This is a genomic window from Halorubrum sp. SD41 (genome assembly GCF_058630335.1).
The window spans coordinates 1-91,307 of record NZ_JBZVGZ010000015.1; the positions used below are offsets into that span (position 1 = coordinate 1).

Annotated in this window: 90 protein-coding genes; 59 read left to right on the forward strand and 31 right to left on the reverse strand. The window is 70.5% G+C overall.

Going from position 1 to position 91,307, the window contains the following annotated elements; genetic code table 11:
- Positions 1–214: 214 nt before the first annotated feature.
- Positions 215–2,575, reverse strand: a complete 2,361-nt coding sequence (tmcA, locus tag AC4NMM_RS08410; RefSeq protein ID WP_491924067.1) for a tRNA(Met) cytidine acetyltransferase TmcA — start codon at positions 2,573–2,575, stop codon at positions 215–217.
- Between the two features lie 131 nt (positions 2,576–2,706).
- On the opposite strand from tmcA, the gene AC4NMM_RS08415 reads away from it, so the two are divergent.
- Positions 2,707–3,153, forward strand: a complete 447-nt coding sequence (locus tag AC4NMM_RS08415) for a UPF0179 family protein (RefSeq protein WP_491924068.1) — start codon at positions 2,707–2,709, stop codon at positions 3,151–3,153.
- 30 nt (positions 3,154–3,183) lie between these two features.
- Here the strand turns inward: AC4NMM_RS08415 and AC4NMM_RS08420 are convergent, their stop codons facing one another.
- The gene (locus AC4NMM_RS08420) at positions 3,184–3,909 is read right to left on the reverse strand and encodes a guanosine phosphorylase (protein WP_491924069.1); all 726 of its coding nucleotides are present in this window, start codon (positions 3,907–3,909) and stop codon (positions 3,184–3,186) included.
- A 187-nt stretch (positions 3,910–4,096) separates the two neighbouring features.
- Between AC4NMM_RS08420 and AC4NMM_RS08425 the strand changes: the two genes are divergently transcribed.
- The 4 genes from AC4NMM_RS08425 (at position 4,097) to AC4NMM_RS08440 (ending at position 8,740) form a co-directional block, all read left to right on the forward strand.
- A complete protein-coding gene (locus tag AC4NMM_RS08425) occupies positions 4,097–4,285 on the forward strand; it encodes a hypothetical protein (RefSeq protein ID WP_491924070.1) in 189 nt (62 codons plus the stop codon).
- A gap of 96 nt (positions 4,286–4,381) precedes the next feature.
- On the forward strand, positions 4,382–6,736 hold the full coding sequence (locus AC4NMM_RS08430) for an Ig-like domain-containing protein (RefSeq protein ID WP_491924071.1): 2,355 nt from the start codon (positions 4,382–4,384) through the stop codon (positions 6,734–6,736).
- Between the two features lie 72 nt (positions 6,737–6,808).
- Positions 6,809–8,152, forward strand: a complete 1,344-nt coding sequence (gene hmgB / locus AC4NMM_RS08435; RefSeq protein WP_096394617.1) for a hydroxymethylglutaryl-CoA synthase — start codon at positions 6,809–6,811, stop codon at positions 8,150–8,152.
- Positions 8,153–8,284: 132 nt separating this feature from the next.
- A complete protein-coding gene (locus AC4NMM_RS08440; protein ID WP_004597278.1) occupies positions 8,285–8,740 on the forward strand; it encodes a 30S ribosomal protein S19e in 456 nt (151 codons plus the stop codon).
- A 303-nt stretch (positions 8,741–9,043) separates the two neighbouring features.
- On the opposite strand, the gene ppc is transcribed toward AC4NMM_RS08440, so the two are convergent.
- Positions 9,044–11,746 carry a phosphoenolpyruvate carboxylase gene (ppc, locus tag AC4NMM_RS08445; protein WP_096394619.1) on the reverse strand — a complete coding sequence of 901 codons (2,703 nt, stop codon included), beginning with the start codon at positions 11,744–11,746 and terminating at the stop codon, positions 9,044–9,046.
- 223 nt (positions 11,747–11,969) lie between these two features.
- On the opposite strand from ppc, the gene AC4NMM_RS08450 reads away from it, so the two are divergent.
- Complete coding sequence (locus AC4NMM_RS08450; RefSeq protein WP_096394621.1) at positions 11,970–12,809, forward strand: Rieske (2Fe-2S) protein; 840 nt, start codon at positions 11,970–11,972, stop codon at positions 12,807–12,809.
- A 100-nt stretch (positions 12,810–12,909) separates the two neighbouring features.
- Complete coding sequence (locus AC4NMM_RS08455; RefSeq protein ID WP_096394623.1) at positions 12,910–13,305, forward strand: DUF8113 family protein; 396 nt, start codon at positions 12,910–12,912, stop codon at positions 13,303–13,305.
- Positions 13,306–13,381: 76 nt separating this feature from the next.
- On the opposite strand, the gene AC4NMM_RS08460 is transcribed toward AC4NMM_RS08455, so the two are convergent.
- The 4 genes from AC4NMM_RS08460 to AC4NMM_RS08475 all read right to left on the reverse strand — a co-directional run bounded on the left by AC4NMM_RS08460 (position 13,382) and on the right by AC4NMM_RS08475 (position 16,926).
- Positions 13,382–13,864: a DUF8060 family membrane protein gene (locus AC4NMM_RS08460; protein WP_096394625.1), complete on the reverse strand. Its 483-nt coding sequence runs from the start codon at positions 13,862–13,864 to the stop codon at positions 13,382–13,384.
- Positions 13,861–14,877, reverse strand: coding sequence for a DUF7490 domain-containing protein (locus AC4NMM_RS08465; protein WP_096394627.1), 1,017 nt, complete (start codon positions 14,875–14,877; stop codon positions 13,861–13,863). The genes AC4NMM_RS08460 and AC4NMM_RS08465 overlap by 4 nt, the downstream gene beginning before the upstream one ends.
- Before the next feature lie 69 nt (positions 14,878–14,946).
- Positions 14,947–15,477: a DUF5817 domain-containing protein gene (locus AC4NMM_RS08470; RefSeq protein WP_491924072.1), complete on the reverse strand. Its 531-nt coding sequence runs from the start codon at positions 15,475–15,477 to the stop codon at positions 14,947–14,949.
- 582 nt (positions 15,478–16,059) lie between these two features.
- Complete coding sequence (locus AC4NMM_RS08475) at positions 16,060–16,926, reverse strand: inositol monophosphatase family protein (protein WP_096394631.1); 867 nt, start codon at positions 16,924–16,926, stop codon at positions 16,060–16,062.
- A gap of 117 nt (positions 16,927–17,043) precedes the next feature.
- On the opposite strand from AC4NMM_RS08475, the gene AC4NMM_RS08480 reads away from it, so the two are divergent.
- Positions 17,044–17,301, forward strand: coding sequence for a hypothetical protein (locus AC4NMM_RS08480; RefSeq protein ID WP_491924073.1), 258 nt, complete (start codon positions 17,044–17,046; stop codon positions 17,299–17,301).
- Between the two features lie 69 nt (positions 17,302–17,370).
- Here AC4NMM_RS08480 and AC4NMM_RS08485 read toward each other — a convergent pair whose 3' ends face one another.
- The 3 genes from AC4NMM_RS08485 to AC4NMM_RS08495 form a co-directional block, all read right to left on the reverse strand.
- Positions 17,371–18,924: a hypothetical protein gene (locus AC4NMM_RS08485; protein WP_491924074.1), complete on the reverse strand. Its 1,554-nt coding sequence runs from the start codon at positions 18,922–18,924 to the stop codon at positions 17,371–17,373.
- A 206-nt stretch (positions 18,925–19,130) separates the two neighbouring features.
- On the reverse strand, positions 19,131–19,655 hold the full coding sequence (locus AC4NMM_RS08490; protein ID WP_491924075.1) for a hypothetical protein: 525 nt from the start codon (positions 19,653–19,655) through the stop codon (positions 19,131–19,133).
- Between the two features lie 324 nt (positions 19,656–19,979).
- Positions 19,980–20,780, reverse strand: coding sequence for a hypothetical protein (locus tag AC4NMM_RS08495; protein WP_491924076.1), 801 nt, complete (start codon positions 20,778–20,780; stop codon positions 19,980–19,982).
- 449 nt (positions 20,781–21,229) lie between these two features.
- On the opposite strand from AC4NMM_RS08495, the gene AC4NMM_RS08500 reads away from it, so the two are divergent.
- Both AC4NMM_RS08500 and AC4NMM_RS08505 read left to right on the forward strand, forming a co-directional pair.
- Positions 21,230–21,817, forward strand: coding sequence for a DUF7344 domain-containing protein (locus AC4NMM_RS08500; protein WP_491924077.1), 588 nt, complete (start codon positions 21,230–21,232; stop codon positions 21,815–21,817).
- On the forward strand, positions 21,814–22,707 hold the full coding sequence (locus AC4NMM_RS08505) for a hypothetical protein (protein ID WP_491924078.1): 894 nt from the start codon (positions 21,814–21,816) through the stop codon (positions 22,705–22,707). The genes AC4NMM_RS08500 and AC4NMM_RS08505 overlap by 4 nt, the downstream gene beginning before the upstream one ends.
- Before the next feature lie 21 nt (positions 22,708–22,728).
- Here the strand turns inward: AC4NMM_RS08505 and AC4NMM_RS08510 are convergent, their stop codons facing one another.
- Genes AC4NMM_RS08510 through priS form a run of 4 tightly spaced genes read right to left on the reverse strand, consistent with a single transcriptional unit; the run spans position 22,729 to position 26,924 of the window.
- On the reverse strand, positions 22,729–23,979 hold the full coding sequence (locus AC4NMM_RS08510; protein ID WP_491924079.1) for an MBL fold metallo-hydrolase: 1,251 nt from the start codon (positions 23,977–23,979) through the stop codon (positions 22,729–22,731).
- Positions 23,980–24,004: 25 nt separating this feature from the next.
- Positions 24,005–24,664: a DUF998 domain-containing protein gene (locus tag AC4NMM_RS08515; RefSeq protein ID WP_096394641.1), complete on the reverse strand. Its 660-nt coding sequence runs from the start codon at positions 24,662–24,664 to the stop codon at positions 24,005–24,007.
- Between the two features lie 9 nt (positions 24,665–24,673).
- Positions 24,674–25,750 (reverse strand): DNA replication complex subunit Gins51, encoded by a 1,077-nt coding sequence (locus AC4NMM_RS08520; RefSeq protein ID WP_096394643.1) that lies wholly within the window; start codon positions 25,748–25,750, stop codon positions 24,674–24,676.
- 10 nt (positions 25,751–25,760) lie between these two features.
- A complete protein-coding gene (priS, locus tag AC4NMM_RS08525; RefSeq protein ID WP_491924080.1) occupies positions 25,761–26,924 on the reverse strand; it encodes a DNA primase small subunit PriS in 1,164 nt (387 codons plus the stop codon).
- Positions 26,925–27,463: 539 nt separating this feature from the next.
- Here priS and AC4NMM_RS08530 point away from each other — a divergent pair.
- The 6 genes from AC4NMM_RS08530 to AC4NMM_RS08555 all read left to right on the forward strand — a co-directional run bounded on the left by AC4NMM_RS08530 (position 27,464) and on the right by AC4NMM_RS08555 (position 32,389).
- Positions 27,464–27,610, forward strand: coding sequence for a DUF8555 family protein (locus AC4NMM_RS08530; RefSeq protein ID WP_172863951.1), 147 nt, complete (start codon positions 27,464–27,466; stop codon positions 27,608–27,610).
- 427 nt (positions 27,611–28,037) lie between these two features.
- Positions 28,038–28,313, forward strand: coding sequence for a PadR family transcriptional regulator (locus AC4NMM_RS08535; RefSeq protein ID WP_004597247.1), 276 nt, complete (start codon positions 28,038–28,040; stop codon positions 28,311–28,313).
- 140 nt (positions 28,314–28,453) lie between these two features.
- Positions 28,454–29,749, forward strand: coding sequence for a Glu-tRNA(Gln) amidotransferase subunit GatD (gatD, locus tag AC4NMM_RS08540; RefSeq protein WP_491924081.1), 1,296 nt, complete (start codon positions 28,454–28,456; stop codon positions 29,747–29,749).
- A complete protein-coding gene (locus AC4NMM_RS08545) occupies positions 29,746–30,834 on the forward strand; it encodes a GNAT family N-acetyltransferase (RefSeq protein ID WP_491924082.1) in 1,089 nt (362 codons plus the stop codon). Before gatD ends, AC4NMM_RS08545 begins: the two co-directional genes overlap by 4 nt.
- Positions 30,831–31,043, forward strand: coding sequence for a hypothetical protein (locus AC4NMM_RS08550; RefSeq protein WP_491924083.1), 213 nt, complete (start codon positions 30,831–30,833; stop codon positions 31,041–31,043). The genes AC4NMM_RS08545 and AC4NMM_RS08550 overlap by 4 nt, the downstream gene beginning before the upstream one ends.
- A 68-nt stretch (positions 31,044–31,111) precedes the next feature.
- Positions 31,112–32,389 carry a DUF6498-containing protein gene (locus AC4NMM_RS08555; protein WP_491924084.1) on the forward strand — a complete coding sequence of 426 codons (1,278 nt, stop codon included), beginning with the start codon at positions 31,112–31,114 and terminating at the stop codon, positions 32,387–32,389.
- On the opposite strand, the gene AC4NMM_RS08560 is transcribed toward AC4NMM_RS08555, so the two are convergent.
- Positions 32,386–32,928 carry an HPP family protein gene (locus AC4NMM_RS08560; RefSeq protein ID WP_096394656.1) on the reverse strand — a complete coding sequence of 181 codons (543 nt, stop codon included), beginning with the start codon at positions 32,926–32,928 and terminating at the stop codon, positions 32,386–32,388. The two genes, AC4NMM_RS08555 and AC4NMM_RS08560, sit on opposite strands and share 4 nt — an antisense overlap.
- Positions 32,929–33,117: 189 nt before the next feature.
- Here AC4NMM_RS08560 and AC4NMM_RS08565 point away from each other — a divergent pair, with 189 nt between their 5' ends.
- Positions 33,118–34,140: a prepilin peptidase gene (locus AC4NMM_RS08565; protein WP_491924085.1), complete on the forward strand. Its 1,023-nt coding sequence runs from the start codon at positions 33,118–33,120 to the stop codon at positions 34,138–34,140.
- A gap of 212 nt (positions 34,141–34,352) precedes the next feature.
- On the opposite strand, the gene dnaG is transcribed toward AC4NMM_RS08565, so the two are convergent.
- On the reverse strand, positions 34,353–35,909 hold the full coding sequence (gene dnaG, locus AC4NMM_RS08570) for a DNA primase DnaG (RefSeq protein WP_096394660.1): 1,557 nt from the start codon (positions 35,907–35,909) through the stop codon (positions 34,353–34,355).
- 177 nt (positions 35,910–36,086) lie between these two features.
- Between dnaG and AC4NMM_RS08575 the strand changes: the two genes are divergently transcribed.
- The 4 genes from AC4NMM_RS08575 (at position 36,087) to AC4NMM_RS08590 (ending at position 39,779) form a co-directional block, all read left to right on the forward strand.
- Positions 36,087–36,374: a DUF3311 domain-containing protein gene (locus AC4NMM_RS08575; RefSeq protein WP_096394662.1), complete on the forward strand. Its 288-nt coding sequence runs from the start codon at positions 36,087–36,089 to the stop codon at positions 36,372–36,374.
- Positions 36,371–37,843 (forward strand): sodium:solute symporter family protein, encoded by a 1,473-nt coding sequence (locus tag AC4NMM_RS08580; RefSeq protein ID WP_491924086.1) that lies wholly within the window; start codon positions 36,371–36,373, stop codon positions 37,841–37,843. The genes AC4NMM_RS08575 and AC4NMM_RS08580 overlap by 4 nt, the downstream gene beginning before the upstream one ends.
- A 474-nt stretch (positions 37,844–38,317) precedes the next feature.
- Positions 38,318–39,190, forward strand: coding sequence for a YqcI/YcgG family protein (locus AC4NMM_RS08585; RefSeq protein WP_491924087.1), 873 nt, complete (start codon positions 38,318–38,320; stop codon positions 39,188–39,190).
- Positions 39,183–39,779, forward strand: coding sequence for a cysteine hydrolase family protein (locus AC4NMM_RS08590; RefSeq protein WP_491924088.1), 597 nt, complete (start codon positions 39,183–39,185; stop codon positions 39,777–39,779). The genes AC4NMM_RS08585 and AC4NMM_RS08590 overlap by 8 nt, the downstream gene beginning before the upstream one ends.
- A 16-nt stretch (positions 39,780–39,795) precedes the next feature.
- On the opposite strand, the gene AC4NMM_RS08595 is transcribed toward AC4NMM_RS08590, so the two are convergent.
- Positions 39,796–41,262: an MATE family efflux transporter gene (locus tag AC4NMM_RS08595; protein ID WP_491924089.1), complete on the reverse strand. Its 1,467-nt coding sequence runs from the start codon at positions 41,260–41,262 to the stop codon at positions 39,796–39,798.
- Positions 41,263–41,516: 254 nt separating this feature from the next.
- Between AC4NMM_RS08595 and AC4NMM_RS08600 the strand changes: the two genes are divergently transcribed.
- Together AC4NMM_RS08600 and AC4NMM_RS08605 are read left to right on the forward strand one after the other, a co-directional pair.
- Positions 41,517–42,959, forward strand: coding sequence for a HEAT repeat domain-containing protein (locus tag AC4NMM_RS08600; protein WP_491924090.1), 1,443 nt, complete (start codon positions 41,517–41,519; stop codon positions 42,957–42,959).
- A 67-nt stretch (positions 42,960–43,026) separates the two neighbouring features.
- The gene (locus AC4NMM_RS08605; protein ID WP_491924091.1) at positions 43,027–44,763 is read left to right on the forward strand and encodes a phospholipase D-like domain-containing protein; all 1,737 of its coding nucleotides are present in this window, start codon (positions 43,027–43,029) and stop codon (positions 44,761–44,763) included.
- 36 nt (positions 44,764–44,799) lie between these two features.
- Here AC4NMM_RS08605 and han read toward each other — a convergent pair whose 3' ends face one another.
- Positions 44,800–46,770: a Hef-associated nuclease gene (gene han / locus AC4NMM_RS08610; protein ID WP_096394676.1), complete on the reverse strand. Its 1,971-nt coding sequence runs from the start codon at positions 46,768–46,770 to the stop codon at positions 44,800–44,802.
- Between the two features lie 140 nt (positions 46,771–46,910).
- Here han and AC4NMM_RS08615 point away from each other — a divergent pair, with 140 nt between their 5' ends.
- The 5 genes from AC4NMM_RS08615 (at position 46,911) to AC4NMM_RS08635 (ending at position 50,486) form a co-directional block, all read left to right on the forward strand.
- Positions 46,911–47,426 carry a JAB/MPN domain protein-containing protein gene (locus tag AC4NMM_RS08615; RefSeq protein WP_096394678.1) on the forward strand — a complete coding sequence of 172 codons (516 nt, stop codon included), beginning with the start codon at positions 46,911–46,913 and terminating at the stop codon, positions 47,424–47,426.
- Positions 47,423–47,875, forward strand: a complete 453-nt coding sequence (locus AC4NMM_RS08620; RefSeq protein WP_096394680.1) for an FAD synthase family protein — start codon at positions 47,423–47,425, stop codon at positions 47,873–47,875. The genes AC4NMM_RS08615 and AC4NMM_RS08620 overlap by 4 nt, the downstream gene beginning before the upstream one ends.
- A gap of 188 nt (positions 47,876–48,063) precedes the next feature.
- Positions 48,064–49,467, forward strand: coding sequence for a heme o synthase (locus AC4NMM_RS08625; RefSeq protein ID WP_096394682.1), 1,404 nt, complete (start codon positions 48,064–48,066; stop codon positions 49,465–49,467).
- A 75-nt stretch (positions 49,468–49,542) separates the two neighbouring features.
- Positions 49,543–49,785, forward strand: a complete 243-nt coding sequence (locus tag AC4NMM_RS08630; protein WP_008441335.1) for an Rdx family protein — start codon at positions 49,543–49,545, stop codon at positions 49,783–49,785.
- A 113-nt stretch (positions 49,786–49,898) separates the two neighbouring features.
- Positions 49,899–50,486, forward strand: a complete 588-nt coding sequence (locus AC4NMM_RS08635) for a hypothetical protein (RefSeq protein ID WP_491924092.1) — start codon at positions 49,899–49,901, stop codon at positions 50,484–50,486.
- 13 nt (positions 50,487–50,499) lie between these two features.
- Here the strand turns inward: AC4NMM_RS08635 and AC4NMM_RS08640 are convergent, their stop codons facing one another.
- Both AC4NMM_RS08640 and AC4NMM_RS08645 read right to left on the reverse strand, forming a co-directional pair.
- Complete coding sequence (locus AC4NMM_RS08640; protein WP_491924093.1) at positions 50,500–52,932, reverse strand: heavy metal translocating P-type ATPase; 2,433 nt, start codon at positions 52,930–52,932, stop codon at positions 50,500–50,502.
- A gap of 105 nt (positions 52,933–53,037) precedes the next feature.
- Complete coding sequence (locus AC4NMM_RS08645) at positions 53,038–53,238, reverse strand: DUF8131 family protein (RefSeq protein WP_096394689.1); 201 nt, start codon at positions 53,236–53,238, stop codon at positions 53,038–53,040.
- Positions 53,239–53,335: 97 nt separating this feature from the next.
- Between AC4NMM_RS08645 and AC4NMM_RS08650 the strand changes: the two genes are divergently transcribed.
- The 9 genes from AC4NMM_RS08650 (at position 53,336) to AC4NMM_RS08690 (ending at position 59,470) form a co-directional block, all read left to right on the forward strand.
- Positions 53,336–53,512, forward strand: coding sequence for a hypothetical protein (locus tag AC4NMM_RS08650; RefSeq protein ID WP_172863952.1), 177 nt, complete (start codon positions 53,336–53,338; stop codon positions 53,510–53,512).
- Between the two features lie 6 nt (positions 53,513–53,518).
- On the forward strand, positions 53,519–54,028 hold the full coding sequence (locus tag AC4NMM_RS08655) for a cytochrome c oxidase subunit II (protein WP_092920014.1): 510 nt from the start codon (positions 53,519–53,521) through the stop codon (positions 54,026–54,028).
- Entirely contained in the window at positions 54,025–55,815 is a 1,791-nt protein-coding gene (locus AC4NMM_RS08660) for a b(o/a)3-type cytochrome-c oxidase subunit 1 (protein ID WP_096394693.1), read from the forward strand. Before AC4NMM_RS08655 ends, AC4NMM_RS08660 begins: the two co-directional genes overlap by 4 nt.
- Positions 55,812–56,027, forward strand: a complete 216-nt coding sequence (locus AC4NMM_RS08665) for a CbaC protein (protein WP_096394695.1) — start codon at positions 55,812–55,814, stop codon at positions 56,025–56,027. The genes AC4NMM_RS08660 and AC4NMM_RS08665 overlap by 4 nt, the downstream gene beginning before the upstream one ends.
- Before the next feature lie 115 nt (positions 56,028–56,142).
- Positions 56,143–56,526 carry a thioredoxin family protein gene (locus tag AC4NMM_RS08670; RefSeq protein WP_491924094.1) on the forward strand — a complete coding sequence of 128 codons (384 nt, stop codon included), beginning with the start codon at positions 56,143–56,145 and terminating at the stop codon, positions 56,524–56,526.
- A gap of 231 nt (positions 56,527–56,757) precedes the next feature.
- On the forward strand, positions 56,758–57,123 hold the full coding sequence (locus AC4NMM_RS08675) for a hypothetical protein (RefSeq protein WP_157745955.1): 366 nt from the start codon (positions 56,758–56,760) through the stop codon (positions 57,121–57,123).
- 224 nt (positions 57,124–57,347) lie between these two features.
- On the forward strand, positions 57,348–57,776 hold the full coding sequence (locus AC4NMM_RS08680) for a hypothetical protein (protein WP_096394699.1): 429 nt from the start codon (positions 57,348–57,350) through the stop codon (positions 57,774–57,776).
- Positions 57,777–58,215: 439 nt separating this feature from the next.
- Positions 58,216–58,641: a Fe-S cluster assembly sulfur transfer protein SufU gene (gene sufU, locus AC4NMM_RS08685; protein ID WP_096394701.1), complete on the forward strand. Its 426-nt coding sequence runs from the start codon at positions 58,216–58,218 to the stop codon at positions 58,639–58,641.
- Between the two features lie 91 nt (positions 58,642–58,732).
- Positions 58,733–59,470, forward strand: a complete 738-nt coding sequence (locus AC4NMM_RS08690) for an Sjogren's syndrome/scleroderma autoantigen 1 family protein (RefSeq protein ID WP_096394703.1) — start codon at positions 58,733–58,735, stop codon at positions 59,468–59,470.
- Positions 59,471–59,622: 152 nt separating this feature from the next.
- Here AC4NMM_RS08690 and AC4NMM_RS08695 read toward each other — a convergent pair whose 3' ends face one another.
- Together AC4NMM_RS08695 and glmM are read right to left on the reverse strand one after the other, a co-directional pair.
- Positions 59,623–59,910 (reverse strand): hypothetical protein, encoded by a 288-nt coding sequence (locus AC4NMM_RS08695; protein ID WP_096394705.1) that lies wholly within the window; start codon positions 59,908–59,910, stop codon positions 59,623–59,625.
- 513 nt (positions 59,911–60,423) lie between these two features.
- Positions 60,424–61,788, reverse strand: a complete 1,365-nt coding sequence (glmM, locus tag AC4NMM_RS08700; RefSeq protein WP_491924095.1) for a phosphoglucosamine mutase — start codon at positions 61,786–61,788, stop codon at positions 60,424–60,426.
- Between the two features lie 129 nt (positions 61,789–61,917).
- Between glmM and AC4NMM_RS08705 the strand changes: the two genes are divergently transcribed.
- Positions 61,918–62,508 (forward strand): hypothetical protein, encoded by a 591-nt coding sequence (locus AC4NMM_RS08705; RefSeq protein WP_491924096.1) that lies wholly within the window; start codon positions 61,918–61,920, stop codon positions 62,506–62,508.
- Between the two features lie 52 nt (positions 62,509–62,560).
- On the opposite strand, the gene AC4NMM_RS08710 is transcribed toward AC4NMM_RS08705, so the two are convergent.
- From AC4NMM_RS08710 to AC4NMM_RS08725, 4 genes are all read right to left on the reverse strand, one after another.
- On the reverse strand, positions 62,561–63,169 hold the full coding sequence (locus AC4NMM_RS08710; RefSeq protein ID WP_096394711.1) for a DUF7504 family protein: 609 nt from the start codon (positions 63,167–63,169) through the stop codon (positions 62,561–62,563).
- A gap of 43 nt (positions 63,170–63,212) precedes the next feature.
- On the reverse strand, positions 63,213–63,605 hold the full coding sequence (locus AC4NMM_RS08715; RefSeq protein ID WP_491924097.1) for a DUF8057 family protein: 393 nt from the start codon (positions 63,603–63,605) through the stop codon (positions 63,213–63,215).
- A complete protein-coding gene (locus tag AC4NMM_RS08720) occupies positions 63,605–64,300 on the reverse strand; it encodes an RAD55 family ATPase (protein WP_096394716.1) in 696 nt (231 codons plus the stop codon). The genes AC4NMM_RS08715 and AC4NMM_RS08720 overlap by 1 nt, the downstream gene beginning before the upstream one ends.
- 113 nt (positions 64,301–64,413) lie before the next feature.
- Complete coding sequence (locus tag AC4NMM_RS08725; RefSeq protein WP_096394718.1) at positions 64,414–64,887, reverse strand: chemotaxis protein CheW; 474 nt, start codon at positions 64,885–64,887, stop codon at positions 64,414–64,416.
- 102 nt (positions 64,888–64,989) lie between these two features.
- Here AC4NMM_RS08725 and cheB point away from each other — a divergent pair, with 102 nt between their 5' ends.
- From cheB to AC4NMM_RS08770, 9 genes are all read left to right on the forward strand, one after another.
- Positions 64,990–66,084: a chemotaxis-specific protein-glutamate methyltransferase CheB gene (gene cheB, locus AC4NMM_RS08730; protein WP_096394720.1), complete on the forward strand. Its 1,095-nt coding sequence runs from the start codon at positions 64,990–64,992 to the stop codon at positions 66,082–66,084.
- Entirely contained in the window at positions 66,084–68,513 is a 2,430-nt protein-coding gene (locus AC4NMM_RS08735) for a chemotaxis protein CheA (protein ID WP_491924098.1), read from the forward strand. Before cheB ends, AC4NMM_RS08735 begins: the two co-directional genes overlap by 1 nt.
- Positions 68,510–69,328: a CheR family methyltransferase gene (locus tag AC4NMM_RS08740; protein ID WP_096394724.1), complete on the forward strand. Its 819-nt coding sequence runs from the start codon at positions 68,510–68,512 to the stop codon at positions 69,326–69,328. The genes AC4NMM_RS08735 and AC4NMM_RS08740 overlap by 4 nt, the downstream gene beginning before the upstream one ends.
- Positions 69,328–70,542, forward strand: coding sequence for a HEAT repeat domain-containing protein (locus tag AC4NMM_RS08745; RefSeq protein WP_096394726.1), 1,215 nt, complete (start codon positions 69,328–69,330; stop codon positions 70,540–70,542). The genes AC4NMM_RS08740 and AC4NMM_RS08745 overlap by 1 nt, the downstream gene beginning before the upstream one ends.
- The gene (locus AC4NMM_RS08750) at positions 70,543–71,415 is read left to right on the forward strand and encodes a CheF family chemotaxis protein (RefSeq protein ID WP_096394728.1); all 873 of its coding nucleotides are present in this window, start codon (positions 70,543–70,545) and stop codon (positions 71,413–71,415) included.
- An 88-nt stretch (positions 71,416–71,503) separates the two neighbouring features.
- Positions 71,504–72,217 carry a ribulose-1,5-bisphosphate 5-phosphatase gene (locus tag AC4NMM_RS08755; protein WP_096394730.1) on the forward strand — a complete coding sequence of 238 codons (714 nt, stop codon included), beginning with the start codon at positions 71,504–71,506 and terminating at the stop codon, positions 72,215–72,217.
- Positions 72,214–72,927: a ribulose-1-phosphate aldolase gene (locus tag AC4NMM_RS08760; RefSeq protein ID WP_491924099.1), complete on the forward strand. Its 714-nt coding sequence runs from the start codon at positions 72,214–72,216 to the stop codon at positions 72,925–72,927. Before AC4NMM_RS08755 ends, AC4NMM_RS08760 begins: the two co-directional genes overlap by 4 nt.
- A 60-nt stretch (positions 72,928–72,987) precedes the next feature.
- Positions 72,988–73,959 (forward strand): ribose 1,5-bisphosphate isomerase, encoded by a 972-nt coding sequence (locus tag AC4NMM_RS08765; protein ID WP_491924100.1) that lies wholly within the window; start codon positions 72,988–72,990, stop codon positions 73,957–73,959.
- Positions 73,956–75,188 carry an ATP-dependent ribose-1-phosphate kinase gene (locus tag AC4NMM_RS08770; RefSeq protein ID WP_491924101.1) on the forward strand — a complete coding sequence of 411 codons (1,233 nt, stop codon included), beginning with the start codon at positions 73,956–73,958 and terminating at the stop codon, positions 75,186–75,188. Before AC4NMM_RS08765 ends, AC4NMM_RS08770 begins: the two co-directional genes overlap by 4 nt.
- A gap of 24 nt (positions 75,189–75,212) precedes the next feature.
- Here AC4NMM_RS08770 and AC4NMM_RS08775 read toward each other — a convergent pair whose 3' ends face one another.
- Together AC4NMM_RS08775 and AC4NMM_RS08780 are read right to left on the reverse strand one after the other, a co-directional pair.
- A complete protein-coding gene (locus tag AC4NMM_RS08775) occupies positions 75,213–76,451 on the reverse strand; it encodes a hypothetical protein (RefSeq protein ID WP_096394738.1) in 1,239 nt (412 codons plus the stop codon).
- Positions 76,452–76,576: 125 nt separating this feature from the next.
- The gene (locus tag AC4NMM_RS08780) at positions 76,577–77,665 is read right to left on the reverse strand and encodes an asparaginase (RefSeq protein ID WP_491924102.1); all 1,089 of its coding nucleotides are present in this window, start codon (positions 77,663–77,665) and stop codon (positions 76,577–76,579) included.
- A 346-nt stretch (positions 77,666–78,011) separates the two neighbouring features.
- Here AC4NMM_RS08780 and AC4NMM_RS08785 point away from each other — a divergent pair, with 346 nt between their 5' ends.
- The 3 genes from AC4NMM_RS08785 to AC4NMM_RS08795 all read left to right on the forward strand — a co-directional run bounded on the left by AC4NMM_RS08785 (position 78,012) and on the right by AC4NMM_RS08795 (position 81,039).
- Positions 78,012–78,233 (forward strand): DUF8028 family protein, encoded by a 222-nt coding sequence (locus tag AC4NMM_RS08785; protein ID WP_096394742.1) that lies wholly within the window; start codon positions 78,012–78,014, stop codon positions 78,231–78,233.
- A gap of 219 nt (positions 78,234–78,452) precedes the next feature.
- Positions 78,453–80,111 (forward strand): DUF255 domain-containing protein, encoded by a 1,659-nt coding sequence (locus AC4NMM_RS08790; protein WP_491924103.1) that lies wholly within the window; start codon positions 78,453–78,455, stop codon positions 80,109–80,111.
- A gap of 121 nt (positions 80,112–80,232) precedes the next feature.
- Positions 80,233–81,039, forward strand: coding sequence for a TrmB family transcriptional regulator (locus AC4NMM_RS08795; RefSeq protein WP_096394746.1), 807 nt, complete (start codon positions 80,233–80,235; stop codon positions 81,037–81,039).
- A 435-nt stretch (positions 81,040–81,474) separates the two neighbouring features.
- Here the strand turns inward: AC4NMM_RS08795 and mptA are convergent, their stop codons facing one another.
- Positions 81,475–82,401: a GTP cyclohydrolase MptA gene (gene mptA, locus AC4NMM_RS08800; protein ID WP_096394748.1), complete on the reverse strand. Its 927-nt coding sequence runs from the start codon at positions 82,399–82,401 to the stop codon at positions 81,475–81,477.
- 291 nt (positions 82,402–82,692) lie between these two features.
- On the opposite strand from mptA, the gene AC4NMM_RS08805 reads away from it, so the two are divergent.
- The 3 genes from AC4NMM_RS08805 (at position 82,693) to AC4NMM_RS08815 (ending at position 83,853) form a co-directional block, all read left to right on the forward strand.
- Positions 82,693–82,986, forward strand: coding sequence for a 50S ribosomal protein L21e (locus AC4NMM_RS08805; RefSeq protein WP_096394750.1), 294 nt, complete (start codon positions 82,693–82,695; stop codon positions 82,984–82,986).
- Position 82,987: 1 nt separating this feature from the next.
- On the forward strand, positions 82,988–83,344 hold the full coding sequence (locus AC4NMM_RS08810) for an RNA polymerase Rpb4 family protein (protein WP_491924104.1): 357 nt from the start codon (positions 82,988–82,990) through the stop codon (positions 83,342–83,344).
- Between the two features lie 74 nt (positions 83,345–83,418).
- A complete protein-coding gene (locus AC4NMM_RS08815) occupies positions 83,419–83,853 on the forward strand; it encodes a universal stress protein (RefSeq protein WP_096394754.1) in 435 nt (144 codons plus the stop codon).
- A gap of 23 nt (positions 83,854–83,876) precedes the next feature.
- On the opposite strand, the gene AC4NMM_RS08820 is transcribed toward AC4NMM_RS08815, so the two are convergent.
- Positions 83,877–84,620 carry a class I SAM-dependent methyltransferase gene (locus AC4NMM_RS08820; protein WP_491924105.1) on the reverse strand — a complete coding sequence of 248 codons (744 nt, stop codon included), beginning with the start codon at positions 84,618–84,620 and terminating at the stop codon, positions 83,877–83,879.
- Positions 84,578–85,375 carry a hypothetical protein gene (locus tag AC4NMM_RS08825; protein WP_096394756.1) on the reverse strand — a complete coding sequence of 266 codons (798 nt, stop codon included), beginning with the start codon at positions 85,373–85,375 and terminating at the stop codon, positions 84,578–84,580. Before AC4NMM_RS08825 ends, AC4NMM_RS08820 begins: the two co-directional genes overlap by 43 nt.
- Positions 85,376–85,478: 103 nt before the next feature.
- Between AC4NMM_RS08825 and AC4NMM_RS08830 the strand changes: the two genes are divergently transcribed.
- The 6 genes from AC4NMM_RS08830 (at position 85,479) to AC4NMM_RS08855 (ending at position 91,065) form a co-directional block, all read left to right on the forward strand.
- Complete coding sequence (locus AC4NMM_RS08830) at positions 85,479–86,120, forward strand: DUF655 domain-containing protein (RefSeq protein WP_096394758.1); 642 nt, start codon at positions 85,479–85,481, stop codon at positions 86,118–86,120.
- A gap of 76 nt (positions 86,121–86,196) precedes the next feature.
- The gene (locus tag AC4NMM_RS08835; RefSeq protein WP_096394760.1) at positions 86,197–87,117 is read left to right on the forward strand and encodes a 16S ribosomal RNA methyltransferase A; all 921 of its coding nucleotides are present in this window, start codon (positions 86,197–86,199) and stop codon (positions 87,115–87,117) included.
- 2 nt (positions 87,118–87,119) lie between these two features.
- Entirely contained in the window at positions 87,120–88,289 is a 1,170-nt protein-coding gene (locus tag AC4NMM_RS08840; RefSeq protein ID WP_172863953.1) for a mechanosensitive ion channel family protein, read from the forward strand.
- Positions 88,286–88,903: a HemK2/MTQ2 family protein methyltransferase gene (locus AC4NMM_RS08845; RefSeq protein WP_491924106.1), complete on the forward strand. Its 618-nt coding sequence runs from the start codon at positions 88,286–88,288 to the stop codon at positions 88,901–88,903. Before AC4NMM_RS08840 ends, AC4NMM_RS08845 begins: the two co-directional genes overlap by 4 nt.
- Before the next feature lie 75 nt (positions 88,904–88,978).
- Positions 88,979–89,995, forward strand: a complete 1,017-nt coding sequence (locus AC4NMM_RS08850) for a 5-methyltetrahydropteroyltriglutamate--homocysteine methyltransferase (RefSeq protein ID WP_491924107.1) — start codon at positions 88,979–88,981, stop codon at positions 89,993–89,995.
- Positions 89,995–91,065, forward strand: coding sequence for a methionine synthase (locus AC4NMM_RS08855; RefSeq protein WP_491924108.1), 1,071 nt, complete (start codon positions 89,995–89,997; stop codon positions 91,063–91,065). Before AC4NMM_RS08850 ends, AC4NMM_RS08855 begins: the two co-directional genes overlap by 1 nt.
- Positions 91,066–91,307 lie beyond the last annotated feature (242 nt).

Sequence of the window (91,307 nt, forward strand, 5' to 3'; positions counted from 1 at the left end):
TGCTTGTTTACGCCTGAGGGGGCCCCCCCGTCTCCCCCTTTGGGCCCACCCCGTTGCGCCGCCAAAGCACCTCGCGCCTCCCCCCCCCGGTCGCTGGCGGCTTCCGCCGCCAGCGACTCCCTCGCGCGTGCGACTCGCGGCCGTCGCTTCGCTCCGGCCGCTCGCCGGCACGCGCCACCGCGGATCTATTTATAAATAGTCGTCGCCGGTCCGCTCAGTCGCTTATAAACCGCTCCCGCTCTTTGCGCGCGAACTCGGTGCCGTACCGCTCCACGAGCGGGACGAAGGCGTCGCCGAGGGCGCGCATACACGCGCTCGTCGAGACGAAACCGAGTTCCTCGGCGACCTCCTCCCACGGCCGGCCCTGAAGCACCTTCCGGACGAGCAGGCGCTCCGCGCGGTCGTCGAGGCCGACGCCGTCGCCGCCGCTCCCCTCGATCAGCGCCGCGAGCGCGAGGTCGCGGAACGCCCCGGGGGCGGTGTCGTACATCCCCGGGCCGACGGAGGCGCCGACGACCGAGCGCCACTCGGTCTCGGTGAGGTCGACCGGGACCGGGGCGGAACACGCCCGCAGCGCGCCGCGGACCACGTCCGGGTCGACGTCGCGGTGCGCGTCCGAGAGCCCGTCGCGCTCGCGGTCCCGGAACGCGACCGCGTGGCGGTCCAGCAGGTCGCGGCCGGCCGCGGTCTCCGGGCGGAGCATCACCGCGGAGTACTCCCCCGAGGCGTCGTTCCGGCTCGTCGAGAGGTGGACGGTCCGATAGCCCGCCCGGCGCCAGAAGCGGAGCAGTCGCGGCGTCGCGCCGTAGCCGACGGAGAAGTAGTCGAAGTCGCCGTCGCCGGCTCCTCTCTCGTCGCCGTCGTCCTCGCCGCCGGCCCCCCGCTCGCCGCCGAACTCCGCGTGGACCTCGTCGAGGAGCCGCGAGCCGAACCCCGCGTCCCGGAGCGCGTGGTGGGTCGCGATCCGGACCGTCCGCAGGCCGCGCGGCTCGGCCGCGCCCTCGTCGCGCAGCTGGCTCGTGAGCACGTCCGGCACCATGTTGCCGCGGACGCGCTCGCCCTCGTACATCCCGCGGCGCGTCTCGGCGTCGAGTCCCCCCTCGCGCGCGAGGAGCGCGACCGCGACCACTCGGCCGTCGGCGACGAGCGCGCGGGCGAGGAGGTTCGGCGCGTCGAGCAGCCGCGCGAGGTCGTTCGGCTCGGTCCGGTAGTGGGCGGCGACGAGCAGCCCGAACGCCTCGCCGAGCAGCGTCTCGTCGGTGAGCAGGTCCTCCGGGTCGAGCGCCCGATACGTCGCGTCCTCGACCGATGCGCCCGCGACCGCGTCGTCGACCGCGGGCCGGGCGTCCAACAGGAGCGCGCGCGACGCCCACGCCTCGACCGGGTCGTTGCGCGCGTACCGGATCGGCTCGTCGAGCCGCACGTCGCGGACCGAAAAGCGCGAGTCGAGCAGCCGCTCGCGGAATCGGACCGAGAACCCCCGGCCCGCGCCTTCGTAGCCGTGGACCGTCGTGCAGAACGCGACCGCGGGCGCGTCGAGGAACCCCTCCAGCAGCCGCACCGGGAGCGCCGCCGCCTCGTCGACGATCGCCGCGTCCGCCTCGGCCGCGGCTTCCGCCGCGGCGGCGGGCGGGAGGAACCGGACGCGACCGCCGGCCGGCGTCCGGAGGTCGCGCTCGTCGTCGTCCCGATCGCTCGCGGTGGCGTCTCCCCCCGTCTCGCCGCCGATCAGCTCCCGCGCCCGCGCGAACACCTCCGCGGCGTTCCGGAACGCGGGCGCGGTGACGAGTACGTCGCTCCCGGCGAGCGCGAGCGCGCCGGCCGCCAGCCCGGCCGCGCTCGACTTCCCGCGCCCGCGGTCCGACTCGACCACGACGGCTGAGCCGGGCTCGGAGAGCGACTCGAACGCCCGCAGCGCCCGCGCCTGGTCGGCCGTGCGGCAGGCGCCGTACGCGGTCGCGGGGAACGCCGACCCCGGGGGCGCGCTCTGGTCGCTGCCCCCGCCGACCGCATCGGATCGGTCCGCGGCGTCGCCCTCCGAGCCTCCCGCCCCCGTCAGGCCGTCGCGTTCGACGGCGTCGCCCTCCGGACCCGCTCCGAGCGCGACGACCGCGATACCGGGATGCGTTCGGAGCGTTCCGACGAGGCGCTCGCGGAACCGCCCCGTCACGTCGTCGAGGCCGTACGGCGGCACCGCGAGCGAGTCGTCGAAGCGGTCGCGGATCCCGGGCCAGTCGTCGAGCGCGGGCGCGAGCAGGATCAGGAGGCCGCCGCCGTCGACCGCGCCGACCGCGCGGCCGAGCGCGTTCGGGACGAACCGCTCGTGGCAGTCGAGGACGACCGCCTCGCGGGTACGCCCCAGTAGCTCGTCGGCGTTCCGCGGGCGCACCTCCTCGAACCGGAACCCCTCGCGCGTCGTGACCAATGTGACGTCCCCGTCGTCGACCCCGAGCGACTCGACCGCGTCGTAGGCGGCGTCGACCGCGCGGTCGCGGTCGCCGGCGAGCACGAGGACGCGCCGCTCGTTCGTTCGCTCGGCCTCGGCGCGCAGGTCGCGCGCGACTCCCGCGATCATCTTCGCCCGTCGTTGCCGAGGCGCGGACATGTGTCTTGCCCTCCGGGCCGCCGTCGTCCTCGTTACCGGGTCGCCTCGGCGGCGCCCGCGAAGGCGGGAGGCTTACGGACGCTCGGCGCGTCGCTCCGGGCATGACCACGGTCACGCTCATCGGGACCCGGCTCGCGGACGTCGGCCGCGAGTTCGTCTACGAGGGGGAATCGGCCGACTGCGAGGGGTGCCCCTACCGCGGCCAGTGCCTCAACCTCTCAGAGGGCACCCGCTACCGGGTGACCGGGATCCGCGAGAACGCCCAGACGCTCGACTGCGCCGTCCACGACGCGGGCGTCCGCGCGGTCGAGGTCGAGCCCGCCCCAGTCCCCGCGAACGTCCCCTCGAAGCGCGCGTACGCCGGGAGCAAGGCGTCGCTCGCCGGTCCCTGCCCGCACACCGAGTGCCCGAGCCACGGCTACTGCGTCCCCGACGGCGCCGACTTCGACGAGGAGCGCGTCATCGACCAGGTGCTCGGCGAACCCCCCCACGAGACGTGCGCGCTCGACCGCGACCTGACGCTCGTGGAGTTCCGCGCGGAGGAGTGAGCGGTCGGAGCGGGCCGACCGTCCGGAGCGCTACAACGACGTGATCGCGTTCAGCGTGATCCGGATCGCGCGCTCGACGTTGTCCTTCGCCTTCTCCGGCAGCTCGTCGTCCGAGTCGGCGCCCTTCTGCGAGCCAGCGACGAGGTTGCCGTCGACGGTACAGATGGCGCCAGCCGCGAGCCCCTTCCGGCGCGCGAGCGAGAAGACGGTCGCGGCCTCCATCTCGATCGCGAGCAGGTTCGCGTCGTTCCAGTCGGCGACGTACGCGTCGTCCTCGTTGTAGAACGCGTCGTCGGAGACGATCGGCCCGACGTGGATCTCCTCGTCGTTGTCCTCGGCCGCCCCGACCAGTCCCGTGAGCACGTCGTAGTCGGGAACCGCCGGGTAGTTCGCGGACTCGTACCGCTTGCTCGTCCCCTCCTCCTTGGCCGCGCCGGTCGCGACGACCATGTCGCCGACCTCCATGTCGGCCTGGAGCGCCCCGCAGGTGCCGCACCGGACGAACGTCTCGACGCCGACCCGCGAGAGCTCCTCGACGGCGATGGCGGCCGACGGGCAGCCGATCCCGGTCGAGCAGATCGTGAGGTCGGTCCCCTCGTAGCTCGCGTTCACGATCTTGTACTCGCGGTTCTGCGCGACGACCTCGCTGTCGTCGCAGAGGTCCGCGATCCGGTCGACGCGGCCCGGGTCGCCCGGGATGACCGCGATGTCGTGTACGTCGCCCTCCTCGACCAGCAGGTGCGGCTGTTTCGCCATACGAGCGGGGACAGCCGCCGCGCGCAAAAACGGACCGGTCGGCGGGCGGGGTATCGGCGCGAGACGGATTTAATATCGCGCTATGAAATTTATAATCGGGTCCAGATGCCGTCAACCTCCTCTCGACGAGACGGACGGAATCGGCCCGGACCGGCCGATTTATCGCCCGATAACTCCCAGTTCGAATATGCCCGACGCTGACGCCTCGCTCGTCTCGACGCTCGGCGCCCTCACGATCGCGTTCCTCGTCGTCGCGCTGGTCGCGGGAACGCTGCTCGACTTTAACTGGACGCAGGCGGTGCTGCTCGGCGGGTTCGCCGGCGTCGTGGCCGTCGCGTCGGCGTGGCTGACGGACCGGCGGTCGAGCGGCGACTGAGCCTCCGGTCTCCGGCTCTCGACCGCGTCCGCCCGAGTATCGCGACTGAGAGATCGGACGGAGGATTTTATACCCACTCGGCGTCGACACCGCACAATGCGATTCAGTCGCGACCGTCGGGGCCAGTCGGTCGTGGTCGGGACGGTGATCCTGTTCGGGTTCCTGATCTTAGCGCTCTCGCTGTATCAGGTACAGATCGTTCCACAGGAGAATACGCAAGTGGAGTTCGACCACAGCCAACAAGTCGAAGGAGAGTTCCTCGACGTACGGAACGCGGTTCTGAGCGCGAGCCGCACCGGTGACGGTCGATCGACATCGGTGAAGCTCGGGACGCGGTATCCACAGCGCACGTTCGCGTTGAACCCACCACCGGCCTTCGGCCGACTGTCCACCAGCCCTCCGCGCGAACTACGCGTAGAGAACGCCACCGTCGAAGGAGGGCCAAACGTCGTCGATTACTGGCAGAACCGAACTAACGTGGACGGAGCCATCGCGTTCGACACGCGCTCGCTGCGGTACTCACCCGAATACAACGAACTTCGGGACAGTCCCGACCTCGTGTACGAGCACTCCCTCGTCGTTGCCGAGTTCGAGAACACCGCTCTCGGCCGGAGCGGACAGACCGTGGTAGATAGCGATAATCGGCTCCGATTGATCGCCCTGAACGGAAACGTCGACGAGTCGGGTACTCGGCGGACGAGCGTGGACCCTGACGCGCTCTCCCAGAGTCGGCGCTCGGTGCGCCTGACGTCGGCCGGGGGAGATCCGATCGTCATCGAACTCCCGACAGACATATCGCCGGACCGATCCGAAGACCTCGAGCAGGTGTGGAGCGATCGCCTCGGTGCGGACGTACAGGGAGTCACCGTTTCGGGCGGAACGGTACGGATCGAACTCGACGGCTCCGAAGCCTATCGTCTGAGCTTGGGTGCGGTCGGAGTCGGTGACGGAACGACTGTTCCGAACGAGTCGGACGGATACATCACGAAGGTTTCCTCGAACAACGGTGTCGCGGTCGCTGAAGTCCGTGACCGATACAACAACCCTGTCGAGGGCGCGCGGGTCAACGTCTCGGTCGACGGAGCCTTCGAGGAGACGATACGGACCGACGGTGAGGGTCGCGTCAGCTACGAGGTCACCGACGTTTCTGACGTCGAAATGGAGATCAACGCCGGGACGGAAACGTGGGAGTCCGTTCTGTTCGAAAACGTCGGCGTTGGCACCGGTGGCGGCGGTGGAACGGAACCGCTTCTCGTCGCACCGGAGGAAGCGGTCGCATTTAATGGTCCCGGCTCTCCCGAAGAGGGCGGATTCCAGCTGGACATCGAGAACCAACACGACGAAGAAGTTCGTATAACTGACATAACGATCCTCCCAGAGAACCCTGACCTCAACGGGCTATCGGACGAAGCTGAAGGCTCCGGAGTAGGGCGGTCCGAGCTGTACGTCGAGTCTGACGGCGGTGATTTCGGTGGCAAAAACGTCCTCTTGGTTGTCGATCAGGAGTACACGTTCGTACCGAACAGCGGACTCCGGCTGAACCTCCAGCGTGGTCCGGAAAAACGAGCGTACGACATTGACGCGGAGGCATACGTCGATGCTGAGACCGAATTTACCGGCGCAGAGGTCCCGCTTGGGTCTAACGAACGTGCGACAATTACCCTAGCCGAGTTCTACGAGGTCGGGCAGAATACGGCGAACGTCGTCAATATCGTCGGTGAGACGTTCAGCGTGACCGTGGGGTACAAAATCGACGGAAAACGACAGACCGAGCAGTTCGTCACGACGGTTACCAAGGGACCGGTCGGGCAGGTGGACCTCCAAGACGACATTGAGGACACTGACGGGAGCTTCGAGGTTACGACCGACCAGTACCAGAATTTCGCAGATGGGTGGGTCGTGGTTGAGAACGCCGCGACCGGCCAGACCGACTCGTTCGAATCGACTGACGGACAGACCACGACGGTCGACTCGGCTGATGTCGGCGGCGTGGCCGCCGGCGACGAAGTCGTCGCCACGCTCTACGAGAGCGATGCGGAACAAAACGAACTCGACGCGGACTCGACGATAGTCAGCGGTGACCCGTTCGGCGTGTTCGTACAAGGCGGAGGATTCGGAGGGCAAGACGATCTCGATGCGACATTCGACGTATCGGCGGGCGCCGACACGTACGACTTCGAGGTCAGTGCTTTCCGCTCTGGCAACAGTCAGGGCGGCACAGTGACTATCGACGGGAACTCCTACGAACTCTCTGCCGGAGCGAGCACCGCCTTCGTCCGCAACGCCGAGGAAATCGACCTCCTCAACCCGGACACGTACCAGGGGCTTTCCGCTGCCGACGAACAGAGACTCGAAGCGATCAGTCAGAACCTAAACAGCGGGTCGGACGCGTCAAACCTAGTGAATACCGGTGACGTAGATCTGCTACCACCGGACATTCGTGCCCAGTGAAGCTACGACATTACAACGATCGACGTACTCGGCATCGACAAAGCCATATGCCGGCCGCATGAACGACCGTGTATGACCGCAGTCGGGATCGACGGCATCGAGATCTGGACCGGGAAGCTCAAGCTCGACCTGCCGGGGACGTTCGCGCCGGAGAAGGGCGACGACCCCGAGAAGTACACGAAGGGACTCGGGCTCAACAACTCCTCGTTCCCCGACGTGTACGAGGACATCGTCACGATGGGGGCGAACGCCGCCAAGGGCCTGATGGACCGGAAGGGGCTCGAACCCGAGGACGTCGGCCGGATCGACGTCGCCACCGAGTCGGCGTTCGACCACTCGAAGCCGGTGTCGACGTACATCGCGGGCTGCCTCGAACAGGTGTACGACGGCGACTTCACCCACGCCAACAAGGGGGAGCGCAAGTTCGCCTGTCTCGCCGGCACGCAGGCGATAGACGACGCGTACAACTGGATCCGAGCGGGGCGGAACCGAGACCGACCGGCGATCGTCATCACCACGGACACGGCGCTGTACGCCCGCGGTGACCCGGGCGAGGCGACGCAGGGCGCCGGCGCCGTCGCGATGCTGATCGACGAGGATCCGTCTATCGTCGAACTCTCGACCGATCAGGGCTACGGGTCGAAAGACGAGACGGACTTCCTCAAGCCGAACCAGCAGTTCCCCAGCGTCGACGGAAAGCGCTCGGTCCAGGTGTACCTCTCTCGGATGCGCGAGGCCTTGGAGGACTACGAGTCCGTCACCGACGACATCGAGCTGGAGGACTTCGCGTACGCCCCGTTCCACACGCCGTTCCCGGGGATGGTCCGGAAGGCGGCACTCTTAGCCTACCGGCACGTCATCCGCGACACCGCCCACGAGGACGCGCTCGCCGACGAGATCGGCCGCCAGCCCCGCGAAGCCGAGTACGAGGACCGAGAGGCCTACGAGGAGGCGATCCGCGGGTACATGGACGAGCTGAAGACCACCGAACAGTACCAGACGTGGTACGACACGGCCGTCGAGCCGACGCTCGGGCTCTCTCGTGAGGTCGGCAACTGGTACACCAGCTCCGTCCATATCGCCCGCGTGAGCGCCCTGCGAGACGCGCTGAAGCGCGACCGGGAGTTCGTCGGCGACACGCTGCTCGTCGCCTCCTACGGCTCCGGCGCGCAGGCCGAGATCCACGCCGAGACGATCCGCGAGGGGTGGCGGGCCGAGATCGAGGGGCTCGACATCGACGCCCAGCTCGACGCCCGCTACGACCTCGCGTGGGACGAGTACGAGGACGTCCACGACGTCCACGAGTACGACATGGACGTCGAACGCGAAATCGAGGAGTTCACCCAGCCGGACGGGGAGTTCGTCTTCACCGGCTGGGGGCGGATGAACGAGCGGAAGTACGAATACGTCGAGTAGGACGCGATCGTATCTGCCCGGTTTCTCCGATCCGTGAGTCGCCCGCAGCGGCCCGCAACCCCGTGAAAACGGCTCACACGGGCCGTACACGATACGATGGTTTTAAACGACGCTGGCGTGAATCGACACCCAATGGTAACCATCTACGACGTGCCGGCCGACGACCTCATCGAGGCCGTCGCCGCACGGCTCGAGGACCGCATCGACGAGCCCGACTGGGTCGAGTTCGCCAAGACCGGCGCCGGCAAGGAGCTCCCGCCGGAGCAGGACGACTTCTGGTACGTCCGCTCCGCGAGCCTCCTGCGGAAGGTCGCCCAGAACGAGCCGATCGGCATCGAGCGGCTCGCCACCGAGTACGGCTCGAAGAAGCGCGGCTCGAACCGCTACGTCGTTCGCCCCGGCGAGCACGAGGGCGGCTCCCGCAAGCTCATCCGCTCGTCGCTTCAGGCGCTCGAAGAGGAGGGGCTCGTCACCACCGCGAGCGGCGAGGGCCGCCGCGTCTCCGACGAGGGCGAGGCGTTCCTCTCTGAGGTCGCGACCGAGGTCTTCGAGGACCTCGACCGCCCGGAACTCGAACGCTACGCGTAGACCGTCTTTCTGTTCGTTTTCGTCGAAATTCGATAGCCGCAGCCCCGCCCAGCGCCGCCGAGACGCCTGATCTGTGACGTTTCGTCGTTTCTCCCCGCCGCTCGGTAGTCTCCGCCGATCGTCGGGTTATATTGTATTCCGCTATATAGAATTGGTTCGGCACCGCACCCTGCCCGTTCGTGCGAACGCCGTGCCGTCGGTTCGCGCGATCGGGAGCGAGAGGTGAAGCTATCGCGTCGGACGTCGACGAAGCGAAAAGGGGACCGCGGGCGGTGTCCGCTCGGTTCGACCGGCGCGGTCGCGCTATCCCGTGTTCTTCATCCCGGCGGCGATGCCGTTGACGGTGAGCCGCAGGGTGCGCTCTTCCTCGTCGGTGCGGTGAGTGCGCCCGAGCAGGTTCGCCTGGAGGAGGTTGAGGGGATCGACGTAGGGGTTCCGCCGGTCGAGGCTCTCTTCGAGCCACTCGCGGCGGAGCAGCTGGTCGCGGCCGCTAATCTCTAAGACCAGCTCGCGCCCGCGCTCGTACTCGCCGACCAGCTCGGGGAAGAAGCGCTCGCGGAGTTCGTCGTCGGCGAGGTCGGCGTACTCGGCCGCGATCTCCGGCTCGGTGCGCGCGAGCGCCAGCGAGGCGTTGTCGAGCGTCGTCCGGAAGAACGGCCACTCGTCGAACATCTCGCGGAGCGTCTCCATTCCTTCCTCCTCGCCCACCTCGTCGAGGTAGGCGTCGATGCCGGAGGCGATCGCGTACCACCCGGGGAGGATGAGCCGGGTCTGGGTCCACGAGAACACCCACGGGATCGCCCGGAGGTCCTCGACGCTGCGCTCGCCCGAGCGCGAGGCGGGCCGCGACCCGAGGTTGAGGTCCTCGACGACGCTGATCGGCGTCGCCTGCTCGAAGTAGGAGACGAACCCGTCCGCGTTCAGCAGGTCGCGGTACGTCTCGCGCGCCGCGGGCGCCATGACCTCCATCGCCTCGACCCAGCGGTCGGGCACGTCTTCGACCGGCTCCTCGTTCGCCTCCTTCCGGGCGCGGATCTGCGCGTCGAGCATCTGTTCGAGCTCGCGCTCGGCGATCCGCGGGTTGGCGTACTTCTCGGCGATCGCTTCGCCCTGCTCGGTGAACTTCACCTGTCCGGTGACGGTCTCGTTCGGGAGCGCGAGCAGCGCCTCGTTCATCGGGCCGCCGCCGCGCGAGATGGAGCCGCCGCGGCCGTGGAACAGCCGGAGGGTCACGTCCTCCTCGCGGCAGAACCGGGCGATCCGGCGCTGGTTCTCGTAGAGGTCCCAGTTGGCAGCGAGGAACCCGTTCTCCTTGTTGGAGTCGGAGTAGCCGAGCATGACCTCCTGGACCTCGCCACGGGCCTCCAGCGCCTTCGCGTACGCCTCGTTCTCGAAGAGGGTGCCGAGGATGCGCTCGGCGCCGTTGAGCGCGGACTCGGTCTCGAGGAGGGGGACGACGTCGACCGCGCAGTGGTCCGGCAGGGAGACGACGCCGACCTGATCGGACAAGAAGAGCACCTCCAGCACGTGGCTGGGCTCCTCCGTCATCGAGATGCAGTAGGTGTCGATCGCCTGCTGGCCGTACTCCTCCTGCCACTCCGCGAACGACTCGAACCGTTCGAGGACGCGCTCGGTCGTCTCCGAGACGTCGCCGGGCTCGTCGACGTCGACGACCGGCTCCTCTTGAAGGATCGCCTCGGTGAGGAAGTCGACGCGCTCCGACTCGTCCATCCCCTCGTAGTCGACCCCCTCCGTGGCGACCGCCTCGGCGACGGCCTCGGTGTGGTTCTCGCGGTGGTCGCGCAAGTCGAGCGAGGCCAGCGTGAGCCCGAACGTGTCCACCTGCCGGCGGAACGGCTCGACGAAGGACTCCAGCACCGACTCCTGGCCGTCCTCGCGCAGCGACTCGGCGATCACGTCGAGGTCGTCGAGGAAGGCGTCGCCGTCGGGGTACTCGCCCGGCCGGACGTCGTTGACGCGGTCGAGCCGCTCGCGCATCAGCCGGAGCTTCTGTCTGTACGGCTCGTCGGGGTAGCGCTCGCGGGCCTCCTCGACGACGGTCGGGAACCGCTCGGCGTCGGCCGCGAGCGAGCGCGCGAGCGCGTCGCCGGCGGCGTACCGGTCGCCGTCCTGGCTCAGCACGGCCGAGAGCCGCTTACAGCGGTCACGGTACTTCTCGACGGCGATCTCGCGCTGGCGTTCGAGCGTCTCGTCGGTCACCTCGGGGGTGACGAACGGGTTGCCGTCGCGGTCGGAGCCCGCCCACGAGCGGAACTCGAAGAGCTTCGGGCAGTCGACGTCGTCGTACTCCTTCGAGATGGTCTCCTCGAACTCCTCGTAGGCGTCGCCGACGACGTCGAAGAGGGTGTTCTCGAGGTACCACTGGACGTTTCGCGCCTCGTCTTCCGGCTCGGGCGCCCGCTGGCGGACCTGTCGGGTGCCCCACAGGCTGGTCACCTCGGCGGTGACGTCGCGCCAGACGGCGCGCCGCTCGCGGTCGGTGAGGTTGCGCTCGTCGAGCTCTCCCAGGTGGTTCGCGATGGAACGGAGCTTGGACTTCACGGTCGATCGCCGGGCCTCCGTCGGGTGGGCGGTGAACGTCGGCTCGATGAGCACGTCGGCGAGCAGCTCCTCTAACTCGTCGGCGTCGACGCCGGCCTCGGCGAACTCGGCGATCGTCGCGTCGAAGGAGTCGTGGAGGGCGGTCCCGTCGTCGGCGTTCCGGACCGCGCGGACGCGCTCGCGCTCCTCGGCGAGGTTGATCAGTTCGAAGTAGGTCGTGAACGCGCGGGCGACGACCTCCTCGCGGGTCGTCGAGAGATCGTCGACCGCCTCGTGGAGGGCGTCGCGGTTCGGGGCGTCGCCCCGCCGGTAGTCGATCGCCGCGTTCCGTAGCGTCTCGACCGTCTCGTACGCCTCGGTCGAGGCTTGCGCGGCCAAGACGTCTCCCACCAGCGCCCCGAGTTCCCGAACGTCCGTCCGCACGTCCCGATTGTGCAACTTCATACCACGCACACTGCGGTCGCGATCGGTTAAAACCGCGGTCTGAACGAATGTTTGCCTCGGTTTCGAGTAAATTCGTTCACGAACGTTTCTGTGTGACCGGCGCCGAGACGCCGCGGCCATCGGTGCCCGACTCGAGGCGTCGGTGTTGGCCGATGAGGACCCCGATTCTCGCGCCGGTGGAGGGTTCGTCACCCTTTTTACCGATCCAACCCCAGGTGCGAGTATGAGTGCGTCCGACAAGTATCCGTCTGAGTCCGGGCGGCGACGCTTCGTGAAGGGCGTCGTCGGCGGCGCGGCCCTCGCGGGGGTCGGCGCGATGGGGTCGGCGACCGTGAACACCCTGACGACCGCCGGCGGCGTCGGCGGCGGGTCGACGATCGCGAAGACGATCGCACAGACCGGCGGTCCGGCGCCCCGCGGGCTCCCGCAGATTCCGGTCCAGGTCACCGACGAGGGCTACATCGAGGGAATCTGGCCCGAGACGACCACCGTCACCCAGGAGGGACAGGAGATCGAGGTCGCCCAAGAGGAGCTCGGCGGATTCACCTACTCCGGCGCGTGGTTCCAGTACTGCGGCGTCGAGTCCCAAGAGAACGTCCAGCCGAACTTCGAGTCGGACAACCTGTTCCGGTCCGCGAGCGCCCCGCCGTACGACTGGCAGTCGAACACCTACTCGGGCGGCGACCGGATCCACATCGACGACTTCTCGGACTACACCGAGTGGGGCAACGGGATCGGAAGCGACGGCGTCGGCAAGCCGGCGTCGGTCACGTGGCGCTCCGAGGACGCCGAGACGAACCTCGGCGCGATCGTCATCCGCTCGCCCCAGATCGAGGAGGCGGCCCAGAACGACGAGTGGCTACAGGCGTCGACCGACCAGGGGTTCATGGCGTACCTCAACGTCTGTACGCACTTCTGTTGTATCCCGGGCTACAAGGTGTTAGAGGAGTCCGCCCGCTACGACGCCGCCAACGGGACCTACTGCGTCTGCCACCAGTCGACGTACGACCCGTTCACCATCGAAGAGGCGCTGTTCATCGCGCGGCCCCGCCCGGAAGAGTAACGCGTCCGTCTCGTCCCTGATTTTCTCACCTCCCGATCCGCGTCCCGCACAGCCGACGGTCCCCGCCGCGCTTTTCACGCCGCTCGCCCGAGGGACCGACATGAGCGACGACGACCCCGCAGACGCCGACGCGCCCGCCGGAGCCGACGGCTCCGAGACCGCCGACGATTCGACGGACGCCGCCGAGAGCGCGTCGGCGGACGACGACTTCGAGGCGGAGCTCGCCCGCGCCCGCGACCTCCTCGACGGCGACGACGTCGACGCGGTCCACGTCGGCGTCGTCCGCGACGGCGAGGTCGACACCACGTTCGCCCAGCGCACCGACGACGACGCCGACGGCGCCGGGCTCCGGGCGCTCGCGCTGCTCGCCGCGCACGTCAGGCTGGTCGCGGGCGAGGCGGGCGTCGAGCCTTCGACCGTCGCCGGCGACGCCGCGACGCTCGCGGGACAAGTGGAACAGATCCCGGCCAGCACCGACCAGATCCCCGACGAGTAGCTCGACACCGCGTCCCGCCAAACAGTTCGGGCCGCGCGCGCCGTCGAGCCCGTTCGTCGGTCGAGCCCGTCCTCCGTCAGGGCTCGCTGGACCGGATCCGGCGGAGCTGGTGGGTCACGCCCGCGAGCGCGACGAGCAGGACCGCGAGGTTGAAGACGGCGAGCGCCACGGACTGGTAGGCCGGGTCGAACCACGTGCGGATCGCGTTGCCGGACTGGCTGTAGAAGCCCCAGCCGGCCACGACCGCGAGCAGCGACAGCGCGGCCAGCCCGACGCGGTCGAGCAAGCCGCGGAGGTCGTCGGTCGAGAGGCGGTCCAAGCCCGAGGAGTCGACCGGCTCCGTCCATCCGTTCGCGTCGGTATCCTCGGCGTCCGCCGCCGTGCGGTCGGGAGCGGTCGCCGTGCGTTCGGGGTCCGTGCGGTCGGTCGCGTCGGTGTCGTCTGTCATTGGCTGTGGTGGGTCGGGGGTGTGGTCGCCGTCGTCTGTCGCGGGGTCCGTCGCCGGTTCGTCGGCGTCCGGATCGTCGGTCGGGCCGTCGAGGGGCCGGTCGTCCGTCATCGTCGCCTCCGCGCGGTCAGCGCCGCGACGACGAGCGCGACGAGCGCGACGAGCGGGCCGAAGCCGGGCGTCGAGCCGTCGGTGGCGCCGTCGCCCGGCGGTGCGGCGTCGGCGCCGTCACCACCCTCGCCGCCGACGTCGTCACGCTCGAAGTCCTCGACGGAGAACTGGACGTCGCGGACCGTCTCGTTCGCGGTGATCGTCTCCCGCGGGTTCAGGTTCGCGACGCCCTGCGTCTCGTCGACGAGCACGTCGTCGTCGAACAGCGCGGCGTCGACGTAGTAGTTGTAGCCGCTCGGGACCTCGACGGTCGCCGTGACGGTGTCGGTGCGGCCGGGGCGGACCGCGCCGACGGTCTCCGTCGCCTCCGCGGCGATCACGTTCGACTCCGCCTGCCGGAGGTAGAGGCGGAGTTCGACGTCGTCGGAGGCCTGGTCGCCTCGGTTCGTCACCGAGACGGCGGTCGACAGCGTCGCCGTCTCGTTGTCGGCCTCGACGACGCTCACCGCGACGGTCGGCCAGACCGTCCCCTCGGTGAAGCCGACCTGCGTGTCCGCGTAGTCGGGCGTGAGCGCCGCGACGCCGGCGATCCGGGTGGTCTGCTGCTCGCGGCGCTGATCGTCCGCGAAGACGACCGTCTCGATGCGGTAGCCGCCCTCGCGCTCGACGGTGACGGTGCCGTTGACGGTGCGCTCGCCGTCGATGTCGACGTCGCCGACCTCGACCGTGGTCTCGTCGACGAGGAGGCCGGACTCGGCGCCGATCGCGCGGTGGCGCACCGTGACGTTCTCGACCGTCCCGCCGCGGTGGCGGAGGTCGGTGCCGAGCCGGAGCTCCGCGGTCTCGCCTCGCACGTCACCGGGCGCGACGGTCGTGCCGGCGATATCGATCCGCCCGGGCGGCTCGTCCGTCGCTCGGGGGTCGCTGATGGCGCCGGGCGCGGCGACGGCGCCGACCGCGCTCGCGACGAGGAGGGCGGCGGCCGCCGCCAGGAGGGCCGTGCGGGTGTCCATACGCGACCCCTCACGACCGCGATATAAGTGCTTTGTCCGGGATTCGCTCCGGGCGGTCCGGAACCGGTCTCAGAGGACGCGGTACCGCCCGTTCGACTCGGTGACCTCGCCGCGGCGCGCGAGGCGGGTCAGGATCTCGCGGGCCGCGTCGGCGGGAACTCCCTCCGTCGCGGCCCGCTCCACGACCGCCGACTCGGTGGGGTCGTCGACCGCGTCGACCGCGTCGCGAACGACCTCGGTCCGGCTCCGCGAGCCGCCTCCGCCGCCCTCCGCGCGCTCGCCGGCCTCGTCGACCGCGTCGGCGTCGAGCCCCGACGCTTCGAGGTACTCGCGGTCGTCGATGCCCGCGTCCTCGACGGCGGCTTCCAGCTCCGAGACGTGGTCGAGGTCCGCGAACGCGGCGCTGTCGCCGCGCTTCTTCGCGAGGAGCGCCGACCGAGCCTCCTGCGCGGCCGCGCGGTCCTCGGACTCGAAGAACCGCTTGAGCTTGGCGGTCCGGTGGGTCTTGCCGCACCGCGAGCACTGCGCCGTCTCGCTCGTCTCCGGGTCCGTCACCAGCCACATGTTGGCGCACTCGTTACAGCCGACGACCGCGTACATGCGAGGGGATTCGCCGGCCCCGAATTTGAACCCTCGGCTCCGAGACGCGGCCGCGCCCGCGAACACCTCACATGATGCGGTGGCGCGTGCCTGCGAGGCCGCCCCGCGGCCGAGCAGCACGCGCGAGGGACGCGGCGACCGGAGCGAAGCGGAGGGAGCCGCGAGGCTGGGGAGGTGTGAGGTGCTGTGCGGTCGCGGTGCGGGGTGGGACTCAAAGGGGCAGTCGCGAGGACGAAGCACGACGACGCAAGCACCGCAAGGAGCGAGCGGAGCGAGCGACTGAGGAGCACAGCGAGTCGCGCGAGTCCTCGCGGCTGGGGCTTTGGAGGAGTTCACCGCCGATCCGCTACCAGTCATTTATAAGCGAGCGGCTGGGGCTTTGGGAGTGTTCGTCGTCGACCTACAGTCAGCTATTTATAAGCGAGCGGCTGGGGCTTTGGGAGTGTTCGTCGTCGATCTACTGTCGGCTATTTATAAGCGAGCGGCTGGGGCTTTGGCGGTGTTCTGCCGAGAGTGATCCGCGGTCTCGCCTCATCAACCGCTGACCGAGAATCGATCAAAAACCACCCCGAACCCCACGTATCAGTCCGATTCGATCTCGTTCGCGGCTGCCAGCACCGCGTCGTGGAGGGCGCCGTTCGAGGCGACGAGCCCTTTCGAGTCGTGCCGCCAGCGGTTTCCGTCCAGATCCGTCACGCGCCCGCCCGCCTGCCGGATCACGAAGACCCCCGCGACCGTGTCCCACGGGTTCGCGCGGAGATTCGTGATCGTCCCCTCCAGCCCGCCGGCCGCGACGGTCGGGAGCACCACCTGCGCGGCGCCGAGCCGGCGCATGTCGCCGAAGCGCGTGACGATCGCCTCGCACGCGCGGGCGTACTCGTCGCGGGCGTCGTAGGCCCACCAGATCGTCGGGTCGACGGCCGCGTCGCGGGGCTCGTCCACGTCGCTCACCGCGATCGGCTCGCCGTTGCGGTACGCGCCCGTGGCGTCGGCGGTGTAGGTGTCGCCGAGCGCGGGCGCGACGATCGCGGCCGCGACGGGCTCGCCGTCGACCACGGCCGCGACCGCGGTGGCCCAGATCCGCACGTCGCGGACGTAGTTGTTCGTGCCGTCGATGGGGTCGATCACCCACGCGGGGCCGTCGTCGGGCACGGTCTTGCGCTCGTCCTCCTCCTCGCCGACGACCGCGTCGTCCGGGAACGTCTCGCGGATCGACGCGATGACGGCGCGCTGGGCGGCGCGGTCCGCCTCGGTGACTACGTCGTCCTCGCCCTTCGTCTCCACCGCGATGTCGCTCCGGAAGTGCTCGTGCGCGACCGCGGCGCCCGCCTCCGCGGCGCGCTTCGCGACGGCAGCACGCTCGGCGACATCGTCCGCGCGGTCCGCGACGGGGGAGGGCTCGTCGGCGCGGTCGCCCGGGGCGGCGCCGCGCTCGGCTTCGTCGGTCATGGCCCTAGTCGACGCCCCCGACGCGTATAAACGTCGGTTCGGCGCGGGCGAGGAGCCGAAATTAACTCAGTTTCGAATCCGAGTACCTTTAAGTGGGTCGCGGTCGGTGAATCGGATATGGAACCCGAGGAAGCGGTCCGTCAGCTCGAATACACCATCGACGCCTCGCTCGACGAAATCGGTCAGCGCGCCGCCGCCGGCTACCGGCCCACCTTCGAGCGCGTGGCCGAGCGCGCGGACGGGGCCGCGGTGTACGACCTCGCGGGCGAGCTCTCCCAGGAGGTCGTCGCCGGCTCCTGTCCGTCGCCGGCGGAGGCGAACGCGGTCGCCGAGCGCGTGCTCGACGACTGGGCGTACACCGACGGCGGGGAGTAAGCGACACGCTGGTCTCGCCTCCCTTCTCTCGCTCTCCCCCGTCCAAGCTCCTCACCGCGGTCACCGGGGTCACCGCGGCGCGCGCCGAACCAGGAACAGCGCCGCGAGGACGATCCCGACGAGCGTCGCGAGTCCCGCGATGTCGCTGAGGTCGAACTCGGATAACTCCGGGCTCGTTTCGTCGCCGTCGACTCCTGATCCGGAATCACTCTCGTCTCCTACTCCGGCCTCGACGTTACGTTCGGCTCCGGCGTCTCCCGAACCGTCCGCGCGCTCCGTCACCGTAACCGATCCGAGGATCGGTTCCCTCTCGGTCGCTCCGGCCTCGACCGCCTCGCCGGCGAGAACGAGATCGTACTCCCCGGGCTCGTCGAACCGGACCGTCACCGACTCGGTTGCGACGCCTCCCGGTCCGGTATCGACCGTGACCGACTCGCCGCTCGCGAGCGCTTCCCCGTCGCCGGGCTCGACTCGGATTCCGGCGTCGCTCGCGGGGGCCGGGCCGCGGTTCTCGACCTCGACGGTGACCGTCAGCGATTCGCCCGCCACCACTCGCTCCTCGGAGAGGCTCGCCTCGACCGGGACCAGTGCCGGACGCTCGGCCGCGACCGCGAACGCGGAGAAGCCGTCGGTGACGGCCCGGAGCCGGACCGTCTCTCCGGTGTCGTCGACGACGGTCATTTCGGCACCCTCCCAGCCCGCGTCGGCCTCTCGGTAGACGGCGATTCGTTCGGGAGCGACGCCCGCCGCGGCGAGTCGGTCGCGGTCCACGACGATTTCGGCCGCGGCCCGTTCGATCGACCGGTCGGGCTCCGCGAACGCGACCGTGTAGTACCCCAGCGGATCGACGCCGGGCGGCAGCTCCCCGGTCTCCGCCGGGCGGTCGCTCGCCCCCCGAACCGCGAACCGGACGTCGCCCGGCGACTCCCGGACGAATCGGAGGTGGTCGAGCCGGACCGCGGGGTCGCCGACGTGAACTCCCCACAGGTCGACTTCGGTCTCGGCGCCGCCGAGGACAGACAGAACCTCCACTTCCCGGACGCTCGGGGACGGGCGCGTGATCGAGATGACCGGATCGGTGGTGGGGCTCAGTCCGTCAGCTTCGCCGTCTTCGCCGCCCGGGTCGTCCGCCGGAAGGTCTCCCCCGGCCGGCTCTTTCGGCTCCGCGACCCGCGCGTGGACCGATATCTCGTCGATGAGTCGATCGCCCGGAACGACGCCGGCGACGCGGGTGTCGATCCGCACGCCGACCGGAAACGCGTCGTCCTCCGGCGTGAGTCGCACGGCCTGCTCGGGGCTCTCGATCGGCTCGTCGTCGACGACGAAGGTGACGCCTGTGCCCTCGTGTTCGATCCACGCCTCAGCCGACCTGTTCCCGTCGTAGGTGACGTAAAAGAGCGCCTCCTGGGCGGCGACGGTGTCCACGTTGACCCCGTCGGCGTCGATCCGGGGGTTGTCCCCGCTGATGTCGATCGCGAGTTCGCCGTCTTCGTCGAGGTAGGTGTAGGGGTTGTCGCCGGGCTGGAGGGCGATATCGTCGGTGATTGAGTCGGTTGGCTGATCAATAATCGCAGCACCCGTAGAGAAGAGGAGGGCGGTCGCCGTGATGATGGTAAGACCCATCAGTTTAGTCGTCGAACCACGGGTAGACATTAATAGGCTTATCAATCTACAGACACCAAAGTAATCGGTCCTCGATACGGCATCGAGCGATAGACTTCGGTACTGAAACGGGTCTATAACCCGTAGATCAGACCCTTGATTCCTCGTCAAACGGCTCACATCGCGGTGGAACAAGTCGCTCCACCGACCGAGATCGAATAAACTGGTTAGGAAACAGCCCAAGCCTCGACCTCCAGAGACGCAATGAAGAAGTCGCCGACATCGCCATTGAGCGCGTTGACGACGAAAGAGACACCCAGCGCCTCACCGGGATCGAGTTCTAGCGACGGTGCTGCTGTCTGATCTGGATACCTTAGTTCGGTCCGTTTCCCATTGGTATCCTGAATCTCGAATACGAATCTCGAGTCACCAGCATCTGGGTTATCACTAATCGGAGTTAGGGTGAAGGTGACACTCATTGGGCTGTTCGTCTGGTTCGCGATCAAGAAGGCAGATTCGAAGTCATCGGTATTGGGACCGACCGGATCACCTGTCGTTTCCAACGTGAACCAATCCGGCGTTACCTGAGGATACGTCTCCGCGAAGTAGCCAAACTGATAGATCGAATTGACGTTTATTCCCGGATCGGTGATGGAGATCGATAGCTGACCGTTGTCGCCTTCATCGACACCGGCAACCTCGTCGTTTGGGATCAGCCCGACGAGACTCTGAGAGTCGTTAACGACTGACATATCCATCTCCCGATTCACTTGAGCCGTGGTAAACGCTCCTGTTCCGAGAGTCGCGCTACCACCGCCAACGATCGCACTCAGTCCAAGGAGCAGTTTTCTTCGTTTCATTGTTCGTTCTAGGTGTTTCCATGGTCGCCGTGGTGGCTTTCCCCGTGCGCTCCGATACCAACCGTAGTCATCCCTGATGGCACTGGTGACTGCTGTTCGACGGCGGAAACGACTCGTATCATGGTTTTCCAACCTTGTGGGCAGTAGCGTGGGTAAAAGGGGAATAGAGCCGTCGACAGCGGAGCCGTAAGCTGCCGCCGTCGCTTCAATTTTCAATTATTCCGCGCCGGGATCTGCAGCCTCGTTGGCACTGATCGTCAGCTCTTCAGCCAGCGAACGTCCCGCCGGCGTACCACCATCGCGCGTGTCCACTTGGATCGAAACGTACACGGATTCACCCGGAGGAATCGCTTCATCGGGGTCGTTGGCGTTGTTGAAGCTCAGGGCTTCCATCGCGCCGTCCTGACCAGAGGTCGGATCGCTGAGATCGAGTTCAGTCGTGTTAGTAGCGGTCGCTCCGTCCAGTTGACTCGATCCATCATCAGTACTAGTCGATCCGTCACCACCACTGATGTCGGTCGCTTTGCCCTGGAGGTACACCGTCGCACCGGCGTTTGCCGATGCGGTATTCAGTCCGATCTGGATGTCGAGCGTCTGTCCGCTCATGTTGCGGACAACGAATGCTGACTGATCCGTACCCGAAGACTCCACGTACGGTTCCCCGTCACCTGCCGCCGGTGGGGCACTATCGTCATCGTATAGGCTCTGGAAGTCAATTTTGTCACCTAACGCGTCGTCATTCATCGCACCGATCTGGTACCTCGCATTGTCATTGACACCAGACCCGGATGCGTCCTGATCAAAGTCGATGTACAATTCACCGTTTTCTTGGCCGATCCGGTCCCCAACACCACGAGCTCCACCAGATTCGAGCTGGAGGTACGCATTCGAGTCGTTTTGGACCGCAATATCCGCGCTACGTGGCACGACCGCACTCGTAAACGCACCGGTACCCATTGCGGCTGCCCCGCCGGCAGCGAGCGATCCGAGTCCGACAACGAACTTGCGTCGTTCCATATCGTATCTCACCTGTGTTCGGGCACCCCCGCAGTCCGGACGTCCGGGCCGGGAGCGCTCGGATAACCCATACGGGGGACGGTACTTCGTTATGAAATTCTCGACATGTTCGTGTGCCCGGATCGATACGCGATGTGAGTGACTCGATACGGAACAATCGCTCCTCGCGACCTACATCGATCCGACCCTGAAGCCGACGTGAAGGCCCTGTGACCCGCTGTTGGAACTCTCATCCCCAACGACGTCCCGCTGAAAACCGCGTGTTCGATGTCCTCTCCTCCCAATCAATCGTCATGAAGCGACGATCCGAGCGTGTTAGTATCAGAATTTATAACTTAACAGATTAACTATCCTACCTATTTATGGTATATTCTCACACACGCTACTGGTGAGTCTCGCCAGCTCAGGGGTGTGGGATCCGACGACGCGGAATCAGGGTGGTCATACCGATGCTCTTTACAGCTCCGACGGCACGACGGACGGACCGAAACCGAGGTGAACTGTCCGAAGACGAAATCTTCGAGGTACTGTCGAACAGACGGCGCCGCTTCGTCATTCACGCGCTCAAGCGCGCAGAGGGACCGCTCGAAGTCTCCGAACTCTCCACGCACGTCACCGCGTGGGAAAACGATATCCACCCGGACGAGGTCCGGTACGAGGACCGTCGGAACGTGTACAGCACCCTTCAGCGCACGCACCTGCCGAAGTTAGCGGAGAAGAACGTGGTGACGATCGAGGAAGAAGCCAACCTCGTCAAGCCGACGCCGGAGCTGGAGAACCTCGACATCTACGTCGAGGTCCTCCGGAGCAGGGAGATCCCGTGGAGCCTCTACTACGTCGGGCTCGCGGGTCTCGCCGCCTCGCTCCTCCTCGCAGTCGCCACGGGAACGCCGGGGTTCGCCGGCTTCGAAGCGATCGACGTGGGGGTGTTCACGGCCACCGTCTTCGGGATCTCGTCGGTCGCCCATCACGTCATCGGCCGCCGGGCGCGCTTGGGGAACACGGAGAAACCGCCCGAACTCCGACGGCGACAATGAGCGTCCCGACCCGGACGGCGACGGCCAGCGTGAGGCCGCTCCGCGCGCTGAGTCTCGTCCTCGCGTTCACCGCGGCGGTGGGGCTGGTCTTCGGCACCGCCGGGTTCACCGCGATGGAGGCCGACCGCGGGATCGCGGTCAACGTCACCAACGACACGAGCGCGTACCTCGGCTACGAGCCGCTGACCGACGAGGTCCACGGCGGGGAATCCACGTCCGTCGTCGAGTACCGCAACCAGTTCGGGAGCGACCTCGACGAGTTCGACGTTGACGTCTCTATCGCGGACCCCGAATCGACGGATGCCACGATCGAGTCGGTCGAGACGCCCTCGTCGCTCGAGCGGGGAGCCGCCCTCCCGGTCAACGTCACCCTGCGCTGCTCGGAGGAGGAGCCGGTCCGGCTCCTGTTCGAGGCTGACGGGAACGGCGGCGGCGTCAGCGTCTCGCTGGATCGCACCCGCACCGTGACGTGCGTGCCGAAGGGACCGACGGTGACGGGGGTCGAGTTCAACGACGGCGCGAACGGGAACGTCACGGTCGAGAGCGCGGATGGATTCGTCGATGCGACCGTGTGGATCGCTGAGAATCCCCCCAGCGACGGCGTCGACGAGCTCACGAAGGTGACGACGTTCGACGGAGATGACCGGCTCGACACCGCCGAGAAGCTCCGGTCGCAGGTCGACCATACACCGAGTAACTGGAAGGTCGCCGCCGTCGAGTTCCCCGGACAGAACGTCACCTACGTCCACCCGGGTTGGGACGCCGGCGACTACGAGATCCCCTCCTCGGGCGACGGCGTCGCGTACGAGGGGTCCGTCGACGAGCAGTTCCTGCTGAACGCCTCGGTCGACGGCGACGAGGTCGGCGTCGAGAGCGAGGACGGCGACTGACTCCGTCTCCCGGCTCGCCTTTCATACCTCGATCCGCTCACCGACCTCTGGCGCGCTCGCGTCGAATCCGTCCTCGCGCAGGTCCGCGGCGAACGCCTCGCAGCGGTCGCCGTGGTTCACCAGCACGCGCGCCCCGCGATACGACGCCAGGAACGACTCCAGTCCCTCGCGGTCGGCGTGCGCAGAGAAGTCGTACGACTCTACCCGCGCGCTGACGGGCTGAACCCGCCCGTTTATCTCCAGTCGCCCGCGCTCCTGAAGCTCGCGGCCCGGCGTCCCCTCGACCTGGTACCCCGTCAGCGTCACGAGGTTCGTCGGGTTCGTTCGGATCTCCGGGAGGTACGTCTGGACCGGGCCGCCGGCGAGCATCCCCGATGTGGTGACGACGAGCGCGTTCTCGGCCGCGATCCGCTCGCGCTGTCCGTCGCGGCCCGTCACCGTGCGCGCCCGGCCGACCGCCTCGCCGAACGCGTCCGCGTCGCGCAGGAACGACGGGTACCGCCGGAGGGTCTCCGTCACCTTGACCCCCATCCCGTCGACGTACGGCGTGAGGTCGTTCGCGGCCGCGACGAGGAGCAGCTCCTGCGTCCGGCCGATGGCGAACGCGGGCGCGACGACCGTCCCGCCCTCCCAGATCGTTCGCTCGACGCCCTCGGCCCACGCCGACTCCACCGCGGCGCGGTCCTCGTGGGTCACGTCCGCGTAGGTGGACTCGCAGACGACGACGTCGGCGTCCGGGCGCGCGGTCGTCCCCGCGACCAGCCGCTGGTCGTCGGTGTGGAAGTCGCCGGTGTACAGCAGGCGCGTCTCGCCGTCGTCGACGAGGACGTGCGCGGAGCCCGGGATGTGGCCGGCCGAGAACAGCGTCACCTCGTACCCGCCGCCGTCGATCCCGCCCGCGACCGGGAAGGATTCCTCGTAGCCGTGCCGCTGCTCGGCCTCGCCCAGCCGCGCGACGTGTTCGGCGCCGAACGGGCACAGCGGGCTGTTGCCGTGGAGCTTCAGCGTGTCCTCGGCGAGCGTCCGCGCGAGCTCGCCCGTCGGCGGCGTCCAGTGGACCGGCGGTCGGCGGTCGCCCTTCAGCAGCGCGGGCACCGCGCCGACGTGGTCGAGGTGGCCGTGCGAGACGACGACCGCGTCCGGCTCCGGGTCCCGCACCGGGTACCGCGGCGGGTCCGCCGTCATGAGCCCGTAGTCCACGAGCAGCGCGTCGTCGACGAGGAGGGCGCTCCGGCCGACCTCGCGGGCGCCGCCGAGGAACTCCAACTCCATCGGCGAACCGTAGCCGCCCGCGGCGTTAGTGTCCGTCGGTCGGGTCGCCGGGCGAAGACCGAATCGCCCCGACCACCGGTGCCGGCCCGACGACCCAGACCCACGCGGCGAGCATGAGCGCCCCCGGAAGCTCGGGGAGCGCGAGCCCGGTCACGGGCCACCACCCGGCGGCGAACGTCGCCCAGACGGCGACGTGGACCGGGGCGAACGCGAGCGCGACGCGGCCGGTCAGCTCGTCTCGCCTCACCCACCCGTCGACGGCGAACACCTGCGTTATCAGTCCGTAAAACCCGATCGCCGCCGGTCCGTGGAGCGGCTCGGTGAGGTCGAAGACGCCGACCCCGGCCATCGCGACCATCGACAGCGCGAGGAGGAGCGCCCGGAGCGGGCGACCGGTCCGTCCGAGGCCCGCGGCGTAGCAGACGCCCGCCGCCCCGCCGCCGATCAGCCCCCAGTTGAACGCGGCGGCGCTCCCGTCGCGGACGCCCAGGTCGGAGAGCGCGTCGGCCGTCCACGAGAAGGTCGGATCGAGGAGCACCGCGAGCGCGATGCCGCCGAGCGCCGAGAGCGTCGCGACGGCGCCGAACGCGGCCGCGAAACGCCCGAATTCGCCGACTTCGGGAGAACGAGAGTCCGCGTCGGTGCCGGCCCGACCGTCGGCTGAGGAGGGCGCGGAGGGCGCCATCGACCGCGGTCAGTCGAGCCGCTCGGCCGCGTCGCGCTGGACCAACGGGTCGGCGTTCTCGACCGGGAGGGAGACGACGTCCTCGCTCGCGAGTTCGTACTCCCGCTCGTCGACGCCGAAGATGGCCCCGACGTCGCGGGTGATCCGGACGGTCGCCCGTTCGGTCCCTTCGGCCGGGTCGGCGTCGGCGGTCGTCGGCGAGTCGGCCGCCGGCTCGCCGGCCGGCGCTCCCTCGGGCACCGCTCCGCCGTCCGTCGTCGCGTCAGCGGTCGATTCCTCGTCGGCGTCGCCCGCGGGAGTCCCGTCGGGCTCCTCGTCGACGCCGACCGCTCCCGGAGGCGCCGGATCGGGCGGCACCGGCGTCGGCTCGTCGCCGTTTGCCCCGGTTCCTTCGGCCGGCTCCGATTCGGAGGGATCCGGGCCGCTCTCGGTCGGCTCGGGCGGCGTGGGCGGAGCGTCGGCGGACGGATCGGACTCGCCGCCGCCCATCGCACCGGCGAGCGCGTCCGAGGCGGCGGGGCCGTCGGCGGCGTCCGCCACCTCGGTACTCGGATCCGTCGGCTCCGCGCCCGTCGGGGACGCATCGGTTTCGGATGTCGGGTCGCTCGGCGTCGGGTCGCGCGACCCCGCGGCGTCGGGTGCGGCAGCGGTCTCGTCGGCGATCTCGTCGGTGGTCTGGGAATCGTCCGGGACCGGCGACTCGCCCGCGAGCACGTCGAGGACCTCGGACTTGTTCGCGGTGATGCGCTCGACGAGGTCGTCGAACAGCCGGCGCTCCTCCGTCGTCATCCCCTCCTCGTCGACGGACATGTCGGCGGCGGCGAAGGAGGCGAGCTTGACGACTTTGCCCACTCGGCGCTCGTACAGCGCCTCGGCGACCTCCTCGGCGGTCTCCACCTCGTCGGAGAGCCGGCGGACGTCGTCGTCCGCGAACGGGTTCTCGACCTGCTCGGCACGGCGGTCGCGCGCGGCCCGCAGGTCCGCGACGTACGCGCCCACGTCGTCGTAAAACGAGTCCCGCAGGTGCTGGAGGCTGTCCTTCCGGCGCTCCTTCGCCTGCGCGGACCGGAGTTCGTCGAGGTTCATCTATATTCGGTCATCGTTCGGGGGCTTTCCGCGCCTCGCCGCGGGCCATCAGGAAGGCTCCCGCGTACTCGGGCACGGCGTTCGTACCGGATTCAACTCTGACGCGCTCGCCGTTTAATTCTACCGTCCGATCCGCGTCCGTCTCGATCCGGATCTCGCGGCCGACGAACCGGTCGGGGACCGCGTCGCGAAGGGGGTCGAAGTCGGCGAGCTCGTCGCGGTCGAGCGGCGTGACGACCAGGGCGGAGCCGCCGTGGAGCGTCCCCGGCAGCCGGATGAGCCGCCGGGTGTCGGTGGTCACCGGCTCGTCGATCGGCGCGGCGTCGGCGGCGGCGACGCGCGAGGCGAGCGCGGAGACGAGCCGTCGCACGCCCGGGCCGCCGGCCTCCACGTTGCCCTCGCGGACCGCGGTCGGGTTCCGGTCGAACGCGCCGAGGATCGTCTCCGCGCGCCCCTCGCCGATGCCGTCCAACTCCATCAGCTCCTCTCTCGCGTCGTCCTCGTCCATCTCGCGGAGGTTGTCGGCGTAGTTCACCAGTTCCTCGTGGACGCGCGCGCCCCACCCGCCCTCCGTCCGGAGGACGCGCTTCGTCGTCCCCCGGTCGGAGACGGTGCGGATCAGGTTGTCGGTGTCGAGGTCGATCGCACGCACGTAGTCGACGATCTCGCGGCGCGCCTCGCTGTCCAGCTCCCGCACGCTCTCGTCGCGGACGTGGACGTGGTAGCCGCGGCCGCCGGAGAAGACGACCGTCACGTCCTCGAACGCGAAGTCGTCGTCGATAAAGTCCAACAGCCGCAGGAGGGCCTCTTTACACGCCGCCAGCATCTCCGGGTACGAGGTGGTCTCGGGGTCGACGCCGGGGAGGTGGTCGGCGTCCAGGTCGAAGACGAGGTCGGCGTTCCGCCACCCCTTCTGCCCCATCGTCGCCGCGCCCGGATCGTCGTAGCGCGCGGCCGAGAAGTAGGCGTGGCGGGGGGCGTTGTCCGCGAAGAACGTGTCGACGTCGCCGAGGTCGAACAGCGACTGGTGGCGGACCATCGTCGTCCCCGACCCGGGGGTCCACGGGATGTGGCCCCACTCGCGGAGGTTCGCGTCGGGCGGGAGCGACAGCGAGACCGACCGGTAGTAGTCGCCGAACCGCCCCCGGAGGTACTCGCGGGTCCGCTCGTCCATCGTCTCCTCTCGTACCCGCGGTCGACGTATCAACGTTACCGTTCGCCCGCGACCGCGACGCCACTCGCTTTTTAAATAATCAGGGCGGTGGCGCGTGCCTGCGAGCGGCCGGAGCGAAGCGGAGGCCGCGAGTCGCACGCGCGAGGGAGTCGGGCGCTCCGAGGGCGACCGAAGGGAGCCCGAAGGACGCGCCCGACGAGGCTGGGGAGGTGTGAGGTGCTGTGCGGTGCGGTGGGGGATGGGACTCGAAGGGGCAGCCGGGAGGCGGGCGCAGGCGACGCGAGCACCACAGCGAGTGAGCGGAGCGAACGAGCGAGGAGCGCGGCGAGCGTGCGCCCGCCTCCCGGCTGGGGCTTCGGTGGTGTGCGTGTCGGTCGGTAATTTATAGGAAGTATCGCCGCACAGCCGAGCGGTTGGGGCTCCGGGGGATGGTCACCGTCAATTTGCCGTCGCCTATTTATAAATGAACATCGCCGATTCGACGGCGACCACCACGTCTCGGCCACAACACTATCCGAGACGGCTCCGTACCCCTTCGCATGCGCTCCGAAGAGGAGGTCAGAGAGCAGTACGAGTTCCTCCGCGAACAGCTGGACGACGAGGAGATGAGCCACCGCGGCGTCGAGGAGCTGTTCACGCACTACAAGCGCGCGCTCGGGTGGGTGTTAGAAGAGGAACATATGTGAGCGACGTACGACACGTTTATCACTCCCTACGCTGTACGATCGGGTGACGCTTCGTCTGGAGGGCCGAAGCGTCAGCGGGGACCAATCGGCAGGCCCGACGCGGCTTTTTTCCGCGTCGGGCGTGCCTTCTTCCGACACTCGACCGCGCAGCGCTCAGCTTCTCGTGTCGCCCCCGAGCGAACGCGCTTCCCGCGATCTCGATTCCCGCGATCCCGACCGACGGGTCGCCGTCCTCGCGTCCGCATACGTATCAGACACCGAAAACGATGTCCGACCGCGGGGAGTATAATTTCGCTTCGCGTGCGAGTTACGGAACTGACAGAACGGAGGCGTCTGTTACGGGGATGTAGGGCCCGGTGCGTGGTCGTACGTGGACTGATATAACGGTATATTTATTTATTCTCGACAGGTATGTATTAGCAGTTGTATGTACGACCTCACAGGTTTTCAGCGAGACCTGCTCTACGTGATCGCGGGGCTCGACGAGCCGCACGGGCTGGCCATCAAGGAGGAGCTCGAAGAGTACTACGAGAAGGAGATCCACCACGGCCGCCTCTACCCGAACCTCGACACGCTCGTCGAGAAGGGGCTCGTCGAGAAGGGCCAGCGCGACCGCCGCACGAACTACTACACGCTGACCCGCCGCGGGCGCCGCGAGATCGAGGCCCGGACCGACTGGGAAGCCGAGTACATCGAGCACTGACCCGGCCGCCCGCCGATCCCGCACCCGGTCGATAGCCCCGCCCGTTCCGTTCTTTCTCGCTCCGTTCTGCTCGTTTTCCGGCCGTCGACGCGCCGCCGCGAACGGTTGGATTCAAGTCCGCCCCGGGGGAACCCGGTCGTATGCAACCGGGAGATCGCGTCCGCGTCGAGCGCGGGGGCGTCACCAACGAGGGCGTACTGCTCCCCTCCACGACGCGCGACCACCTCGTCGTCAAGCTCGACGGCGGCTACAACGTCGGTATCGACCGCGATGAAGCCGACGTCGAGGTGCTGGAGTCCGGCGTCCGCGAGGTCGACCCCGCGGCCGACGACGGCGGCGGCGACGCCGCCTCGGAGATCACCTTCGACGAGGACCTGCCGACCGTCTCGCTCATCTCGACCGGCGGGACGATCGCCTCCACCGTCGACTACCGGACCGGCGCCGTCACGGCCCAGTTCGACGCCGAGGACGTCCTCCGCGCCGTCCCCGAGCTCGCCGGCCGCGCGAACTACCGCGGCCGCGTCGTCGCGAACATCCTCTCGGAGAACATGGAGCCGTCCATCTGGCGCGACCTCGCCGACGCGGTCGCCGAGGAGATCGAGGCGGGTGCCGACGGCGTCGTCGTGATGCACGGCACCGACACGATGCAGTACTCCGCCTCCGCGCTCTCGTTCATGCTCGACGCGCCCGTGCCGGTCGTGTTCACGGGGAGCCAGCGCTCCGCCGACCGCCCCTCCTCCGACAACGTGATGAACGCGGTGTGCGCCGTCGAGGCCGCGAAGGCCGACCACGCCGAGACGCTGGTGTGTATGCACGCGAGCCCCTCCGACGACGCCTGCGCGCTCCACCGCGGCACGCGCGTCCGCAAGAACCACACCTCCCGCCGGGACGCCTTCGAGACCGTCGGCGCCGCGCCCCTCGGCCTGATCGACTACGAGGCCGCCGCCGAGGCCGGCGCCGAGGGCGACGCGGCCGACGCCGCGATCGAGTGGCGCCGCGAGCCGCTCCCGCGCGGGAGCGCGGCGCAATCGGTCGACCTCGCGCCCGACCTCGCTCCCAACGTCGAGCTCGTCAAGTTCACGCCCGGGATGGACCCGGCGGCGTGGGCGTACTTAGACGACAAGGACGGCGTCGTGATCGAGGGCACCGGGCTCGGCCACGTCCACACCGACCTCATCCCGCGGATCGAGGAGCTCGTTGAGGGCGGGACCGTCGTCGCGATGACGAGCCAGTGTCTCGCCGGGCGAGTCTGCGACCGCGTGTACGACACCGGCCGCGACCTGCTCGACGCGGGCGTCGTCGAGGCCGGCGACACCCTCCCCGGCACCGCGAAGGTGAAGCTGATGTGGGCGCTCGCGAACCGCTCTGACCCCGCCGAGGCGATGGGCCGCGACCTCGCCGGCGAACTGACCGAGGAGTCGCGGCCCTGGCGATGACGGGACCGGAGGGGGAGCCGGCGTCCGACTCCGACTCGGCGCCCGCCCCCGTCGTCCGCGAGGCGCGCACAGCGGACGCCGACGCGGTCGCGGCGTTCACGCGCGACACCTGGGGCGAGCGCCACGACGACTACATCCCGCGGGTGTTCCCCGACTGGGCCGACTCCGACGACCCCGACCGCGGCACGTTCGTCGCGACGCTCCCGCCGGAAGCCGCCGAGGCCGGCGACCTCGACGGCCGAGAACCGGGCGACACCCACGTCGAGGGCGAGGGCGACGGCGCCGCCGACGCGGGCGCCCCCGAGGCGGTCGTCGGCTGTATCCAGTCCGTGCTCCTCTCCGAGTGGGAGGCGTGGGGACAGGGGATCCGCGTCGACCCCGCGGCGCGCGGCCACGGCGTCGGCACCGCGCTCTCGGAGGCCGCGCTCGACTGGGCGCGCGAGCGCGGCGCGACCGTCTGCCGCAACATGGTGTTCTCGTGGAACGTCATGGGGCTCGGCCAGTCGCGCGCGGTCGGCTTCGAGCCCGAGACGGAGTTCCGGTTCGCGGAGCCGGAGCCCGACCCGGACGCGCTCGCCGCCGCGACCGCGGACGCCGCCCCCGCCGACGGCGACGCGGTCGTCCCCCTCGACGATCCCGACCCTGACGCGGCGTGGGCGTTCTGGAGCGACAGCGACGCCCGCGGCCGCCTGCGCGGGCTCGCGCTCGACCCCGGCGAGTCGTGGGCCTGCTCGCAGCTCACCCGCGAGCGGCTCGCGACCGCGGCCGCCGAGGACCGGCTGCTCGCGGTCGCCGACGCCGACGCACTCTCCGGGTTCGCGGTCCGGACCCGCGTGACGGAGCGCGAGGTCGACGGCGAGACGACGCGGACCGCGACGTACGGGACCGCCGCGTGGCGCGATGTCGACGCGGCGGGCACGCTGTTCGACGCGGTCGCCGCCGACGCCGCCGCGGCCGACGCCGACGGCGCCCGCGTGCTGATCCCGGAGACGGTCGAGCACGTGAGCGACGCCGCCGCGAACCGCGTCGCGGTCGCAGCCGAGCCCGACTTCGTGCTGTGCGCGGACCTCTCCGGTGGGCGATGACGCTCTTCGGCGTCGCCCTCCCGTGGTCGCTCCCGCTCACGCTCGTCATCTACGGCGTGGTCGTCGCCGCCGCGGTCTGGATCTACCGCGACGCGAGGGCGCGCGGGAGCCGCTACGCGGCCCTCTGGGCGCTCTCGACGCTCCTCTTCACTATCGTTCCGGTGCTCGCGTACCTGTACCTCCACCGCGACGCCGGCCCGTCGCGGTAGGCGACCGCGACGAGGGCGAGCCGAATGCTCCCGGCCGCTTATGTGAGACGACCCGAAACGACCGACGGATGCCCGCCCTCCCCCTGCCCGACCGCCTGCGCGCGCTCGGTCGCGGCCGCCGGCCGCGCGCGCTCTCGGTCGCGGTCGCCAACCTGCTCCCGCTCGTCGGCGTCGTCGCGCTCGGCTGGAACGCGGCCGCGCTGATGACGCTGTACTGGTTCGAGCTCGGGATCGCGTCCCTCTGGGCCGTCGTCCGCGCGCTGTTCGCCGGGCGCCCCTCCGAGATCGAGCGCGAGGTCCTGCTCTCCGGCCCGCTCGCGCAGCGGCGGCTCGGGCTGTCGATCCCGCGGACCGACCTTCAGGTCCGGTTCTCCTCGCTGCTCGTCCTCCCGATCGCCGCGCCGATCCTCGCGGTCGTCTGGGGGGTCGTCGGCACGCTCACGGTCGGCGTCGTCGTCGAGGAGGGGACGGTCCCGACCGTCGTCGACACGGTCGCGCTCGCGACGCTCGCACTCTTCGTCGGTGAGGGGGCGACGACGCTCGTCGAGTACTTCGGCCGCGGCGAGTACCGCGACCACAGCGCGCAGACCGCGCTCACGGGCGTGTTCGCCCGCGGTGCGGCGGTATTCCTCGGCGCGCTGTTCACCGTCACCGTCGTCGCCGTGGCGACGCTCGAAGGCGACACGCCGATCTCGGCGCTCGACCCCTCCGCGATCGGACTCCCCCTCCTGCTCGGGATCGTCGCGGTGAAGGCCGCGTTCGACCTCGGGGGGCTGTACGGCGACCGACTGGCGGCCTTCGACGAGTCGCAGGCGCTCGACCTGGGCTTCTCCTACGACCCGCCCGCGGCGGAGCCCGTCGACGGCTCGCTCGCAGCGCCGGTCGAGACGGTCCGCCAGCCCCCTCGCGCGCGGATCGCGGGAGCGCTGACGACCCCGCTCGGCCACCCGGGGCTGTGGTACCTCGCCGCGCTCCCCGCGCTCGGCGCCGCGCTGTTCGCGATCGGCGGGAAGTGGGGCGCCGCCGCCGCCCTCGCCGCGGCCGCGGTCGCGCTCCCGCTCGTGCCCGCCGCGATCGACCACGAGCTCCGGCACGGACTCGTCGAGTACCGCGCCGGCGACGACGCCCTCGTCGCCCGCGACCGCCTGTCCGGGGCGACGCTGTGGCGCGTCGAGCCGTGGGACGAGACCGACCTCCGGGTGGAGCGAAGCGGACTCGACCGCCGACTGGACACGGAGACCGTCGCCATCGAGCTCCGCGACGACGAGTACCGGATTCCGGGGGTCGCCGACCCCGAGCCGATACTCGACGTCTTCGAGCGGCGGCCGGACCGGCCGGACGGTTAGCTCGGACCGCCGCCGCCTCCCCCTTTGTCCCGCCCGTACAGCGGGTGCGCGTCCCCGACGAGGCGCTTGAACGCGAGGATCACGGCGGCGTGGAAGGCGACGAGGACGGTCACGCTCGCGACGATGATCGCCACCTCGGCGGGCGTCGAGAGCAGGCCGAGCGAGACGATGAGCGTCGTCGCGCACGCCGGCGGGTGGACCCAGTCGGTCGCGATCATCGCCCAGCTGGTCGCCACGAGCGAGAGGACCGCGCTCGCGGTCAGCCGGAACCCCGCGGGGGAGAAGGCGGGCGGCGTCGCCGTGAGCGCGGCGCCGTCCGCGATGACCGTCCACGCCGCGAGCCCGGTGACGCCGCCGATCAGGTGGCTCCCGACCACGCGGACGGCGCGCTCGCGCTCGCTCCGGCGGTCGAACGCGAGCACGAACGCCGACGGGCCGAGGCTCGGGAAGACGAACGGCTGGCCGGTCGCCCACGCCACCAGACCGAGAACGGTGAACAGCAGGCCGGCGTAGACGCTCGTCCCGAGGCGGCGGCGCATTGCGACCCGGTCGGCGGGCGACTCACAAATGCCCGGCGGATCGGAGAGCGGCGCGCCTGAGGCCCGGCGGATCGGAGAGCGGCGCGCCGGCCGACCGGCGGACGGAACGCCGCCGCTTCGCGACCCCACGCTATCGCTCGCGATAGCCGAACCCGAACGCCTAATTGGTCCCGTCTCGCCCGTGGGGACATGTTCGCGACGCTGCCGGACCTCCTCCGACTGCTCGTCGTCCCGGTCTTCGCGTGGGCGGCGATCCGGGACGTCCGGACCCGGCGCCTCCCGAACCGGCTGTGGCCGCCGCTGTACCTGTTCGGCGGGCTGCTTCTGGTCTGGGAGGCCGTCTCGCTGTGGCCGTTCGCGGGGTTCGACGGGCGAGTGTTCCTCGTGCGGGCCGCGATCAGCCTGCTGTTCGTCGCGCCGCTCGGCTACGCCTTCTGGTACCTCGGCGCGTTCGGCGGCGCCGACGCCAAGGCGATGATCGCGCTCGCGGTGCTCTTCCCGACGTTCCCGGCCTACGAGATCGGCGGGGGCGTCCTCCCGCTCGTCGACACCGACGTCGGCGTGTTCTCGCTGACGATCCTCACGAACACGGTGCTGTTGGGCCTCGCGTACCCGGTCGGACTCGCCGCGCTCAACCTCGTCCACGGCGAGGCCTCGCGGAGCATGTTCTTCGCGCGCCCGGTCGCGACCGACTCGCTGCCCGACCGTCACGGGCGGCTGTTCGAGGACCCGGACGGCCCGACTCGGAGCGGTCTCGACCTGGACGCGCTCCGGATGTACCTCCGCTGGCGGGGACTCACGCTCGCGGAGCTGCGGGCGATTCCCGACGACTGCCGCGACCCCGATTCGGTCGGCGAGACGTTCAACCCGACCGACGGCGGCACTCACGTCGGGCCGCGGACCGACGGGGGACGCGCGGTCGACGCGGAAGCCGACTCGACGAGCGACGCGGAGGCGGCGGAAGGCGCCGCCGGCGACCGCGACCTCGGCGATCCGTGGGCGGCCGAGCGCTTCCTCGACGACATCGATCACGGGGCCTACGGCACCGACGCGGCGACGCTCCGCGACGGCCTCGACGTCGTCGCCCGCGCGGACCGCGTGCTGGTCTCGCCCGGGATGCCGTTCGTCGTCCCGATGGCGGTCGGCCTCGTCGTCTCCCTGACGTTCGGCGACGCGCTGTTCGCGGTGCTCGGCGCGGTCGGGCTGGTGTGAGCCGACGGGACGAGCGTATTTATAAATAGAACCGCGGTGGCGCGCGAGCGACCGAGTGAGGACCACAGCGAGTGTGCGCCCGCCTCGCGACTGGGGCTTTGAAAACAATCGCCCTACCAAGAGCGATTTATAAACGACTGAGTGGGGAACTCGGGGATTCTCTGTCCGGCTTCGCGAGTCGCTATTTATATATGACCGACGACGGCCTCGCCTTAATTCCCGGCCCAGACGTCGTCCGCGGCGAGGACGCGCGTCCCGACCGGGCGCTTCACGAACTCGCCGAGGTCGCGGCCGACCAGGTCGCCGACCCCGCGCTGGGCGGCCACGTCGAGCAGCCGCTGGTCGACGGTGCCGTCGACGACGACGGCGTGCGGCGCGGGCTCTGTGCCCTCGACCGCGTCGAACGCCTCCGCGGCGTCGACCTCGCTGAGAACCTCGAATCCGTCGTCGAGGAGCCGCGCACGGCCGGTCTCCCCGTCGACGACCTCGTCGACATGCGCCGCCATCGATCCCGGTTCGTCGGACTCGCCGTCGCGCTCTGTCCCGGCGGCTTCGTCGCGGTCGGCTTCGGCGCACTCGTCGGATTCTGATTCCAGATCGGCGTCCGTGTCGGGTTCGACGGTTGAGGCCGCGTCGGTGTCGGGCGTCGAGTCGAGCTCGTCCTCGTCGGTCGGCGTCGACTCCGGCTCCGGCGCTTCGCTCGTTCCGTCGGCCGGGGGCGGATCGCCGGTCTCGGTCGCCGCGTCGCGCGCTTCGGACCCTTCGGACTCTGACGGTTCGGACTCGTCCGATTCGGTCTCCGGCTCGATATCGGGCGAGGCGGCCGACCGGGTCGACGGTCCGGCCGAGTCGTCGTCCGAGGAGTCGTCCGGGACCGCCCCGCCGTCGCCGACGCGGGCGACCGACCCGGGGTCGTCGCCGTCGGCGATCTCCTCGTCGCTCGCTGCGGCTCGGAGGTCGGCGGCGTCCGCGAGGCTGGCGTACGGCACCTTCCCGCGGAGCGCCTCGAAGACGGCGTCCCGGTCGAGGTCCTCGACGGACTCGCCGGGCGGCGCGAACGCGACGTAGTCGACCTCGCCCACCTGGGCGAGCTCGCGGAGGATGAGCTCGCCGCCGCGGTCGCCGTCGAGGAACGCGGTGACGGTCCGGTCGGCGGTCAGGTCGGCAACCGACTCCGGGACGTTCGTCCCCTCGACCGCGACGGCGTTCTTGATCCCGCAGTCGAGCAGCGTGAGCACGTCCGCGCGCCCCTCGACGACGATGACGGCGTCGGAGTCGCCGACGCGGGGGCCCGCCGGGAGCCCCTCGTAGTCGACGATGCCCTCGACGCGCGCGGCGTCGCGCACCTCGTCTAACACGTCGCTGCTCGCGAGGCTCGTCTCCTCGAAGCCGCCGGCGATGAGCTCCTTGGCGCGCTCGACGACCTCGCGGCGCTTGGCCGCCCGCACGTCCTCGATGCTCGTCACCTCGACCGAGGCGTGACAGGGACCGATGCGATCGATCGTCTCCAGCGCGGCCGCCAGAATGGCGGTCTCTACTTTGTCCAGGCTCGACGCGACGGTGACCTCCCCGAACGACTGGCCGTTCTCGGACTCGACGGAGACGTCGATCCGGCCGACGCGCGAGGACTCCTGGAGGTCGCGGAGGTCCAGCTCGTCGCCGAGCAACCCCTCCGTCTGGCCGAACACCGCCCCGACGACGTCGCTCCGCTCGACGACGCCGTCGGCCGCGATGGTGGCGTGTATCAGGTATTTTTCTGTGTCTTTCATGAGTGGTGAATGGTGATGTCGGGCGGTAGCGCCCGTCCGTGTATGGTTGCGCTCCTCGCGGAAAATAGCTATCGCCACGCTCCTCCGCCGGGGATTATTGAAGAAAATTTCTCTTCAACACGCATTTTCGAATCTATTCGACAACTCTTAGTACACATAGACGTACCATTATCCCACATGACGCGTTCACGCAGCGATCTCGTGTGGATACCGACGTTCGCAATCCTCGTCGCGTTCGCGGTGCCGTGGCCACTGTGGGGGGTCGACCGCGTCGTCGCGGGGCTGCCGGTGTGGATCTGGTGGCACGTGGCGTGGCTCGGGCTGTGCGCAGTCCTGTTCGCGCTGTTCGTCCGGAGCGGCGCGTGGGAGCGCGGGATGGGGCAGCGACCGGGCGACGATGCTGCGGGCGTCGACGCCGCGACTAGCGGCGACCCGGTAGACCCAACTGGGGGTGACCGCCGGTGACGCTCGGCGTCGTCGTCGGGTACCTCGTCGTCGCGCTCGCGCTCGGGCTGGTCGCGTACCGCGTCTCGGAGACGACCGCCGAGGACTACTACCTCGCGAGCCGGTCGATCGGGACGCTCGTCCTGCTGTTCACGACGTTCGCCACCCTGCTCTCCGCGTTCACCTTCTTCGGCGGTCCGAACCTCGCGTACGCGGCGGGCCCCGAGTGGCTGATCGTGATGGGGACGCTGGACGGGGTGCTGTTCGCGGTGCTGTGGTACGTGATCGGCTACAAGCAGTGGCTGATCGGCGCCCGCAACGGTTACGTGACGCTCGGCGAGATGCTCGGCGACCGGTTCGGCTCGACCGGGCTGCGCGCGCTGGTCGCCGCCGTGAGCCTCCTGTGGCTGTTCCCGTACGTGATGCTCCAGCAGATGGGCGCCGGCGAGGCGCTCGTCGGGCTCACGGACGGCGCGGTCCCATACTGGGGCGGCGCGGCGCTCATCACGGCGTTCATGATCCTCTACGTCGCCGTCGCGGGGCTCCGCGGCGTGGCGTGGACCGACACGCTCCAGGGGCTGTTCATGCTCTCCGTCGTCTGGCTCGCGGCCGCGTGGGTCGTCTCGTCGCTCGGCGGCGTCGGCGCCGCGACCGAGGGGATGCTGGCGGCCCGGCCCGAGTTCGGGTCCTTCGGCGGCGGGACCTACTCGGTCGGGTTCATCGTCTCCACGGCGATCACCATCGCGTTCGGGGTGACGATGTTCCCGCAGATCAACCAGCGGTTCTTCGTCGCGAAGTCGGCGACGACGCTGAAGCGGTCGTTCGCGTTATGGCCCGTGCTGGTGCTGCTCCTCTTCGTCCCCGCGTTCATGCTCGGCGCGTGGGCGGCGGGCACCCCGGTGACCGTCCCGGAGAACGCGAACGTGCTCCCGGTCGTGTTGAACGAGTACGCGCCGACGTGGCTCGCCGCGGTCGTCGTCGCCGGCGCGATGGCCGCGATGATGTCCTCGTCGGACTCGATGCTGCTCTCGGGGTCGTCGTACTTCACCCGGGACCTCTACCGCCCGCTGATCGACGCGGACGCCTCCGAGCGCCGCGAGGCGTGGATCGCGCGGATCGGCGTGGCGGCGTTCGCGGCGCTGGCGTTTGTCGCGAGCCTGTTCCGCCCCGGGACGCTGATCGAGGTCGGCGACACCGCATTCTCCGGATTCGCACTGCTCGCGCTCCCCGTGATCTGCGCGCTCTACTGGCCCCGGACGACGCGCACCGGAATGATCGTCGGCGTCGCGGTCCCGCAGGCGATCTACCTCGCGGTGGTGCTTTCCGCGGTCGTCGGCGCCGTCCCGACGCTGCCCCGTACCGTCGCCGGCGGCTGGGACGTGGCGCTCGGGCTGATGGTCCTGTCCGGCGCGCTCACGGTGGGCGTGTCGCTCGTGACCGCGCCGAGCGAGGAGAGCGACGCCTCGCGGTTCGCGGTGGTAAGTGATTGAACGCAGCTGCGTCGGGGCGTTATTCCCCCACGGCTCGTGTCTCCTCGTCGGCGGATCGGTGGTGAGGACCTCCAAAGCCCCAGTCGCTTATTTATAAGCGATTGATCACGGATCGACGACGAAGACCTCCAAAGCCCCAGCCGCGAGAGCAGCGCACGCTCGCTGTGCTCCTCACTCGGTCGCTCACTCCGTTCGCTCCCTCCCTGCGGTGCTTACTTCGCCTGCGCTGCCCTCGCGACTGCCCCTTTGAGTCCCACCCGACCGCGACCGCACGGCACCTCTCACCTCCCCAGCCTCGTCGCTGGCGGCGCCAGCCACCAGCGACTCCCTCGCACGGGCTCCTCGCGGCCGCCTTCGGCGGCCACTCGGAGGCGCGCGCCACCGCACCGGTCGGGTGAACATAGCGCCGCCGAACCGTTCCCGCCGCGCCGAATCCGGCGAAAGCCAAAAGCCGGTCTGTCCCCGACAACGCGTATGAACGAGCCCGGTACCGAGGGCGTGCTGCTGGACCAGGGGACGCTCCGCGGTCGGCTCGACGACGCGCCGCCGTGGCTCCGCGAGCACTACCGCACCTTCCGGGAGTCGATGCTCGGCGAGCGCGACGGGTCGCCGTTCCCCTGCTACTTCGGCATCGAGGCCGAGCGCGAGGGGGACCTCCTGTACGCCGCCTGCGAGTCGACCACGGACCCGGCCGCGCTGCTGCGGCTGCGCGACGTCCTCCTCGAATACCTCGACGCGTACCCGGACCACGCCGACCGCGCGCCCCTCGCTGTCTTTTTCAAGCCGCCGGCGGGCGACCGCGGCGAGGCGCACTACCACGAGCGGCTCTGGAACGTGCTGGAGTTCCTCCACGTCCACGACCCGGCGCCGTGGCCCGACGACATCCCGACCGACCCGGACACCCCGCGCTGGGAGTTCTGCTTCGGGGGCGAGGCGCTGTTCCCGACCTCGCGCGCGCCCTTCTACGACGAGCGGAAGAGCCGGTACTCGCCCGTCGGGTTGGAGGTCACCTTCCAGCCGCGCGCCGTTTTCGAGGGGATCACGGCCGACACCGAGGCCGGCGAGCGCGCCCGCGAGGCGATCCGCGGCCGGATGGGCGACTACGACGGGGTCTGCCCCCACGCCGACCTCGGGGACTGGGGCGCCGAGGGCGACCGGGAGTGGAGACAGTACCTCTTCCGCGAGGACGACGACGCGAGCCCCGACGCCTGCCCCCTGTCGCCGACCCGCGAGCACCCGAAGGCGCCCGCGTCACTGCTCGAACGCGGCGCGTGGCGGCGGTTCGCGGGCGACGCCGACGCGAGCGATCACGACGCCTCCGTCACCGCGGGGCTCGGCGATGACTGACGACCCGGGGGCCGACGACGCGGCGCGCGCCGCGACCGTCCCCGACGACGCCGTCCTCCTCCTCGTCGACTTCCAGACCGGCTTCGACGAGCCGGGCTGGGGCGAGCGCAACAACCCCGACGCCGAGGCGGTCGCGGCCGCGCTCCTCGACCGCTGGCGCGCGACGGACCGCCCCGTCGCGCACGTGCGGCACGCCTCGACGGAGCCTGACTCGCCGCTGCGTCCGGACGCCCCCGGCTTCGCGTGGAAACCGGAAACCGCGCCCGTCGAAGGCGAGCCGACGTTCGAGAAGTCGGTCAACGGCGCGTTCCTCGACTCCGGGCTCGACGAGTGGCTCCGGGGAGGAGGTCACGACTCGCTCGTCGTCTGCGGGCTGACCACCGACCACTGCGTCTCGACGACGACGCGCGAGGCCGAGAACCGCGGCTACGACGTGCGCGTCGTCACCGACGCGACCGCGACGCACGCCCGCGAGGCACCCGACGGCGAGCGGATCGACCCGGAGACCTCCCACCGCGTCGCGCTCGCCCACCTGCGCGGCGAGTTCGCGACCGTCGTCGAGAGCGCGGAGCTGCTGTCGGCGGTCTGACTCGACTCGCCCGCGCTCAGTCGTCGGCGGCGTCCGCGGCCTCCGCGTCCCCGCCGCTCGCGCGCTCGGCGGCGTTCGCGAACATGCCGCGCCGCGCCGTGTACAGGAAGTACGCGCCGAGGCCGAGGAAGCCGACGACGTTCGAGGCCGCGACCGCCCAGAAGACGGCCTCGACCCCCCAGCCCAGCCCGGGCGCCACGGTGACGCCGAACGCGCCGAACGTCGTCGCGACGGGCACGGCCGCGACCGCGATCGGGAACCGGATCGCCCAGTACTTGATCAGGTCGGCGACGAAGGAAGTCCGCGTGCGGGAGGCGCCGTTGAACCCGGCGATCAGGGTGTAGGTGCCGCCGAGCGCCCAGTAGGAGGTGCCGAGGATCCGGAGGTACGTCACCGCGAGGTCCCGGCCCGTCGGGGTGAGGTCGGGCGCGATGAGGCCCGCGATATCGCCGGCGAACAGGAACTGGACCGCGCCGAGCGCGAGGAACCCGGCGACGACCATCCCGGTGCCGACGGTCGTCGTGCGGCGGGCGCGCTCCGGGGCGTCCGCGCCCAGGTTCTGCCCGATCATCGACTGAGCGGCCTGCTGCATCCCGAGCGCCGGGACGATCGCCAGCGTCGCGACCCGCGCGCCGATCGTGTACGCGGCGACGCCCGCCGCGCCGCCGGCGACCGCGACGAGGCCGACGACGAGGACCCGGACGAGCTCGCTCACGCCGCGCTGGCCGCCGAGCGGGAGGCCGACGGAGACGACCTCGCGGGCGGTCGCTAGGTCGAACGCGAACGCGTCGCGGGTGAGCCGGAAGGTGTCGCGGCCGATCCCCGCGGCGTACCCGAGGATCCACAGGAGGCCGGCGACGCCCGCGAGCGCGGTGCCGAGCGCGGCGCCGGCGACGCCGAGCCGCGGGGCCGGACCGACTCCGAAGATGAGCACCGGCGCGGCGACGAGGTTGACCAGGACGCCCACGAGGCTCACGTGGAACACCGCGCGCGTGTCGCCGTACGCCGTGAAGCAGTTCTCGACGGTGTCGCCGACCGCGCCGACCGGGAGGACGGCGACCACGATCGCGAGGTACGTCGCCGTCGTTCCGGCGAGCGCCGGGTCCGCCCCGAGCAGCGCTACCACCTCCTCGGCGTAGACGACCACCGGGACGGCGACCGCAGCGCTGACCGCGAGCGCGACGAGCGCGCCGTTGACCGCGACGCGCCGAGCGCCCGCCTCGTCCTCGTCGCCGGTGCGCTGCGCGACGAGGACCTGGGTGCCGACCGCGCCGACCACGGCCGTCGCGCCGAGCAGCGACTGGACCGGCAGGCTGAGGCCGACCGCGGCGACCGCGTCCTCGCCGACCCGGCCGAGCCAGAACGTGTCCACCAGCGCGTTGACGACGTACACGACGTTCTGCGCGACGAGCGGCGCGGCGAGGACCAGCAGCACCCGCCCGACCGGCCCGTCGGTGATCGCCTCGCGGTCGACGTCCAGCATCGAATTGTTACGTCCTAGTGTCGGCAAATTAAAAATATATTGGTGACGAAACCCTCGTCGCGCGGGACGGCTCGCCGGCGTCCTCCGCGTCCGTCGCCGGCGTCCTCCGCGTCCGTCGCCGGCGTCCTCCGCGTCCGTCGCCGGCGTCCTCCCCGTCGTCCGTGCCGATGCCGGCCCGCTTCGACCGTTCGCGAACGTCGCCGCGCGCCGCGAAGGGAAACCTCTTAATGGACTACACACGGAGTTCGTGGTATATGAGCAACGGCGACGACGACCCGGCGGACGCCTCCGAGGAGGCCGACGCCGCGGACGACGGCGGGGACGCCGGCGAGTCGGCGGAGACGACCGCCCCGACGCTCCCCGATGACGCGACCGAGGAGTCCCTGAACGAGTACCTCGACGAGATCGCCGACCGGCTCGAGGCCGCCGAGACGGAGGCCGACCTCGACGACGTCGAGGCGCTCTTGGACGACGCCGAGACCGGCATCGCGGAGGCCGACCTCCCCGAGCCGGACGAGGACGACGAGGACGCCGACGACCCCCGCGGCGACCTCGAGGACCGCGTGGCGGAGCTCCGGGAGGGCGTCGAGGAGGCCCGCGGCCCGTACGGCGACGACGTCGTCGACGCGATCGAGACCGCCGCCGGGCGGGTCGAAGAGACCGAGTGGACCGAAGACGGGCACGACGACGTCGCGGCCGCCGTCGCGTCGTTCGTCGACGAGGCCGCCGACGCGATCGACGACGCGGCCGCCGACGCGATCGACGAGGCCGACGAGGACCCCGAGGCGCTGCTCGACGAGGCCGCGGACGGCGAGGAGACCGCCGCCGCGCAGCCGACCCCCGTCGACCAGCTCACCGCGGCGCTCGACGCCGTCGCCGCGGCGGTCGCCGAGGCCGGCTTCGACGCCGACGAGGACGCGGACGTGATCGCCGCGCTGCTGGCGGCGACGGACGACCTGGAGGCCGCCCTCGACGACGCCGAGGAGTGGGACGACCTCGAGACCCACGAGCAGCTCCGCGCGCAGGGGTACTACGACGTGCTCGGCCACTACAAGGACTTCCCGGTCGAGTGGGCCGCGCTGAAGGAACACGAGGCGCAGGGGAACGTCGACATGATCCTGCTCGCGCTCGACTCGCTGCAGTCCGAGTTCATGGAGCGCCACTGCTTGGAGGCGTTCGAGCGGATGGGCAAGCGCGGTAAGACCGAGGCGTCCGTCGAGGAGATCCTCGGCCGCGCCGAGAAGCGCGACCGGCCCGCGATCCGGATCCTCGGGAAGATGGCTGCCGAGGAGGCGACCGACACCCTCGTCGAGTACGTCCCCGAGGACTCGAACCCGCAGCTCCAGAAGGCCGTCTTCAAGGCGCTCGGCGAGATCGGCGCGCCGGAGGCCGTCCAGCCGCTCGCGGACCAGCTCGACCCCGACGGCGACACCGACGACCTCGTCCGCCCCCACGCCGCCCGCGCGCTGGGCCTGATCGGCGACACCCGCGCCGTCAAGCCGCTCGCCGACGCGCTCGAAGCGCACCCGTCCGACGACGTCCGCGCGGCCGCCGGCTGGGCGCTCCGTCAGATCGGGACCCGCGAGGCGCTCGAAGCGGTCGCCGAGTACGCCGACGAGCGCTCCTTCGTCGTCTCGACGGAGGGCGAGAAGGCGCAGCAGGCGCTGGACGAGACCGAGCCCGCCCCGACGGCCTGAGGCGCGCACTCCTCCCCCCTCGCGGCGGTCGCGAACCCTTTTATCTGATACCGCCGCCACGCCCGCCGTGTCACCCCGCCGCCCGAGGCGCCGGTCCCGCGTCGCCGCGCTCGTCCTGCTCGTCGCCGCGACGAGCGTCGTCTGCTCCCTTTCGGCCGCGGCCGCCCCGGTCGGCGCCGCCGCTCCGCTCGACGCGGCCGAGCCCACCCCGGCCAACGCCACCGACGCCCGCGGCGGCCCCCGAATCGTCGAGCTGTACCCGAACCCCACGACCGCGGAGAACCGCGGCGAGTACCTCGTCGTCTCCCTCCCCGAGCGCGGGAACTGGTCGCTCTCCGACGGCTACTACGACACCGAAATTCCGACGAACGCGAGCGGTCGGGTAACGCTGTCGATGGCCCCGAACCGGACCGCCTCGATCCTCGCCGGCGACTCGGGGACGGCCGCCGGGGTCGCGGACCGGCGCACGATCCGGCGGCTGACCGACTACTTCCCGCTGTCGGCGTCGGGCGACCGGATCGAGCTCCGCCGGAACGGCCGCGCGGTCGACGTCGTCGCCTACGACCGCGCCAGCGAGGGCCACCGCTGGCGCGCCTCGTGGGGCGAGTGGCGCCCCCGTGGCTACGATCCCCGCTCGCCGGAGTCGACCGCGGACGCGGCCGTGACGCCCTTCGTCCTCCCCGACAGCCCGGGAATCCCGGTCGAGCCCCTTCGGGCCGCGGACGAGCGGCTGTTCGTCGCCGGCTACACGCTGACCTCGGAGCGGGTCGTCGGGGCGCTCGTCGCGGCCGCCGACCGCGGGGTGCGCGTTCGCGTGCTGCTGGAAGGGTCGCCCGTCGGCGGATTCCCGTCCCCGAGCGCGCCGCTGCTCGACCGCCTGACCGCCGCCGGCGTCGCGGTCCGAATCCTCGACGGCGAGGTCGAGCGGTTCCGCTTCCACCACCCGAAGTACGCGGTCGCGGACGACCGCGCCGTCGTCCTCACGGAGAACTGGAAGCCGTCCGGCACCGGCGGACACAGCAACCGCGGGTGGGGCGTCGTCGTGGGCGGCGACGGCGAAACGGCGGACGACGAGACGGCGGACCGTGCCGGGACCGACCGGAGCGCGGCGGTCGCGGACGACCTCGCCGCGCTGTTCCTCGCCGACTTCGAGGCGCACGACGCGCGGCCGTGGCGGGCCTTCCGCGCGGACACCGACTTCTACGATGACGGTCGAGCGAACGGCTCCTATCCGACGCGGTTCGACGCACCTGCGGAGCCCGTGGCCGCGGACGTGACCGTCCTGACCGCCCCGGGTAACGCCGCCGACCGGATCGTCGCGCGGATCGACGCCGCCGACGAGCGGGTGCTCGCGGTCGTGCCGCGCGTGGGCGGTCCGAACGACCGGATCGTCCGCGCGCTCCGGCGCGCCGCGGACCGCGGGGTCGACGTTCACCTGCTGCTCTCGGACGCGTGGTACGACCGCGAGGCGAACCGGAACCTCTCGAAGCGGCTCGCGGACGAGCCGATCGCGGTCGACCTCGCCGAGCCGCGCGGCCGGTTCGGGAAGGTCCACGCAAAGGGGCTCGTCGTCGACGACACCGCGGTCGTCGGCAGCCTCAACTGGAACCCGAGTGCGAGGACGAACAACCGCGAGGTGTTGCTCGCGGTCGAGAACGAGTCGGTCGCGGAGTTCTACGCTCGCGCGTACGCGGCCGACTGGCGCGGCGGCGGGATTCAGCTCCCGATCGCCTTCGTCGGCGGCCTCGGCGTCGCGCTCGCGGGGGCCGGCGCCGTCGCTCGGCGAGAGATCGCGTTCGGCTGAGAAACGGGTTCGGTACGAACGGCCGCGGCGGCCGACTCAGTCGTCGAGCGCGATCGTCGACGAGAGCGCCTCGTCGATCTCCGCGCCCGCCATCTTCTCGACGAGCGCCTCGATCACCTCGCTCCGGCGCCCCTTCACGAACTTGATCGAGCCGACGACGAGGTGGCCGCCGCCGGAGACGCCGGCCTCGGGCAGCTCCTCGTTCAGCTCGGTCACCATGTTCGGGATGTCGAGCCGGACGCCGTCCGAGCGGAGGACGCAGAAGTCGGGGCCGTAGCCGATGGTGATGACGGGATCGCCGGTCTCCGTCACCTTCGCGTCGTGGAGTTCGCCGGTCGTCTTTCCCGGCGCCGGGTAGGTGAACCGGTGGGCGTACTCGTCTAAGTCGATCCGGTAGAGGTGTGCGCCGGAGGCGAGCCGCTCGTGTTCGACGTGGTCGTCGACGGCGTCGAGCTGGCGCTCCACGTCGCGCTCGGCGCGCTCGGAGAGGAACTCCACGAGCTCCTCGTGTCGCTCCTCGTCGTCGCAACCGACGTTGAGGGCGTCGTTGACGAGCGTCTTCCCCTCGGAGTAGCGGAGCCAGTGGGCGGCGTAGTCGAGCGCCTCCCCGATGTCGAGGAGGTCGGACTCGTCGTAGCCGGCGCCCTCGGCGAGCGCGACGTAGTCGTCCATCGCCTCCGCCTTCGAGCGGTCGGAGAGGCCGGCGACCGCCGGCACGTGTTCGAGCTCTTCGGTGAGCGACGGGTCGATCAGGCGGGCGAGCTCGACGCACATCATCCCCGTGGTGACCCGGTAGTCCTCGCCGTGGAGATAGGGGTTGACGTGGGCGTCGAGCAGGGGCTCGACCGCCTCGGGATCGGGGTGGTGGTGGTCGACGGCCGCGATGGGGATGTCGTAGTGCGCGAGGTTCTCGTAGGCCGGCACGTCCTCCTCGGTCGACCCGTTGTCGAGCATTAGGAGGAAGGGGAGCTTCTGCCCGTGGCGGGCGCGGCCCTCTAAGGCGAAGTTGAGGTCGCGGGTGACGTCCTCCATCTCGTAGTAGGGCGCCTTGCTCGGGAGCCGCTTGAACAGGTGCCGCGGCGAGTCGGGGTCGCCGTGGACCTCCTCGATCAGGTTCTCGACGGCGAGCTGGACCGGGATCGCGGCGCACATCCCGTCCCCGTCGGCGTGGTGGCGGACGCGGATCGGGCGGCCGGCGAGGACCGTCCGGCGGAGCAGCCGGGCCAGCTCGCGGAGGTCCTCGTGGATCGGCTCGAACGCCTCCCACTCGACGAGGGGGTCGACGTCCGCGGGCTCGGCGCGCTCGTCGAGCGCCGCTTCGAAGCGCTCGCGGGCCTCGGCGGCGCGCTCGTCGGGGAGCCGCGTCAGCGAGTCGACCTCCAGCTGGAGGGCGTCCTCGCGGCTCTCGATCGTCCCCGCGACGTGGACCATGTCGCCGACCTCGACCTCGGGGTACGCCCGGACGCCGGCGGACTCGAAGGCGGCACAGGAGAGGACGCCGGAGGCGTCGGCGACGGCGAAGATGGTGGGGCCGCCCGTCTGTTTCGCTTGGACGACCTCGCCTTCGACGGTCACCTCGTCGCCCGGGGTCAGGCCGCGGACCCGCGAGACGGTCGGCTCGTGGGCGACGGCCTCGGTGCGGTAGTCGTCGGGCTCGACGTCGTCGAACGCCACGTCGCCGTTCTCCTTCACCTCGGTGAGCCGGACGATCAGCCGGTCGCCGACGGCGTAGTCGCCATCGAGGTTCGACTCGTGGACGAGCCCGCTCAGGGCGTCGGAGAGGTCGACGAACACGCCGTAGTCGACGACGCCGTTGACCTCGGCGTGGTACAGGGCGTCGACCTCGGCGTCTTCGAGTGTACAGTCAGGTGCCAGGTCGTAGACGGTCGGCCGGTCGTCGGTCGCGTTCGCCGGCCGGTCGTCGGCCGTCCCCTCCGCCGCGTCGGCGTCGGGTTCGGGGCTCGAATCGCCCCGCGTGCCGGAATCCCCGGCGGTGTTTTCGCTCATGGACAGTCCTCGGGAACGGCCGGTGTTAAGCCTGTTCTCTCGGGGCTCTCGGCCGCGGACTGGCGAGGTCCGGCTCCGAGAGCCCGCCCCGCGTCCCGCGGTCCGGAACCCCTATGAGGCGACGGCGACTTGTCTCGCTCATGCGACTGTTCCGCTCGGACGAGCTCCTCGGGATCGCCCGAGAGACCCTGGAGTTCGTGCTCGAGGCGAGCGAGGAGACGCACCCCAACGAGTACATGGGGTTCCTCCGCGCGGACGACGCCCGGAAGCTGGACCTCGACCGGGAGGGTCAGGTGATCACCGACGTGCTCGTCATCCCGGGCACGGAGTCGAGCCCGACGAGCGCCACCGTCCGCACCAACATGAAGCCGAACGACATGCGGTCGGTCGGGTCGGTCCACTCGCACCCGAACGGCGCGCTGCGCCCGAGCGACGCCGACCTCGCAACCTTCGGACAGGGGAAGGTCCACATCATCGTCGGCGCCCCCTACGGCTGGGGCGACTGGAAGGCGTTCGACAACGACGGGAGCCAGACCACCCTCGAGGTGCTCGACGTGGAGGTGCCCGACGAGCACTTCTTCGATTTCACCCAGGCGGACATCGACCGCGAGCTGGACGAACGCGACTCCGGCGGCTTCCTCTCGTGGTTCAGATGACGCGAGTCGTCGCGCAGGGGACGTTCGACCTGCTGCACCCCGGCCACGTCCACTACTTAGAGGACGCGGCGACGCACGGCGACGAGCTCCACGCCATCGTCGCCCGTCGTCCCAACGTCACGCACAAGCCGGCGCCGGTGCTCTGCGCCCGCCAGCGGCGCGACATGGTCGCGGCGCTCGACGCGGTCGACGAGGCCCACCTCGGCGACCCGGAGGACGTGTTCGTCCCCATCGAGCGGCTCGACCCCGACGTGATCGTGTTGGGGTTCGACCAGCACCACGACGAGGCCGACATCGCCGATGCCCTCGACGCGCGCGGCATCGACTGCCGGGTCGAGCGCGCGTCGGGCCGGGAGCCGAAGTACGAGGACGAGCTGCTCTCCAGCGGCGACATCGTCGATCGGATTCTGCGCGAGCGCGGCGACGGACCGGACGCGGCGCCGTCGTAGGTCGGACGCGAGCGCGCGACGGATGCGGACGCGGCGCCGTCGTAGGTCGGACGCGAGCGCGCGACGGATGCGGACGCGGCGCCGTCGTAGGTCGCTGTCGGGGAGCCCTCCGACCGCGGCGAACGCGCGGACCCCGACGGGGGGCGGAAGCGCGGGGTCTAAATGGACTGACTCCCAAACCGAGGTGAGTGAACGTTCCCGACAAGTTCCCCGCGGTGCTGGCCGCGGCCGCGATGGGCGTGTACCTGCTCGTCGTCGTCGGCGCGACCACCTCCCTCACGGAGGCGGCGACCGCCTGCGGCGGCTGGCCCGCCTGCGGGAGCGGCGCGGCCCTGCCGACGGCGACCGCCGGGTGGATCGCCCTCGGCCATCGCGCCCTCGCGGTCGTCGTCGGCCTCCTCGTCGCCCTCTCCGCCGCGCTCGCGTGGCGGCAGGGGGCGGACCGCCGGGTCAAAGCCGCGCTCGCGGTCGCGCTCGTCGTCTACCCCGCGCAGGCCGGCGTCGGGGCGCTCGTCGCGCTCGGCGACCTGCCCGCCGCGCTCGGCTCCGCCCACCTCCTCCTCGGGATCGGTATCTTCGGGGCCGTCCTCGCGGCGCTCGCGTGGTGGCTGGAGGCCGAGACGGGGAGCCCGAACGACGCCCCCGACGAGTTCGAGGCCGGCACCGACGACCTCCCGCCGGTCGAGGAGGCGCCGGAGCCGGAGATCCCCTCGGCGACGCTCCCGCGGCTGAAGGCGACCGCGGCCGCGTACTTCCGACTGATGAAGCCGCGGCTGATGTGGCTGCTCTGCCTGGTCGCGGCCGCGGCGATGGCGCTGCGGGGCGGTCCCGGCTTCACCCCGTACGCGGTCGGGGCGACGCTGGCCGGCGGCGCGCTCTCGATCGGCGCGTCCGGAACCTTCAACCACGTGTTCGAGCGCGACGTGGACAAGCGGATGCAACGCACCAGCGACCGCCCGCTCGCCACCGACCTCGTGCCCGTTTCGCACGCGCTCGCGTTCGGCGGCACCCTCGCGCTCGTCTCGCTCGGGCTGTTCTGGACGGTGAACCCGCTGACGGCCGCGCTCGGGCTGGTCGCGATCGTATTTTACAGCGTCGTGTACACCCTCGTCCTCAAGCCGAACACGGTCCAGAACACCGTCATCGGCGGCGCGGCCGGCGCGCTCCCGGCGCTCATCGGCTGGGCCGCGGTCACGGGCGAGGTCGGCGGCGGCGGGCTGCTGCTCGCCGCGGTCATCTTCCTGTGGACGCCCGCGCACTTCTACAACCTCGCGCTGGCGTACAAGGACGACTACGAGCGCGGCGGCTTCCCGATGATGCCCGTCGTCCGCGGCGAGACCGCGACCCGCCGCCACATCCTCTGGTACCTCGGCGCGACGCTGGTCGCCGCGGTCGCGCTCGCGGCGGCCGCGGACCCGCTCGGCGCGCTGTACGCGGTCGTCGGCGTCGGCGTCGGGGCCGTCTTCCTCTGGACGGTCGTCCGGCTCCACTACGAGCAGACGGAGAGCGCGGCGTTCCGCGCGTTCCACGCCTCGAACGCCTACCTCGGGCTCCTCCTGTTCGCGGTCGTCTTCGACGCGCTGGTGGTCTGAGGCGGTCGCGGTCGACGTCGCGCTCGCCGCGGCCGCGACCCTCGCTTTTAATCCGTTCGCGCCCTACGATAAGCCATGACACGCGTCGAAATCGAGTACTGCGTCCCCTGTGGCATGTTGAACCGCGCGCAGGACGTTTCGGAGGCGATCCTCAAACAGTTCGGCGAGAGCATCGACGAGGTCGCGCTGGTGACCGGCGACGCGGGCGTGTTCGTCGTCCGCGCCGACGACGAGGTCGTCTTCGACAAGGAGGAGGACGAGTACGACGTCGACGCGATCGTCCGCGCGGTCAAGCCGCACGTCGGCGCGACGGCGTAACCCCCGACCGCGGTTCGGGCCTCACTTCTTCGTTCGAGCGACACCGCGGAAATCCTTGCGCGTAGTTCACACGGCGCAAGCTAATTGTCGCTCGGCCACGAACAGCTCCGGCGATGTCGGACTCATCGGGGCGTGCGCGCGGCGACCCTCCCGCCGAGGACCCGACGCTCGGGGCCGACGATCCGACGCTGGCGGGCGACGCCGCGTCCGGCGCGGACGGCCGATCGTGGCTCGCGCGGACTTGGTACCGGTCCCGGCTCGGGACCGCCGTCGTCGCCGTCGACGTCCTCCTCACCGCCGTCCTCGCGGGCGCGGCGTCCGTGGCGATCGACGCGCCGTTCGCCGGGATCGGTGGCCTCGGTCCGGGGATCGTCCCGCCGTTCGTTCCGCTCTTCAGCCTGCTCGGCGCGCTGGGGTTCGTGTTCACGGCCTTAGTCGAGCGCTTCGACGCCTCGGTCGGGAGGCTCCTCCGGTACAACCTCCGGCTGCCCGCCGCGCTGCCGCTCGGCGTCGGGATCTACCTGCTCTCGGACCTCGTCCTCGGTCAGGGCGTCGACGACGTGCCGCTCGTCGTCGGGACCGTCTTCCTCTCGGGGCTGTACGTGAACCTCGCGTACAAGCGCCTCGCCGCGCTGGCGCGCCGGCTCCTCCCCCCGGAGAGCGGTCGGAGCGAGGGCGGCACCGGACAGGGCGGGAACTGACCGCCCCGAGGCCTCAGTCCGGGTCGAACACCGCCCGCGCGGAGTTCGTCACCACGAGGAGGCTGCTCGACGCCATCGCGAGCGCGGCCAGCAGGGGATTGAGGACGCCCGAGAGCGCCAACGGGATCGCGACGGCGTTGTAGACGAACGCCCAGCCGAGGTTCTGCTTCAGCCGCCGGTTCGTCCCGCGCGTGACGGCGAACAGCTCCGGGACCGCGGAGAGGCGGTCTTCCAGCAGGACCGCGTCCGCGGCGTCCGCCGCGAGGTCCGTCCCGGAGGCGATCGAGATCCCCAGGTCGGCCGCGGCGAGCGCGGGGGCGTCGTTGCTCCCGTCGCCCACCATCGCGACCGACCCGTCGGCGCCGAGCCGCCGGACCGTCTCGGCCTTCGCCTCCGGCGGCACCTCGGCGAACACATCGTCGATCGCGGGGTGGTCCGCGAACCGCGTCGCGGCCGCGGGCGCGTCGCCGGTGAGCACGACCACGCGCCGCCCGTCCGCGTCGAGGTCGGCGACGACCGCCTCCCACCCCTCACGTACCTCGTCGCCGACCGTCAGGACGCCGCGAACGCGACCGCCCCAGCCGACGTAGACGGGGACGTTCCCGCGGTCGCGGGCGCCCCTCCCCGCCTCGCGCAGTCGATCGGAGACCGGCCACTCGCGCTCGTCGAACAGGTCCGGGTGGCCGACGACGACCTCGTCGCCGTCGACGCGTCCCGCGACCCCGCGGTCGAAGACGTCGACGTCGGTCGCGGCGGGGGCGTCGAGCGCGTCGACCTCGGTTGGCGGGCCGTCGCCCGGATCCGCGGCGGCCGCGGCGCCGCCGTCGGTGGCCGGTCGCTCGCCCGCCGTCTCTCCGGCATCTCCCGACACGCCGGCGACGATCGCCTTGGCGACCGGGTGGACCGAGGCGCGCTCGACGGCGGCCGCCCGCTCGCGGACGCCGTCGACCGAGGTCCCCTCGTCGGCGGTCGCGTCGAGCAGCCGCATCTCGCCGTCGGTGAGCGTCCCGGTCTTGTCGAAGACGACGGTGTCGACGTCGGCGGCCGCCTCGAAGACGGCGTCGGAGACGACGACGATTCCCCGCTCCGCCGCGTCGCGGATCCCGGCGGCGACCGCGAGCGGGGTCGCCAGCCCGAGCGCGCACGGACACGAGACGATGAGCACCGTCAGCCCGACCAAGGCGGCGTCGATCGGCGCCGAGCCGAGGGCGAGGGTGGCGGCGGCGCCGACGGTCGCGACCGCCACGACGAGCGGGACGAACACGGTCGCCAGCCGGTCGACGAGCCGCTGGATTCCGGACCGCGAGCTCTGGATCTCCCACAGTAGGCGCACGAGGGTGTCGAGGGTGTTCGCCGCGTCCTCGCCGACCTCGATCACGACGGGCGAGTCGGTGACGACGGTGCCGCCGCGGACCGGGTCGCCCTCGCGCTTCGTCGCCGGGAGCGACTCGCCCGTGACCAGGGCCTCGTCGACCGCGGCGGTCCCCTCGGCGACGGTCCCGTCGAACGGCACGCGCTCGCCGGGGCGCACGAGCAGGCGGTCGCCCGGGTCGACCGCGTCGGCGTCGAGTGGCTCGCCCGCCTCGGTGCGCACGGTGCGGTCATCGGTCGTCGTCAGGTCGGCGAGCATGCCCGTCGCCCGGCGCTTAATTATCGACTCGTAGTGGTTGCCGGCGGTGACGACCAGGATCACGGCGATGGTCACGTCGAAGTAGAGGTCGGTCCGGCCGACGAGCAGCGCGAGCGTGCTGTACGCGTACGAGCTCGTCGCCGCGAGCGACACGAGGAGGTCCATGTTGGGCTGTCGCGCCCGGAGGCTCACGTACGCGCCACGCAGGATCGGGTAGCCGGTGTAAAACAGCACGATGGAGGCGAACAGCCAGATCTGCGCGAAGAGGTAGGTGCCGGAGACGCCCCCGAGGTCGACGATCGGATCGTACCCGAAGTAGGTCGGGTACAGGAAGACGACGTACCACAGCATCGCCATCATCCCGAAGAAGCCGCCGCCGATCAGGAACCGGGCCACGGCGTTGTCGCCGTCGTCGGCCGGGTCCGCGCGGTCGCTCGCCGAGTAGCCCGCGACCGAGAGCCGGTCCGGGAGCTCGTCGGCGCTCACGGCGTCGGGGTCGTAGTCGACCCGGATCGTGTCGGTGGCGTAGCTCGCCTCGGCGGCCGCGACCCCGTCCTGCTCGCCGGCCGTCATCTCCAGGAAGGACTCGCAGGTCGCGCAGTGCATCCCGTCGACGTGGAGGAACGTCGTCTCGCCGTCGAACTCCTCGTCCGGCGTCGCGTCCGGGCCCCGCTCGTCGAGGTCGTCGAGGTCTTCGACGCCGTCGAGCGAGCGCGCGACCGTCAGGCAGCCGCGGCAGCAGAACTCGCCGTCGACGTCGGGGGCCGTGTGCGGGTCGTCCCCGGTCGGGAGGTCACAGAGGGTACAGCCTGACATGCGTGATGGTGTCCGTCGTTCCGCCGAGCGGCGCGTTCCCGGACCGTCGCCCGCCGGGCGGCGTGCCCTCGGATCGTCCGTCGCCTCGCGGTGCGTCCCGACCGGTTACGCCTGATCCGGTTCGGTCGCGTCGCCCCCGAACCCCGGTAGGCTCCCGCCGGTCGCGATCCGGAGGCTCGCCCAGATGAGCAGGACGTTCACCAGCGTGACCGCGACGACGAACTCCGCGCGGTCGGCGATGAACACCGCCGCGGGAACGAGCCCGCCGAGGACCAAGAGCACGGCCTGTTGTAACGAGAATCGCATAGAGTCGCTACGCTTCTGGTAGTCATAGATAACGGCAAAGTTCTCACGAGCTGGGAACGAGTCGATCGTATATATTACGAGGGTCGTAACCCGGGGTATGGCTCGAAGCGAGACCGCACACGCCGACGCGGACGACGTGGGCGGCGACGGCGAGGAGTTCGACCCGATCGGCACGCTCACGCTCATCGGGATCTACTTCGTGATTCTAGTGCTCGCATGGGTGTACATCTACTTCGTAGAGTTCCTGGGCCGAGATCTCGTCGTGGTGGGGTGATCAGACGTGCACATCCACGCGTACGAGAAGCTCTGGCTCGCGCTCTCGATCGTGTTGATCCTCGCCCTTATCGGGACCGTGACGTACGGCGCCGTCGGCCCGGGCGTGGCGATGGTCGCCGACTCGCAGTCAACGATCGACCCGGCGGCGCTCGACGAGGACGAACGGTTCTCGGAGCCTCGGGTCGAGCAGGTCGGCGAGAACGAGTACGAGGCGTACGTCGTCGCTCGACAGTTCGGGTTCCAACCCGACCCGATCGTCGTGCCGGCGAACAGCACGGTGACGTTCTACGTCACCTCCGCCGACGTGATCCACGGGTTCGAGGTGGTCGGCACGAGCGCGAACACGATGGTCGTCCCCGGCGAAGTCTCGGAGATCACGGTCGAGACCGACGAGCCCACCGAGTACGGGATCGTCTGTAACGAGTACTGCGGCGCGGGTCACCACGTCATGCAGGGGAAGCTCCACGTCGTCAGTCAGTCGCAGTTCGAGAACCGAGGAGGTGACTCGGCGTGAGCACGGCCCTCGAGTCCGAGCGGACGTTCGTCGACAAGTTCCCCGACGAGGCGCGCGTCGTCCGCGCGGCCTTCCTGAGTTCATTCTTCGCCCTGTTCCTCGGTGCGGTGTTCGGGATCATCCAGACGCTCCACCGGACCGATGTCGCGCGGATCATCCCCTCAACGGATTACTACACCGTTCTCACCGCGCACGGCGTCTTCATGGTGATCAGCTTCACGATCTTCTTCCTCGTCGGGTTGTTCACTTGGGCGATAACTCGGAGCCTTGACCGGCCGCTGTTGAACATCAAGATCACGTGGACGTGGTACGGACTGATGGCGACCGGCATGACGCTCACCGGCATCTCGATCCTCGCCGGGTTCGTCGACTCCATCGACATGAGCGCGGACGTGCTATACACCTTCTACGCGCCGCTTCAGGCCCACCCGCTGTTCTACGCCGGGCTCGTTGTGTTCATCGTCGGCACGTGGATCGCGGGGGCGGACTGGTTCCGGACGTTCCTCGCGTGGCGGCGCGACCACCCGGACGAGCGGATCCCGCTCCAGACGTTCATGGTGTTGACCACGATGACGATGTGGTACATCGCCTCGTCCGCCGTCGCCGCCTCCGTGCTGCTGTTCCTCCTGCCGTGGTCGCTCGGCTTCATCGACCAGGTGAATCCGACGCTCACCCGAACGCTGTTCTGGTTCTTCGGCCACCCGGTCGTCTACTTCTGGCTGATGCCGGCGTACATGCTCTGGTACACCGTCCTGCCGAAGATCGCCGGCGGGCGGCTGTTCAGCGACCCGCTGGCCCGGGTCGTGTTCGTGCTGTTCGTCCTCCTCTCGACGCCGGTCGGGATCCACCACCAGTACCTCGACCCCGGCATCGCGGAGGGGTTCAAGTTCATCTCGATGACGAACACGATGTTCCTGCTGTTGCCCAGCCTGCTCACCGCGTTCACCGTCGTCGCGAGCGTCGAGTACGGGGCTCGCAAAAACGGCGGCACCGGACTGCTCGGCTGGCTCACGCACCTCCCGTGGCGGAAGCCGGAGTTCACGGGCATGATGCTCGCCGGGCTCATGTTCGCGGCCGGCGGCTTCTCCGGGATGGTGAACGCCGGAATGAACATCAACTACCTCATCCACAACACGCTGTGGGTGCCGGGCCACTTCCACCTCACCGTCGGGACCGCGGTCGCGCTGACCATGATGGCCGGGACCTACTGGCTCTGGCCGCAGATCAGCAACAAGCCGATCTACAGCAGTCAGATCGGACTGTTCCAAGTCGTGCTCTGGTTCATCGGCATGGCGCTGATGTCGAACGCGATGCACGCGCAGGGGCTGCTCGGTGTGCCGCGTCGGACCGCCGAACCGGAGTACTCCGGCTTCGACTACCCGACGATGTTCGGCGGCTTCGAGGAGCTGAACATCCAGATAGCGATCGGCGGGACGCTGCTTTTCGTCTCGACGATCCTGTTCCTCGGGAACCTCGTGTTGACGATGGGGAACCCGACGGTCTCCGGGCTCGCGGAGACCCTGCCGACGCCGGTCTCCGGGCCCGAGGACGCCCCGCAGGTGCTCGATAACCTCCGCCTGTGGGTCGGCATCGCTGTGACGCTCGTCGTCTTAGCCTACGCCCTCCCGATCGCGGCGATCATCCAGCGCGGCGGGCTGCTCGGCCCGGGCGTCGGCACCTATCCGGTGTGGCTCGCCCCCCTGTTGGACGCGCTCGCGAACGCGGCGGCGACGCTGTTCGGCGCGGTCGGCGACGCGGGGGCCTCGCTCGCCGGGGTGGTCCGATGAGCGTGGACATCAGCCGCGGCGGGCTGCTCGTGACGCTCGCGATCTTCGGCGTGATCGTCTACGAGATGCGGACCGTCCTCGACTTCGTCGGCCTCGAACTGCCGATCATCCCGTACATGGCGGCCGTCTTCGTCCTCGCCGGCCTCTCGGTCTGGTACGTCACGCTGAAGGGCGGGTGGCGCACCGAGCCCGAGGGCGACGAGCCGGCGTAGACACGCGATCGCCGCCCGCCGCTCTCGTTCCACCGCTCTTATTCCGGTTCTCGACTCCGTCGCGACCGACTCCACTGATAGAAGCAGTTATCCCTGCTCGCACGCAATAATGCGTATGGAATCCAATACTGTATCGAACGATGCCGACGCCGCCGAAGCGCCGGCCGGTGCGAACCGCCCGGTCTCGCTGTCGGACGAGGATGACCTCGACGAGTTCGTCGCGGACGCGGACGTCGCGCTCGTGGAGTTCTACACCGACGGCTGCGGCATCTGCGCGAGCATGGAGCCGGTAATCGGGAACGTGGCCCGCGGCGCCGACGCCGATCTGGCGGTCGGCACGGTGAACCCCCGCGACGACCCGCCGCTGGTCGAGCGGTTCGACGTGCGGAGCGTCCCGCTGTTCGTCCTCTTCGTCGACGGCGAACCGGTCGCGCGGCGCGCCGAGGGGTTCATTCCGGGCGACGAGCTGACGGCGTGGGTCGACGAACACGCGGCCTGAGCGATCGCGATTCGTCGGTTTGAGATCGTCTCGGGAGTTCGGTGTGGTGACGCGACGGCTATCGAAGCCCCAGTCGCTCGCCCGTACGACGATTTTATTTATAAACGAGGGTGTCATAGAAGTCTTCTCACACCTACCTAGGAATCGCTCAGTACAGGGAACTCGCAGATCGCTTAGACCATCCCAGTTTGACCCACAAGGCATACGTAATGTAAGACAAGACAAATTTATATGCTCTTGAACAAGCGAACAAGTGAGATTATAGTGGCTATAGCCGCGTTTCTCTTTGTTCTTGGGACGTTGACTGGGTTGCGAGTCTGGGACTTGGAACCCTCGACTTCAGTACAATCGGCTATTGTCTACGGTGGTGCGCTCTTTATTACTGTTATCGTTGTCTTGCGAGCGTTTCAGGGTGCAGATCTCGTTGGGAATTGGATACTCACATTCGGTCCATGTTTTGGTTTCACACTCAATCTGTTCATCCCAATCATGGCAAACCCGACCGCTTTCATATTTCCACTTGTCACCGGAGCAATCGTATCTGGCGTGATTACAGTAGTTGGGTACTTGATCGGACGAGGTTTCAGCGAGGTTTGAGATGAACAGGACGCGTAACCGGATTCAATAAGCAGCTCTCATCAACCGGCTGTTTTAGGCGAGAATGGCTATGTTGAAATCCTCAACAGGTGACATATTCTGACCCGGTTGCGGTCAATACAGGGAACTCACGAATCGCTCAGTACAGATGAACATAGAAAGTTTAGTATAGATTATAGGTTTATCAGAAAGCCTTTGTGTTCCTGTAGATCAGTGAAAAATAAATGTGCGATCCGTCACGCCGGCAATTTCTCAGATCTGGCGGTCTAATCGGCCTCATAGGGCTTGCTGGCTGTACATCAGTACCGTTCGTCGGGACACTTGGATTCCGGCTCCGTAATTATACAGACGAAGCCTACGAAGCTCGAATCGAGATCCAGGTTACCGGGCGGTCGGATTTCGAGAAGACGTATGACCTGCCGAGTCCAAGCGGAGCAGACCCGTACGTACACACTGAATCAACTGCCATCTCAAACGTGCCGAAGGGAATGTCATATACCGTTTCCCTGTTTCTCGATGGAACCGAGGTAGAGACCCTTACAGCGACTATGGACTGTGTAGGCCGCGATAAACAGCAGATAGAGGAAGAAATTGACATTAATATTGGATTCGGTGGAAACGATACGGTGAAAATGGCTGATTCCCAGTGCTGAATTAGCAAGCGCGTTCCATCGGCTGATTCAGCTGTGAATCCACGAAATAAATGTCGTGGTAAATCTTCTATGACACCCTATTATAAACTGCTAAGCCACGCGGACCGCTCCGAAGCCCCAGCCGCGAGGCGGGCGCACGCTCGGGGCGGTCCTCGCTCGTTCGCTCCGCTCACTCGCTGCGGTCCTGCCTTCGCCTGCGCCCGCCTCGCGACTGCCCCTTCGAGTCCCGCCCGACAGCACCGCACAGCGCCTCGCGCCTCCCCAGCCTCGTCGGTGGTCCTCCGCGTTGCTCCGGACCACCGACTCCCTCGCGCGTGCTCCTCGCGGTCGCCGAGGGCGACCGCTCGCAGGCACGCGCCACCGCAGTGCCGCTGTTCATTTATAAGTAGCTGCGATCGACGGAACCCTTTTGAGCCGGACCGGCGTACTCGGAGGCAGTATGGGACTGGGCTCGGACATGTACCGGCAGCAGATCCTCGACCACTACAAGAACCCGCGTAACTACGGGGAACTCGAGGATCCGGACTTCACGCACGTCGGCGAGAACCCCTCCTGTGGCGACACGATCCGGATGGACGTCCAACTCGACGACGCCGAGGAGACGGTCGAGGCAGTGCGGTTCACCGGCGACGGCTGCGCCATCTCGATGGCCTCCGCGAGCATGCTCTCCGAGCGGCTCCACGGGATGCCCGTCGACGAGCTCGACGCGCTCGACACCGACGACGTCACGGAGATGCTCGGCGTCGACATCTCGCCGATGCGCGTCAAGTGCGCGGTGCTGGGCCGACAGGTCGCGCAGGACGGCGCGAAGATCCACCGCGGCGAGCTCGACCCGGACGCGGACCGCACGGTCACCGAGGAGTAGCCGCTCGACTCTCGCTGCGGCCGGCTCGCGCCGCGGACGCGCCCGTCCCGAGCCCACCGGACTTTTGCCCGCGAACCACGTTCGTCCGCCCATGAGCGACGGCTTCGACAAGGAGGCGGAACGCGAGAAGCTCCGCGAGAAGTTCGCGGAGGACGAGAAGAAGCGCGAGCACACCCAGCAGATGTCCGAACTGCTCCTGAAGGGCGCGACGATGACGAACCGCCACTGCGGGGAGTGCGGCGACCCCATCTTCCGGTACGACGGCCGCGAGTTCTGCCCCACCTGCGGGAACGAGGCCGGGGGCGCGGCCGAGGCGGGGGAGGCTCCGGCTGAGGCGGGCGACGCTCCGGCCGAGGCGGACGGGGCTTCGGTCGAGGCGGGCGACGCTCCGGCCGACGCGGGTGACGCTCCCGCCGTCGCGACCGGAACGTCGACTGAAGCGGACGCCGAGGAGGGCGTCGACGCCGCGGCGGAGAACGGCGCGGTCGACTCCGGCGCGAACGAACCGGGCCGGTCGGAGTCGCCCCCGTCGACCGCGGCCCCGCAGGGCTCGACACCGTCGCAGGAGTCGGCGCCCTCGCAGGACTCGGCGTCGCCACGGAGGTCGTCGCCGCAGCGGTCCGAGCCGCAGCGGTCCGAGCCGCAGCAGTCGGTCCCGTCGCGGTCGGCCGACGACGCCGAGGGCGTCGGGGCCGCTCGCGCGTCGCTGACGCGGACGCTGACGCGGTTCGCGCGCGCCGCCGAGGAGACGGACGATCCGCGGCGCGCCCGCGACCACCTCGAAGCGGCCCGCGAGGCGGCCGAGGCGCTCGCGGCGCTGAATCGGTAGCCGGCGACGTCGCGACGCGGCGACGCCTCGAACGAGGGTGGGGTAGATCGGGAAGTACGGAGAGCGGGGAGACGGAAAATACGGGAGCCGGAAAAGACGAAGAGGGTGAGAGAGAACGGAGAGACGGCGGACTCGCTTCGGTCGCGGCGGCGTCAGGCCCGAACCGGCGAGCCGGCCGGCTCCATGTTCGCCCAGCTCGGCTCGTCGCACAACAGCGCGTGGACGATCCGGACGACCGCGTCGAGGTTCGCCTCGTTGTCGATCTCGCCGCGCTCCGCGCGCCGGACGAACTGATCGACTTCCTCCAGCGTCACGGTTCCGGCGGCGATAGCGCCGGTGACCGTCTCCGTGTCGCTTTCGAGCGCGTTCAACAGTTCGGGCGACGGATCCGGGTCGGACGTGGCGTGGCGTGGCGGGTTCTCCGGCTTCGCGGCGGTCATGTCGATAGTTACTATATAGCGAGTTAATATATTAGTATCGGAACTCATAAACTTCCTGTCAGTCTCGTGCTGGCTGCTGAGCGAGATGAATCGATGCGTCGGTGCTCGAACCGGACGCGCCGAGAAAATCGTCGAAATCCCAGCCAATCGCTTATAAATAATCCACAACGGATTGGCGGCGAACACCGCCAAAGTCCCAGCCAATCTCTTATAAATAGTTGACTGCGATCGGCGACGACCACCTCCAAAGCCCCAGCCGCGAGGACGGCGCACACTCGTTGCGCTCCTCGGTCGCTCACTCCGTTCGCTCCCTGCGGTGCTTACGTCGTCTGCGCCGTCCTCGTGGCTGCCCCTTTGAGTCCCGCCCCTCACAGCACAGCAGCCTCACGCCTCCCCAGCCTCGCCGCTCACTCCCTCCGGTCGCTCGCGGCGTCCCTCGCGCGTGCTGCTCGGCCGCAGAGCGGCCTCGCAGGCACGCGCCACCGCACACGTTCATTTATAAATAGGTCGCCGCTATCGCCCGCTCTCGACGGCGACGCGCATGTCTTGGGCGAGCCGCTCGGCGCGCTCGGGATCGGCGGACTCGGCGTAGATCCGGATCTTCGGTTCGGTGCCGGAGGGGCGGACGAGCACCCACGCGTCGCCGTAGTCGAGCCGGTAGCCGTCGGTCGTGTTCGGCTCCGCGTCGGCGGTCTCGACGTACGCGCGGGCGGCCGAGAGCATCTCGTCCCGCTCGTCGTCGTCCTCGTACTCCACGTTCGCCCGCACGAAGTGGTAGTCGCTGTACGGCGCGACGATCTCGCTGACGGGCGCGCCGCCGGCGTCGGCGAGCAGTTCGAGGAACCGCGCGCCGATGTACGCGCCGTCCCGCGAGAGCCGGTACGGCGGGAAGAAGACGCCGCCGTTCCCCTCGCCCGCGACCGGGACGTTGACCCCCTCCTCGTGGAGTTCGCGGGTGCGGGTGATGATGTTCGTCGCGCCGATGGGGGTCAGCTCCAGGTCGGCGTCGTTGGCGCCGCAGACGTCGACGAGCCGCTGGGAGACGTTGACCGCGCTGACGACCGCGTCGCCCGGGTCGAGGCAGGCGTCCGCCAGCGCCGCGAAGGAGGTGTCGCCGTCGACGAACTCGCCGTCCTCGTCGACGAACACCGCGCGGTCCGCGTCGCCGTCGTGCGCGATCCCCACGTCCGCGTCGCTCGTCGCGACCAGCCGCGAGAGGTCGCCGAGGTTCTCCGGGACCGGCTCCGAGTCGCGGCCGGGGAAGTGGCCGTCCGGGGTCGCGTTGACGGTCAGCACCTCGCAGCCGAGCTCGCGGTAGATCCGGGGCGACGCGACCGAGGCCGCGCCGTGCCCGGGATCGACCGCGACCGTGAGGTCGGCGTCGGCGATCGCCTCCCGGTCGACCGCGGCGATCAGCTGGTCGACGTAGTCGTCGACGGCGCCCTCGACCGGCGTCGTCGCGCCCGCCGCCCGCCAGTCGGCGTGGTCGTACTCGTCGTCGAGGACGCGCCGCTCGATCCGCTCTAACACGTCGACCGAGAGCTCCACGCCGTCGTCGCCGACGAGCTTGATCCCGTTGAACTCCGGCGGGTTGTGCGATGCGGTGACGAGGACGGCGGGCACCCCCGCCGACTCGCAGTAGTTGCCGACCGCGGGCGTGGGGACGACGCCGAGTCGGTCGACGTCGCAGCCGACCGCGGCGAGGCCGCTCGCGGCCGCGTTCGCGAACAGCTCGCCGGTGGTCCGCGTGTCGCGCGCGACGGCGACACGGTCGGCGTCCCAGACCGTCCCCGCCGCCTTCGCGATGTCGAGGACGAGCGCGGGCGTGAGGTACCGCAGCGCGACCCCGCGGATGCCGCTCGATCCGAACAGCTCCATGCGAGGCCATCCGCCGGCCGAGGGGAAAGCGGTTCCGAACCGCTCGGCGACGTGTCGGCGGAGGGACACGCTCGCGCCGGGCCCGCGACGACGCGTGCGGTTCATGCCGGTGGCGCTCGTTCGCCCCGTATGGACCACACGCGACGCGACGCGCTCGTCGGAAGCGCGCTCGCCCTGTCCGTCGCGACGGCGGGCTGCCTCGACTTCGCCGCGGGCGACGGGCCGCAGGGCCCCGAGGGGACGCCGGCGACGCTGACCTGCGAGGACGACGGGTTCGTCCGCCTCGATCGGCCGTTCGAGGCGTCGGTCGCCGAGACGCTCGTCGAGACGGGCGAGACGACCGTGGAGCTCTCCACCGAGGGGACGACCGAGACGTACGGCCAGTCGCTCCGGCTCGTCCTCCGGAACACCGGCGACGCTCCGACGCCCACGCGCGGCGAGTCCGCCTACTCGCTCCAGCGCGAGACGGGCGAGGGGTGGCTCGACGTCCGCGGATCGACGACGGGCGAGGCGGTCGAACTCCCGCGGAGCGAGTCGTCGCTCGGCACGAGCTCGGCGTACTCTTGGGACGTCACGCTGACCGAGTCGGGCATCGCCGACGCGGTCGACGGCGTCGACCTGGCCGTCTGTCCGCCGCTCGGCGCCGGGACCTACCGGTTCGTCTACTGGGGGCTCGTCGACGCGCCGCCGATCGGCGCGGAGTTCGAACTGGTCGGGTGAGGCCGGTTCGACGCGGGCCCGGTCGACTTCGGACCGCAGCGCGGGTCTCGACTCAGAACGACTGCCAGTCGGAGGGTTGGCCCACGCGGCCGCGGACCCGGAACTCCCGGTCGTCGTCCTCGACGCGCGTCTCGACGACGACCTCGAACGGCTCGTGGAGGGTGTGAACGACCTGCTCGTCGTGGGCGGTCGAGCCGACGACGCCGACGAACGGCCACCCCTCGCCGGATGTCTGGGAGGTCATCACGCGGGTGAACCGGTAGATGCGCTCGGGGTCCCAGTACATCAGCAGCTGCGAGAGCGAGTAGACGCCGACCGCGCGGTCGCGCCCGGCGGAGGACTCGACGATGTCGGTGAACTTGATGCCGATGTCCGTGAGGTTGCCAGCGCTGGCGACGTACTTGGTCGTCGGCGTGTCCTCGCGTTTGTCGCCCTGCTCGTGGGTGACGCAGTCGATGACGACGACGTCGTCGCCGTCGCCGCCCGTCAGCTCCTCGTAGTCGTCGCGGACCTTCTCCGCGGTCCGGCCCGTCGAGATGACGACCGGGCCGTCGGACCACGCGGCGAGCAGCCGGTTGAACAGGTCGTACTTCCCGCTCATCGGGGGACCGCTGATGAGGACGCTGTCGGCGCCGCGGACAGCGTCGGGAAGCGCGGTCATAGTGAAAACGTGAGAGAGTGTCGGGTAAAACCCTTCGGAGCGATCACTTTCGGAGCATGGAGGGGAGGTCGAGCGAGGACGGCGGTCCCTCTCGCGGCCCGTCGGTGAGTGTCAGCTCGCGTATCGCACCCGGGAGCGCGGCGGGGACGGGGGACTCGCGCGGCTCCCCCGACCCGTCGACGAGCGAGGCCCAGACGGACTCGTCGTCGGGGTCGTCCCGCTCCGCCTTCGCCTCCAGCGCCTTCGTCCGCCCCTCGTCGTACGCCAGCTCCACGATGCTCCGGTCGTAGCTCCCCGGGAACGCCTCCAACACCCGGTCGAGCTCCTCCGGGCGCGCGCTGTCGACGCCGGCCGCGACGCCCAGCGCGAAGGCGCGCTCGACGGCCTCCTCCCGCGAGAGGTCGTCCCACTCCGTGCCGAACGTGCGGTCGTACATCAGTGCGTCACCGTCGCGGCCGAGCCGACGCGAAGCCCGCCGTCGGTGAACTCCACGTCCTGGATGTCGGTGTCGACGTTCGTCCCCCGCATCTTCAGCACTTGGACCCCGCGTCGCATCCCCTCGTCCTCCAGGTAGTTGTGCATGAAGACGACGCCGTGCGCGAGGTAGTGCTCCTCGGAGTAGGCGCTCGGGTCGGTCATCTCGGAGATCAGGAGGGTCGTGGCGTCGGTCCGCTTCAGCGAGGAGAGCAGCTGGACCATCGTGTCCTCGTCGTCGTCGAGGAGGAACCGCAACAGCATCGTCGAGTCGAAGACGACCCGGTCGATGTCGCGGGAGTTGATGAACCCGGTGAGGCGGTTGGTGACGCCCGAGCGGTCGCGCCGGTCGCCGGGGAGGCCGAAGAAGCGCCGCCCGTCCGACGAGAAGGAGTCGAGGAAGGTGACGCGGTCGGAGTCGAGCGCGCGGTCGAACCCGAACTCGTAGCCGCTCATGTCCTCGCGGATCCCCTCCTTCGTCTCGTGCATGCTGATGTAGAGGACGTCCTCGCCGTTCCGGGCGCCCTGGGCCGCGAACTGCGAACAGAAGGTCGTTTTGCCGCTCCCGGGCGGACCGCTGACCACGTAGAGGCGGTCCGCGGGGAACCCGCCGTCGACGAGGGCGTCGAACCCCGGGACGCCGCTTGAGACGCGCATACGTGGGAGACCCGTCGGACGGCTGATAAGCGTTGGCACCCGGTTCTCACGGGTGAGAACCGACGCAGCCCTCGCGTGTCCCGCGTCGATCCGAGGGCGGCCGCTTCTCCCGACTACGCCTCCGCGGCCTCGACGTCGTCGAGGTCGGCGGCGAGCGCGTCGTCGACGTCCGGCGAGACCCACACGACGAACCGGTCGTCGGACTTGACGATGCCGCGGACGCCCTCGTCCTCGACGGTGGTGTTCTGGTCGACGTCCTCGGGCGAGACGTCGCGGACCTGGAACACCTCGTCGACCATCCAGCCGACCGTCCCGCCCTCGTCGATCTCGCCGTCGTCGAAGACGACGATCCGCTCGCGCGGCCCGTCCTCGTCGATGTCGAACACCGTCTTCGGGTCGACGATCGTCGTCGTCCGGCCGCGGAGGTCCATCACGCCCTCGACGTGGTCCGGCGAGTTGGGGATCCGCGTGAGCTCGCCGGCGTCGACGATCTCGTCGATGACGCCGATGTCCAGACAGTACGTCCCGTCGCCCAGGCCGAACTCCAACACCTTGGTCGGTTCGGCGTCCGCCTCTGTTGCTGCCATGCCCGTAGCTGCGGCGAACCGACAGATAATCGTGTCCCCTGAATTATCAGGGGTGATTACTGGGTCCGTGGATTTATGCTGATTCTGGGCGCGCCGTGAGACATGAGCAGGACGACGGATCGGCGCGGCGGTCGGGACGGGTCGCCGCGGGTGGTGGTCGTCGACGACTCGCCGTTCATGCGGGGACTGATAAGCGACCTCCTGAGCGACGCCGGGGTCGCGGTCGTCGGCGAGGCGGGGGACGGGGAGGAGGCGCTCTCGGTGGTCGCCGAGACGCGTCCCGACGTCGTGACGATGGACGTCGAGATGCCCGGAATGGGCGGGCTCGAAGCCGTCGAGCGGCTGATGGAGGAGACGCCGACGCCGGTGTTGATGCTGTCGGCGCACACGGACGAGGGCGCGGAGGTCACCTTCGAGGCGCTCGACCGCGGCGCGGTCGACTTCTTCGCGAAGCCCGGCGGCGAGGTGTCGACGGGCGTCTCGCGGGAGTCGGAGCGCCTCGTGGAGGCGGTGCGCTCGGTCGCGGGCGCCGACCTCGACGCCGCGACCCGCGAGCGCGACGACCCGAGCGCCGCGGCGTCGCGCTCGCCGGACGCCGGGTCCGAGGCGGACGCGGCCGACGTCGACGGGCCGCTGACCGTGGTGATCGCGGCCTCGACCGGCGGGCCGAACGCCGTCGAGCGCGTGCTGTCCGCGCTGCCGATGGCCGACTGCCGCGTGGTCGTCGTCCAGCACATGCCGGAGGCGTTCACCTCGCGGTTCGCGGACCGGCTCGACGCCGCCTCCGCGTACGACGTGCGCGAGGCCAGCGACGGCGCGCGGATCGGCGCCGGCGAGGTGCTCGTCGCCCGCGGCGGGAGCCACACGCTGATCGACAGCTACCGCTCGGGGCGGCTCCGGGTGAAGCTCGACGCGGACGACGACTCCCACACGGTCACCCCCGCGGCCGACGTGACGATGCGCTCCGCGGCCGAGGTGATCGACGACCCGCTCGTCGGCGTCGTGCTGACCGGGATGGGCTCGGACGCCGCGGCGGGGATCCGCGCGATGGCCGACGCCGGGGCGCGCACGCTGGCGCAGAGCGAGGACACCTGCGTCATCTACGGGATGCCGAAGCGCGCGGTCGAGACCGGCGGGGTCGACGCCGTCTGCGACCTCGACGACGTCGCCGGCGCGATCGTGGGGGGTGAGGCCTGATGGACTCCCACCGCGCCGCGTTCGTCGCCGAGGCCGAAGACGGGATCACCGACCTCAACAACGCCCTACTCGCCCTCGAAGCCGACCCCGAGGACACCGAGGCGATGGACGACGTGTTCCGCGTCGCCCACACCCTGAAGGGGAACGCCGCGGCGATGGGGTACGAGGACGTCTCCGACTTCGGGCACGCCTTAGAGGACCTGCTGGACGCGGTCCGGCAGGGCGACCGCGAGGTGACGCCCGAGCTGATGGACCTCCTCTTCGAGGGGGTCGACACGGTCGAGGCGATGGTCGAGGAGATCGCCGAGGCCGGCGAGGTGTCGACCGATCCCTCCGACCTCGAATCGCGCCTCCGCGAGATGGAGGAACACGGCACCGTCGGCGGCGGGGACGGCGGCGATTCGGCGGACGACGCCGCCGAGACCGCCGACGACGGGTCCGACGACGATGCCGCCGAGGAAGAGGGTAGCGGCGACGCAGATGAGGGCGAAGACGACGCCGACGTCTCGGTGCCGGAACCGCCGGCGGCCGCGGCCGACCTCCCCGACCCGGTCGCGTACGCGGACGTGACGATCGGCGACGCGCAGATGCCGGGCGTCGACGCCGCGCTCGTCCTCCAGGCGCTCGACGAGCAGTTCGACGCGCACGCGACCGACCCGGCCCCGGAGGCGCTGGAGGACGGCGAGTACGACGAGTCGTTCGACGCCTTCGTCGGCGGCGCCGACCCCGAGGTCGTCGCCGAGGGGCTCCGGGCGCTCACGCAGGTCGAGGCGGTCACTGCGGTCGCTGTCGGCGACGGCGCGGACGGCGCGGCCGCGGTCGGCGACGGCGAGGACGCTGCGGCCGCGGAACCGAGCGACGGGGACGCCGAGTCGGTCGGTTCGGCCGACGCGGACGCGACGGCCGACGACGAGTTCGAGTCCGCCGAACCGGCGGATCCCGAGAGCGCCGAACCGGAACCGACCGACGACGCGACCGACGCACCCGAGCCGTCGGACGCCGACCCCGACGCTGACGACTCCGACGGTTCGGACCCGGCGTCGACCGGTTCGGACCCGGCGTCGACCGATTCGGACTCGGCGTCGACCGATTCGGACCCAGTGTCGACCGATTCGGACTCGGCGTCGACCGATTCGGACCAGAAGCCGAACGACTCCGGCTCGAAGTCGGAGTCGAAGTCCGGCGACGAGATCAAATCGATCCGGGTCGACGTCGACCAGGTCGACGAGCTGTACGGGCTCGTCGAGCAGCTGGTGACGAGCCGGATCAAGCTCCGGCGGGAGCTGGAGGCCGCCGACGCCGAGTCGGACACGTTAGACGAGCTCGACAAGCTCGCCTCCAGCCTTCAGGACACGGCGATGGACATGCGGCTCATCCCGTTCTCGCAGGTGTCGGACTCGTTCCCGCGTCTCGTCCGCGACATCTCGCGGGACCTCGACAAGCGGATCGACTTCGAGATCGAGGGCGACGACGTCGAGCTCGACCGCACCATCCTCACGGAGATGCGCGACCCGCTCGTGCACGTCCTGCGGAACGCGGTCGACCACGGGATCGAGCCGCCCGAGGAGCGCGAGGCCGCCGGGAAGGACCCGACCGGGCACGTGGAGCTCACGGCCGAGCGCGAGCGCGACCACGTCATCATCGAGGTCGCGGACGACGGCGCGGGGCTCGACCCCGACCAGCTCCGCGACAAGGCGGTCGAGGAGGGGGTCAAGAGCCGCGAGGCGGTCGAGGCGATGGAGGACAGCGAGGCGTACGACCTCGTCTTCCACCCCGGCCTCTCGACCGCCGAGGAGGTCACGGACGTCTCCGGCCGCGGCGTCGGGATGGACGTGGTCCGGACGACCGCGCGCGACCTCGACGGCTCCGTCTCCGTCGAGAGCGAGCCCGGCGAGGGGACCACGGTCCGCTTCCGGCTCCCCGTCACCGTCGCCATCGTGAAGGTGATGTTCGTCGACGTCGGCGGCACGGAGTACGGCATCCCGATCAAGTCGATCGCGGAGGTCGCCCGCGCCGACGACGTCGAGGAGGTCCATGGCGACGAGGTCGTCAGACACGAGGACGACCTCTACCCCGTCATCCGGCTGAACGAGCGCCTCGGCGAGATCGACTCGACCGCGGCCGAGGCCTCGGCGGCCGCCGACGAGACCCCCGCCGCCGACGGCGGCGTCGCGGTCGACGACGGGACCGACCCCGCCGGACCGGCAACCGACGACGCGGGCGGCGCGGGCGCGACCGACGACGGGATGCTCGTCCGGATCCGCGAGGAGACGCGGCAGGTCGCGCTCCACTGCGACGCGGTGTTAGACCAGGAGGAAGTGGTCGTCAAACCGCTCGACGGCCCGCTCTCGGGGACGCCCGGACTCAGCGGCACGGCGGTCCTCGGCGACGGGGACGTCGTGGCCGTGCTCGACGTGGTGAGCCTATGAGCGAGTCCGCAGACGACGGCGAGACGGCGTTCGAAGGCGTCCTCCGCCAGATCGACGACACGGTGCCGTTCGAGCCGGGCTACTACAACGAGTCGTACCTCGACCGCCGGATCACGGCGCGGATGCGCCGGCGCGACACGGAGTCGCACGCCGAGTACGAGCGCATCCTGCGCGAGGACGCCGACGAGCGGCAGGCGCTGATGGACGCGCTCACGATCAACGTGACGGAGTTCTTCCGCAACCCGGAGATGTGGGACGTCCTCCGCGACGTGTTGCGCGAGCGGACCGCGGAGCAGCGGCGCGTCCGCGTCTGGTCGGCGCCCTCGGCGGACGGCCGCGAGCCGTACTCCGTCGCGATGTTAGCCTGCGACGACCCCGAGATCGACGAGTCGCGCGTGGAGGTGCTCGGCTCCGACATCAGCGAGGAGGCGCTCGACAACGCCCGCGAGGGCGTCTACCACACGACGCGGACGACCGACATCGCCGAGGAGCTCGAACCCCTCTCGGACCCGGACCGCTACGTCGAGCGCGACGGGGACACGTTCCGCGTCCGCGAGGCCCCCCGCCGGCTCGTCGAGTTCGCGACGCACGACCTGATCCGCGACGGCGCCCGCGACCCCTTCGACGTGGTGCTGTGCCGGAACCTGCTGATCTACATCGACGTCGACCACAAGGCGGCTCTGTTCGACACGCTGGAGGCGTCGCTGGCCGACGACGGCGTCCTCGTGTTGGGGATGACCGAGAGCGTCCCCCCGGACCGCTCCGACCGCTACGAACCGATCGACAAGCGACGGCGGGTGTTCGGGAGGCGCTGATGTCGCTGTACCAGCACGCTCGGGACGGGAACGCGGAGCGACTCCGGGACGCGCTCGGCAGCGACAGCGCGGCCGTCCGGCGGCGCGCCGCGGAGTTCCTCGGCGAGATCGGCGAGGAGGACGACCAGCCGACGGTCGACGGGCTGCTCCGCGCGGCGACGACGGACGACGACCCCGAGGTCCGCGGCGCGGCGGTCGACGCGCTCGACGAGATCGGCGAGGCGGCGCTCGAACAGCTCCTCGAAGAGCTCACGGGCGGGGGCGGCGACTCGGAGGCGGAGTGGGTCACCGCGCGAAAGTTCGCCCGCGCGCTGAAGGCCGACCGTCCGGAGCTCCGGATGGCGGCGGCGAACGCGCTCGGGCGCCTCGACGACGCGAGCGGCCTCCAGGCGCTGGTCGGCGCGCTCGACGACGGGGACGCCCGCGTCCGGCTCCGCGCGGCGCAGGCATGCGGGACCTACGCCGACGCGCGCGCGGTCCCGGGGCTGCGCGAGCGGCTCGACGACGAGGAGCCGCGCGTCCGGCGGGCCGCCGCGAACGCGCTGGGGACGATCGGGACGGACCAGGCGCTGTCGCCGCTGCTCGAACTGCTCGACGACGGCGACGAGTCGATCCGACGGATCGCGGCCGGCGCGCTCGGGAAGGCCAGCACCCCGGAGCCGGTCGAGCCGCTCGCGCGGGCGCTCGGCGACGAGAGCGCCGTGGTGCGGAACGCGGCGGTGTACTCGGTGATCGAGCTGCTCTCGAACGTGCCGACCGAGCAGAGCCACGCCGTCCGCGACCAGGTGGTCTCGGAGCTGAAGGCGGCCGACGACGCGACCGTCGTCGAGCCGCTCGTCGAGATCCTCACCGAGGGCCAGCAGTCCCGCCAGCGCCGGAACGCGGCGTGGATCCTCGGTCGGGTGGCCGACCCGGACACGGCGACCGCGGTGGAGGCGCTCGCGGACGCGCTCGCGGACGACGACCCCCAGACCGCGCAGTTCGCGGCGACGAGCCTCAAGAGCCTCGGCGGCCCGGTCGTCGAGGACCGCCTGCTCGACATGCTGGGCCCCGAACACCCGGAGGACGCCCGCGCGAAGGCGGTGTTCGTTCTCGGGCAGATCGGCGGGCAGGAGACGCTCAACCGCCTCGAAGAGTACGCCGACGACGACAGCCAGGCCGTCAGAAAGCGCGTGTTCTCGGCCGTCTCGAAGCTGCGCGCGGGGGGTCCGTAAATGGCGCAAGAGGAAGGCGAGTACAAGATCACCGACACGCAGGCGAAGTTCGCGGTCGCGGTCCGCGAGGGCCGGAAGGTGAGCGACGTCTCGTGGACGCCCGGCCGCGTCCTCCTCTCGAACCGGCGGCTCATCCTCGCCGGCAACGACGGGAAGCGGACCGTCCCGCTGTCGAAGCTGGAACGGCTCGGCGGCCGGCACGACGCGAACCAGTCCGTCGCGCGCGTCTCCAACTACGTGAGCTTCGACCTGGGCGAGCAGGTGTTACTCGTCGCCGCCAAGGACCACGAGCCGTTCGAGCGCGACGTCTACCGCGCGCTGCTCGACCAGAAGACCGTGATGGTGAAACACCCCGCCATCGAGGGCGGGGTCGTCACGGACACCGAGTGGGAGCAGGCCCGCGTGAAGATCGACGAGAACGGGCTCAACGCCGCCCTGGAGCGCGGCGCCTTCGTGAAGTTCGACCTCGACGACATCAGCGGGCTCGATGCCGCGAAGCGCACCGTCAACGGCGACAAGAAACCCGTCATCGAGGTGTCGCACACCGACGACGAGGGGACGAGCATCGAGACGCACGTCGCGGGCGACCCGAGCCGGATGCGGTTCGTCGAGTCGTGGCTGCGCAAGGGCGAGGAGCGGTCGTCGACGAACGTCGACCTCTCCAGCCGCGACCGCGAGGTGCTGATGGCCCTGTACTCCGGCGTCTCGCCGTTCGAGATCCCCTCGTTCCTCGGGATGGACGTCGACGACGTCGAGGAGACGTTCGAGCGGCTCGTCGAGCTCGAAGTGGTCGAGGAGGTGCGGGTCCGCCGCGAGGTCGCGCTCAACTCCCGCGGCCGCAACATCGCCAGCGAGGCGATGAACGAGCAGTAACGGCGCTCACCTCTCCCGGACGGCGAGTCAACGCCGGCGCGCCGCGGCGTCGAACCACCCTTAAGTCGGTGCCGCGCCGAGTCGGTCCATGAGCTACGAGGCAGTGCTTTTCGACCTCGACAACACGCTGTACCCGTACGCCCCGTGTAACGAGGCGGGCAAGCGGGCCGCGCTCGACGCCCTCCGCGAGCGCGGGTACGATCTCGACCGCGACGCGTTCGACGACCTGTACGCGACCGGGCGGCGGGAGACCAAACGGGAGACCGGCGGGACCGCCGCCTCGCACTCCAGGCACGTCTACTTCAAGCGCGGGCTGTACCGGCACGCCGGCGACCCCGACCCCGCGGGCGCGCTGGCGGCCGGCGACGCCTACTGGAACGGCTACCTCGCGGCGATGTCGCTCTGTGACGGCGTCGAGGCGGTCCTCGACGCGCTCGACGCGGCGGGGACCGATGTCGCGGTCGTGACGAACCTCACGACGCGGGTCCAGCTGCGGAAGCTCGTGCGCCTCGGGATCGACGACCGGATCGACCTGCTCGTCACCTCCGAGGAGGTCGGCCGCGAGAAGCCGAGCGCGCTCCCGTTCACGGCCGCGCTCGCCGAGCTCGACCGCCGGCCGAGCGAGGCGCTGGCGGTCGGCGACAACGTCGAGACCGACGTCGCCGGCGCGAACGCCGTCGGGCTCGACTCCGCGCTGTTCGTCGCCGACGGGGACGCGCCCGCCGACGCGGACCTCTCCGAGGGGCAGCGGCCGGACCACCGGCTCGACGCGCTCGCCGACCTGACGGAGGCGGCGGCGTGACCCCCGACGGCTCCGGCGGCGGCGGCTCCCGCTCCGCAGGCGGTTCCGGCCGGGACGCGAACCCGGACCTCCTCCGGGAGGCGCGTGAAGCGGTCGTCGAGTACGCACCGGCGCTCGCGGACCTGACGCCCGGGCGGACCGGGAACCTGAGCGTCCGCGACGGCGACCGGGTCGCGGTCACGCCCACCGGCGTCCCCTACGACTCCTTCGACGCGGCGGACGTGCCCGTGGTGTCGCTGGCGGGCGAGCGGCTGGCCGGGCGGATGGCGCCGTCGAGCGAGGTGCCGATGCACACGGGCATTTATAAACACGACCGGCCGGGCGCGATCGTCCACACCCACTCGCCGTGGGCGACGACGATGGCGACGCTCGGTCGGAAGCTCCCCCCGATCCACTACATGATCGCCGCCGTGGGCCGGGAGGTGCCGCTCGCCGACTACGCGCCGTACGGCACCGAGGAACTGGCGGCGAACGTCGTCGCCGCGATGGCCGAGGCGGACTCGGACGCCGCAATCTTAGCGAACCACGGGCTCGTCGTCACCGGGCCGGACGTGGAGACGGCGGTAGAGAACACCCGCCACGTCGAGGACATCTGTCGGCTCTACCTGCGCGCGTCCGCCGTCGGCGAGCCGCACGTGCTCACCGACGAGCAGATGGCGACGGTGGAGGAGCGGTTCGAGAGCTACGGCCAGCAGCCGGACGCGGAGTGAGGAGGGGAATCGCCGACAGTCGGCCGGTTTTATAAATACACGGGCGGCTACCGGATCGGTATGACAGACACCGAGCCGGCGCCGGCGGTCCGCGAGACCGCCGAGTCGATCGCGACCATGGAGATCCGCGGCGCGGCGACCATCGCCTCCGCGGCCGCCGAGGCCCTCGCCGAGCAGGCGGAGGCGGCGGCCGAGGCGGACGCGACCGCGAGCGACCCCGCGGCGTTCCGCGCGTCGCTGCGCGCCGCCGCCCGGACCCTCCGCGAGACGCGCCCGACCGCGGTGTCGCTGCCGAACGCCCTCCGCTACGTCCTCCAGCGGATGGAGGGCGACTCGGTCGACCGGCTCCGCCGGAGCGTCGTTGACGCGAGCGAGGCGTTCGTCGACCAGCTCGACCGCGCGCAGGAGGACCTCGGGCAGGTCGGTGCCAACCGCCTCGCGGACGGCGACACGGTGATGACCCACTGCCACTCCACCGACGCCCTCGCCTGTATCGAGGCGGCCGTCGAACAGGGGAAGTCGATCTCGGCGGTCGTCAAGGAGACGCGCCCCCGCCAGCAGGGCCACATCACCGCCGAGGCGCTCCGCGACGCGGGGGTCCCCGTCACGCTCATCGTCGACTCCGCGGCGCGGCGCTACCTCGACGAGGTCGACCACGTCGTCGTCGGCGCCGACTCGATCGCCGCGGACGGCGGCGTGATCAACAAGATCGGCACCTCCGGGCTCGCGGTCAACGCCCGCGAGCGGGGCGTTCCGATCATGACCGCGGCCCAGACGATCAAGCTCCACCCGGAGACGCTGACGGGCCACACCGTCGAGATCGAGATGCGCGACGAGGCCGAGGTGATAGACCCGGAGGCCCGCGACGAGATCGGCGAAATCGACGTCGAGAACCCCGCGTTCGACGTGACGCCGCCGCGGTACATGGACGCGATCGTCACCGAGCAGGGGCAGTTCCCCCCGGAGAGCATCGTGACGCTGATGCGCGAGCTGTTCGGCGAGGGCGCGGCCGAGCCGTGGGCCGAGCCATGAGCGGGCGCGACGGCGCTGCGGGAGACGACGGCGCGGGTGACGGGGAGCGACCCGATGACGGTACCGAGGTCGACGACGACGAGGGCGTCGACGACTGGGACGAGACCGTCGCGGAGTGGGACCGCGAGGTCGACGAGTGGGAGGAGCCCCCGGACGGCGGCACCGAAGGCCGGGTCGACGGCGACGGGCCGGACGCCGACGGAACCGGCGACGGGCCGGACGAGGTCGACCCCGCGGTCGACCGCGACCCCGACCTGACCCCGGGCGACGCCGACCGCGTGCCGAAGGTCGTCTCGGCGGGCCACATCAACTGGGACGTGACGATCCACGTCGACAGCCTGCCCGAGCCGGACGGGGAGACGCGGATCGACCGGCTCGAACAGTCCGGCGGGGGCAGCGCCGCGAACGTCGCGGTCGGGCTCGTCGATCTGGGCGGCCAGTCGGTCGTCTACGGGAGCGTCGGCGGCGACGAGTCGGGCGCGCTCGCGCTGCGCGAGCTCGCCAGCGCCGGCGTCGACCCCGGGCAGGTGCTCGTCGACGCCGACGAGCCCACCTCGGTGAAGTACGTCATCGTCGACGGCGGCGGCGAACTGCTCATGCTCGCGAACGACGGCGCCAACGAGTCGTTCTCCGCGGCCGGGCTTGACCGCGACACGCTCGCGGCCGCCGACCACCTCCACCTCACGGGACAGCAGCCCGAGACCGCGGCGGCGCTCGCGACCGCGGCCGCGGAGGCGGGCGCGACGCGGAGCTTCGACCCCGGCCGCCGCGTCGCGGACCGCGAGTTCGAGGCCGCGCTCCACGCGAGCGACGTGCTATTTTTAAATGACCGCGAGGCCGACGCGCTCGAAGCGGCGACCGACGTCGACCCGTGGGAGCCGGACGACCGCGTCGTCGCGATCAAGCTCGGCGACGAGGGCGCCACGGTGCGGACGCCGCACGGGAGCGTCTCGCACCCGGGGTTCGACGTCGACCCCGTCGACACGACCGGCGCGGGCGACGCCTTCGCGGCCGGGTTCCTCGCGGCCGCGCTCCGGGAGTCGGAGATCACCGGCGACGGGTTCTCGCACGACCCGCGCGACTACCAGGTGCCGATCCTGGTCGGCAACGCCTGCGGCGCGGTCGCGACCGAGTCGGTGACCGCGCGCACCGACCTCTCGTGGGAGCGCGTGCGGGAGCGGATGGGCGAGTCGCCCGAGTCGGACCTCCTCATCGAAGTCCGGGCCTGAGCCCACGGTGGCCCGCGAGTCGAATCACTCGCTCTCGTAGTCGAACGCGACCGCGAGGTCGGCGGCGCCCCAGAACACGAACCGGTACCGACCGGGGACCAGGTCCGGACACACCCGGAGCGCGTCGGCGTGCGGCCCGCCTTCGACCGACGTCCCGTCCCTGACGGGACCGCCCTCGACGAGCCCGGACTCGGTCATCTCGAACTCCCACTCTAGACTCTCGCCCGGCGGGACGATGATCGCCTCGTCGGTGTACGCGAACGTGGCGTCGCCGTCGGCGCCGCGGAGTTCGGTCCACCCGTCCTCGGTGCGGACCTCCAGGTTGTACTTCCCCTGATTGCCGACGGACGCCTCGCGCCCGGAGACGTTCGTCAGCTCGATCCGGAACCGGGTCCCGCGGCCGAGCGCGAGGGGATCGGACCCGGGGTCGTCGTCGCCGGGGATCACGACTCGGAGCGCGAGCGGGCCGTCGCCGCCCGCGTCGCTGCCGGCGCCGCCCCCGCCGCCCCAGTTGACCTCGCCGTCGTACGCCTGCGGGTGGCGCTCGAACCCCTCCGTGTCGCAGTCGAAGGCGGGGGGGACGTTCGTGGGCTCGTGGTCGGGCCGGATCCCGCCGGCGAGGCTCTCCGGGTCGCGGATCCCGTCGCCGCTGCGGACCGTTCCCGTCTCGCCCCAGCCGTCGGTGACGGAGAGCCGGGCCGAGTCGGGGAGCGGATCGCTCGTGACGCGGAGCAGCGCGGCCGGGTAGGTGATCGCCTCGCCGCAGGCGACGTCGTCGCTCTCGGCGCCGAGCACGGTCGCGTCGGCGACGAGCGTCCCGTCCTCGACGGCGACGCCGTCGAACGCGATCTCGTCGTGACAGGTGTCGGGCCCGACGGACTCGACGTACAGGATCCGCGACTCGTCGAAGTCGGTCTCCTCGACGAACGCGCGGATCTCCTCCGGCGCGTCGTCGAGCAGCCACGAGGCGTCCCCCTCCTCGGCCAACAGCACGCAGAACCCGCGCCGCTCGTCCCGGCTCCACGCCGGCCCCGAGAGGGCGGCGCCGACCTGCTGGACGGCCGTCGTTACCGCCCCGTCGTCGCCGTCGCCCCCGTCGCCGTCGGCGCCGTCTCCCCCGTCGGACCCGTCGCTATCGTCTCCGTCGCCACCGTCGGTCCCGTTCCCGTCCGCGGGGACGCCGGTTTCGGTACATCCCGCGAGCGCGGCGGTGCCGCCGATGGCGACGCCGTAGAGGGCCGCTCGCCGAGTGAGTTCGGTCATACCTCCCGGTACACGGCCGATACATAAGGGCTTCCTGTAAACGAAAACAGGTGTCTGTCCCATCGCGGCGGGCGGTCTCGCTCCGCTCGGTGCGCCGCGCTCGGCTCACCCGGCCCGCGGTCGCCTCACGCCGATTCGAACAGCGCCTCGATCCCCTCGGCGTCGAGGCCGGCGGCGAGGCCGAGCGCGAGCGCGACGCGCGCCTTCGCCGCCGGGAGGTCCCCGGCGAACGTCACCCCGTGGTCCGCGAGCGTGACGGCGCCGCCGGGCGTCCCGTACACCGGCTCCGTCGGTCCGGCCGGCGGGCGGCAGGCGACGACGACCGGCACGGAGTCGACCGCGCCGGCGATCGCGTCGCCGAGCGCGCCGGTGACGTTCCCGAGGCCGGTCCCCTCGACGACGACGCCGCCGACGCCCGCGTCCAGCGCGCGTTCGAGCGCCCCCGCGCCGACGCCGGTCCCCGAGTGGACCACCGGGACCTCGGGCACGTCCGCGGGGTCGTCGATCGCGTCCGCGAGCGGGTCGATCGGTACGCCGCGGGCGGGCGTCCGGACGACGCGCGAGGCGGCTCTGGTGAACGTCGCGACCGGGCCCGTCCCCGGCGAGGTCATCGTCGACAGCGCGTTGCTGTGGCCCTTCACGACGTCGCGGGCGGCGTGGAGCTCGTCGTCGAACGCGACGTGGACGCCCGGCGCGAACCGACGGTCGGCGGCCGCTCGAACCGCGAGCGCGAGGTTCGCGGGGGCGTCGCTGGAGGGCTCGTCGAGCCGCCGCTGCGCGCCCGTGACGACGACGGGCGCGTCGAGGTCGGTGAGGATATCGAGCGCGAACGCGGTGTCGGCGAGCGTGTCCGTCCCGTGGGTGACGACGACGCCGTCCGCGGGCTCGCCGTCCGCCCCGCCGACCGCGTCGCGCGCGGTCGTCGCCGTCGCGAGCACGTCCCGCCACCGGACGTCGAACCCGGGCTGTGAACACACCTCTCTGGTCGTCACCCGCGCGTGGTCGCTCACGGCCGGCACCGCCTCGACGAGGTCGTCGCCCGTCTTCTCGGGGGCCGCGCCGTCGTCGCCCGGCTCCGAGGCGATGGTGCCGCCGCAGGCGATGACCGCCACGCGCGAGCGGCCGCCGTCGGCGCGCGCGGCGGGGCGCCCTCGGTCGTCGCCGGTGGGTGCGTTCGGGTCCTCGCTTCGGCCGCGGCGATCGGTCTCGGTCATACCCCTCCTCGCTCCGCGACCGACAAAGCGGTTGGTGCCGCGGCAGTCGTTCCGCGTCGGACTCGCTGGATCGCCGCGACCGCCGCCGGGTTCGGGCGGACCGGGCCGCGACCGTGCCCACCTCGGTCCCGGCGGTCCGCACCGGTCGGACCGCTCCGGAACGGCCGGACCGCCCCGAGACTGCCCGATCGACGCCGATCCCGAAACAAAGTATTAGCGGACTCGATGAACAGTTAAAACGTCTCTGCGCCTGTTTTAAAACGACCCGATAGGTCGAGAAACGCCGTGAAATTCGCCGAACCCTCGTCGGGGTATATGTGGTCCCCCGTCGTACGGAGAAGTGTCCATGTCAACCCCCGCTCCCACCCAGATCGCCTCCGGCGAACGGCTCGCCGGGCTGATGACCGGCACCGTCAAGGCCGCCGCCTTCTGGGCGGCCATTGCCATCCCGGCGACGTACCCCGCCCTGCTGTACTCGGGACTCGACGGCGGTACCGGGCGGCTGTTCGTGGTCCTGCTGTTCGCGAACGCACTCGCGCTCGCGCTCGGTCACGACTACAAGCGCTGACCGTCAACGTCTGACCCTCGCCGAGGCCCGACCGAACCGCCCGTCCGAACGCCCTCCGATCGCCGACGCGTCGCGTGGACACCGGCGCTTCGCCTCCTGCCCTCCACCTCTGTTCGCTCCCCGCTGCCCTCCCGACCTCCCGCCCTTCCCCCGCTTTCGTTCCTCCCGCCAGCGTCCCGCTCTCGAAGCGCTTACCCCCGCCCCGATCCGACTGGGCGTATGAGCGACGAGACCCGCGTCGAGTGGCGCGACTGGGGCCCCGAGGCGTTCGCCGAGGCCGACGAGCGCGACCGCCCGGTGCTGCTCTCGCTGTCGGCCACCTGGTGCGAGGGCTGTCACGAGATGGACGCGATCACCTACGCGGAGCCGCGGATCGCGGCCAACGTCAACGAGGGGTTCGTCCCCGTCCGCGTCGACGTCGACCGCCACCCGCGGGTGCGCGAGCGGTACAACATGGGCGGGTTTCCCACCACGGCCTTCCTCACGCCCGAGGGGACGCTGCTGACCGGCGCGGGCTATCTCGACGTCGACGGGATGCGGCAGGTGCTCGAATCGGTCCGCGAGATGTGGGCCGACAAGGGCCGCGAGGCCGGGCGCGTTCCGCGCGCGCTCGACGCCGACCTGCCGCCCCGCGGCGAGCTGACGGACGAGATAGAGAGCCACCTGGCGGGCCAGCTGGAGGCGAAGTACGACGCCGAGAACGCCGGCTGGGGGACGGACGCGAAGTTCCCGCTGCCCCGCACCGTCGAGTTCGCGCTGAAGCGCGACCGGAACCGCGCGCTCCGGACGCTCGACGCGGTCCGCGACCACCTCACCGACGACGTCGACGGCGGGTTCTTCCGCTACGCGGCCACCCGTGACTGGGGCGACGTCGCCTACGAGAAGCCGCTCGACACGAACGCGGCCGTGACGCGGGCGTTCGCGAACGCCTTCCTCTACACCGGCGACGAGGCGTACCTCGACCCCGCGCTCGACGCCGTCTCCTTCCTCACCGGCGACCTCTGGACCGGCTACGGCGTCGGCGGCAGCCTCGGGCCCGGACTCGGCCGCGCCTACTACGCGGCGCCGGCCGCGGACCGCGAGGACCTCGACGAGCCGCGTCGCGACCTGACCGTCTTCGCCGGCGGCAACGCGCTCGCCGCGGACGCGCTGTTCGCGGTCGCCGCCTACACCGACGACGAGCGCGCCCGCGAGTACGCCGGCCGGATCCTCGACGGCCTCGAACGCGACCTGATCGACGCCGACAGCGGTGCGGTGACCCACTACCGCGGCAGCGACGAGGCGGGCGAGACCGACCTGCTGGAGGACGCCGCCCGCGTCGTCGGGGCGTACGTCCGCGCCGCCGGCGTGCGCGGCGAGGGGGCCGACGTCGCCCGCGCGGTCGCGGACCGGGCGATCGACCGCCTCCACGTCGACGGCTCGTTCGTCGACGGGCCGCGCTCGGGGCCGGGGCTGCTCGACCGGTCGTTCCGCCCGCTCGACGCCAACGTCGAGATGGCGTCGTCGCTGCTCGACCTGGCGGCGCTCACCGGCGAGGAGCGCTACCGCGAGGTCGCCCGGGAGACCGCCGAGGCGTTCGCCGGGGCCACCGACCGGCTGAGCGTACAGGTCGCCGACTACGGGAGCCTCGCGGGGCGGCTCCGGCGCGGGACGACCGTCATCGCGGTCGGGACCGAGCCCGGGAGCGACCTCCACCGCGCCGCGTGGCGGGTCGCCGACCACGAGAAGGTGATCGCGCCGAACGCCCACGAGGCCGACGCGCCCGCGCCGCGGACGGTCCCGGAGGGGACGGCGGTCGTCCTCGCGGGCGACGAGCGCTCCGAGCCGGCGGAAACCCCGGACGAGTTGATGGCCCGCGTCGGCGACGTCCTGGCGTAGTCCTCGCCGACGCGACGGATAAAAATCGTCGCGCCGCGCCGACGTCGGCGAGCCCGCCGACCCCTCGCTCCGGATCGTAAACGGGCGACGCGTTTATACGGGTGCCGGGGCATCCCCGGGTATGGCATCTCTTCGCGACTTGGGCCTCTCCGAGTACGAGGCCCGGGCGTACCGCGCGCTGCTTCGGACCGGGCCGACGACGGCGAAGGACCTCTCGCGGGCCAGCGAGGTTCCGATGGGACGGATCTACGACGTGCTCAACAGCTTAGAGCAGCACAGTCTGGTCCGCAGTCAGGCCGCCAGCCGGCCGAAGAAGTACGTCGCGGTCGAGCCGGACGCCGCGCTCGACCGCCTGCTCGACGAGAAGAAGCAGGAGCTACAGACGCGGGCCGAGCAGTACGAGTCGGTCGTCGACGACCTCTCGGCCGAGCTCGACGCGGGCGAGCCGGTCGACGGCCAGTTCTGGACCGCGGCGGTCGGCGCCGAGGAGGCGACGGACCTCCTCTTGGAGCGGATCGCGGCCGCGGAGCGCCGGATCGTCATGGTGGCCGGCGCGCCCGCGACCGGCTTCGACCTCGGCACGATCGGCGAGCGCGTGACCGCCGAGCTGGAGGGCGCGCTCGACCGCGGCGTGGAGATCCGGGTGCTGCTCTCGCCGGAGACGGTCGACGAGCTCCCGCGGAGCGTCGGCCGGCGGTACACGTCGGAGCTGGCCGACATGGACGGGTTCGAGGTCCGGACGACGCCGGGCGTCGACGGAACCTTCAACGTGTTCGACGAGATCGAGGTCTGCATCGAGGTGCCGCACCCGCTGTCGGCGGACGAGCCGTTCGCGATGATCGACGTGAAGGACATCGAGTTCGCGACGAGCGTGAAAGACCAGTTCGAGCCGCGCTGGGCGGAGGCGGAGCCGCTGACGTTCGGATAGGTGGCTGGCGACGACCGTTTATAAATGGCAGTGCGGCGGCGCGTGCCTGCGAGCGGCCGCCCTTGGCGGCCGCGAGGAGCACGCGCGAGGGACGCCGCGAACGCCCGCAGGGCGTGAGCGGCGAGGTTGGGGAGGTGTGAGGTGCTGTGCGGAGCGGTGCGGGGCGGGACTCAAAGGGGCAGCCGTGAGGGCGGCGCAGGTGACGCAAGGACCGCAAGGAGGGAGCGGCAGCGACCGACTGAGGACCGCAGCGAGCGTGCGCCGCCCTCACGGCTGGGGCTTTGGAGGCGGTCGCCGTCGATCAACAGTCAGTGATTTATGAGTGAGCGGCTGGGCTTCGGCGGTGTTGACCGTGCCACCGCTAACTGCTTATAAACAGTCGACAGCAAAACCAGATTTCATTTAAAAAGGCTCAGCGACCACAGCAATCCGCACCTATCGGTCGAGTTCGTCCCGCAGGTCGCCCAGTCGGACCTCGCGCTCGGCGTGGGCGTTGTGCTGGTGGATCGACTCGTCGTTCGACTGCTTCATGTGGATCACGGCGTCGTCCGAGAGGTGCGGGAACTCCTCGACGGTGCCCTCGGCGAGCGCGCGGACGCAGTCCTCGACGAACTTCGCGTCGGCGTGGGCCTCGTAGGTCATGTGGTCCTCGTCGGGCCGCTTCGCCATGTTGTAGATGCGGGCGCTCATCGAGTCGCGCGCGACGTCGATCACGTCTCGGAGGTCCACGTCGGGGTGGCCGTCGGTCGTGATCGTCAGCGTCGCGTGGCCGCGCTGGGAGTGGCCCGGCTGCGGGACGGCGTCCAAGAACTCCTCGGTCGTCTCCTCGTCGACGCCGAGCTCGGCGAGCTTGTCGCGGGCCCGCGACTCGCTCATCCCCTGCGAGCAGGGGCAGACGGTCATCCCCGTCACCTCGGCGCCGATCTCCTCGCGCGTGCCCTCCTCGGTGGCGGTCGCGCTGGCGACGATCGTCGCCGTGCTCTGCGTCTCGATGCCGGACGCCGGCGTGTCCTCGCGGGTGACCAGCTCCGCCGACATCGACACCTCGGCGGTGGTGGTGTAGTCGTGCTTCTCCAAGAGCCGCTCCGCGGCGTCGCCGCAGACGTCCTCGACGCGGTACGCCTCCTCGCGGGTGATGTCCTCTAAGATCTCGTCGACCGTCGCGAGGTTCCGCGACATGTCGATCCCCTTCCGGCCGCTCGGGAGGTCGACGAACACCTCGAACTCCGCCATGAGGACGATGGGGCGTTTGTCGCCGCGCGCCAGCTTGACGAGTTTCTCCACGCCGGTGACGCCGACCTGCGAGAGTCCGACGGTGACGTCGGGCGCCGACGCCTGTACGTCCGGCAGCTGATGACTCATTACGAAGGTGATAGGGACTGCCGGGATTAGCCCTTTCGGAAGGGGGAGGTGCGTCTGGTAGTCGCGTGCGCGTGCGAGTCGGCCGCGCGTGGGAACGGGAGAACTCGGCGGTCGCGGCGGGGGCCCGTCGCTCCCGGGCTGCCGCGACCGTGGGCTGCCGGAATCGTGGGTCGCCGATCGCGGGCCGCCGGAATCGCAGGCTTCGCCGCTCTCCGCGTGTGTGAGGCCTCCACGTCCAGCGGGCCGTAACGCACGATTTATAACGGCGGCAGCGGAAGGTATCCCAAGACCATGCCGAGTTCCAATGGGCCGCAGAAGGCGACTCGCGACAAGCTCTCGAACAAACCCCGCAACCGCGGCACCTCCCCGCCGCAGCGAGCGATCCAGGAGTTCGAGGAGGGATCGCAGGTCCACCTCAAGATCGACCCGAGCGTCCCCAAGGGGCGCTTCCACCCGCGCTTCGACGGCCGGACCGGAACCGTCGTCGGCAAGCAGGGCTCCGCGTTCAAAGTCGAGATCCCGGACGGCGGCAAGACGAAGACGCTCATCGTCACCGCCGCCCACATGCGGGCCCAGCAGAACTGAGATGACAATTTTCAAGGAAAAACTCGACGAGGAGTACGTCACCACCTCCGAGGCGAAGGAGATCCTCGTGGAGATCGAAGACGAGCGCGCGGAAGACGAGGACCGCGACCTCCGCTACGAGCTGGCTCGCGCGATCGAGCACGTCAACCGGTTCGCGGACCTCGACGCCGACGAGTCCCGCGAGCTCGTCGAGGAGCTGGCCGAGCTCGACCAGATCGACGTGCCGACCGCGGTGAAGATCGCCGACCTGCTTCCCGAGGACCGCACGGAGCTCCGCTCGGTGTTCGCCCAGGAGCGCTACTCCCTCGACGGCGAGGAGCTCGACGAGATCCTCGGCGTCGTCGCGAAGTACGCCTGACCGCGGGTCCCTGCCGGCCCGGCGGGCGGCTCGCCGACACGTTTTTTCAGAATTCCGTACGTACGTCGAGCCGCATGTACCAGACTACCCTCGTGCCGACCGGCGAGGGCGACGCCGCCCTCGACGCGGTCGACGACGCGATCGAGGTCACGGCCGACGACGGGACGGTACACGTCCTCGGCGTCGTCGAGGAGATCCCGATGTACGACCGCTCCGGCAAGCCGGAGAAGTTCGACGACGACGACTCCGAGCGCCGCGAGCGGCTGGCGGCCGCGGTCGACCGGGTCGCGACGGCCGTCGCGGAGGCCGGAATCGACAGCGAGACGGCGGTCGAGGCCGGGGTCCCGGCCCACGAGATCGCCGCGTACGCCGACGCCGTCGACGCGGACGCGGTCGTGATGGGCAAGCGCGGCCTCGACGCGGCCGCCGACGACCTGCTCGGGAGCACGACCGAGCGCGTCATCCGGAACGCCGACGCGACGGTCGTCTCCGTGCCCGTCTCCGGGTGAGCGGCGGCTCCTGTTCCCCCGGATCAGCGATTCCGTCCGGCCTCGACGGCGATAGTCCCGAAGAGGTGCCGCTGCCGCTCGCGGACGGCCGCGCGGTCGTCGAGCGCGCGCCGCGCGGCGTCGGTCCGCTCCGCGAGCCGCCCGAGCGGGTCGTCGGTCCCCGCGTCGAACAGCCGGCCGTTCAGCGCCACGAACGCCCGCAGCGCGGCGTTCGCGGCCCGGTTCCCCTCGGGGACGAACGCCGCGACGACGACGGCGTCGCTCAGGTCGCACCAGCGGCTCACGACCGCGTAGGGGTCGGGGAACAGCGACGTGACGAACGTCGCGAGGACGCCGTCCGCGGCCGCGACCGGCGGGCGCTCGGCGTCGGCCTCGACGAGCGAGACGTTCCCCCAGCCGCGCCGCTCGACGAGCCCAGCCGCGCGGTCGAGCATCCGGGGCGAGACGTCGACGCCGACGACGCGGCCGCTCGGCCCGACGGCGTCGCGGAGCGCAGGGAGGTTCACGCCGGGCCCGCAGCCGAACTCGACGACCGTGTCGCCCGGCGAGAGGTCAAGCGCGCGGACGCAGGCCCGCCGGACGCCGCCGACGGACGCGGTAGCCCGCGCGAACCAGTCGTAGGCGCGGGCCCAGGCGTCGTAGCCGCGCCGGATCCGGCGTAGCCGGTCCGGCCCTCCCCCCGCGGCCGCGGAGCGCGCCCGATCGGCCGGGTCGCCGTCGCGGGTCACGGGTCGGCGCCGACCGCCGCCGGCGGGGTCTTCGGCCACCACCGCTCCGGGCCGTCGCGGGCGACGGTCGACCGGCACCGCTCCGAGTCCTCGCAGCCCCGCGGCCGCTGGTAGGCGATCCCGCGCTCGGCCAGGTAGGTGACGTACCCGTCGTCGACGCGGTCCAGCTTCTCGTGGCACACCCACCGCTTCCCGCAGGTCTCGGCCGCGACGTCCCGGTACGGACAAGTGAACCGCGTCTCCTCGACCCCGCCCGCCGACGCGGTCTCGTCGATCCGCACGCCGACGGACCGGTACGCCAGCCGGAGCCGCCGGACGACCGCTCGCGGCGAGGACGCGCCGAGGAAGAGGACGTGCGCGAGCGCGTACCCGAAGTCGTGGAGCAGGCGCTCGCCCCGCGTCAGCGACGCGCGGTCGCCCTCCAGCCGCGACCGAAGGGTGCCGTACCACTCCGCTATCTCGCGGATCTCGTCGCGCAGCGCGGCCGCCTCCGCGAGGGCGTCTCGCCGCTCCCGCAGGGGCGTCGGTCCGTCCGAGAGCCGGAACGACGGCACCGCCTCGACGTGTTCGAGCACCCGCTCGCGGAGGCAGTCGCCGTCGGCGTGCCCTTCGGCCCGGCGGCGGAGTTCGGGGTACCAGCGCCGCGTCAGGGCGCCGTACGCCCCGTCGAGCAGCTCGTCGACCCGCTCCGCCGCCTCGGTCGCCTCGTCGCGGTCCGACCCGCCCCCCTCGGCCGACGCTCCCGGGAACGCCTCGACGAGTCGAACCAGCTCCTCGGGGTCCGGTTTCGCCATGGTACCACGTGGCACCCGATCCCCTTGAATCCGCCCGTCGGCGGTCGCGGGTGCGCCCCGCTCCGCCAGCGGTTTTTTCACCGCTCGGAGCGATGAACGATGTATGGACCACGCCGACGGCGACGGGACGCCGGCCGACGATCGGAGCGGGGCTGACGCCGCCGCGGACGCCGGGGAGAGCACGGGCGGTTCCGACGCCGACGAGGGCCCGACCGCCGTCCTGCTCGACGTGCTGCCGAACGGGCGTCCGGACGACGAGCGACCCCAATCCAGTAAGTCGCCGGTGGCGTACGGGCTCGGCGACGCCTCGTTCGCGCTGTACGAGCTGACGCTCGACGACGACGCGGACGTCTCGGTCGGCGACCGGATCGCGCTGGACGGGCCGGCCGTCGGCCGCTACCGCGAGGTGTCGTTCGACGACCTCACCCGGAACGCGGCCGCGGAGATCGAGTACGCCGCGGAGGCGATCGTCGAGGCCGACGAGGAGCGCTTCGTCGACTTCTACAACGAGGCGGGCCCGATCACCCTCCGGCTCCACCAGCTGAACCTGCTGCCCGGGATCGGCAAGAAGCTGCGGAACGACCTCTTAGACGAGCGGAAGCGCGGGCCGTTCGAGAGCTTCGCGGACGTCGAGGAGCGCATCTCCGGGCTCCACCGCCCGCGGGAGGTGATCCTCGAACGGATCGTCGAGGAGATCCGCGAGGACGACCTGAAGTACCGGACGTTCGTCGGCCGCGAGGAGTGAGCCGCGCCCTCCATCGGAGGCCGCTCCGGTGACCCCGAAACGAGGCTTTTACCCGAACACCGCGTGTACCCCGGCTATGACCGACTCATCGACGGGTGAGGGCGCCGCGTACGGGAGCCGCGATCCCGACGCGCTCGCGAGGCGGGCCGGCGCGCGCGCCGACCCCGACCGCGACCAGCACTTCCTCGTCGACGACCGGGTCCTCGACCGGATCCCGGGCTACCTCCCCGAGGACGCGGATACCAGTCACCTCCTCGAGATCGGCGGCGGCGCGGGCGCACTCACGGACCGGCTGCTCGCGACGGCGACTGCCGACGCTGCGGACGCCGCGGACGCCGCCGACCGCGACCCCGGCCGCCTGACGGTTATCGAGCGCGACGGCGCCTTCGCAGAGTTCCTCCGCGAGGAGTTCGCGGACGCGGTCGCCGACGGGTCCCTCGACGTGGTGGAGGGCGACGCGCTCGACGTCGAGCTCCCGCCGTTCACCGCCTGCGTCGCCAACCTCCCGTACGGCGTCTCCTCGGAGATCGCCTTCCGACTGCTCCCCGAGAAGAAGCCGCTCGTGTTGATGTTCCAGGCGGAGTTCGCCGACCGGATGGTCGCGTCCGCCGGCGAGTCCGAGTACGGTCGGCTCTCGGTGTCGGCGCAGCACTACGCCGACGTGGAAGTCGTCGAGCGCGTCCCGAAAGAGGCGTTCGACCCGCAGCCGGCCGTCGAGAGCGCCGTCGTGCGCTGTACCCCCCGGGATCCGGACTACGCCGTCGGCGACGAGGCGTTCTTCCTCCGGTTCGTGAAGGCGCTGTTCACCCAGCGCCGCAAGACGGTGCGGAACGCGGTGCGGAACACCGCGCACATCTCGGGGCTCGACGACCCCGAGGCCGTCGTCGACGCGGCCGACGAGAAGCTCATGGGCAGCCGTCCCGGCACGCTGGAACCGGCGGCGTTCGCCGCGCTCGCCGAGCTGGCCCGCGAGCGCGGCGCCCCGACGGAGGCGTGACGATGACCGGTTGGATCGGCCTCGTGACCGAGCTTCAGCGCGCGCTCGCGGGCAACTTCGATCGGTTCGCCGCCTCGGTCGGAGTCGTCGCGGCCGTGGTGACGGTCCGGTTCCTGACGGGGCGACTGAAGCACGGGGACCGGGACCTCAGTTCCACGCAGCGCCTCCTGCTGTCGGCGACGGTCGGCGTCGCGACCGCGGTCGGCGCGCTCACGCTGATCGCGGTGTGGGACCGGAGCGGCGCCCTCTTCGAGACGGCCCGGTCGGCGCTGAGCGCGAACCAGCTGTCGAACGTCGTCCTCGCCGTGATCCTCCTCGCGATCGCGTACGCGCTCACGGACTTCCTCGGCGGGGTGATCCGCGAGATCGGCGCCGAGAGCGCGTCGATCTCCCAACACCAACAGGAGGTGATCCTCCGGATCACGCAGCTGACCGTCTACACGACCGCGCTGGTCGCCGTCGTCGGGCTGTTCACCGACAACGTCGGCGGCCTCCTCGTCGGCGCGGGATTCCTCGGGATCGTGGTCGGGATGGCGGCCCGGCAGACGCTCGGCGCGATCCTCGCGGGCTTCGTGCTGATGTTCTCCCGGCCGTTCGAGGTGGGCGACTGGGTCGAGATCGGCGACCACGAGGGGACGGTGACGGAGATCTCGATCATGAGCACGCGGCTGCGGTCGTTCGACGGCGAGGTGATCACGATGCCGAACGACGACGTGCGCGCCGGATCGATCGTCGACCGCTCGCGGCGGAACCGGCTGCGGATCGAGGTCGAGGTCGGCGTCGACTACGACACCGACGTCGAGCGCGCGGCCGCCGTCGTCGAGGAGGCGGTCGCGGGCGTCGAGGACGTCGCCGAGATGCCCGAGCCCAACGCCGTGACGAAGCGCTTCGGCGACTCCGCGGTCGTGTTGGGGCTCCGCTACTGGATCCGGAACCCGAGCATGCGGAAGCGCTGGCGCACCCAGACGGCCGCCATGAACGCGATGAAGGACGCGCTCGAAGACGACGGCATCGTCATCCCGTTCCCGCAGCAGACGCTCTCCGCCCGCGCGGAGGGCGCGAGCGGGCCGCAGGTGGACGCGTCGGTCGAGGGCCGGGCGGCGACCCGCGACGGGTCCGAACGCTCCAGTGACGGCGGCGCGGAAGGCGGCGACGAGGGGGACGGTCGATGACCGCCGGCGGGGACGAGCGCGACGATAGCGACGAGCGCGGCGGCGGCCTCGCGGCGCTGCGCGGCGACGACGACGCGGTCGTGTACCAGCCCGCCGAGGACTCGGGGCTGCTCGCGGAGGCGGCGGTCGCGGAGGCACACGGGCGCGTGCTGGAGGTCGGCACGGGCTCGGGGTGGGTCGCCGAGCGGATCGCGACCGAGCGCGGCCTCGCCGTGGTCGGCAGCGACCGCAACCCGCACGCGGCGCGGGAGGCCCGCGGGCGCGGCGTCGAGGCGGTCGTCGCCGACCTGCTCGACCCGTTCCGCGCGGACGCGTTCGACGCGGTGTGTTTCAACCCGCCGTACCTGCCGACCGACCCCGACAACGAGTGGGACGACTGGATGGAGCACGCGCTCTCGGGCGGCGAGTCCGGCCGCGAACTCATCGAGCCGTTCCTCGCGGACGTGGGGCGCGTCCTCGCGCCCGACGGCGTCGTCCTCCTGCTCGTCTCCTCGCTCACCGGCTACGACGAGGTGCTCGCGCTCGTCGACGAGGCCGGGTTCGACCACGAGCCCGTCGTCGAGGAGTCGTTCCCCTTCGAGACGCTCACGGTGTTGGCGCTGCGGCGGGAGTGAGCGGCGCCTAAAAATAACCCGAAGGCATCAAACGCATTAGCAAATATTATACCACGGCATAGCCAACGCTCGGTAATGACCGAACGAGTCGCGGCGACGCCGGGGCTGTATCCGCTCCCGGACCGGGCGAAAGAGACGTTATCGGACCTCAAGGGCCACCAGAAGGGCGACCTCCTGAGCGGCGACGAGGGCGAGGCGATCGTCGCGGAGTACGACGAGGTGCGTGCCGAGTACGTCGACGACCAGCTCGACGCCGGCCTCGACCTGATCAGCGAGGGACAGGGCCGCTGGGACGACATGATCGCGCACCCGCTGACCGTCAGCGACGCCGTCGAGACCGGCGGGATCGTCCGGTACTACGACAACAACAACTTCTACCGCGACCCGCGCGTCGTCGACGACCTCGGCTTCTCGGGCGACGTGGCCGGCGAACTGGAGAAGGCGGCCGGCCTGCTCGCCGACGCCGACGGCGCCGCGGACGCGTCGCTCGCGGCGACGCTCCCCGGCCCGTACTCGCTCGCGGACCTCGCGACCGACGAGCACTACGGCGACGAGGACGAGTTCCGGGCCGCGATCGCCGAGTTCCTCGCGGGCGAGGTCGCGGCGTTCCCCGACCACGAGACGCTGTTCCTCCTCGAACCGTCGCTCGTCACGAACCCGCCCGCCGACGGCGAGGAGGCGAGCGCGACCGACGCGATCGCGACGGTCGCGGCCGAGACCGACGCCGACGTGGTCGTCCAGACCTTCTACGGCGCGCTCGGCGAGAAGCTGTACGCCCACCTCGTCGACGAGGCGGGCGCGGACGCGCTCGGGCTCGACCTCGTCGCCGGCGACCGCGACGACACCGTCTACAACGTCCAGGAGTTCGGATCGACCGACTCGCTGGCGCTCGGGCTCGTCGACGGGCAGAACACGCTCGTCGAGGACGCGGAGACGATAGCCGAGCGCGTCGAGTGGTTCGAGTCGCAGATCCCGCTGGAGGGGTTCGACCGGACCTACCTCACGCCGAACACCGAGCTGTTCTACCTGCCGACCAACAAGTACCGCGAGAAGCTGAACGCGCTCGCCGCCGCCGCGGAGGTGCTCGACTAATGGTCCGAAACCCGTCTGCCAACCGCGACCAGTTCCGCCCGGACGACCACCCGAACGACACGTTCCTGCTCTCGACCGTCGTCGGCTCCTACCCGAAGCCGAAGTGGCTCAACCGGGCCGACGAGCTGGTCGACGATCCGGACTCGAAGTTCGACGCGTCCGACCTCGAAGAGGCCCACGACGACGCCTGCCGGCTCATCACGCACGAGCACGAGCGCGCCGGGCTCGACACGGTCGTCGACGGCGAGATGCGCCGCAACGAGATGGTGGAGTTCTTCGCCGACCGCATCGACGGCTACGAGTTCAACGGGCCGGTGAAGGTGTGGGGCCACAACTACTTCGACAAGCCGAGCGTGGTCGAGGAGGTCGGGTACGACGAGCCGTGGCTGGTCGACGAGTTCGAGTTCACCGCCGGCGTCGCCGAGCGCCCCGTCAAGGTCCCGATCACGGGGCCGTACACCCTCGGCTTCTGGGCGTTCAACGAGGCGTACCCCTCCACCGAGGAGCTCGTCTACGACCTCGCGGACCTCGTCAACGAGGAGGTCGAGAAGCTGGTCGCGGCCGGCGCGCGCTACATCCAGATCGACGAGCCCGCGCTGGCGACGACGCCGGAGGACCACGCCATCGTCGGCGAGGCGCTCGAACGCATCGCCGCGGGCATCGACGAGGAGGTCCGGATCGGCCTCCACGTCTGCTACGGCGACTACTCGCGAATCTACCCCGAGATCAACGACTACCCGATCGACGAGTTCGACGTGGAGCTGTGTAACGGCGACTTCGAGCAGATCCCGACGTTCACCGAGCCTACATTCGAGCCCGACCTCGCGCTCGGCGTCGTCGACGCCCACACCGCCGAGGTCGAGTCTGTCGAGGAGATCAAGGAGAACATCCGGCAGGGCCTCCGCGTCGTCCCGCCGGAGAAGCTCACGATCTCGCCCGACTGCGGGCTGAAGCTGCTCCCGCGCGACATCGCCTACGGCAAGACCGAGAACATGGTGACCGCGGTCCGCGAGGTCGAGGCCGAGATCGACTCCGGCGAGATCGACCTCGACAACCCGCTCGACGACTGAGGCGTCGCTGTTTCGGGTTCCTCTGACAGTCCGGTTCCCGCTGAGACGGCCGGGAGACCGCGATCGCTTCCTGATCGGTAGCGGGAGTACGTGTAGTACGTGGTGAGTGTTGTCGTTTATAAGTCGGAGCGCGGTGTTGCTGTCTGCTGTTTATAAATATTCGATCGGGTTGCGCTGACGACCTCCAAAGCCCCAGCCGCGACGGCTCGCGCGCCTTGCTGCGCTCCTCGCTCGGTCGCTGT

Coding starts and splice junctions, on each gene's coding strand:
- AC4NMM_RS08420 (WP_491924069.1), bottom strand. CDS start 3,909: ATGGCGAAACAGCCGCACCTGCTGGTCGAGGAGGGCGACGTACACGAC.
- AC4NMM_RS08510 (WP_491924079.1), bottom strand. CDS start 23,979: ATGGAGTTGGAGTTCCTCGGCGGCGCCCGCGAGGTCGGCCGGAGCGCC.
- AC4NMM_RS08745 (WP_096394726.1), top strand. CDS start 69,328: ATGTCGCTGTACCAGCACGCTCGGGACGGGAACGCGGAGCGACTCCGG.
- AC4NMM_RS08815 (WP_096394754.1), top strand. CDS start 83,419: ATGTACCAGACTACCCTCGTGCCGACCGGCGAGGGCGACGCCGCCCTC.
- AC4NMM_RS08665 (WP_096394695.1), top strand. CDS start 55,812: ATGAGCGTGGACATCAGCCGCGGCGGGCTGCTCGTGACGCTCGCGATC.
- hmgB (WP_096394617.1), top strand. CDS start 6,809: ATGACCGCAGTCGGGATCGACGGCATCGAGATCTGGACCGGGAAGCTC.
- AC4NMM_RS08715 (WP_491924097.1), bottom strand. CDS start 63,605: ATGTACGACCGCACGTTCGGCACGGAGTGGGACGACCTCTCGCGGGAG.
- AC4NMM_RS08720 (WP_096394716.1), bottom strand. CDS start 64,300: ATGCGCGTCTCAAGCGGCGTCCCGGGGTTCGACGCCCTCGTCGACGGC.
- sufU (WP_096394701.1), top strand. CDS start 58,216: ATGGGACTGGGCTCGGACATGTACCGGCAGCAGATCCTCGACCACTAC.
- AC4NMM_RS08690 (WP_096394703.1), top strand. CDS start 58,733: ATGAGCGACGGCTTCGACAAGGAGGCGGAACGCGAGAAGCTCCGCGAG.
- AC4NMM_RS08430 (WP_491924071.1), top strand. CDS start 4,382: ATGCGATTCAGTCGCGACCGTCGGGGCCAGTCGGTCGTGGTCGGGACG.
- AC4NMM_RS08515 (WP_096394641.1), bottom strand. CDS start 24,664: ATGGCGCCCTCCGCGCCCTCCTCAGCCGACGGTCGGGCCGGCACCGAC.
- AC4NMM_RS08490 (WP_491924075.1), bottom strand. CDS start 19,655: ATGTCAGTCGTTAACGACTCTCAGAGTCTCGTCGGGCTGATCCCAAAC.
- AC4NMM_RS08560 (WP_096394656.1), bottom strand. CDS start 32,928: ATGCGCCGCCGCCTCGGGACGAGCGTCTACGCCGGCCTGCTGTTCACC.
- mptA (WP_096394748.1), bottom strand. CDS start 82,401: ATGAGTCATCAGCTGCCGGACGTACAGGCGTCGGCGCCCGACGTCACC.
- tmcA (WP_491924067.1), bottom strand. CDS start 2,575: ATGATCGCGGGAGTCGCGCGCGACCTGCGCGCCGAGGCCGAGCGAACG.
- AC4NMM_RS08705 (WP_491924096.1), top strand. CDS start 61,918: ATGGACCACACGCGACGCGACGCGCTCGTCGGAAGCGCGCTCGCCCTG.
- AC4NMM_RS08485 (WP_491924074.1), bottom strand. CDS start 18,924: ATGGGTCTTACCATCATCACGGCGACCGCCCTCCTCTTCTCTACGGGT.
- AC4NMM_RS08675 (WP_157745955.1), top strand. CDS start 56,758: ATGCTCTTGAACAAGCGAACAAGTGAGATTATAGTGGCTATAGCCGCG.
- dnaG (WP_096394660.1), bottom strand. CDS start 35,909: ATGAAAGACACAGAAAAATACCTGATACACGCCACCATCGCGGCCGAC.
- AC4NMM_RS08695 (WP_096394705.1), bottom strand. CDS start 59,910: ATGACCGCCGCGAAGCCGGAGAACCCGCCACGCCACGCCACGTCCGAC.
- han (WP_096394676.1), bottom strand. CDS start 46,770: ATGAGCGAAAACACCGCCGGGGATTCCGGCACGCGGGGCGATTCGAGC.
- AC4NMM_RS08630 (WP_008441335.1), top strand. CDS start 49,543: ATGACACGCGTCGAAATCGAGTACTGCGTCCCCTGTGGCATGTTGAAC.
- AC4NMM_RS08635 (WP_491924092.1), top strand. CDS start 49,899: ATGTCGGACTCATCGGGGCGTGCGCGCGGCGACCCTCCCGCCGAGGAC.
- AC4NMM_RS08755 (WP_096394730.1), top strand. CDS start 71,504: ATGAGCTACGAGGCAGTGCTTTTCGACCTCGACAACACGCTGTACCCG.
- AC4NMM_RS08640 (WP_491924093.1), bottom strand. CDS start 52,932: ATGTCAGGCTGTACCCTCTGTGACCTCCCGACCGGGGACGACCCGCAC.
- AC4NMM_RS08595 (WP_491924089.1), bottom strand. CDS start 41,262: ATGCTGGACGTCGACCGCGAGGCGATCACCGACGGGCCGGTCGGGCGG.
- AC4NMM_RS08535 (WP_004597247.1), top strand. CDS start 28,038: ATGTACGACCTCACAGGTTTTCAGCGAGACCTGCTCTACGTGATCGCG.
- AC4NMM_RS08465 (WP_096394627.1), bottom strand. CDS start 14,877: ATGGACACCCGCACGGCCCTCCTGGCGGCGGCCGCCGCCCTCCTCGTC.
- AC4NMM_RS08460 (WP_096394625.1), bottom strand. CDS start 13,864: ATGACGGACGACCGGCCCCTCGACGGCCCGACCGACGATCCGGACGCC.
- AC4NMM_RS08645 (WP_096394689.1), bottom strand. CDS start 53,238: ATGCGATTCTCGTTACAACAGGCCGTGCTCTTGGTCCTCGGCGGGCTC.
- AC4NMM_RS08575 (WP_096394662.1), top strand. CDS start 36,087: ATGACGCGTTCACGCAGCGATCTCGTGTGGATACCGACGTTCGCAATC.
- AC4NMM_RS08835 (WP_096394760.1), top strand. CDS start 86,197: ATGACCGACTCATCGACGGGTGAGGGCGCCGCGTACGGGAGCCGCGAT.
- AC4NMM_RS08470 (WP_491924072.1), bottom strand. CDS start 15,477: ATGTACGCGGTCGTCGGCTGTAACGAGTGCGCCAACATGTGGCTGGTG.
- AC4NMM_RS08780 (WP_491924102.1), bottom strand. CDS start 77,665: ATGACCGAGACCGATCGCCGCGGCCGAAGCGAGGACCCGAACGCACCC.
- AC4NMM_RS08415 (WP_491924068.1), top strand. CDS start 2,707: ATGACCACGGTCACGCTCATCGGGACCCGGCTCGCGGACGTCGGCCGC.
- AC4NMM_RS08850 (WP_491924107.1), top strand. CDS start 88,979: ATGACCGAACGAGTCGCGGCGACGCCGGGGCTGTATCCGCTCCCGGAC.
- AC4NMM_RS08520 (WP_096394643.1), bottom strand. CDS start 25,750: ATGAACCTCGACGAACTCCGGTCCGCGCAGGCGAAGGAGCGCCGGAAG.
- AC4NMM_RS08765 (WP_491924100.1), top strand. CDS start 72,988: ATGACAGACACCGAGCCGGCGCCGGCGGTCCGCGAGACCGCCGAGTCG.
- AC4NMM_RS08750 (WP_096394728.1), top strand. CDS start 70,543: ATGGCGCAAGAGGAAGGCGAGTACAAGATCACCGACACGCAGGCGAAG.
- AC4NMM_RS08680 (WP_096394699.1), top strand. CDS start 57,348: ATGTGCGATCCGTCACGCCGGCAATTTCTCAGATCTGGCGGTCTAATC.
- priS (WP_491924080.1), bottom strand. CDS start 26,924: ATGGACGAGCGGACCCGCGAGTACCTCCGGGGGCGGTTCGGCGACTAC.
- AC4NMM_RS08590 (WP_491924088.1), top strand. CDS start 39,183: ATGACTGACGACCCGGGGGCCGACGACGCGGCGCGCGCCGCGACCGTC.
- AC4NMM_RS08725 (WP_096394718.1), bottom strand. CDS start 64,887: ATGGCAGCAACAGAGGCGGACGCCGAACCGACCAAGGTGTTGGAGTTC.
- AC4NMM_RS08650 (WP_172863952.1), top strand. CDS start 53,336: ATGGCTCGAAGCGAGACCGCACACGCCGACGCGGACGACGTGGGCGGC.
- AC4NMM_RS08805 (WP_096394750.1), top strand. CDS start 82,693: ATGCCGAGTTCCAATGGGCCGCAGAAGGCGACTCGCGACAAGCTCTCG.
- AC4NMM_RS08775 (WP_096394738.1), bottom strand. CDS start 76,451: ATGACCGAACTCACTCGGCGAGCGGCCCTCTACGGCGTCGCCATCGGC.
- AC4NMM_RS08500 (WP_491924077.1), top strand. CDS start 21,230: ATGCTCTTTACAGCTCCGACGGCACGACGGACGGACCGAAACCGAGGT.
- AC4NMM_RS08585 (WP_491924087.1), top strand. CDS start 38,318: ATGAACGAGCCCGGTACCGAGGGCGTGCTGCTGGACCAGGGGACGCTC.
- glmM (WP_491924095.1), bottom strand. CDS start 61,788: ATGGAGCTGTTCGGATCGAGCGGCATCCGCGGGGTCGCGCTGCGGTAC.
- AC4NMM_RS08740 (WP_096394724.1), top strand. CDS start 68,510: ATGAGCGAGTCCGCAGACGACGGCGAGACGGCGTTCGAAGGCGTCCTC.
- AC4NMM_RS08565 (WP_491924085.1), top strand. CDS start 33,118: ATGTTCGCGACGCTGCCGGACCTCCTCCGACTGCTCGTCGTCCCGGTC.
- gatD (WP_491924081.1), top strand. CDS start 28,454: ATGCAACCGGGAGATCGCGTCCGCGTCGAGCGCGGGGGCGTCACCAAC.
- AC4NMM_RS08550 (WP_491924083.1), top strand. CDS start 30,831: ATGACGCTCTTCGGCGTCGCCCTCCCGTGGTCGCTCCCGCTCACGCTC.
- AC4NMM_RS08425 (WP_491924070.1), top strand. CDS start 4,097: ATGCCCGACGCTGACGCCTCGCTCGTCTCGACGCTCGGCGCCCTCACG.
- AC4NMM_RS08620 (WP_096394680.1), top strand. CDS start 47,423: ATGACGCGAGTCGTCGCGCAGGGGACGTTCGACCTGCTGCACCCCGGC.
- ppc (WP_096394619.1), bottom strand. CDS start 11,746: ATGAAGTTGCACAATCGGGACGTGCGGACGGACGTTCGGGAACTCGGG.
- AC4NMM_RS08480 (WP_491924073.1), top strand. CDS start 17,044: ATGGAACCCGAGGAAGCGGTCCGTCAGCTCGAATACACCATCGACGCC.
- AC4NMM_RS08555 (WP_491924084.1), top strand. CDS start 31,112: ATGCCCGCCCTCCCCCTGCCCGACCGCCTGCGCGCGCTCGGTCGCGGC.
- AC4NMM_RS08670 (WP_491924094.1), top strand. CDS start 56,143: ATGGAATCCAATACTGTATCGAACGATGCCGACGCCGCCGAAGCGCCG.
- AC4NMM_RS08790 (WP_491924103.1), top strand. CDS start 78,453: ATGAGCGACGAGACCCGCGTCGAGTGGCGCGACTGGGGCCCCGAGGCG.
- AC4NMM_RS08450 (WP_096394621.1), top strand. CDS start 11,970: ATGAGTGCGTCCGACAAGTATCCGTCTGAGTCCGGGCGGCGACGCTTC.
- AC4NMM_RS08545 (WP_491924082.1), top strand. CDS start 29,746: ATGACGGGACCGGAGGGGGAGCCGGCGTCCGACTCCGACTCGGCGCCC.
- AC4NMM_RS08455 (WP_096394623.1), top strand. CDS start 12,910: ATGAGCGACGACGACCCCGCAGACGCCGACGCGCCCGCCGGAGCCGAC.
- AC4NMM_RS08845 (WP_491924106.1), top strand. CDS start 88,286: ATGACCGCCGGCGGGGACGAGCGCGACGATAGCGACGAGCGCGGCGGC.
- AC4NMM_RS08735 (WP_491924098.1), top strand. CDS start 66,084: ATGGACTCCCACCGCGCCGCGTTCGTCGCCGAGGCCGAAGACGGGATC.
- AC4NMM_RS08505 (WP_491924078.1), top strand. CDS start 21,814: ATGAGCGTCCCGACCCGGACGGCGACGGCCAGCGTGAGGCCGCTCCGC.
- cheB (WP_096394720.1), top strand. CDS start 64,990: ATGAGCAGGACGACGGATCGGCGCGGCGGTCGGGACGGGTCGCCGCGG.
- AC4NMM_RS08600 (WP_491924090.1), top strand. CDS start 41,517: ATGAGCAACGGCGACGACGACCCGGCGGACGCCTCCGAGGAGGCCGAC.
- AC4NMM_RS08795 (WP_096394746.1), top strand. CDS start 80,233: ATGGCATCTCTTCGCGACTTGGGCCTCTCCGAGTACGAGGCCCGGGCG.
- AC4NMM_RS08785 (WP_096394742.1), top strand. CDS start 78,012: ATGTCAACCCCCGCTCCCACCCAGATCGCCTCCGGCGAACGGCTCGCC.
- AC4NMM_RS08855 (WP_491924108.1), top strand. CDS start 89,995: ATGGTCCGAAACCCGTCTGCCAACCGCGACCAGTTCCGCCCGGACGAC.
- AC4NMM_RS08615 (WP_096394678.1), top strand. CDS start 46,911: ATGCGACTGTTCCGCTCGGACGAGCTCCTCGGGATCGCCCGAGAGACC.
- AC4NMM_RS08440 (WP_004597278.1), top strand. CDS start 8,285: ATGGTAACCATCTACGACGTGCCGGCCGACGACCTCATCGAGGCCGTC.
- AC4NMM_RS08825 (WP_096394756.1), bottom strand. CDS start 85,375: ATGGCGAAACCGGACCCCGAGGAGCTGGTTCGACTCGTCGAGGCGTTC.
- AC4NMM_RS08770 (WP_491924101.1), top strand. CDS start 73,956: ATGAGCGGGCGCGACGGCGCTGCGGGAGACGACGGCGCGGGTGACGGG.
- AC4NMM_RS08475 (WP_096394631.1), bottom strand. CDS start 16,926: ATGACCGACGAAGCCGAGCGCGGCGCCGCCCCGGGCGACCGCGCCGAC.
- AC4NMM_RS08495 (WP_491924076.1), bottom strand. CDS start 20,780: ATGGAACGACGCAAGTTCGTTGTCGGACTCGGATCGCTCGCTGCCGGC.
- AC4NMM_RS08840 (WP_172863953.1), top strand. CDS start 87,120: ATGACCGGTTGGATCGGCCTCGTGACCGAGCTTCAGCGCGCGCTCGCG.
- AC4NMM_RS08810 (WP_491924104.1), top strand. CDS start 82,988: ATGACAATTTTCAAGGAAAAACTCGACGAGGAGTACGTCACCACCTCC.
- AC4NMM_RS08530 (WP_172863951.1), top strand. CDS start 27,464: ATGCGCTCCGAAGAGGAGGTCAGAGAGCAGTACGAGTTCCTCCGCGAA.
- AC4NMM_RS08710 (WP_096394711.1), bottom strand. CDS start 63,169: ATGACCGCGCTTCCCGACGCTGTCCGCGGCGCCGACAGCGTCCTCATC.
- AC4NMM_RS08830 (WP_096394758.1), top strand. CDS start 85,479: ATGGACCACGCCGACGGCGACGGGACGCCGGCCGACGATCGGAGCGGG.